109 protein-coding genes, 1 other RNA gene, 1 pseudogene, 2 riboswitches and 1 other annotated feature (1 of these 114 only partly in view) are annotated in these 115,343 nt (G+C 43.3%); of the genes and pseudogenes, 22 read left to right on the forward strand and 89 right to left on the reverse strand.

Annotated elements, in window-relative coordinates:
* The 15 genes from PGR14_RS01990 to PGR14_RS02060 all read right to left on the reverse strand — a co-directional run.
* Positions 1-162, reverse strand: the 5' end (the start) of a protein-coding gene (locus PGR14_RS01990) for a precorrin-2 C(20)-methyltransferase (RefSeq protein ID WP_055246542.1). The gene continues 576 nt to the left of window position 1, outside the view; only the first 162 of its 738 coding nucleotides appear in the window; it begins with the start codon at positions 160-162; its stop codon lies beyond the left edge, outside the window.
* Positions 163-182: 20 nt separating this feature from the next.
* On the reverse strand, positions 183-1,319 hold the full coding sequence (cbiD, locus tag PGR14_RS01995) for a cobalt-precorrin-5B (C(1))-methyltransferase CbiD (protein WP_195479141.1): 1,137 nt from the start codon (positions 1,317-1,319) through the stop codon (positions 183-185).
* Positions 1,320-1,328: 9 nt separating this feature from the next.
* Positions 1,329-1,856, reverse strand: coding sequence for a cob(I)yrinic acid a,c-diamide adenosyltransferase (locus PGR14_RS02000; RefSeq protein WP_270222886.1), 528 nt, complete (start codon positions 1,854-1,856; stop codon positions 1,329-1,331).
* The gene (locus PGR14_RS02005; protein ID WP_270222887.1) at positions 1,846-2,952 is read right to left on the reverse strand and encodes an ABC transporter ATP-binding protein; all 1,107 of its coding nucleotides are present in this window, start codon (positions 2,950-2,952) and stop codon (positions 1,846-1,848) included. Before PGR14_RS02005 ends, PGR14_RS02000 begins: the two co-directional genes overlap by 11 nt.
* 2 nt (positions 2,953-2,954) lie before the next feature.
* A complete protein-coding gene (locus PGR14_RS02010) occupies positions 2,955-3,992 on the reverse strand; it encodes a FecCD family ABC transporter permease (protein WP_270222888.1) in 1,038 nt (345 codons plus the stop codon).
* 15 nt (positions 3,993-4,007) lie between these two features.
* A complete protein-coding gene (locus PGR14_RS02015) occupies positions 4,008-5,213 on the reverse strand; it encodes an ABC transporter substrate-binding protein (protein WP_022220739.1) in 1,206 nt (401 codons plus the stop codon).
* Positions 5,214-5,244: 31 nt separating this feature from the next.
* Entirely contained in the window at positions 5,245-8,091 is a 2,847-nt protein-coding gene (locus PGR14_RS02020; RefSeq protein WP_270222889.1) for a hypothetical protein, read from the reverse strand.
* Between the two features lie 276 nt (positions 8,092-8,367).
* Positions 8,368-8,562, reverse strand: a riboswitch (cobalamin riboswitch).
* A 295-nt stretch (positions 8,563-8,857) separates the two neighbouring features.
* Positions 8,858-10,558, reverse strand: a complete 1,701-nt coding sequence (locus PGR14_RS02025; protein WP_175305430.1) for a [FeFe] hydrogenase, group A — start codon at positions 10,556-10,558, stop codon at positions 8,858-8,860.
* Positions 10,559-10,570: 12 nt separating this feature from the next.
* Positions 10,571-12,439: an NADH-quinone oxidoreductase subunit NuoF gene (locus tag PGR14_RS02030; RefSeq protein WP_175305431.1), complete on the reverse strand. Its 1,869-nt coding sequence runs from the start codon at positions 12,437-12,439 to the stop codon at positions 10,571-10,573.
* Positions 12,429-12,914 carry a complex I 24 kDa subunit family protein gene (locus PGR14_RS02035; RefSeq protein ID WP_022220742.1) on the reverse strand — a complete coding sequence of 162 codons (486 nt, stop codon included), beginning with the start codon at positions 12,912-12,914 and terminating at the stop codon, positions 12,429-12,431. Before PGR14_RS02035 ends, PGR14_RS02030 begins: the two co-directional genes overlap by 11 nt.
* A gap of 253 nt (positions 12,915-13,167) precedes the next feature.
* A complete protein-coding gene (locus PGR14_RS02040; protein WP_195367987.1) occupies positions 13,168-14,091 on the reverse strand; it encodes a LysR family transcriptional regulator in 924 nt (307 codons plus the stop codon).
* A gap of 62 nt (positions 14,092-14,153) precedes the next feature.
* The gene (cobK, locus tag PGR14_RS02045) at positions 14,154-14,915 is read right to left on the reverse strand and encodes a precorrin-6A reductase (protein WP_055246534.1); all 762 of its coding nucleotides are present in this window, start codon (positions 14,913-14,915) and stop codon (positions 14,154-14,156) included.
* A complete protein-coding gene (locus PGR14_RS02050) occupies positions 14,912-15,970 on the reverse strand; it encodes a cobalt-precorrin 5A hydrolase (RefSeq protein ID WP_055261344.1) in 1,059 nt (352 codons plus the stop codon). Before PGR14_RS02050 ends, cobK begins: the two co-directional genes overlap by 4 nt.
* 5 nt (positions 15,971-15,975) lie before the next feature.
* Complete coding sequence (locus PGR14_RS02055; RefSeq protein WP_008371815.1) at positions 15,976-16,314, reverse strand: cyclic-di-AMP receptor; 339 nt, start codon at positions 16,312-16,314, stop codon at positions 15,976-15,978.
* Between the two features lie 151 nt (positions 16,315-16,465).
* Positions 16,466-17,152 (reverse strand): ABC transporter ATP-binding protein, encoded by a 687-nt coding sequence (locus PGR14_RS02060; RefSeq protein WP_270202818.1) that lies wholly within the window; start codon positions 17,150-17,152, stop codon positions 16,466-16,468.
* 218 nt (positions 17,153-17,370) lie between these two features.
* Between PGR14_RS02060 and PGR14_RS02065 the strand changes: the two genes are divergently transcribed.
* Positions 17,371-18,525, forward strand: a complete 1,155-nt coding sequence (locus PGR14_RS02065) for a double-cubane-cluster-containing anaerobic reductase (RefSeq protein WP_022220744.1) — start codon at positions 17,371-17,373, stop codon at positions 18,523-18,525.
* 64 nt (positions 18,526-18,589) lie between these two features.
* Here PGR14_RS02065 and PGR14_RS02070 read toward each other — a convergent pair whose 3' ends face one another.
* The 7 genes from PGR14_RS02070 to PGR14_RS02100 all read right to left on the reverse strand — a co-directional run bounded on the left by PGR14_RS02070 (position 18,590) and on the right by PGR14_RS02100 (position 27,027).
* Positions 18,590-19,981, reverse strand: a complete 1,392-nt coding sequence (locus PGR14_RS02070) for a peptide MFS transporter (RefSeq protein WP_055157953.1) — start codon at positions 19,979-19,981, stop codon at positions 18,590-18,592.
* Positions 19,982-20,211: 230 nt separating this feature from the next.
* The gene (locus tag PGR14_RS02075; protein WP_008371822.1) at positions 20,212-20,901 is read right to left on the reverse strand and encodes a GntR family transcriptional regulator; all 690 of its coding nucleotides are present in this window, start codon (positions 20,899-20,901) and stop codon (positions 20,212-20,214) included.
* Between the two features lie 206 nt (positions 20,902-21,107).
* Positions 21,108-22,424, reverse strand: a complete 1,317-nt coding sequence (locus tag PGR14_RS02080; RefSeq protein WP_008371823.1) for a M18 family aminopeptidase — start codon at positions 22,422-22,424, stop codon at positions 21,108-21,110.
* Between the two features lie 27 nt (positions 22,425-22,451).
* Positions 22,452-22,601, reverse strand: a complete 150-nt coding sequence (locus PGR14_RS02085; protein ID WP_022220746.1) for a hypothetical protein — start codon at positions 22,599-22,601, stop codon at positions 22,452-22,454.
* Between the two features lie 107 nt (positions 22,602-22,708).
* On the reverse strand, positions 22,709-23,926 hold the full coding sequence (gene pepT / locus PGR14_RS02090) for a peptidase T (protein ID WP_270222890.1): 1,218 nt from the start codon (positions 23,924-23,926) through the stop codon (positions 22,709-22,711).
* Positions 23,927-24,129: 203 nt separating this feature from the next.
* Positions 24,130-24,675, reverse strand: coding sequence for a phosphodiesterase (yfcE, locus tag PGR14_RS02095; protein ID WP_022220747.1), 546 nt, complete (start codon positions 24,673-24,675; stop codon positions 24,130-24,132).
* A gap of 114 nt (positions 24,676-24,789) precedes the next feature.
* Positions 24,790-27,027, reverse strand: a complete 2,238-nt coding sequence (locus PGR14_RS02100) for an ATP-binding cassette domain-containing protein (RefSeq protein ID WP_055157949.1) — start codon at positions 27,025-27,027, stop codon at positions 24,790-24,792.
* Between the two features lie 164 nt (positions 27,028-27,191).
* On the opposite strand from PGR14_RS02100, the gene PGR14_RS02105 reads away from it, so the two are divergent.
* The 3 genes from PGR14_RS02105 to PGR14_RS02115 are packed head-to-tail and all read left to right on the forward strand — an operon-like array spanning position 27,192 to position 29,522.
* Positions 27,192-28,013, forward strand: a complete 822-nt coding sequence (locus PGR14_RS02105) for a transporter substrate-binding domain-containing protein (RefSeq protein ID WP_173686699.1) — start codon at positions 27,192-27,194, stop codon at positions 28,011-28,013.
* A 21-nt stretch (positions 28,014-28,034) separates the two neighbouring features.
* A complete protein-coding gene (locus tag PGR14_RS02110; protein ID WP_055246525.1) occupies positions 28,035-28,721 on the forward strand; it encodes an amino acid ABC transporter permease in 687 nt (228 codons plus the stop codon).
* Between the two features lie 15 nt (positions 28,722-28,736).
* Positions 28,737-29,522, forward strand: coding sequence for an amino acid ABC transporter ATP-binding protein (locus PGR14_RS02115; RefSeq protein WP_055296792.1), 786 nt, complete (start codon positions 28,737-28,739; stop codon positions 29,520-29,522).
* A 58-nt stretch (positions 29,523-29,580) separates the two neighbouring features.
* Here PGR14_RS02115 and PGR14_RS02120 read toward each other — a convergent pair whose 3' ends face one another.
* The 3 genes from PGR14_RS02120 to PGR14_RS02130 all read right to left on the reverse strand — a co-directional run bounded on the left by PGR14_RS02120 (position 29,581) and on the right by PGR14_RS02130 (position 30,993).
* Complete coding sequence (locus PGR14_RS02120; RefSeq protein ID WP_055246523.1) at positions 29,581-29,922, reverse strand: hypothetical protein; 342 nt, start codon at positions 29,920-29,922, stop codon at positions 29,581-29,583.
* Between the two features lie 24 nt (positions 29,923-29,946).
* Positions 29,947-30,198: a hypothetical protein gene (locus PGR14_RS02125; protein WP_055246521.1), complete on the reverse strand. Its 252-nt coding sequence runs from the start codon at positions 30,196-30,198 to the stop codon at positions 29,947-29,949.
* A 171-nt stretch (positions 30,199-30,369) separates the two neighbouring features.
* A complete protein-coding gene (locus tag PGR14_RS02130) occupies positions 30,370-30,993 on the reverse strand; it encodes a hypothetical protein (RefSeq protein WP_442872478.1) in 624 nt (207 codons plus the stop codon).
* A 354-nt stretch (positions 30,994-31,347) separates the two neighbouring features.
* Between PGR14_RS02130 and PGR14_RS02135 the strand changes: the two genes are divergently transcribed.
* Positions 31,348-32,694 carry an MATE family efflux transporter gene (locus PGR14_RS02135; RefSeq protein ID WP_055246519.1) on the forward strand — a complete coding sequence of 449 codons (1,347 nt, stop codon included), beginning with the start codon at positions 31,348-31,350 and terminating at the stop codon, positions 32,692-32,694.
* 149 nt (positions 32,695-32,843) lie between these two features.
* On the opposite strand, the gene PGR14_RS02140 is transcribed toward PGR14_RS02135, so the two are convergent.
* From PGR14_RS02140 to PGR14_RS02215, 16 genes are all read right to left on the reverse strand, one after another.
* On the reverse strand, positions 32,844-33,506 hold the full coding sequence (locus PGR14_RS02140) for a Crp/Fnr family transcriptional regulator (protein WP_270222892.1): 663 nt from the start codon (positions 33,504-33,506) through the stop codon (positions 32,844-32,846).
* 553 nt (positions 33,507-34,059) lie between these two features.
* Positions 34,060-34,626 carry a hypothetical protein gene (locus PGR14_RS02145; RefSeq protein WP_270222893.1) on the reverse strand — a complete coding sequence of 189 codons (567 nt, stop codon included), beginning with the start codon at positions 34,624-34,626 and terminating at the stop codon, positions 34,060-34,062.
* A gap of 32 nt (positions 34,627-34,658) precedes the next feature.
* Positions 34,659-35,339 (reverse strand): hypothetical protein, encoded by a 681-nt coding sequence (locus tag PGR14_RS02150; protein ID WP_270222894.1) that lies wholly within the window; start codon positions 35,337-35,339, stop codon positions 34,659-34,661.
* Positions 35,323-35,793: a DUF1653 domain-containing protein gene (locus PGR14_RS02155; RefSeq protein WP_270222895.1), complete on the reverse strand. Its 471-nt coding sequence runs from the start codon at positions 35,791-35,793 to the stop codon at positions 35,323-35,325. Before PGR14_RS02155 ends, PGR14_RS02150 begins: the two co-directional genes overlap by 17 nt.
* Positions 35,769-35,918, reverse strand: a complete 150-nt coding sequence (locus PGR14_RS02160) for a hypothetical protein (protein ID WP_270222896.1) — start codon at positions 35,916-35,918, stop codon at positions 35,769-35,771. The genes PGR14_RS02155 and PGR14_RS02160 overlap by 25 nt, the downstream gene beginning before the upstream one ends.
* The gene (locus PGR14_RS02165; protein ID WP_270222897.1) at positions 35,911-36,333 is read right to left on the reverse strand and encodes a YopX family protein; all 423 of its coding nucleotides are present in this window, start codon (positions 36,331-36,333) and stop codon (positions 35,911-35,913) included. Before PGR14_RS02165 ends, PGR14_RS02160 begins: the two co-directional genes overlap by 8 nt.
* Positions 36,333-37,100 (reverse strand): hypothetical protein, encoded by a 768-nt coding sequence (locus tag PGR14_RS02170; RefSeq protein ID WP_270222898.1) that lies wholly within the window; start codon positions 37,098-37,100, stop codon positions 36,333-36,335. The genes PGR14_RS02165 and PGR14_RS02170 overlap by 1 nt, the downstream gene beginning before the upstream one ends.
* A gap of 1 nt (position 37,101) precedes the next feature.
* The gene (locus tag PGR14_RS02175) at positions 37,102-37,443 is read right to left on the reverse strand and encodes an ASCH domain-containing protein (protein ID WP_270222899.1); all 342 of its coding nucleotides are present in this window, start codon (positions 37,441-37,443) and stop codon (positions 37,102-37,104) included.
* A complete protein-coding gene (locus PGR14_RS02180) occupies positions 37,409-37,627 on the reverse strand; it encodes a hypothetical protein (RefSeq protein WP_270222900.1) in 219 nt (72 codons plus the stop codon). Before PGR14_RS02180 ends, PGR14_RS02175 begins: the two co-directional genes overlap by 35 nt.
* A 16-nt stretch (positions 37,628-37,643) precedes the next feature.
* Positions 37,644-38,132, reverse strand: coding sequence for a type II toxin-antitoxin system PemK/MazF family toxin (locus PGR14_RS02185; RefSeq protein ID WP_330663416.1), 489 nt, complete (start codon positions 38,130-38,132; stop codon positions 37,644-37,646).
* Between the two features lie 93 nt (positions 38,133-38,225).
* The gene (locus tag PGR14_RS02190; protein WP_270222901.1) at positions 38,226-38,819 is read right to left on the reverse strand and encodes a hypothetical protein; all 594 of its coding nucleotides are present in this window, start codon (positions 38,817-38,819) and stop codon (positions 38,226-38,228) included.
* Positions 38,776-39,051 carry a glutathione peroxidase gene (locus PGR14_RS02195; protein WP_270222902.1) on the reverse strand — a complete coding sequence of 92 codons (276 nt, stop codon included), beginning with the start codon at positions 39,049-39,051 and terminating at the stop codon, positions 38,776-38,778. The genes PGR14_RS02190 and PGR14_RS02195 overlap by 44 nt, the downstream gene beginning before the upstream one ends.
* Positions 39,052-39,145: 94 nt before the next feature.
* Positions 39,146-39,520, reverse strand: coding sequence for a hypothetical protein (locus PGR14_RS02200; protein ID WP_270222903.1), 375 nt, complete (start codon positions 39,518-39,520; stop codon positions 39,146-39,148).
* Positions 39,517-39,963 carry a phage tail tip lysozyme gene (locus PGR14_RS02205; RefSeq protein WP_270222904.1) on the reverse strand — a complete coding sequence of 149 codons (447 nt, stop codon included), beginning with the start codon at positions 39,961-39,963 and terminating at the stop codon, positions 39,517-39,519. Before PGR14_RS02205 ends, PGR14_RS02200 begins: the two co-directional genes overlap by 4 nt.
* Positions 39,964-40,006: 43 nt before the next feature.
* A complete protein-coding gene (locus tag PGR14_RS02210; protein WP_270222905.1) occupies positions 40,007-40,327 on the reverse strand; it encodes a hypothetical protein in 321 nt (106 codons plus the stop codon).
* A gap of 24 nt (positions 40,328-40,351) precedes the next feature.
* Positions 40,352-40,597, reverse strand: a complete 246-nt coding sequence (locus PGR14_RS02215) for a hypothetical protein (protein WP_270222906.1) — start codon at positions 40,595-40,597, stop codon at positions 40,352-40,354.
* A 261-nt stretch (positions 40,598-40,858) separates the two neighbouring features.
* On the opposite strand from PGR14_RS02215, the gene PGR14_RS02220 reads away from it, so the two are divergent.
* The 3 genes from PGR14_RS02220 (at position 40,859) to PGR14_RS02230 (ending at position 43,807) form a co-directional block, all read left to right on the forward strand.
* On the forward strand, positions 40,859-41,194 hold the full coding sequence (locus tag PGR14_RS02220) for a helix-turn-helix domain-containing protein (protein WP_118110351.1): 336 nt from the start codon (positions 40,859-40,861) through the stop codon (positions 41,192-41,194).
* Positions 41,195-41,265: 71 nt separating this feature from the next.
* Positions 41,266-42,033, forward strand: coding sequence for a hypothetical protein (locus PGR14_RS02225; protein WP_270222907.1), 768 nt, complete (start codon positions 41,266-41,268; stop codon positions 42,031-42,033).
* Between the two features lie 43 nt (positions 42,034-42,076).
* A complete protein-coding gene (locus PGR14_RS02230; RefSeq protein WP_270222908.1) occupies positions 42,077-43,807 on the forward strand; it encodes a recombinase family protein in 1,731 nt (576 codons plus the stop codon).
* Positions 43,808-43,910: 103 nt separating this feature from the next.
* On the opposite strand, the gene queA is transcribed toward PGR14_RS02230, so the two are convergent.
* The 14 genes from queA to glgX form a co-directional block, all read right to left on the reverse strand.
* The gene (gene queA, locus PGR14_RS02235; protein WP_177999076.1) at positions 43,911-44,936 is read right to left on the reverse strand and encodes a tRNA preQ1(34) S-adenosylmethionine ribosyltransferase-isomerase QueA; all 1,026 of its coding nucleotides are present in this window, start codon (positions 44,934-44,936) and stop codon (positions 43,911-43,913) included.
* A 19-nt stretch (positions 44,937-44,955) separates the two neighbouring features.
* Positions 44,956-47,376 carry a phenylalanine--tRNA ligase subunit beta gene (gene pheT / locus PGR14_RS02240; RefSeq protein WP_055296794.1) on the reverse strand — a complete coding sequence of 807 codons (2,421 nt, stop codon included), beginning with the start codon at positions 47,374-47,376 and terminating at the stop codon, positions 44,956-44,958.
* A 91-nt stretch (positions 47,377-47,467) separates the two neighbouring features.
* Positions 47,468-48,487 carry a phenylalanine--tRNA ligase subunit alpha gene (gene pheS / locus PGR14_RS02245; RefSeq protein WP_008371846.1) on the reverse strand — a complete coding sequence of 340 codons (1,020 nt, stop codon included), beginning with the start codon at positions 48,485-48,487 and terminating at the stop codon, positions 47,468-47,470.
* A gap of 216 nt (positions 48,488-48,703) precedes the next feature.
* Positions 48,704-48,924, reverse strand: a binding site (T-box leader).
* Between the two features lie 124 nt (positions 48,925-49,048).
* Positions 49,049-49,882: a YihY/virulence factor BrkB family protein gene (locus tag PGR14_RS02250; protein ID WP_082421134.1), complete on the reverse strand. Its 834-nt coding sequence runs from the start codon at positions 49,880-49,882 to the stop codon at positions 49,049-49,051.
* A 115-nt stretch (positions 49,883-49,997) separates the two neighbouring features.
* Positions 49,998-50,178, reverse strand: a non-coding RNA gene (gene ssrS / locus PGR14_RS02255) — 6S RNA.
* Positions 50,179-50,265: 87 nt separating this feature from the next.
* A complete protein-coding gene (moaC, locus tag PGR14_RS02260) occupies positions 50,266-50,739 on the reverse strand; it encodes a cyclic pyranopterin monophosphate synthase MoaC (RefSeq protein ID WP_055246514.1) in 474 nt (157 codons plus the stop codon).
* A 14-nt stretch (positions 50,740-50,753) separates the two neighbouring features.
* Entirely contained in the window at positions 50,754-51,689 is a 936-nt protein-coding gene (locus tag PGR14_RS02265) for an MOSC domain-containing protein (protein ID WP_055246512.1), read from the reverse strand.
* Between the two features lie 8 nt (positions 51,690-51,697).
* Positions 51,698-52,672, reverse strand: a complete 975-nt coding sequence (gene moaA / locus PGR14_RS02270) for a GTP 3',8-cyclase MoaA (RefSeq protein WP_044998967.1) — start codon at positions 52,670-52,672, stop codon at positions 51,698-51,700.
* Positions 52,673-52,690: 18 nt separating this feature from the next.
* Positions 52,691-53,722 (reverse strand): XdhC family protein, encoded by a 1,032-nt coding sequence (locus PGR14_RS02275; RefSeq protein WP_055246510.1) that lies wholly within the window; start codon positions 53,720-53,722, stop codon positions 52,691-52,693.
* A 10-nt stretch (positions 53,723-53,732) separates the two neighbouring features.
* On the reverse strand, positions 53,733-54,005 hold the full coding sequence (locus PGR14_RS02280; RefSeq protein ID WP_055246508.1) for a hypothetical protein: 273 nt from the start codon (positions 54,003-54,005) through the stop codon (positions 53,733-53,735).
* Entirely contained in the window at positions 53,969-54,313 is a 345-nt protein-coding gene (locus PGR14_RS02285; RefSeq protein WP_022220753.1) for a hypothetical protein, read from the reverse strand. The genes PGR14_RS02280 and PGR14_RS02285 overlap by 37 nt, the downstream gene beginning before the upstream one ends.
* A gap of 18 nt (positions 54,314-54,331) precedes the next feature.
* Positions 54,332-55,822 carry a threonine synthase gene (thrC, locus tag PGR14_RS02290; RefSeq protein WP_055246506.1) on the reverse strand — a complete coding sequence of 497 codons (1,491 nt, stop codon included), beginning with the start codon at positions 55,820-55,822 and terminating at the stop codon, positions 54,332-54,334.
* Positions 55,823-55,927: 105 nt separating this feature from the next.
* On the reverse strand, positions 55,928-58,246 hold the full coding sequence (locus PGR14_RS02295) for a VaFE repeat-containing surface-anchored protein (protein ID WP_055246504.1): 2,319 nt from the start codon (positions 58,244-58,246) through the stop codon (positions 55,928-55,930).
* A 96-nt stretch (positions 58,247-58,342) separates the two neighbouring features.
* The gene (gene glgX, locus PGR14_RS02300; protein ID WP_242859457.1) at positions 58,343-60,427 is read right to left on the reverse strand and encodes a glycogen debranching protein GlgX; all 2,085 of its coding nucleotides are present in this window, start codon (positions 60,425-60,427) and stop codon (positions 58,343-58,345) included.
* A gap of 122 nt (positions 60,428-60,549) precedes the next feature.
* Here glgX and PGR14_RS02305 point away from each other — a divergent pair, with 122 nt between their 5' ends.
* On the forward strand, positions 60,550-61,446 hold the full coding sequence (locus PGR14_RS02305; RefSeq protein WP_008371868.1) for a putative ABC transporter permease: 897 nt from the start codon (positions 60,550-60,552) through the stop codon (positions 61,444-61,446).
* A 105-nt stretch (positions 61,447-61,551) separates the two neighbouring features.
* Here PGR14_RS02305 and PGR14_RS02310 read toward each other — a convergent pair whose 3' ends face one another.
* The 5 genes from PGR14_RS02310 to pth form a co-directional block, all read right to left on the reverse strand.
* The gene (locus PGR14_RS02310) at positions 61,552-62,385 is read right to left on the reverse strand and encodes a PHP domain-containing protein (protein ID WP_055246501.1); all 834 of its coding nucleotides are present in this window, start codon (positions 62,383-62,385) and stop codon (positions 61,552-61,554) included.
* Between the two features lie 152 nt (positions 62,386-62,537).
* Positions 62,538-63,248 (reverse strand): transmembrane protein, encoded by a 711-nt coding sequence (locus PGR14_RS02315; RefSeq protein WP_055246499.1) that lies wholly within the window; start codon positions 63,246-63,248, stop codon positions 62,538-62,540.
* A 46-nt stretch (positions 63,249-63,294) separates the two neighbouring features.
* Positions 63,295-64,338 (reverse strand): peptidylprolyl isomerase, encoded by a 1,044-nt coding sequence (locus PGR14_RS02320; protein WP_055246496.1) that lies wholly within the window; start codon positions 64,336-64,338, stop codon positions 63,295-63,297.
* Positions 64,339-64,451: 113 nt separating this feature from the next.
* Positions 64,452-67,802, reverse strand: a complete 3,351-nt coding sequence (mfd, locus tag PGR14_RS02325; RefSeq protein WP_055296796.1) for a transcription-repair coupling factor — start codon at positions 67,800-67,802, stop codon at positions 64,452-64,454.
* A 16-nt stretch (positions 67,803-67,818) separates the two neighbouring features.
* Positions 67,819-68,394, reverse strand: coding sequence for an aminoacyl-tRNA hydrolase (pth, locus tag PGR14_RS02330; protein WP_055296798.1), 576 nt, complete (start codon positions 68,392-68,394; stop codon positions 67,819-67,821).
* Between the two features lie 151 nt (positions 68,395-68,545).
* Here pth and PGR14_RS02335 point away from each other — a divergent pair, with 151 nt between their 5' ends.
* Positions 68,546-68,977, forward strand: a complete 432-nt coding sequence (locus tag PGR14_RS02335; RefSeq protein ID WP_055296800.1) for an FMN-binding protein — start codon at positions 68,546-68,548, stop codon at positions 68,975-68,977.
* A gap of 22 nt (positions 68,978-68,999) precedes the next feature.
* On the opposite strand, the gene PGR14_RS02340 is transcribed toward PGR14_RS02335, so the two are convergent.
* The 3 genes from PGR14_RS02340 to sigG all read right to left on the reverse strand — a co-directional run bounded on the left by PGR14_RS02340 (position 69,000) and on the right by sigG (position 70,824).
* On the reverse strand, positions 69,000-69,263 hold the full coding sequence (locus PGR14_RS02340; protein ID WP_008371877.1) for a hypothetical protein: 264 nt from the start codon (positions 69,261-69,263) through the stop codon (positions 69,000-69,002).
* A 49-nt stretch (positions 69,264-69,312) separates the two neighbouring features.
* The gene (locus tag PGR14_RS02345; protein WP_055261309.1) at positions 69,313-69,963 is read right to left on the reverse strand and encodes an HAD family hydrolase; all 651 of its coding nucleotides are present in this window, start codon (positions 69,961-69,963) and stop codon (positions 69,313-69,315) included.
* Between the two features lie 78 nt (positions 69,964-70,041).
* Complete coding sequence (gene sigG, locus PGR14_RS02350) at positions 70,042-70,824, reverse strand: RNA polymerase sporulation sigma factor SigG (protein WP_055246488.1); 783 nt, start codon at positions 70,822-70,824, stop codon at positions 70,042-70,044.
* A 217-nt stretch (positions 70,825-71,041) separates the two neighbouring features.
* Between sigG and PGR14_RS02355 the strand changes: the two genes are divergently transcribed.
* From PGR14_RS02355 to sigE, 3 genes are all read left to right on the forward strand, one after another.
* Positions 71,042-72,661: an MBL fold metallo-hydrolase RNA specificity domain-containing protein gene (locus tag PGR14_RS02355; protein WP_055296804.1), complete on the forward strand. Its 1,620-nt coding sequence runs from the start codon at positions 71,042-71,044 to the stop codon at positions 72,659-72,661.
* 222 nt (positions 72,662-72,883) lie between these two features.
* Positions 72,884-73,675, forward strand: a complete 792-nt coding sequence (locus tag PGR14_RS02360) for a sigma-E processing peptidase SpoIIGA (RefSeq protein WP_055246484.1) — start codon at positions 72,884-72,886, stop codon at positions 73,673-73,675.
* A 10-nt stretch (positions 73,676-73,685) separates the two neighbouring features.
* A complete protein-coding gene (sigE, locus tag PGR14_RS02365; RefSeq protein ID WP_008371883.1) occupies positions 73,686-74,429 on the forward strand; it encodes an RNA polymerase sporulation sigma factor SigE in 744 nt (247 codons plus the stop codon).
* Positions 74,430-74,483: 54 nt separating this feature from the next.
* On the opposite strand, the gene ftsZ is transcribed toward sigE, so the two are convergent.
* The 19 genes from ftsZ to PGR14_RS02460 all read right to left on the reverse strand — a co-directional run bounded on the left by ftsZ (position 74,484) and on the right by PGR14_RS02460 (position 94,709).
* Entirely contained in the window at positions 74,484-75,692 is a 1,209-nt protein-coding gene (gene ftsZ / locus PGR14_RS02370; RefSeq protein ID WP_022220760.1) for a cell division protein FtsZ, read from the reverse strand.
* A 149-nt stretch (positions 75,693-75,841) separates the two neighbouring features.
* On the reverse strand, positions 75,842-76,600 hold the full coding sequence (locus tag PGR14_RS02375; RefSeq protein ID WP_172676569.1) for a cell division protein FtsQ/DivIB: 759 nt from the start codon (positions 76,598-76,600) through the stop codon (positions 75,842-75,844).
* Positions 76,601-76,644: 44 nt separating this feature from the next.
* Positions 76,645-77,703: an FtsW/RodA/SpoVE family cell cycle protein gene (locus PGR14_RS02380; RefSeq protein WP_022220761.1), complete on the reverse strand. Its 1,059-nt coding sequence runs from the start codon at positions 77,701-77,703 to the stop codon at positions 76,645-76,647.
* A 76-nt stretch (positions 77,704-77,779) separates the two neighbouring features.
* On the reverse strand, positions 77,780-79,141 hold the full coding sequence (murD, locus tag PGR14_RS02385) for a UDP-N-acetylmuramoyl-L-alanine--D-glutamate ligase (protein WP_055157375.1): 1,362 nt from the start codon (positions 79,139-79,141) through the stop codon (positions 77,780-77,782).
* Positions 79,142-79,154: 13 nt separating this feature from the next.
* Positions 79,155-80,111, reverse strand: coding sequence for a phospho-N-acetylmuramoyl-pentapeptide-transferase (gene mraY, locus PGR14_RS02390; protein WP_055157373.1), 957 nt, complete (start codon positions 80,109-80,111; stop codon positions 79,155-79,157).
* Positions 80,112-80,213: 102 nt separating this feature from the next.
* Positions 80,214-81,947: a peptidoglycan D,D-transpeptidase FtsI family protein gene (locus PGR14_RS02395; protein WP_055296806.1), complete on the reverse strand. Its 1,734-nt coding sequence runs from the start codon at positions 81,945-81,947 to the stop codon at positions 80,214-80,216.
* Between the two features lie 64 nt (positions 81,948-82,011).
* Entirely contained in the window at positions 82,012-83,865 is a 1,854-nt protein-coding gene (locus PGR14_RS02400; RefSeq protein ID WP_055296808.1) for a peptidoglycan D,D-transpeptidase FtsI family protein, read from the reverse strand.
* A gap of 23 nt (positions 83,866-83,888) precedes the next feature.
* Complete coding sequence (locus PGR14_RS02405; protein ID WP_008371901.1) at positions 83,889-84,419, reverse strand: hypothetical protein; 531 nt, start codon at positions 84,417-84,419, stop codon at positions 83,889-83,891.
* A 21-nt stretch (positions 84,420-84,440) separates the two neighbouring features.
* Positions 84,441-85,376, reverse strand: a complete 936-nt coding sequence (gene rsmH / locus PGR14_RS02410) for a 16S rRNA (cytosine(1402)-N(4))-methyltransferase RsmH (RefSeq protein ID WP_008371903.1) — start codon at positions 85,374-85,376, stop codon at positions 84,441-84,443.
* A 26-nt stretch (positions 85,377-85,402) separates the two neighbouring features.
* Positions 85,403-85,840, reverse strand: coding sequence for a division/cell wall cluster transcriptional repressor MraZ (gene mraZ, locus PGR14_RS02415; RefSeq protein ID WP_022220764.1), 438 nt, complete (start codon positions 85,838-85,840; stop codon positions 85,403-85,405).
* Between the two features lie 287 nt (positions 85,841-86,127).
* On the reverse strand, positions 86,128-86,370 hold the full coding sequence (locus PGR14_RS02420; RefSeq protein ID WP_055296810.1) for a hypothetical protein: 243 nt from the start codon (positions 86,368-86,370) through the stop codon (positions 86,128-86,130).
* Between the two features lie 66 nt (positions 86,371-86,436).
* Positions 86,437-87,276 carry a DegV family protein gene (locus PGR14_RS02425; protein ID WP_008371909.1) on the reverse strand — a complete coding sequence of 280 codons (840 nt, stop codon included), beginning with the start codon at positions 87,274-87,276 and terminating at the stop codon, positions 86,437-86,439.
* Between the two features lie 100 nt (positions 87,277-87,376).
* Positions 87,377-88,546, reverse strand: a complete 1,170-nt coding sequence (locus PGR14_RS02430; RefSeq protein ID WP_055296812.1) for an FtsW/RodA/SpoVE family cell cycle protein — start codon at positions 88,544-88,546, stop codon at positions 87,377-87,379.
* A 181-nt stretch (positions 88,547-88,727) separates the two neighbouring features.
* Entirely contained in the window at positions 88,728-89,774 is a 1,047-nt protein-coding gene (locus PGR14_RS02435) for an electron transfer flavoprotein subunit alpha/FixB family protein (RefSeq protein ID WP_008371912.1), read from the reverse strand.
* Positions 89,775-89,798: 24 nt separating this feature from the next.
* On the reverse strand, positions 89,799-90,581 hold the full coding sequence (locus PGR14_RS02440) for an electron transfer flavoprotein subunit beta/FixA family protein (protein WP_055296814.1): 783 nt from the start codon (positions 90,579-90,581) through the stop codon (positions 89,799-89,801).
* A 12-nt stretch (positions 90,582-90,593) separates the two neighbouring features.
* On the reverse strand, positions 90,594-91,745 hold the full coding sequence (locus tag PGR14_RS02445; protein ID WP_055296816.1) for an acyl-CoA dehydrogenase: 1,152 nt from the start codon (positions 91,743-91,745) through the stop codon (positions 90,594-90,596).
* Positions 91,746-91,780: 35 nt separating this feature from the next.
* Positions 91,781-92,653 (reverse strand): 3-hydroxyacyl-CoA dehydrogenase family protein, encoded by an 873-nt coding sequence (locus PGR14_RS02450; protein ID WP_022220766.1) that lies wholly within the window; start codon positions 92,651-92,653, stop codon positions 91,781-91,783.
* A 69-nt stretch (positions 92,654-92,722) separates the two neighbouring features.
* Positions 92,723-93,499, reverse strand: a complete 777-nt coding sequence (locus PGR14_RS02455; protein WP_022220767.1) for an enoyl-CoA hydratase-related protein — start codon at positions 93,497-93,499, stop codon at positions 92,723-92,725.
* A gap of 28 nt (positions 93,500-93,527) precedes the next feature.
* A complete protein-coding gene (locus tag PGR14_RS02460) occupies positions 93,528-94,709 on the reverse strand; it encodes an acetyl-CoA C-acetyltransferase (protein WP_022220768.1) in 1,182 nt (393 codons plus the stop codon).
* A 342-nt stretch (positions 94,710-95,051) separates the two neighbouring features.
* Here PGR14_RS02460 and ptb point away from each other — a divergent pair, with 342 nt between their 5' ends.
* Positions 95,052-95,963 (forward strand): phosphate butyryltransferase, encoded by a 912-nt coding sequence (ptb, locus tag PGR14_RS02465; protein ID WP_055261295.1) that lies wholly within the window; start codon positions 95,052-95,054, stop codon positions 95,961-95,963.
* A gap of 13 nt (positions 95,964-95,976) precedes the next feature.
* A complete protein-coding gene (buk, locus tag PGR14_RS02470; RefSeq protein ID WP_173686724.1) occupies positions 95,977-97,047 on the forward strand; it encodes a butyrate kinase in 1,071 nt (356 codons plus the stop codon).
* Between the two features lie 349 nt (positions 97,048-97,396).
* On the opposite strand, the gene PGR14_RS02475 is transcribed toward buk, so the two are convergent.
* Complete coding sequence (locus tag PGR14_RS02475) at positions 97,397-98,578, reverse strand: acetyl-CoA C-acetyltransferase (RefSeq protein ID WP_055296819.1); 1,182 nt, start codon at positions 98,576-98,578, stop codon at positions 97,397-97,399.
* 231 nt (positions 98,579-98,809) lie between these two features.
* Between PGR14_RS02475 and PGR14_RS02480 the strand changes: the two genes are divergently transcribed.
* The 4 genes from PGR14_RS02480 (at position 98,810) to PGR14_RS02495 (ending at position 105,173) form a co-directional block, all read left to right on the forward strand.
* A complete protein-coding gene (locus PGR14_RS02480; RefSeq protein ID WP_270222910.1) occupies positions 98,810-100,456 on the forward strand; it encodes a SulP family inorganic anion transporter in 1,647 nt (548 codons plus the stop codon).
* Between the two features lie 72 nt (positions 100,457-100,528).
* Positions 100,529-100,614, forward strand: a riboswitch (ZMP/ZTP riboswitch).
* A gap of 210 nt (positions 100,615-100,824) precedes the next feature.
* Positions 100,825-103,077 (forward strand): formate C-acetyltransferase, encoded by a 2,253-nt coding sequence (gene pflB / locus PGR14_RS02485; protein ID WP_055246458.1) that lies wholly within the window; start codon positions 100,825-100,827, stop codon positions 103,075-103,077.
* Positions 103,078-103,258: 181 nt separating this feature from the next.
* Positions 103,259-104,002 (forward strand): pyruvate formate-lyase-activating protein, encoded by a 744-nt coding sequence (pflA, locus tag PGR14_RS02490; RefSeq protein WP_055246456.1) that lies wholly within the window; start codon positions 103,259-103,261, stop codon positions 104,000-104,002.
* 97 nt (positions 104,003-104,099) lie between these two features.
* The gene (locus tag PGR14_RS02495; RefSeq protein ID WP_055246454.1) at positions 104,100-105,173 is read left to right on the forward strand and encodes a M24 family metallopeptidase; all 1,074 of its coding nucleotides are present in this window, start codon (positions 104,100-104,102) and stop codon (positions 105,171-105,173) included.
* A gap of 43 nt (positions 105,174-105,216) precedes the next feature.
* On the opposite strand, the gene PGR14_RS02500 is transcribed toward PGR14_RS02495, so the two are convergent.
* A complete protein-coding gene (locus tag PGR14_RS02500) occupies positions 105,217-105,630 on the reverse strand; it encodes an FIVAR domain-containing protein (protein WP_055246452.1) in 414 nt (137 codons plus the stop codon).
* A 94-nt stretch (positions 105,631-105,724) separates the two neighbouring features.
* A complete protein-coding gene (locus PGR14_RS02505; protein ID WP_270222911.1) occupies positions 105,725-107,551 on the reverse strand; it encodes an InlB B-repeat-containing protein in 1,827 nt (608 codons plus the stop codon).
* A gap of 942 nt (positions 107,552-108,493) precedes the next feature.
* Here PGR14_RS02505 and PGR14_RS02510 point away from each other — a divergent pair.
* Both PGR14_RS02510 and PGR14_RS02515 read left to right on the forward strand, forming a co-directional pair.
* The gene (locus tag PGR14_RS02510) at positions 108,494-108,736 is read left to right on the forward strand and encodes a helix-turn-helix domain-containing protein (RefSeq protein ID WP_008371954.1); all 243 of its coding nucleotides are present in this window, start codon (positions 108,494-108,496) and stop codon (positions 108,734-108,736) included.
* 173 nt (positions 108,737-108,909) lie between these two features.
* Positions 108,910-109,272: a helix-turn-helix domain-containing protein gene (locus PGR14_RS02515; protein WP_022220639.1), complete on the forward strand. Its 363-nt coding sequence runs from the start codon at positions 108,910-108,912 to the stop codon at positions 109,270-109,272.
* Between the two features lie 18 nt (positions 109,273-109,290).
* Here PGR14_RS02515 and PGR14_RS02520 read toward each other — a convergent pair whose 3' ends face one another.
* Together PGR14_RS02520 and PGR14_RS02525 are read right to left on the reverse strand one after the other, a co-directional pair.
* A complete protein-coding gene (locus PGR14_RS02520) occupies positions 109,291-111,111 on the reverse strand; it encodes a DUF6320 domain-containing protein (protein WP_055246448.1) in 1,821 nt (606 codons plus the stop codon).
* A 3-nt stretch (positions 111,112-111,114) separates the two neighbouring features.
* Positions 111,115-112,041 carry an alpha/beta hydrolase gene (locus PGR14_RS02525; RefSeq protein WP_055246446.1) on the reverse strand — a complete coding sequence of 309 codons (927 nt, stop codon included), beginning with the start codon at positions 112,039-112,041 and terminating at the stop codon, positions 111,115-111,117.
* Between the two features lie 200 nt (positions 112,042-112,241).
* On the opposite strand from PGR14_RS02525, the gene PGR14_RS02530 reads away from it, so the two are divergent.
* Positions 112,242-113,012, forward strand: a complete 771-nt coding sequence (locus PGR14_RS02530) for a hypothetical protein (protein WP_055261291.1) — start codon at positions 112,242-112,244, stop codon at positions 113,010-113,012.
* A gap of 136 nt (positions 113,013-113,148) precedes the next feature.
* Here the strand turns inward: PGR14_RS02530 and PGR14_RS02535 are convergent.
* Positions 113,149-113,586: pseudogene (locus PGR14_RS02535) on the reverse strand (PD-(D/E)XK nuclease family transposase); the annotation flags it as partial.
* A 357-nt stretch (positions 113,587-113,943) separates the two neighbouring features.
* Positions 113,944-115,281: a CitMHS family transporter gene (locus PGR14_RS02540; protein WP_055246586.1), complete on the reverse strand. Its 1,338-nt coding sequence runs from the start codon at positions 115,279-115,281 to the stop codon at positions 113,944-113,946.
* Between the last annotated feature and the right edge of the window lie 62 nt (positions 115,282-115,343).

The following is a 115,343-nucleotide window of genomic DNA, read 5'->3' on the forward strand; positions in this document are numbered from 1 at the left end:
AAATGTCTCTTCTTCCCCCTCTTCCAGTTCCGGTTTCTTTAACTCCGGACTGCCAATTGGAAGTACCAATACCTGACACGCCTTAATCGCACGAATTGTCTTTATCGTCATCAGTTCCGGATCTCCCGGACCTACACCCGCAAGGTCAAATCTTCCTGCCATTTTTTGTCATACCTTTCTACCTATCCGATCTTTTCCCTCAGTTTGTCCACAAGAGATGTCTTCCCAAGAACCCCGAGTTCATCCGAAAACATCAGCGCCCCGACCTTCATCTTCTCGCCGGCACGCTTCGCCAAATGATACTCGATCTTCTCCATCACGGTCCGCATCGTCTCTTCCAAAAGTCCTCTTTCTTCCAGAATGTCCAATGCTTCCTTCGTCGTAAAACACTTCATCAGAGCACAGACTGTCTCACGGTCTGCCCCTGCCATTGCCGCATGGACGGCAAGCACTTCCATTCTTGCATCTGCCTGTCTGGAATGGGTATTCATTACACCTGCAGCGATCTTGACCAGCTTTCCGATATGTCCTACAAGCAGCAGTCCGTCCATCTTCAGCCGCACGCCGTCATCAATCGCATCCCCGATATAATTGCTGCATTTCACCGCAAGCTCCTGGTCGTACCCAAGTGTCTGCCTTAAAAAATCATTTCCATAATTTCCCGGTGTCAGATAACAATACCGGTGACCTTCATCACGAAGCATCTTCATTTCCAGGAAAATAGTCTGCGTCAGTGCCTGTTCACTCATCGGTTCTACGATTCCTGAGGTTCCGAGTACCGAAATCCCACCTTCGATCCCAAGTCTTGGATTAAACGTTTTCTTCGCGATCTCCACGCCCTGCGGAACATAGACCAGAACGTCTGCGCCACCATCCCAGTCATATTTCTCAATCTGGCTTTGCACCGCTTCCCGGATCATCTGCCGCGGAACCTTATTGATCGCCGCTTCCCCGGCTTCCTGCTCCAGCACCTTCCGGGTGAACCGCCCTACTCCGATCCCACCATCTAAGGTCATTCCTTTTTCCCTTTTTTTCGTGACCTTGGCGTAAACGAAGATCCCGTTCGTCACATCCGGGTCATCTCCGCTGTCCTTCTGAATGGCACAGCTGACAGATTCATTTTCTCTTTGGATCTTTTCTACTTCCAGATACAGTTCGATCCCTTTCGGCGTCATAAGAGATACCTGGCGGATTTCCTCCCCGGAAAAGAGCATTGCCGCTGCCGCCTTTGCTGCTGCCGCAGCACAGCTTCCTGTTGTGTATCCACACCGCAGTTCTTTTTGATTTTTCCACACGACCTGCATCTTGTCCATTTCCATTTCGTCTCCTTAGTATTCGATGCCTTTCCTTGCCCGGATTCCTTTTTCAAAAGGATGCCGTACCATCTTTACTTCCGAAATATAATCTGCCAGCTCCAGAAGCTCATCTGACGGATCCCGTCCGGTCAGAACCACTTCCAGATTGTCCGGTCTGTCTTTTAAGAACTGCACCGCCTCTTTATTCGGGATCAGTCCATACCGGTATGCCGCCATAAATTCATCAATCACAAGCATATCATAATCCCCTGTACTGATTTTCCCCCGGATCGTATTCCACAGCCTGCCATACATCTCTCGGACTTCTTCCTGTTCCTTTTCGGAAAGTGTCTTAAAAAATCCATAGCTTTTTTTCAGATGAAGTACCTCGATCTCCGGGATCCGATCCAGGATCTTCAATTCTCCCGAAAATTCATTTTTTAAAAAACGGGCAAACAGAACCCGCATACCACTTCCAGCTGCGCGAACTGCAAGCCCCGTTGCCGCCGTCGTCTTTCCTTTTCCATCTCCACAGTAAATGTGCAAAAGTCTATTTTTCATATGATTCCAGCTTTCCCATTTCTTCTGCAAATACAAGCAGTTCTTTCATCTTCCGGTTGGTTGTCCCAATCACAATTCCTGCATTTATCACCTTTTTACACTGCCTGATCATCTGCTTTGCCCGTTCAAATGCACGGTCGCTTACCGGTTCAAATGGCTCTTCTTCGATTACACTGACTGCCAGATGTTCTGCCAGATGATAGTCAATATCATTAGTATACAGGATTCCTGCCGAAAATGGAATCTTTGCTTTCTGAAGGTTCCGGTAAACAGGGATTCCACTGCCTCCGGAAGAGATCACAAATACTTCTGCCTCTCCCTCCGCCTTTGCAAGCTCCACACTTCCGAACACAGGATCAAAATGCCCGTTGTCGATCTCATAAAGTTTCTGGATAAAATCTTCTTTAAAAATCGCCTCCGGCTCTCCATAACCGAAAATTATATCTCCTTTAACGCACAGGATCTTATCCGAGATCTTCTGCGCCAGATCGATCTCATGAAGTGACATAATGACCGTGATCTGCTTTTCTTTCGCCATATTTTTCAAAATAGTAAGCAACTCCAGCTTATAACGGATATCCAGAAAAGAAGTGGGTTCATCCAGGATCAGTACCTCCGGTTCCTGGCAGATCGCTCTTGCCAGAAGGATCCGCTGTCTCTGCCCGTCACTGATCGCCTCAAAACTTTTTTCTGCGTATTCTGTTGCATGGACAATTTCCAGTGCTTCCTGTGTCTTTTTCTCATCTTCTCGCGTTAATATCCCGAGCCGTCCTGTATAAGGATACCGCCCTGCTGCTACGACCTCATAGCAGGTCATCAGCTCCGGCTTTGCCCGCTGTGTCAGAACCACTGCCATCTTCGTTGCAAGCTCTTTGTAAGATAAGTCTTTCAGATTCTTTTCACCGATCGTCACCTTACCTCCAATGAGCGTAAGCTGTTTGGTAATACTTTTTAAAATCGTAGATTTCCCGGAACCGTTTGGTCCAATCAGTGTCAATATCTCACCTTTTTTAATCTCTGTACAGATATCATGGATCAGTACATTTCCATGATATCCGACAGAAAGATCTTTCATCTGAAAATAGCTCTCACTCATATTTATTTCCCTTTTCTTCCTTTTATCATCATGAAAATTACGATCGGTGCACCAAAGATCGAAGTCACGGTACTGATATTCAGCTCCAGTGGTGCAAATGCCATACGCGCGATCAGATCACATCCCATACTGAACACTGCCCCGCCAAGGAATGTTGCCGGTATCACAACCAGCGGTTTTGCCGTCCCGAGAAGATGCTTGATCAAGTACGGAACTGCGATTCCAACGAATGAAATCGGCCCTGCAAATGCGGTCACACATGCGGAAAATACACTGGAAAGCAGAATCAGAAGCACCCGGAACACACGGATATTGACCCCCATACTCTGCGCATACATTTCTCCCAGCTGATACGCTCCGATCGGCTTTGACAGGAAAAAGGTAAGGATCAGTGTGATTCCTACCATAAGCGCTGCTACCTTTACATTGCTCCAGCTCATACCGGAAAAGCTTCCCTGTGACCAGCCATGCAGATTCACGATATCTGAATCCTCCGCAAAAGTCACTACAAAATCAGTTACTGCCGAGCAGATATAACCGATCATGATTCCGCCAACCAGAAGAGTTGCCATATTCCGGATTTTTCTTGCAAGAAGCAGGATAAATCCAATTGAAAGCATAGATCCGATAAATGCTGCAATGATCAGTATATAAGATGATACCAAAGTGTAATATTTTAAAAAGATGATCATCGCCAGAGCGACCATCATCTTTGCACCCGAAGAAATCCCCAGTACATACGGTCCTGCGATCGGGTTGGAAAAAAATGTCTGCAATAAAAATCCGGAAAGGGCAAGTGCCCCTCCCAGAATCCCTGCCATCAGGACACGCGGAAGACGGATTTTCCAGATAATATTCATCTGCACCTGTGTTCCTTTTTTCAGAAACAGGATCCGTAAAATCTCAGGAACCGAGATCTGTACATTTCCGGTATTGATGTTCATCACTACGATCATGCAAAAAACTGCTGCCAGCACCGCAAAGACTCCCATATATCTTGTATTCCTTTTCCAGTTATTTTTCATTCCTGCCTGTCCCATTTTCTTCTCCGTTTTCTATTTTACATGGTATAAAAATGTCATCTTGCTTTCATCGCCGCCTGTCAGCATCAGATTCATATCCGTGATCAGTTCCCCAACGATATCGGTTGCCTGATACAGATATTTACCGGTACACCATACATTTCCTTCTTTGACTGCTTTGAAATCAGAAAAAAGTGCATCTTTTTCTTCCAGATCTTTTACACTGTTGATTGGATTATCGATACTTGAATTATAAATCAGATAATCTGCATCCGCCGCCTGTGCGTAAAATTCTTCCATTGTAAGTTTTACTGCTGAAGTATTACTGTCATCGCCAGTCAGATCATCGAATACATATCTTCCACCGGAAAGTTCGATCATTTTCGGAATATAATCATCACTTCTTCTTACTACCACCGTTCCGTCACTGCTTACATAGAAAAATGCAACTGTCTTCTCGGTATTCTTAAAATCTTTGAGCGCATCGACATTTTCCACCTGCTTTTCAAAAAATGCATCCGCTGCATCTTCTTTATTCAGCATTGCTGCATAAAGTTTGATCCATTCAGTTCTTCCTAGAGGATGCGATTCATAGCTGGACCGGTCGATCATCACCGGGATATCCAGAGATTCGATCATCTCCTGTACCTTCGGTGTGTGAAGGATCATGGTCGATTCGATGGCAAGATCACAGTCTTCGTCCACCAGCATCTCATAATCCGGTTCACTGTATTTCCCTGCAAATTTTATTTTCCCATCATCCATCGCTTTGACTGCATTTTCAATATACCATCCGGAAGCCTGGGTACCTGTCATTGTGATATTATCCAGAGAATCGATCGCATTAAAAAGTGCCATTGCAGATGTCGCCGCAAGATAAATATGATCCAGCGGCTGCTGAAGGATCACGTAATCCTCCTCGGCTCCATCCGGCACATCCTGATTTTCCGGGACGACCAGAAATTTTGCATCGTCTTTGATATCGATCATCTTATAGCCGTCTTTGTAGTAATATACCTGAAAACCTTCGGCATATTCCAGATCCATCGCGGATTCATAAGTGAGTCCGTCAATCTCCGGACCTTTTTTTTCTTTGGCACTTTCTTTCGTACTGCTGCTTTCTGTTTTTTTTGTATCTGTTGTATTCTTTTTCGTCTGCCCGCATCCGGTCAGTGCCGCCGTCCCAAGCAGCACTGTACTCAAAAGAATGCATCCCAGACGCATCGTTCTCTTTTTCATTTTCTACCTCTGTATCCAAAAAAGAATCTACCTAGTTTTTTGCAGAAGAATCTGTACTGTCTGTCTGCGCGAAAATTGCCTCGTAAACCTTACTCCACTCTGCTTTTGCATCATCCTTTTCCTCATCTGCTGACCGGTCAACGATCATCGGAACATCCAGAAGAACAAATTTTTCTGCCAGCTCTTCGTATCTCTTCTGCTGATCTTCTACCGACATTTTCTTCTCATTCTTTTCATCCGGAAGAATTTTATTGGAAAGGATTGCAAGATCACACTTACTCTTCATCAGTTTTTTATTTTCCGGTTTCTTATAGGTTCCTGCATAAATGATCTTCTTAGCTTTCATTGCTTTTGCAATGCCTTCTACCTTACAGTTCTTCTGTTTTACCCCTACTGATGTAATCTGGTCTGTTGCATTCAGCTTATCCAGGATTTCCAGTACTTCCTCTGAACCTACATATGCAGACTTCTTTGGCTTCTGGATCACGATCATTTCTTTATCCAGACCTGCCGGAATTTCTGCGTCTTCCGGGACGATCAGATACCGGACGATCTTTGCTTTGTAAAGCGCAAGCTGTTCTTCCTGTGCCGGTGTCAGCCCGGAATCTGTATCTTCTTTTGTATCCTTTGTCTTGGTCTCTTTTGTATCCTCATCTTTTCTCTGATCGATTTCTAAAAGAGTGATTCCCTGATCATAATGATAGATCTTGAAGTACTTAGCATGCTCTACCTTTGTCTCAGACTGATAAGAAAGTCCCATGATTTCCGGCGCTTTCTCATCCAGTGTATCTGCACTTAAATTGGTCTCCCCACTTACTGTAGTTCCGTCTGCTTTTGCTGCAGCACTTAGGTAAATGAAAATCGAATAGCTGATTTCATGCGCTGTTGACATCTTGGTTGTCATACCGATGATCGTATTGTTCTTGTTCAGTTCTACCGGAATGACAAATGTAGACGTACTTCCGGTTGTTGTCGGATAATAGGTATTTCCATTCGCCTTTACATAGCCATAAGAACCACTGCTAAATACAATGGTAGCATATGCCTGACCGCCTGTCACGGTAATCTTGGTACAACTGATACTGACCTTTCCGGTTCCACCTGACCAGGAAAATTTATCCGGTGTATAGACACCGTCTGCAAGTGTTGTTGCACTGTTTACACGGGCAGTTCCACCATTTAAATCTGCCTCATATTTGGATTCTTTGTCCGGGGTCTGGTTTGTGCCTGTGTTGCCGGAAGTGGTGCCGGTTCCAAAGTTGGTGTTCTGGCTGGTGTTATTTCCCTGGTTGGTGTTGCCATTATTTCCAGTATTTCCATTTGTGGAATTGCTATTGTTCAGATTCTTCATGCCTGCTGAGGCGAATGTCAAGGTACGGTCATACCATACTTGCTTTTTATGAGAAAATGCTGCCACTGAAATTCCTGTGTCTAATAAAGAAACCGGAATCGTATAGGTATACATACCATTTTTGTCCACAACATAAGGAATCCACTTGGACTTATCTGCAAGTGCTGCTTCTGCACTTGTTCCTACATACAGATAATCATATCCTGTACCACTGAGTGTAATTTTTGCAGTCATCTCCCCATTTTTTGATGTTAAGATGCAATCCGTAACTTTAAACATGGATGAACTTGAAGTTACGTTTGCTTTATAAGAGCCATCACTTACCTGAACATATTTGGTCATTCCTTCTGTCTTGAATATTAATGTACGATCATACCAGTTACCACTATTGAATCCATGTGCTGCAATCTGGACTCCGGTATCCATACTTTCTACTGGCACTGTAAATACATATTTTCCTTCTGCATTTACAGAATACCCAATCAGTTGATCTTCCGAAGCACTTGCCGCAGCTTCCTTACTTCCCATATATAACTTATCGTATCCCGTTCCACTAAGTGTAATATCTGCCTGCATCTTGCCACCAACAGATGTCAGCACGCAATTTACTACACGAAACATTCCACTAGCTGAAGCTGCATCAACATCTACTACATACTTTCCAGTATCCAGTACGTTCTTGTCCTCATTTCCCGGTTTCTGGTTTTCGCCACTTCCGGTTTCCGGTTTGCTCTCTCCTGAATTGCCCCCCTGTTCAGGATTTTCTGTGTCGTCTTTTTTATTTTCTGCTGACGATGAAATATGAAGCGTGTAATCTCCGTCTTCTTTCTTACTCACCCAACCTTTCTTTTGGCTATGCGGTACAAAGGCAACATCCGTTCCATCTGCTGACAGTGGAAGTTCAAATGAAAATAAATACCCGTTGCCTGTTCCTGTTCCAACTATCGCCTTTTCTTCTTTCCGTTCAACCGTATCAGCTTTACTTCCAATATAAATTTTATTGTAAGTTTTACTCTCTGTTTCTATCGAAACTTTCAGGTGATCATTTTCTTTTACAACAGAAGACGATCCAACCTTAAACATTGCAAAATCACTGGTAACATTTTTCGCTTCCTGCGTCTTCACTTCCCCGGCATTTTCCGCCGTTTCTTCCGACTTAACCTTCTGCTCCTCTGCAGCCTTCTCTTCGCTCTTTCCGTCTTCGCCCGCTTCTTTTTTCTCTGCCTCAGTTACATTCCCTGTTGCCGCATTTTCTTCTGCTTTCGGCTCTTCCTGACTCTTCTGATTCTCGTCCGTTCCCTGTCCGGCAGTCGTTTCTTCTTCCTGTCCAGTCACTTCTTCAGCCGGCTGACCTGCTGCGTCTGCCGCACCGATTTTTCCGTCTGTTACTTCTACGGTCTGCTGACCTGATTCTGTATTTTCTACTCCTGCCACTGCACTGTCCTCAGCGTAAGCATAAGAAACCGGTGTAACCGACATTGCAACTGCCATGAAAAGTGCAAGAAACTGTTTTGAATTCCTCTTCATAATCCAACTCTTCCTCCTGATGTCCTGATCTTTTGTCGCTTGACAGCTCGATGATGTACATTCGCCAAATCCAGTTCCTCGTGCAAGCATAAATCTGCACTTGGCTCATCGTATGCAAAAAAAATCTGCTTCCTTTTTCCTGAAAGCAGACTTCACCTACATCCTCTGCCACCGGAACTCTTTTCCGTATATATGGCAGCACAAAAATCTTGCTTTCATACTCAGTATGAAGCAAGATATCATTTCTTTGTGTATGTAAACGCGCTTTCATCGGAAGCAATTTACTCTCTTTCAGCAGGTCTCCTGGCTTATGGATCTTAACAAAGCTGCACCTTCTCACATTTTTATGCAATGGCTTGCCGCCGCTTTGCTCCTCATTTACAGTGACCGGATCGCTCAGGACTTTCACCTGATTCCCTTTTAAGCCGACCAGAAATTCTTCTGCCTAGCACTGAAAAAGTTTCTTTATTTATTCTTACTCACTATAACAGATATGTTTCTTCTTGACAAGAGTCATCTTTCCTTGTTTATTTCCCTATTTTTTCCAAACTCTCCATTAAAAATCCCGGAAGTTTTTGTTTCAAAATCGACACCTTAATGACTATATGTTTATCATAATTTCATGACCTACTTCATTTATATATAGAAAGCGAAGGGGATCGAAATGAGAAAAAAGTGCCAGTGAATGTATGGAAATACTCTGAAATAAGACAATGCAGCCGCCAGATCGACGACTGCATTGTCTTATACTCTTTTTCGTACAATTTTATTTTTTCGCTGCCTCAAAATTACGATGAAGTAATTCGTGGGTCTTTCCTTTCAGAAGTTCATCATATAATGACAGGATCAGCGGATTCTCATTCGACTTCTTAATCTGCGTATTGATATCGGTATCATACAGGCCTTTGCTTCTGGCTATCCTGCTTCTCGGACCTGCCGGGACTGGCTGTCCGCCACCCATAATACATCCGCGCCTGCATGCCATAACCTCAACAAAGTCGTAATGTACCTCGCCCTTCTGGATCTTCTTCATCAGCGCATCTGCATTTCCAAGTCCACTGACAACAGCTGCATGGATAGTACGTCCGTTGTAATCAAACTCTACTTCTTTCAGTCCTTCTTCTCCACGAACTCCACTGAATTTGATCTTATCCATTTCCACACGGTTATGTCCTTCACGAAGGCGCCTGAGTACGGCTTCTGTCACACCACCGGTTACTCCGAAGATCACACCTGCACCAGATCCGATACCAAACGGCATATCGGATGCTTCGATCTCCAGATTTTCAAAGCGGATACCGGATTTCCGGATCATTGTAATCAGCTCTGTTGTAGTCAGTACATAATCAATATCCTGTTTTCCATTCGTGGAAGATTCCGGTCTTAAAATCTCTTCTTTCTTTGCAGTACACGGCATGATCGATACAGAAACGATTCTCTTTCCACCATTCTTTTCCGGATCCTTATAGTATTCACGGATCACAGCACCAAACATCTGCTGCGGTGAACGGCAGGTTGACAGATTTTTTGCCAGATCCGGATAACGGTTCTCACAGAATTTTACCCATGCCGGACAGCAGGATGTAAATAATGGGAGATTTTCTCCGGATGCAAGTCGTTCAAGAAGCTCTTCAGATTCCTCGATCACCGTAAGGTCTGCACCATAAGAAGTATCATAAACTTCATCAAATCCAAGGCGGTGCAACACATTGACGAGTTTTCCCATCACATTTTCCCCTCTTGGAAGGCCGAACTGATCGCCGACTGCGACCCGGACTGCCGGTGCGATCTGTGCGATCACCTTTGTATTCTTATCTGCAAGAAAATCCCAGATCACTTCGATATTGGTATTGATACTGATCGCACCTGTAGGACAGACAACCCTGCACTGTCCACAGTTTACGCAGTCTGTCTCTGCAATCTTTTTGTTAAATGCCGGTGTTACCAGAGCCTTTGTTCCCCGGTATGCAAAATCAATCGCATTAACAAACTGTACATTGTCGCACATACGGACACAGTCACCACAGAGAATACATTTATTCGGGTCACGCACGATTGACGGTGAACTGAAATCCAGTGGATACTGTTCTTTTGTATTTTCAAATCGGACGGTTGTGACGCCCATACGGTGTGCCAGCGCCTGAAGCTGACATTCTCCACTCTTGATACAGGTTGTACAGTCTCTGCAATGTGCAGCAAGTAAAAGCTCCAGAATCATCTTACGATATTTCATAAGACGCGGAGTATTCGTGTAAATGACCATCCCATCTCTTGGCGGTTCTGAACAGGATGCAAACGTCTTTCCTCTCTCATCTTCTACGGTACACAAACGACAGGCTCCATACACAGACAGTTCTGAATGGTAGCAGAGTGTCGGTATATCTATATCTGCATTACGGATGACAGAAAGTACATTCGGCTCATCTGTAAACTCTACCTTCCTTCCATCTATTGTCATATATCCCATGACTCATTCCTCCTATTTCTCGATATGAATTGCTTTAAACGGACACTGTTCCATGCAGGCTCCGCACTTGATACATTTCTCCTGATTGATATGATAAGGAGATTTCAGCACGCCTTCAATTGCACCTGCCGGACAGTTTCTTGCACACTTCGAGCAGCCCTTGCATATCTCCGGATCGATCTGGAATTTACGCAGATTTGAACAGACACCTGTCCGGCAGCGTTTCTCGTTGATATGTTCCAGATATTCCTCTTCAAATGCATTCATGGTACTGATAACCGGTTTCGGTGCGCTCTTTCCAAGTCCGCAAAGCGCCGTACTCTCAATCATATCTGCCAGTTCACGAAGCTCGTCCATATCGGACGGTTTTCCGTTTCCTGCTACAATACGCTCCAGGATTTCAAGCATTCTCTTTGTACCTTCACGGCAAGGAACACATTTTCCACAGCTTTCTCTCTGTGTAAAACTCATGAAGAATCTGGCAACCTCTACCATACAGGTATCCTCGTCCATGATAACCAGACCGCCCGAACCGATCATTGCCCCGATCTTCGCCAGTGAATCAAAGTCCATCTTACTGTCCAGCTGATCCTCGGTCAGACATCCACCGGACGGACCACCGATCTGTACTGCTTTGAATTTCTTGTCATTCTGGATTCCACCGCCGATGTCATAAATAACTTCGCGCAATGTAATTCCCATTGGTACTTCGATCAGTCCTGTATTTCTTACATTACCGGTCAGTGCAAATGCTTTCGTTCCGGGACTTTCTGGTGTACCGATTCCTTTGAACCAGTCTGCACCATTTGTTACGATCATCGGAACATTGGCATAGGTTTCTACGTTATTAAGAACAGTTGGTCTTGCCCATAATCCCTGCTCTACTGTACGTGGCGGTTTTACTCTCGGCATTCCACGTTTTCCTTCAATGGATGCCGTCAGTGCGCTGCCTTCTCCACAGACGAATGCACCTGCACCACGGTTGATATGTAAATGGAAACTGAAATTGGTTCCAAGAATGTTGTCTCCTAAAAGTCCGATTGTCTCTGCCTGGCTGATCGCTGTCTTCAGTCTTTCAATCGCAAGCGGATATTCTGCACGTACATAGATATAGCCTTCCTGTGCCTGTACTGCATATGCTGCGATCATCATGCCCTCGATCATACGGTGCGGATCACCTTCCATGATACTTCGATCCATAAATGCACCCGGATCACCTTCATCACCATTGCAGACCACATAGCGGATCTTTTCTTTCTGGGAAGCAACCTGCTGCCACTTTCTGCCGGTGCGGAATCCAGCACCTCCACGTCCACGCAGATTCGAATCATAGATTGTCTGAATCACTGCTTCCGGTGTCATCTCAAAGAGTGCCTTTTCGATTCCGGCATAAGCACCGACTGCAAGTGCACCCCCAATATGCTCTGCGTCGATATGTCCGCAATTCTTCAGTACCAGTCTGGTCTGCTTTGCGTAGAACGGAATCTCTTCCTGTGACGGATAGGTCACTCCATCCATCTTGTAGAGAAGTCGCTCTACCGGTCTGCCGCCCAGGATTGTTTCGTTATAAATCTCTTCGCAGTCTTCCAGTTTTACTTTAATATATAAATAATTATATGGCTCAATTCTTACCAGAGGTCCCATCTCGCAGAAGCCATGACATCCACTCTTCATAACCTTTGTATGTGCGATTTCTTCCCCGATCTTTACTTCTACCCCTGTATGATCTTTTGTCAGTTCTTTTAACTTTTCATAAATCTTGCCTGATCCACTTGCCAGACATCCGGTTCCCCCGCAAACCAGTACTCTGCAGTCAGCCGATTGTTTTTTCTGACATTCAATACGATATTCCTTCAGTTCCGTTCTGTTTTCAATTTTCATTTTCTTCACCTCTCAGTTCTTCAAGAAGTTTGATTACCTTCTCCGGTGACATCTTCGGATGTACTTCATCATTAACTGTGATCGCAGGTGCAAGTCCACAGGCTCCAAGACAGGATACAGTCTCTACTGTAAAAAGCATATCGTCTGATGTATGCTTGTGCTCATTTAACCCCAGCTCTTTATACAGCGCTTCCAGGATAGGAATGGATTTACGCACATGACAGGCTGTTCCGTCACAGACCTTGATCACATACTTTCCTTTCGGTTCAAATGAAAAATTCTCATAAAAGCTTGCCACACTGTACGCTTTTGCCTCTGTAATCCCGATCTGTTTTGCTACATAGGTAAGCAGTTCCGGTGGAAGATAACGGTATTCCTCCTGAATATCCTGAATGATCGGTATCAATGAGCGTTCCTCCCTTGTATGCATGGCAATGATCTCATCCGTTTTCTGATAATAAGATGCATCTAACATTCCATTTCCTCCTTCGTCATATTGTACATTTCCTTCTTATTATTCTATTATTTTTATGACATTATAACATATATCTATAGTTTTCGTTTATACATTTCATATATGATAGCTATATATTTTCCAATATATAATAATACAAGAATCAAAAGTATTAGTATTTATGAATAGACGGATAAATGTGTACCCAGCTCATCAAATACACAAAAAGAGCAGAATGGATATATCTTGGTCCGATATATCATTCTGCTCTCATTTACATCATTTCACGGATTGTTTCTTTTAAATGCCCAATAAATTCTCTTTCGTACAATTTTTTCTGATAACCCTTTTTGTAGATCAGCACATCCCGGATCATCTGTCTGGAAAATCCGGCATGCTTCTGCACTAGATTGTAGTTTTTCCTTAATTTTTCCGGTACTGGCGATACCCACATATAACTGTTTTTTACTTCCCGCAAAATATCAAACTGGCTTCCCCTTTCAAAAATATAAATTTTATTATGTGGATGAAGCGACTCTCCATTCTCACTCAGCTCGGTGTATTCTCCGGTCGGAAGTTTCCAGTCCCCATGCAGGATTTCCACACCATCTTCCAGTTCTTCTCTTGTCTTTAACTCCCTCTTTGCAAGATCTCCATCCGCAGAAGTTAAGATCACATACGGAAGCTCTGCCAGAAGTTCTGCATCCAGCCCTTTCAGATCAAGAAGCGACTGAAAATAAGGTTCATTCTCGCACAGATACCGGATGATTCCCATGGAATACCCGTTCTGCAACACATTTTCAATGGCATGCATAGAACTGTTTTCCTGAAATTCTGCTTTGATCGCCGTTTCCTTGCTCTGCATTCCGATAAACTCTGCAAATGCACTGGTAATGTAACTTGCCCTCGGAACAGTAATCTTAAATGAGAGATTTTCTTTCCCCAGATCACTGCAGTCCCTTTTCATTTCCTCTATTTCGTAAATGATCCTTTTGGCATACTCCAGAAATTTCTGTCCTTCTCTTGTCGCCTTAACTCCCTTTGACGACCGCTCAAAGATAGAAATTCCAAATTCCCGCTCCAGATGCTTGATCGCTTTACTAAGATTTGGCTGCGCCACATAAAGTTCCTTCGCCGCCTTTGAGATTGATCCACTCTTATCGATTTCAACTACATAATGCAAATCTGTCAGATTCATCTTCCCCATCTGCCTTTCTGATCTCTGACTTTATCTCCCCATAACTATTTTCTGAACTTTTATTACAGATTCTTTTCCAGCCATTTACAGACTTCTGAAAATGTTCTCCCTGTTTCTTTTGGTCTTCCTACCGCAACAAGAACTGCCCCTGTTTCCTTTGCTGCCTGTACCTTTTCTCCAAAGCCTCCGGCTTTTCCCGATTCTTTGGTCACAAAATATTTTGCGCCTGTCTGATGGATCGTAGCCACGTTCATCTCCTTTGAAAATGGTCCCTGCATTGCAATGAGATGCTTTCCTTCAAAGCCAAGCGCGACCGACTCCATAACCGCCTGCTCCGTAGAGAGGACTCGCGCAAAGCAGCGCTCTTTATACTCCGTAAGCTTTGTATATTTTATCAGTTCCTTGCTTCCGGTGGTAATCAGGATCTTTCCTTCTGTATTTTGCAGATATTCCACCGCATCTTCAACCGACTGCGCCCAGATCACCCGATCCGCTTCATCCGGCACTGCTTCCATCTTCTCCCGCAGGCAACGCAGATACTGCACACCGGAGATTTCGCAGGCTCTCCTTATCTCCCCAGTCACAAGCTGTGCGAATGGATGGGTTGCATCGATCACCAGATCGATCTGCTTTTCCTTTATCATCTCTGTCATCTGCTTCTGATCCATACGCCCAAAAAAGACTTCCGCATTCTCATGCTCTCCGGTACATTCTTTTCCATATTCGGTTGCGGCACTGACATAAACTTTTACATTTCTTCCATCCAGAAATTCCGTAATCCGCCTTCCCTCTGTTGTCCCTGAAAATATTAAAATCCGCTTCATATTCTGATCCTTACCTTCTTTTCTGCCACTGCTATTGTCACCCGATTCATGCACTGCTTCGGCATCAGAAGCCTGCCATCCTCTCCGGCTGCAAGGATCGCCGCCCGCTCACATACATTGTCCACACCCGTGACCTTCCTGACAAACTCCGAATGGGAGCTGACACATTTAACCTTTCCCAACTCTTCTGCTGAAAACGTGTAAAATGGAAGCTTCCACTTTGCCGCATAAGAAAGTAATCCCTCCTCTTCTTTTTTCAGATCAATACTGTCGATCTCAATGACTTCCTTTTCTGTAAATCCAAGGATCTTTTTTGCCTCATTGACCGCGCTTTGGATTTCTTCTTCGGAAATCCCTTTGCGACATCCGATTCCCAGCACCAAGTTCTTCGGCGGAAGATCCAGAATCGTCTCTTCTTCCCGCCTTTCACCACTTCTTCCTGCAATCCGGATTCCATATGGATAGTTTCTGAGAAACTCTTCTGTTTCACATAGCTTTAATTCCTCCGGAAACTTTCCTTCTATTGGAAATACACTGTAAAGTCCAATCTTATTCCCATCCAGAACCACAGCTGAGATCTCCTTTGCTTTTTTCCGGTCTGTCAGTACCAGACCATTGCTTTTTGCAAATACATCTACTGCAAACTTTTGTTCTACATCCGTTGCTGTAGTAAGTACTGCCTGCGCATTTATTTTCTCCGCAATTTCCTTTGCAAGCTCTACAGCTCCGCCCACATGTCCCGACAGGAGCGGAATCACATAGCTTCCTTTTTCATCCATCACCAGAACCGGCGAATCGGTAAATTTGTCCTTCACGTGAGGGGCGATCATCCGCACTGCGATTCCTGCCGCCCCGATAAAAAACAAAGCCTTCTCTCCCCAGAGGCTGCCTATCCAGCTTTTCTTATCTTCCGGAAAAGCATGAAATCCGTATAATCTGCAAAACCGTGTCAAAGTATACACTTTGACACGGTATCCGCTTTGTATGAAATTCTCTCTGACTTTACAGGCCATCTGACAACCTGCATCTGTAAAACTCAAGATTACAATTTCCATAAACTTTAGTATTTCTCCATCTGCTCCACGTTCAGTACAAAAATCGTACTTCCGCCTACCTGCACATTGATCGGAACGGACGGTGCTGCGCTCATGCTGCTCTGTCCTGAGATCAATGCCGGGTTTGCATAAGTGATCGTCTTTCTTTCGCCAGAATTCTTCTTGATGATCTTCAGTGCCTCTGCTACCTTCTCATCATCCACTACAACCATGATCGTGGTACTCTTTTTCTTCAGAAATCCACCAGTTGTAGCCAGCTTTGTTACCATGTATCCGGCAATATTCAGTTCCTCTATCGTCTCCAGTTCATCATCCTTATGCAGGATCGCCATAATCATCTTCATACAAAAACCCTCCTGTCTTATCTGGCTTTTGATGCCAGATTCCTTTTTCTTTTATTTTACCGCATTTACCTGGAAAGGTAAACGAAAATGTTGCATTTTAAAAGATTTTAAAAGATTAGTTGAAATCCAAAACGAACTTTAACTTTGTGCATTACCTGTTACAATAATCTTCTTCAATCCTGCCATCCAGTATCCGGATCACCCGGTGTGCCTGACTGGCAATCTCTTCATCATGTGTGATGATAATAACCGTTCTGCCTGACCTGTGCAGTTCTTTCAGGATTTCCATGATCTCCTGTGTTGATTTTGTATCCAGATTGCCGGTCGGTTCATCGGCAAGAATGATCGGCGGTTTTGCGGCAACCGCTCTTGCCACCGCAACTCTCTGCTGCTGTCCTCCGGACATTTCATTCGGCTTATGCTTCATCCGGTCTTCCAGACCGACACTTTTCAGGGCTTCCATCGCAAGTTGCTTTCTCTCATTTTTTGACACCCCGCGGTATACCAGCGGAAGCTCTACGTTTCCAACTGCATCCAGATTACTGATCAGGTTGAATCCCTGGAAAATGAAACCGATCTCTTTATTCCGCACATCTGCAAGCTGATTATCTGTCATACTCGCCACATCCTGCCCGTCCAGAACATACTTGCCTGAAGTCGGTGTATCCAGACAGCCGAGCATATTCATCAGCGTTGATTTTCCCGAGCCCGAATGTCCCACAATCGCAACCAAGTCTCCTTTTTCGATATCCAGATCGATCCCGTCAAGTGCACGGACTTCATTCTCACCCGGATTGTAGATTTTCTTCATATTTTCTATATGAATCAATGCCCCCATAAATGTTCTCCTTTTCTTTTCGCTCTACTTTACGTTCCTGTTTTCAATATACCTTATTTTGAATCCAATCACAATGCTATCCTCCTGGCATCATGAATTCTTAAGAATTTCTATTGAAAACATCTTTAAATTTCCTTCTTTATAAAAAATATCAATTATACATCTCGTTTAAAAACACTTATGATAAAACTATCATTTATAAAAAAGGAGATCTGAAAATGACCAATTTAAAATTACCGGAAGATTTTGAAACCTATCCGGAAGCAAGAAAGAATGCTTTTCTGAAAATGAAAGAGCTGAAGGAGTCCGGGCGCAGAATTGTCGGAGTTTTCTGTACCTACACCCCATGGGAACTGATTGAAGCTGCAGACGCAGCTGCAGTTGTACTTTGCGGGATCGGAGATGACAATATCCCGATCGCAGAGACCAGACTGCCACAGAACCTTTGTCCTCTGATCAAGGCAAGCTACGGTGCCGCCCTCGCTGACCGCTGTCCATTCTTCTATTTTTCGGACATGGTACTCGCAGAGACAACCTGCGATGGAAAAAAGAAAATGTATGAACTGATGTCCGAGCTTAAGCACTGCCATATTATGCAGCTTCCGCCAGGAAAAATAGGCCGCGGTGCGCTGGAATTCTGGAAACAGGAGGTAATCAGCGTCAAAGAAGATCTGGAGGATTTCTATCACATAAGGATCACAGATGAGCAGATCCGCAAAGCAATCCATCTTCGCAACCGGGAACGCAAGGCCGTCCTTGACTTCTTTGAGATTGGACGCTTAAAACCGACTCCGATTACCGGTTATGAGATCAACACGGTTATTTCCTCGAACGAATTCACGGTTGATCTGGAAGAAAAAATCAAATACCTGGAACACCGTACCGCTGAGCTTAAAGAGCTTTATGAAAAGGAATATAAAGGCAAACCATCCCGTCCGAGAGTTCTCATTACCGGATGTCCGACCACCGGCGTGATCGACAAAATTGTACGCCAGATTGAAGAACTCGGAGCAGATGTTGTCGGCTTTGAGAACTGTTGCGGTCCACGTGAGAAAAAAGATCCGATTGATGAGACAAAGGATCCAATCACTGCAATCGCCGAAAAATATCTTCGTGTAAACTGTTCGGTCATGAGTCCGAACCCGGGACGTCTCGAGGCGCTTGATGCCCAGATTGATGAATATCAGGTAGATGGTGTCGTTGAGGTCCTTCTGCAGGCATGTCATACCTTTGCCATTGAGTCCGATGCGATCCGCACCTTTGTCACCAAAGAAAAAGGACTTCCGTATATTGCGATCAATACAGACTATTCTTCTGGTGACCAGGCACAGATCAATACAAGACTCGGGGCATTTATCGAAATGCTCGGTTAAAAGAAAATCCGGTGATCTTTCCTTCGATCACCGGACTTCTTTTTTCTCTTTTTGGCAGAATCATTTAAGCTTCTTCTTTCCCTTCAACAAGGCTGTTCAGCTTCTTGTTAGCCAGGAAGATAAGTGCTGTAAATACTAACATAATGACTGTGATTCCAACAAATACAGGGAACACATCAAATTTTTCAATAAATGCCTGTACAAACGGGCTTAACTTGTTTGCGCCAAATGTAGAAATTGCGATAACCCCCATCAAAAGTGAGAGATATTTCTTCGGCGCATACTTACTTACAAATGCATTACGCAGCGGTGAGAAACACATCTCTCCGATTGTAATAACCGTTACAAACAGGAATGGCCAGAAAACACTTGCTTTTACAGAAGCATCTACGCCAACTCCGCGAACCAGTTCACAAACAACCATTACTCCAAACGCAAGTCCTACAAAAAGGAAGCCAAGTGCTACTTTCTTAAACATATTCATATCGCCCTGCGGACGCTCGGCAAGTTTCTTCCAGATGGCTGCCATCACACCACCAAGAACGACACACAAAAGTCCGTTCCATGTAGTAGTAACCCATGACGGCGGAATGTCAAAAGAGCCAATACTCATCTTCACATAATCGGTCATATAAATGACAAGCGCAAGATCCTGCTGATAGTAGAACAGCCAGAAGATAACAGAGAGTGCCGATACAAGAATGATCGCTATCATACGGTTTCTTTCCAATTTTGTAAGCGGCTGCTTGTCGTTCTTCCCATCTTCTTTCTTTTCGTTAGACCCGATCACATTTCCATTCTCATCCGTAAGATACTTGAATGGTTTCACACCCTGTCCCTGAAGGTTTTTCCAGTTCAGCACAAACCATGCCAGACCAACGATGCACCAGATCGATGCCACAAAGAAGCACTGACGGAATCCAAGCACATCGCCTTTTTTAAATAAGTGGAGATACAAAAATCCGGTAAGCAGTGAACCTACGAAAGCCCCAACATTTACATAAGAATACTGAATGGAAAATGCAGCATCCAGAAGCTCTTTGTTCTGATATTGTCTTCCGATCAGAGCGTTTAAGTTTCCTTTGAAAAGACCGGTTCCAATCGATACAAGAATGATCATCAGATTGACCATTCCCGGACCTGTTGCCTTCCAGCCTACCAGATATCCGATTGCCATGATAATATATCCCAGAGAGATCGCATATCTCGCTCCCAGCCATCTGTCAGAGATAATTCCTCCGATCAGCGGTGCCATATAGGTGTACGCTGTCAGATTCGCTGCCATGACTGCCGCATCTGTTCGCTCAATACCAAGACCACCCTGTAAAGTTGCAGTGATCAGGAATAGAAGCAAGATTGGCTTTGCTCCGTAAAATGCCAGGCGTTCAAACATAAATGTGATACAACAGGCATAAAAGCCTTTTGGATGTTTTTCATTAGTCTGTGCTTTTCCCATTACTTTTTATTTCCTTTCTGTTTTGGCGACTGTCGACAATCGTCATCCTTTATAAGTAATATAGCATAACTTCACCACTTTTTCAATACAGCTCATGTCTTACACTCTTTTTTTGTTATAATTCAACAAAACACAGCAAAAAAAGATGTGGAATATTACTATCCACATCTCTTCATTATTAATATTTATCCATTTACTACTATCTAAAGACTGTAACCTCTCTCTGTATCCTAGACAAGAAAATCAAATGAAAATCCGGAATCCTCTTCCGACAATCCCTGCTCTTTCAAAAGCCTTCGGATCGTTCTCATGTAATGTTCGGAAAGAACGTGACAGATTTTCTCCTTGTTCTTTTCCCTGCAGGCATCCACCAGTTCTTTATGAATCGGATACTGTCTTTCTAACACACGCTTTTTATCCGTGCTCAGGCTGAAGCCCGTAACAATATTTCCATAATTCAGCTCTTTCCATGCTTTATAGAGCCTTGTCATACCAGTCATCTCTACAAGCAGTCCATGCATCTGGTTATCATAGACAAAAACCTGGTCAAACTGCTCTTCATCCAGTTTTTTCATTTTTTCCAGCACTTCTTCCATCCGGCAAATGGTATCCTCTGGAACGTTTCCTCCCATCAGCTTCACTGCCATGGTTTCGTAATTCGCCCGCATAAGGTAAATTTCAAATGATTCTTCCAGTGTAATTTCTTTTACAGAGCATCCTGCATTTCTTACATATTCTATAAGTCCTTCATTTTCCAGCTGTCTAAGTGCCTCACGAATCGGAGCCCTGCTTGTCTTAAATTCCTTTGCCAGATCCTGTTCCACAATCTTCTGTCCCGGCTCCAGCTCCTGGTAAATGATCCTCTTCCGGATAATATCTGCAATATTTTCTCTTAGTGTTCGATATATTAATTCTGCCATTCCTTTTACCCAACCTTGTTACTCATTCTCTGCCATTTCGGTGATCTGACACCATAATTATTATAACAGGACAGTTTCTTTCCTGTCTATAAAAAAATTAGAATGCACTCTGAATTTTATTTTTCTATCGTTCCTCGAAATATGCCTTCTTCCAGATTCGGAAAAACTTGCAGAGAGTTCTTCCGGAACTCCCTGCAAATACTTCTTTATGCAATTTCAAACAAACCATCGCCTGCTGCCTTGATATGACAGCTGTAAAATTCTTTGGATGCCTCGATCAGATAACCGGTATCCTTTACACCGGAAGTCTCATAAGCCGAATGCATTGCGAGCTGCGGAAGTCCGATATCCACGGTATTCATGGATACCTGCGCCATTGCAATATTTCCCAGTGTACTTCCACCTGCCGCATCCGAACGGTTGGCAAAAAACTGCACCGGTACACCTGCCTTTTCACAGATTGCCTTGAAAATCGCAATACTTACTGCATCACTGGTATATTTCTGACCGGCATGAGATTTGATCACGATTCCTTCGTTCATATAGTTACAGTTATTTACATCCGTCTTCTGCTGATAATTCGGGTGTACTGCATGTGCATTATCACAGCTCAGCATAAAACTTCCGGCAACTGCACGATAGAAATCTTCCTCATCCTTTCCCAGTGCCTTGTTGATCCGCCAAAGCACATCCGACAACAGTGTCGATGCTGCTCCCTGCTTGGTTCCTGATCCAACCTCTTCATTGTCAAAGCAGGCAAAAACATTGATATTCTTTGCATTTTCTCCTGCAAGGAAACCATTCAGCGACGCAAACGCACACTGCAGATCATCCAGCTGTGGACAGGATAAGAATTCATTCTCTCTTCCCCATACAGATGGCTCCATCCGGTTATACAGGAACAGATCCATACCATAAATCTTCTCTTCTTCTACGCCAATCTCTTCTGCGATCAGTTTTTTCATCTCACCCGGTTCTTTTGCCGATCCAGCAAAAACCGGAAGCATGTCTACCTGTTTGTTGATCGCACGGCCTTCATTGACTGCGCGGTCCATATGGATTGCAAGACTTGGAATCATCAGAAGATCTCTTTCTACCTTGACCAGTCTGGTCTCCATTCCACTGTCCGTCTTTACAATTACGCGCCCTGCTACCGATAACGGACGGTCAAACCAGGTAGAGCAGATCATTCCGCCATAGCCTTCTGTATTCAGAACCGTGTATTTTTTCTTCACCTCAATCTCTGCATTCTCTTTGATCTTAAAGGTCGGTGAGTCACTGTGGGACGCAGTTACATGAAAGCTGTACTCATCCAGTTGGTTTCCGACTTTAAATGCAAGAATGCTGGAATGGTTGCGGGTCACATAATATTTTCCGCCTTTTTCTATTTTCCATTTTTCCGATTCTTTCAGCTCCTGAAATCCTTCTTTTGTAAGAATATCCCGGATTGATTTTACTGCATGAAAAGCAGTCGGCGAGTTCTTTATAAATGATGTGAGTTCTTTAATTGTCTGGTTCTCCATAATGTTCCTCCTGGCATTTCAGCCCCTTTATTTTCCAGATTCTTTTGCACGTTCACACTCGGCAAGCTTCAGCATGATAATTCCAAGTGCAGTCAGCACTACCGGTGTGATCACATTCATTGCAAAGGTAAATGGATTTTTGTTATACATTCCCATTATACAACAGATCAGTGTCACAAAAAACACCATCCTCCAAAAAAGTATGCGATCTTCTGATTTTTCACAAAACGGTATTCTGCCGGAATCCAGTCAATACATTTCCTTTAATTCTACTAAATTCCCCTTTATTCTGCAAACTGTCTAATGATGTCTTTTACAATAAGGACTGCTTTATCCATTCCTTCTACCGTGATATGCTCAAATACGCCATGGAATGCATGTCCGCCCGTTCCAAGATTCGGACACGGAAGTCCTTTGAAGCTGAGTCTTGCACCGTCTGTTCCCCCACGGACCGGTGACACGATTGGTGTAATACCTGCATGCTCAATCGCTGCTTTTGCGTAATCGATCAGCTGCATGCACGGTTCAATCTTTTCGCGCATGTTGTAATAAGATTCTACAATCTCAACTTCCACTTTTCCTTCGCCGTACTTTTTATTCATCTCTTCTGCGATATCACGAATTTTCTGTGCTCTTGCGTCAAAAGATCTGCGATCAAAATCACGGATAAAGTATTTCATCTTAGTCGTTGTCACATTTCCCTGCACGCTGACCAGATGATAGAATCCTTCATATCCTTCGGTTGTCTCCGGTCTTTCATTTACCGGAAGCATCTGGTGGATCTCGGTTGCAATGGTCTGTGAATTAACCATCACGTCTTTTGCTGATCCCGTATGTACGCTGACACCGTGAATGGTGATAAATGCAGTCGATGCATTGAAATTCTCGAACTGAATCTCGCCTTCCTCATCACCGTCCAAAGTGTAAGCATAGTCAGCACCAAAACCTTCCACATCAAAATGCTTTGCTCCTCTTGCAATCTCTTCATCCGGTGTAAATCCGATGCAGATCTTTCCATGCGGAAGTCCTTCTTTGATGATCTCTTCTGCCACGGTAAGAATCTCTGCGATTCCCGCCTTGTCATCTGCCCCAAGAAGTGTGGTTCCGTCAGTTGTGATCAGAGTTCTGCCCTTTAATTCTGCAAGGTACGGGAACTCATCTACTTTCAGAATATCTCCGGAACCTTTCAGGACAACGTCCTTCCCGTCATAATTCTCAATGATCTGTGGCTTTATATTTTCCCCTGATGCATCTGCCACAGTGTCCATATGCGCAACCAGACCAAGCGACGGCTTGTCTTCGCATCCAGGAGTTGCAGGGATGTGTCCATATACATATCCCTTGTCGTCCACTCTTGCATCTGCAATTCCAAGACCTTTCATCTCTTCTACAAGCATTCTTGCCAGTACCAGCTCTCTGTCTGCTGACGGGACAGTATCGCTTGTCTCATCACTGGTTGTCCATACCGGAACGTAGTTTAAAAATCTTTCGTAAGCTCTCATATTGTTAGGTTCTCCTTTGCTTTTCTTAGTTTCATTTTATTACATAAATTGTCGGATGTACATTGGCGAATGTCGACAATTTATGGGGTTTTATTTTGTTCAATATTTTCGCCAAGATAAAAGTTTTTCACTTTTTCAGGTATTGTATGTTTCCATTTGTGATAGTTTTTCGGTTCTACTTTTTCTTAATATTGTAGATTTTTCTACAGCATAAGTTCGTGGTAAACTTCGCCGTATAGGTTTTTCCATTTGGCGAGACCGTCTTCCAGGATCATGTAGCTGTGGGCGCTGTTTTCTTTTGGGATGGAAACGGAACCTGGATTTAAGTAGAGGTTCTCGTTTCCGAATGGTTCCCAGGCCGGTACGTGGGTGTGACCGTGTAGGAGAATATCGCCTGGCTGCATTGGGATTGGGGTCATGACGTTATGATGGTGTCCGTGGGTGGCGTAAATGATCCTGTTGCCACACGGGATCACTGCATAATCTGCCATGATTGGAAAATCCAGTACCATCTGGTCTACCTCTGTGTCACAGTTTCCGCGTACACAGAATAATTTCTCTTTGACTTCATTTAACATTTTGATTACCTTTTTGGGTTCGTATTCCAGCGGAAGATCATTTCTTGGTCCATGATACAGGATGTCGCCCAGAAGTAACAGTCTGTCCGGACATTCTTTTTTCATCGCATCCAGCATTTCCAGACAATAATATGCGGATCCGTGAATATCTGATGCAATCATTAGTTTCATAACGTTCGTCTCCTTTTCTTCTATCTTTTTGGTAAATATTTCTGTTTCTGTAAATCTTTCATAATTATAAATAGGGGGATTGCGTAGCAATGGAAATGGAGCAATCTGGTATCATCATAAATATTCTGCCGTAACAGATTTTTCACTCATTTTCATCTCAGACGGTGTACCGGCAAACAGCAGTCTTCCTCCGGCATCTCCTCCTTCTGGTCCTAATTCTACCACATAATCAGCGGATTTGATAAATTCTATGTTATGTTCGATAACAAAAATGGAATTTCCTTCATCCACCATCTGGTTCAGAAGCTTTAACAGACTCCGGACATTCTTGATATGCAATCCGTTTGTCGGCTCATCAAGAATGAAAATACGGTCTTTACTTCCGAGATAGGAAGCAAACTTCATTCGCTGCAACTCTCCGCCGGATAAAGTAGAAAGTGCCTGATTCAGGTGCAGATAAGAAAGTCCTACTTTTTCCAGAGGCTCCAGCGCTTCGCTGATCTTTGTTCCCCTGAAGAATTCCCCTGCCTGTGCAACAGTCAGATCCATCACTTCCGCAATATTCTTTCCATCTACTTCGTATTGCAAAACTTCTTTTGAATACCGAAGTCCTTTACACACATCACAGGTCGTCTCGATGTCATCCATAAATGCCATATCCGATACGATCACTCCTTTTCCCTTACATGCCGGACACTTTCCTGCGCCGTTAAAAGAAAACAAAGATGCCTTCTGACCGCACCGCTTTGCAAATATTTTCCGGATTTCATCTGCGACTCCCAGATAGGTCGCTGGAGTGGATCTGAGACTTGCACCTGCAGCGCGCTGGCTTACAAACACCACATCCTCTCCCATACTGCGGTAAAAGCTTTCCATCAGAGAACTTTTTCCAGATCCGGCAACACCAGCGATCACAACCAGATTTCCTATTGGAAATTCGATGGTAATGTCCTTCAGATTGTGAAGATGGATATGCTCCATCCGCCATATTCCTTTCGCTTCCCTTGCCTTTGCTTTTAGAGAAGTAGTAAGCCGCATCTCTTCTCCAGTCGGCGTATCACTCTCTAAAAGTTCCTTATAACTGCCTTCAAATAAAACTCTTCCACCGGCCATTCCCGGTTCCGGACCCATTTCCACAATGTGATCGGCCATCTCGATCATTTTCCGGTGATGCTCCACCAGAACAACCGTATTTCCACCATCTCTCAATTTTTCCAGTGCACGGCGCATCCGCTCAATATCATGATTATGAAGCCCTGCACTCGGTTCATCCAGAATATACAACAAATCAGAAAGCGAGGAATTCAGGCATTTTGCAATCTTGCATCTCTGAATCTCTCCACCAGATAAAGTAGATAACCCTCTGTCCAGAGACAGATATCCCAGTCCGATATCTATAAGTGCAGACAGTTTGGTATGCAGTGTATCCTGAATATCTTTTGCAAGCGGATCTTCTATTTGAGCAATCCACGCACGCAGCTCGGATAATGGAAGTTTTATTACATCAGCAATATTTTTCCCGTCAATTTTGCAGGACAACACCTTCTGATTCAATCTTGCCCCATTACACTCCGGACAAACTCCATGACTGGTGATCGGATCCAATAACTCCCTGTGAAGTTTTCCTTCTTCCGAATTTAGGACACTGCGGTACATCCGATGCACAAGGCCTTCGTATTTCGCAGTTTTCGGCCATCCTTCCGGTGGATTCTTAAGACGTATCTGCGGTGAATACAAAAACAGTTCCAATTCTTCTTCGGAATAGTCTTTAATCTTCTTATTCAGATCAAACAATCCACTGTTTGCATAGCGGATCCATCTCCACTGCCCCGGCTCAAATGCCACATAATGGATCACCCCGTCATCATTCAGACATTTATCAAAATCCACCAGCTTATGCACATCCAGATCTGTCACTTCTCCAAGTCCGTTACACCGCAGGCAGCATCCCTGTGGATGATTGAATGAAAAGCTGTCCGAATAACCGACAAAAGGCTGTCCCACTCTGGAAAATAAAAGCCTCAGAAGGGTATAGGTATCCGTATAAGTTCCAACCGTCGACCGCTGATTCGGCGACGGCTTTTTCTGATTGATTACAATTGCTGCCGGTAGATTCTCAATCCGTTCTACATGCGGTCTTCCGTATTTGGGAAGATATTGCTGCACAAAACTCGGGAAAGTATCATTTAATTCCCTGCGTGACTGCGCCGCAAGAGTATCCAGAACCAGCGAAGATTTCCCGGAACCTGATACTCCGGTAAATACTGTGATCTGATGCTTTGGTATCCGGATGGATACATTTTTCAGGTTATTCTCCGTCGCATGGTGAACAATAATCTCATTTGTTTCCATATATTTATATTCCTCTGTTTTACTCTTTTTACAGTAATTTCTGTATTTCTTATTGTATCTTTATCAAAAAAGAAAGTAAATAGCAAGTTTTGGTTGACTTTAGTATGGTAGATTGATAATATAGTGACGTGACATTTTTTGAAATTATATGAGGAGAGATTATTATGAAAAAAATAACAGCACTTGCACTTACTTCAGCAATGGTATTATCCCTTGCAGCATGCGGAGGTTCTTCCTCTGACACCAAGAAATCCGACAGCTCAAAAAGTTCATCCAAAAGTGATATAGAATATGTTCAGGATAAAGGAACTCTTGTAGTCGGAATCACCGATTTTGAGCCAATGGATTACAAAAATGATAAGGATGAATGGATTGGTTTTGATGCCGACATGGCAAAAGCATTTGCAAAAAGCCTTGGCGTAGATGCCGAATTTGTCGAGATCGACTGGGACAATAAAGTCATGGAGCTGGATGGAAAAACCATCGACTGCGTATGGAATGGTATGACACTTACTGATGAAGTAACCAGCGCAATGGCATGCACCTCCGCTTACTGTAACAATGCACAGGTAGTGGTTGTTCCTTCTGATAAAGCAGACAAATATCAGGACAAAGACAGTCTGAAGGATCTTTCTTTTGCAGTTGAATCCGGAAGTGCCGGAGAAGAAGCTGTAAACGGAGAAGGATATGACTACACTGCGGTTTCTTCACAGTCTGATGCCCTGATGGAAGTTGCAGCCGGAACCTCTGATGCAGCAGTCATCGACCTTCTGATGGCCGGTGCCATGGTCGGAAAAGGTACCGGATACGAAAATCTGACTCATACAGTTGAGCTTACTACCGAAAAATATGGTGTTGGATTCCGCAAAGGTTCCGACCTTGCAGATAAACTGAACGAATTCTTCAAGACAAGCTACAATGATGGTTCTATGAAGAAATGCGCTGAAACCTATGGGGTTCAGGATGCCCTCATTGAGCAGAAATAATATTTAAGGCAGGAACTTTTTATGGATCTAATTATGAAACAAATGCCGGTCGTAGTGTCCGCACTGAATGTCGGCTTTTTACAAACTTTAAAATTATTTATTGTGACGCTGGTCGGTGCCCTTCCTCTCGGACTGGTCATTGCCTTTGGCTCCATGTCTCATTTCAAGCCTCTTAGCTGGCTTGCGAGACTGATCGTCTGGGTGATCCGTGGTACCCCGCTGATGATCCAGCTTCTGATCATCTACTATTTCCCCGGGCTGGTCTTACATAACCCGATCTGGGGTGGTGGTGAAACAGGGCGCTTCCTTGCAGCAGCCGTATCTTTTATCATCAATTACGCCTGCTATTTTTCAGAAATCTACCGCGGTGGAATCCAGGGTGTTCCGGAAGGTCAGAAAGAAGCCGGTCTTGTACTTGGCATGACAAAGCATCAGATCTTTTTCAAGATCACACTCCTTCAGATGATCAAACGCATCGTACCACCGATGTCAAATGAGATCATCACCCTGGTAAAGGATACTTCTCTTGCACGTATTATCGCGCTGCAGGAGATCATCTGGGCAGGACAGGCATTTATGAAAGGCTCACATGGCATCTCCGGTGCCATCTGGCCGCTGTTCTTTACCGCTGTTTATTATCTTATTTTCAATGGTATCCTGACCGTTCTTCTCGGACGCCTTGAAAAGAAACTGGAATATTTCAGATAAGGAGAATTCATATTTATGCCAATCTTAGAAGTAGAACATATCAGTAAATCTTTTAATAAGACTCCTGTCTTAAAAGACGTTGGATTTAACCTGGAAAAAGGACAGGCTGTTTCCATCATCGGATCTTCCGGAAGTGGAAAGACAACGCTTCTCCGCTGCCTGAACTTTCTGGAACATCCGGATAACGGAATTATCCGGGTAAATGGCGAAACACTTTTTGATGCCTCTGTCCCGGCAACCACTCAGGAATCCGTGATCCGTAAAAAACGACTGCATTTTGGTCTGGTGTTCCAGAACTTTAATCTGTTTCCGCAGTATACCGCTCTGGAAAATGTAATGCTTGCCAAAAAGCTTCTCGCCGCAGAGCAGCCGGATTTTAAAGAAAGAAAACGTGAAATCCTGACCGCCATCGAGGTACAGGCAAAGGTTCTTCTGACACAGATGGGGTTGGATAACCGGATGGACAATTATCCGCATCAGCTTTCCGGCGGACAATGCCAGCGAGTTGCTATTGCAAGGGCACTTGCCCTGCAACCGGACATCCTCTGTTTTGATGAGCCGACTTCTGCACTGGATCCGGAACTGACCGGAGAAGTATTAAAAGTTATCCACGAGCTTGCCGACCAGAATACGACGATGATCATTGTAACCCATGAGATGGCATTTGCACGCGACGTTGCCGATCATGTGATCTTTATGGACGACGGACGCATCGTTGAACAGGGTGATCCGCGTCAGGTGTTTGAAAATCCAAGTGAAGAGAGAACAAAACAGTTTCTTTCGCGGTTTCATGAAGGATAAGCTGTTAGATGAAGAAGAGGACTTGTAAGGTTTTAGTCTTACAAGTCCTCTTGAAATTTTATCTATTACATTTTTCCATATATTCTTTCACTGCATGAAGGTCTCCTAGCTCTTCATAGTCTGGGAATTTTCCAGTACTGTACTCTGAATATGTTAAATGAAAAACATAATAGGTGTCTTCTCCTTTTTCATTTCCTGTCAGATATAAAACCTTATTGCCCGATTCACATTTTGCAACCGCCCAGACTCTTTTATTGTATAAAAAATGGTTTTTACCAATTTCTTTTTTTAATTCATCAATAAAAATACCTCTTCCGGATTGGGTTAATGGAATCAAACGCCAATTAAATTTTTCTCCATATTCATCAAATAAGTTATAAAATACTTCTTCCAGTGTCAATTTTAGTCTCTCCTGAACCATAAATTATTTTTCCGCATAAGGACATTTTTCCATTTGTGGATAGCATTCTTTCGCAAACTTTTTGTTATCCCAATAGCATGGTTTTTGAGCTGTTGTCGCAAGACTATAACTGCATTGTCTGCAACTCCAGGATAAATCTTCACCTTTAATCGCCAGATCCATTATACCTCCACATTCTGGACAAATGTCTGTTTGAGGTGTCTTATAAAGACCGCATTCACTACATCTGTTTATTGTCTTTTTGTCCTTTTCCATCCTTTTAAATGCCTCTCTGATTTTGAAATTATTATACCATCAAATTGTAGTAAATTTAATCCTGCAACATAATTTTTCTCAATCTAAAGGACGCATGAAAAAACTTTTGTTTTTTCACACGCCCTTACTTTGTTATTTGCAGACTATTTTTTTAACTTCTCAATCACACATTCATTCTTCATCCAATGCCCATAATGATTCCAATAATTTTCTCGAATCTTCCACTGATTCTGCCACTCCATACCAGTTCATCGTACTGATTGCATTTACATATTCTTGCGAAACTTCTTTATTCGGAATTCTGACAGTTTCATTTACACTGTCATATGCCAGATATCCCAAATGCCCCAACAATGTTAATACATCATCCTTCGTAGCAAATGTTGTCATATCATTGCTGAACGTTCCAACATTAACCGGTACCCCTTCTCCGGCAAGCATTCTAATTACCGAATCTTTCAATCCATCCATATCCATTTGAATATAGATTTTTAACGCTTCATATGTTTCCGTCTGGTTCCAGTAAGTTCCAAACTTATGGCGCATCATAGCCTCCACTACAGATTTCGGATTATATATAGAGCAAATTTCATTTCCCATCTGACGATGTACCATCAAATGATATCCATCATACCATTTTTTTGCCTCATCAAAGTTCATTTCATATTTTTCACATAATTCCGATGTTTCCTGCTCTGTGAATCCGAAATATTCAGCCAGATCACCCGGATCTGTCATAGAGTATTCTGTAAACATATTTAGTGCTGAATGTGAACCATATTTTTTAATAGGCACAATACCTGTCATATATGCCAGCGCAACATAATCTTTATCTTTCAGCCATACCCGGAGAAAATCCAGATATTTTTCTGTGCATTACAGTCTTGCTGAAATTCACGGAACAGGCAATCCCATTCATCAATCAAAATGACAAACGAACATTTTGTCTTGCTGTAAGTTTCCCGGGTTCAGATAACTGCTCATGCAATTTCCTCCTGTCACAACTTTTATAATATCCATTATACTTGATTTCATTGTTAATCACAAGGAAAGTACATGCATTTTTACCGAACCCCCATTTTCATTGACTTTCCCTCTGCCGCACCTTATACTTAAAAGTAATGACTTAAGAAACGAGGGAAATATTCTATGTCAAAATCTTCAGCCAAACTGATGACCGAAGGCTCCATCTGGAAGCGTATCGTTGCTTTTGCGATCCCGCTTTTCTGGGGAAACCTTTTTCAGCAGCTATATAACACCGCCGACTCTCTGATCGTTGGAAATTTTCTTGGAAGCTCTGCGCTTGCCGCTGTCAGCTCTTCCGGTAATCTGATCTTTCTTATGGTCGGTCTTTTTAATGGAATCGCCATCGGATCCGGTGTCATCGTTGCCAAATATTACGGTGCCAGAGACATTGCGAATCTACAGAAATCCATCCATACAACCGTTGGTTTCGGACTGATCTGCGGCGTGATCCTTACCATCGTCGGTATCATTGCCGCACCACAGATCCTGGTACTTATGGGAACACCGGAGGCGGTACTTCCAAACTCGATTACTTATTTCCGGATCTACTTTACCGGCTCACTTGCCTTTGTCATGTACAACTTCTTTGTCGGCATTCTGCAGTCCGTCGGTGACAGTACCCATCCTCTGATCTACTTAATCGTTTCTTCGGTAACGAATATCATTCTTGACCTTGTACTGATCGCAGGTCTTGGATTTGGTGTAGGTGCTGCCGCTTTTGCAACTGTCATTTCACAGTTTTTAAGTGCTATCCTCTGTATGGTGCAGCTGCTTCGCAGTCCGGAGGAGTTTCGGCTTCATCTGAACCGGATCAATCTGGATTCCTATATGCTCCGCCAGATCATTTCTTATGGTCTGCCCGCAGGACTCCAGAACTCGATCATTTCCCTGGCAAATGTATTCGTCCAGGCAAATATCAACCAGTTTGGGGAAATGGCGGTTGCCGGATGTGGTTCTTATATGAAGATCCAGGGATTTGGATTCCTTCCGATCACCTGTTTTGCACTGGCACTTACTACTTTTATCAGTCAGAATCTGGGAGCAAAAGAATATGAGCGTGCTAAAAAGGGCGCTGTATTCGGTGTGATCTGTTCCCTTACGATTTCTGAGCTGCTCGGTATCTGCGTGCATTTTACCGCTCCACAGCTTCTATCTGCTTTCAGTTCCACCGCAGAGGTTATCCGCTACGGAACCATGCAGGCTCATACGGATACCTTTTTCTACTTCCTGCTTGCTTTTTCACACTGTATGGCAGGAATCATGCGCGGAGCCGGTAAATCCACAGTCCCGATGTATGTTATGCTGGTATGCTGGTGTCTGATCCGCGTTTCTTATATCGTGATCATTTTAAAATTCATCCCGTCCATTCAGATGATCTTCTGGGCTTACCCGATGACCTGGGCGCTCAGTTCCATTGCTTTTCTGATTTATTTCCTAAAGTCAGACTGGATACACGGACTGGAAAGATAACTTCCACAAATTTATACTTGACTCATCGTATACAAAAAACCATTACAGGATCTGATGAAATCACATCTCTCCTGCAATGGTTTTCTTTTATCCTAACCCACATACAGTTTCTCACTGCTGTATCCGTTTTATTTCCATTATTCATCCATTCATATTTCCGTTTCGTCAAGAATACGGAAATGTTTCCTGTCTACTTCGATCAGCCTATCTTTCTGCATCTTCCCAAGCTCATTTGACATCGCGGACCTGTCTACATTCAGATAATCTGCAAGCTGCTGCCGGTTGAACTGGATATCAAATTCTTTCTTCCCGTTTTCCATAGCCTGATAAGACAAATACGACAGCAGTCTTCCCCGGATCGATTTTGATGAAATATGAAAAATCCGTTTCGACAGACGGAGATTCTTCTCTGCGGAAAGCTTCAGCAGATTTTCAATTAACGTATGATGAAACACACACGAATTGGAACAGACTTTCAGTATCCTTCCCACATCAAGAAACAAAATTCTTGCCTCTTCTGCCACAACTACATTAACCATCAGCTTCTGCCCCGGAATCGCTGCATATGTTTCTGCAAAAATCTCACCTCTTCCAGCCCGGTCCAGAATGCTGTGATTCCCCCAGATATCATCATTCTCAATGAACACGCTGCCGGAAAGAACCACGCCCATTGAAGTAACCTCATCCCCGGCATGGTAAATGATTTCATCTTTTTTATAAGTCTTTTCTACCGGATTCAGACAGTTCAGCATCTGTCTGGCGTCCTCCTTTGTGATGCCCCGGAAAATTGCTGCCTCCTCAAATATGCCCATTTTCTGCTACTCCTCAATTCTCAATGCATTTCTGTCCGCTTTTTAACCAAATCAAACAGCAAAACAAATTACGAATATCCACCTGACTTTATTTCCCAAAGTTATTTTTTTCGTTTCTTTCTCTGATATATTCTGCGTAGTCCATCTTCTGTCTCCTTTTGCAATCTTGTTTTTATAGCCTTTTCGTCTTAGTATGTGCCCGGATTGCTCCATTACTATACCATTCATGCTTTTGGCACTTACACCATCTTACTATACTTTTGCAGAATCGGCAAATCTGTTCTGTTTATCTCTGCCGGATAAAACAGCATTCTCTATAGACATTTATTCAATAAGATTTTTAAACTCAATCGTTTCCAGTCTATACAAAAACCGGAGAACAAGATTTTTCAAAGTTGTACATGACTTGAACAATCCCGTTCTCCGGTTCATATCTTATGATTCCCTGTTCCCTGACATAAACCTCACATTTGTCAGATTCTGCGTCTATTCTATAAACATCGCATCCCGTATGATTACGGGTGTACCACCATTTCTAACATTTGTTAGATTTTTACTGGTTCTCGGAATGCTCATATGTATTCTCTCCAGTCATCATTACGGTTCCTTTTGATTCTTCGATGCACTCCTCATTATCAAGTGTACCGTAGGTTGCTACTGCTGGTGTACTTCCCTGGAACTGCAATCCGGATCCGTTACCGAAGTCGATCGTTACCCAGTTGTAACCGCTATCCTGGACTTTCTGATCGCAAAATTCATCGTACTGTTCCATCGTAACTTTTTTCATTGTCTCCAATGGAACTATGATATAGGCGTATTCGCCCAACTTCTCTGTCTTAGTTCCGTTCATTACATCGCCTACGATTACCTCTGCATCCAGAAGTGGGTTTCCGGTCTTGCTTTCTTCTAATTCTAAAACGTTTTCCCGGCTTTCGGTATCATTTTTATCCGTTTCGGTCACGTTTTTATCCTTTTTGCTATCATTTTTATCAGAATCGTTTATGCTTTCCTGCTTCTGAGCATCTTTCATACCGTCTTTCACTCCATCTGAAAAACCGCATCCGGTCATTCCTACAACCAGCATACATGATAACATTGCTGCTAAGATTCTTTTACTCATTTTCTTTCCTTTCCGGTGCATCCTGACTGAAATTATACCACCTTGATCTCTGGGTTGTCTACCACATTTCCCAACAAAAGTGCGTATTCCTTTGTCGGACCGAGTGGCATTGCATCGTCTGTGGTGTTCGACACCATATAAAAACCGACAGTTTCCATGTATTCCTGATCGTTCGGGCAATATGCGGCGTATTTGCCGTAGCAGATCTCCATTCGGACTGTTCTATGCTCCGGATTGTAGATCACATCACCCTCAAACAGCTTTTCCCCGGTCATATCTTCCACACAAGCGAATCTCTGGATCGTTTCTGGAATCACTTCCATCGCCCTGAGAATCAGATACCCGTTTTCCTCCGAATAGCCATCCTGCATCAGCATGAATGATTTGCCATTTTCCACGCACACTACATCTCCAATGTGCCACGTTCCAGACATATCTCCCATAAGTTTTGCCCGGCAGATTCCGGAAGATCCATTGTAATTGTATTCATGCAGAACTTTATTCTCCCATAATGCCTCTTTGAGCTTCCTTCTTGCCTCTGTGAGCCTTTTTCGCTCACTGTCCATTCTTCCGTTCACATGTCCGATGAAATCTGCCATCATCCGCATTGTGTCCTTGCAGAACTCCTCATTGATGATATATTCTTCATGCGTATACTCATGGAGGAAGGCGTCGATACGCCTCCTCAGCTCATTTTTATTCCTGATGTCCATTCTGCACCTCCTCGAATCTGTACTCCTGGTCTGCATCCGGGTATTTCTTCCGGTCTACCTTACCGACAAACATTCCATAAGGTCTGCTCCAGATAGCTCCGTCCTCGCATTTATAGACCACGTAGTATTGTCCTGGAGATTCCGTGTCCTGGCTGATCGCTATCACTTCAACGATTTTTCCTTTGAAATGTCTGTAGGTCTTTCCAACCTCCACACTTCGATTTTCTCTTACTGGGTAGTTGTCGTGGAAATACTTCTCGCACTCCGCCAGATCACAATTTTCATAGTTCAACGGATTTTCATCTGTCCAGTCCAGTATATCAGCCTCTTTGACGTGTACATGCTGTCCGAACGTGTCATTCAAATGCCTCAATTCCTCCCATATCCAGGCTGCTTCATTTTCTCCATTCGGATCCACCAGGTAACCACTTATCTTAAAAATTTTTCCGTCCATAATTTTCTACCTTTCTTGTAAATTCTCTTGATTGCACTTTCTTCTTTTGCTCTTCCTGAGCGTTTTGCCTTCCATTCCCTCAGGTATTCCAACTGTTCCTGATCCTCTTTTTCTCTTTCATTCATCACTTATGTTCCCTATAACCTTCATTTCCAAGTTTTCTATATCATGTGCTGTAAGTGGCACGGCTCCGGTTGCATTGTCCGGATATCTTTCGTAGAACCATCCAGATACCTTGTCAACTTCTTCCTCACAAATATTGTCGTATATTGGCCTCTCTGCGAAAATTATCCTATTGAGCATGTTATCTTTTCCAAGGATCCGCACAACGTCATTTTCAAAGATCTTCTTTCCGGTTGCGTCCGTGAATCCCGTATACTGGCATAAAGTTTTCGGTTCAATCGAAAACACCTTAAATGATCCAGGAGAGTAGCTTACCATCTTTGTAACGGATCCGTCCGTACTGCAATAGTTCGGCAGCCCCTCCTCCCACTTTCCGGCGTCTGTCGATTTGGCTTTAAACAGAATTTTTCTCTGCATTATCGTACCTTCTTCCTTCTCTTTTTTCTTTCTTTGATATATTCTTTTATGTTTTCACCTCCAAATGTATACAAATAATTCCCAAGCCCATCGTTAAGCCTGTCGCATACCTCCTGGCACTTTTCTTCCTGGTCAAACAGTATCTCTCTCACCTTGTCACTAAGTGTTCTTATTGCTTCTTTCTTCTCCTCTTCTGTGGAGCTATCGCAAATTGTGCATGTATATCTTTCGTAATATACATCATCCCCATGTGAGCTTCTTTCTTCTGTGTAGTGGGCTATTATCTCTCCGCATCTGTATCTGTCGGTAAACTCGCTTAGAATATACATCTTTGGGTAATAATAATACTTGCTCTTTGTTTTACACTCGCACTCGTCCTCTGCAATTCTTCCAGATGGCAGTCTCACTTCTATTGATCTGTTTGAATTACACTTGCAGCATTTCGGACCGTATACGAGTTCTCTATCAACTTTCCACTTTACAACCTTGTGGTCTTTCATCAATTCGGAAAGTCTCATTTTTTTGGCGTTGTACTCGGCATTACGAATAATCCGGTCGCACTTGTCTTTCTTTTTCTCGTAATCCCTTTTTACTTCCTCAAAATGTTCCTTGATGCCCTGGAGCTTTTCGTTTTCTGCTCTTAATCTGTTCATTTCTTCCAGAATCTCTGATTTTACTGAACTTTTGATGGCTTCTTTCAGAGCGTCTATCTGCTCCTGATACTCACTTTCTGGGTAAAACTCCTCTTCCGGGTAATCGTAATACATGCTATTTCCTCCTCACGTTTTTCATTTTCAGAATATAATACTCTGTCTCAGGAAGAGCTCCCCACTCCGGTTTTCCTTCCCCGACTGTCAGTTTGCAGTCTGCTAGGAAGTACGGAGCATCCGTGGTATAGCCGTTCCGAAACTTCACAGTTCCGATATCCTGATCCACTGTTGCAGCCAAGTTCCGGAACTCGGAAACGCTTGCTTGATATTCCTGATTCTTTAGCATAGCGGCATTTCTAAATCTGGAATCATAGTACCGTTTCAATTCCCGGTACTCCTCTGTCTTTTCTCCGCTCAGGATCATATCAAACCACTTTTTTTCGATCGTCAATGTCAGCAACTTTCCCACCTCCCTTCGTTTGTGCTCTATTTGGTGCGTACATCCAGATCATTACCAGGGTGCAGATCCAGCACATCGCATACTGCCAACGGCTGATTTCCCCGTCTACCAGGATCTGTATTCCCACAATGAACCAGGGAATACAGTTAAAATGCTTAAATATCATGCGCTTGATTCTTCTCATATCCTTTACCTCACATTTAACTGATTGCTAACTGCTCTTTATACAGTTTCTGGAATACATCACGTTCCGCTTCCGCTCGGATCAAATCTTTTTCCAGCTCTTTGATCCTCTCTTTGTCAAAAAGGCGTTCCGGTATCTGGATCGGAACTGGTTTCGCTGTTTCCAGGATCTGCATCGCTTTTTCTTCGATCGGATCTGGATCCGGCTCTTTGAACGCCTCCGCCCACTCTCTCACGTAGTCGGACATCTTCATATTTCCACCAAGTCCGATACTGACAGCAAGTGCCTTGTCAATCTGTTTCATTTCATCCATCGTGGCTTTTGCAAGATATTTTCCGATCCGCTTTTTATATACCGTCTCGATCTGCTCACATAACGCTATGGAAGGGATCGGACTGCTCTTGATCCTAACGTGTGTCGGCATCAGTTTTTTCTCCCTGGATGTCAGGTACACTACTTCCACGATCGGAGCGTGTTTGTTTCCAACGTCATTACTTACTATGATTCCAGGTCTCGCCCCCCCTGTTCGCTTCCGGAGCTTTCGCCCTCATTGATAAAAAAGATCTCTCCTCTGTGATACTCATTTTCTGTGTGCATACTATTGTCCTCCTATAAAATCCCATATTGTCAGCTGTCCCTCACGGATCTTCGGCTCCAAATATTCAGATCCAAGAATTACTTCCAGCTTTTTGCGACTATTTCTCAAATAATTGACGTAAAATTCCGGATCTTGGCATCTCCGCATTACTACCAGGTCATCCCTCCGGATCGCATCTTCCAATCCCAACACATACCTGACTGAGTTCATGCACTGATCTGATTCTTTGTCAAGATCTCCGCTGAGCTTATTTCTCAGATACTGGAAGTCCTGATTCTCTTTCAGAACCTCCAGCGCAGCTTTTGTTCTGCTCCGGATCCCGTCCGGATCTGCCATGTAATTATTGTCTACCTCTTCCGGAATCTCCAGGCCGTACTCATCCGGGTAATATTCCGGATCCAGATCCGTTTCCACTCTGCTCCGGAGGTAGATAACGTGCTTCCTGCATAAATTCATGTTTACTCCATCACTCCAGAATGGATCTGATCCGCCGTGTGCCCTCAAATACTCGTATCTTTCTAGGTTGTCCCGGATCTCTTTTCCTAACTGTTTACTCCGTTTCTTCTGATCCGGCGTTTTCATCGAATTTTTCATTGATTGCCTCCATGATCTTACCGATCCGAACCTCTCCGATCCCTTTTACGGATTTGATTACCGCTTCAATGTCCTTCACGTCCAGGGCATTTACAGAAGCCTTTCCGTCCTCCCATCCACTTTTATAAATATCGGTGCAAAAGTTCTCAAACTGCTGATGATCGTACTTTTTTACAGCCTTGTAAACTGCTCTGTTTACCAGGTATCTCTTATTCTGAATTTTCTTTGCCATAATCACACTGCCTCCACATATGTAACTGTATTTGTCTTGAATCCGTTCTCTTTGCAAAAGTCCCGGAAGAGATCCGACAACTCTTTGAGCGTTTTCACGCTCTCGAACTGTGTTTCATCCTCCATTCCATCGCTACTTCCTTGCATGAACCATAGAAATTCTTGTTTGTCGGAGTGAGCTTTGTTCCATACTTGCGGTTCATAAGATCTTTCCAGATCGCAAGGGCTCCCCATCTGGAAGCTGGACCGTAGAATCCATCCACCTCCAGTTTAGCTCCGCAGAACTGGATCAGCTTATTGCCGTAATTGCTATTCAACCATTGCTGGCCGTTCTTGATGTTCGCTGTCTTACTGTTTCCTCCGGAAATTGTTCCGGCTCCGCTGTTTGTTGATCCTGAGCCAGATGTTCCGGCTCCTCCAGACTTAGAACCATCCTGGACATTTGTTGCCGTGTGATGGCTGTCGTTCAAAAGAATGTCTCCTGGACTGAGGTTGCCGTTTTTAATACCTGCAGAACACTCTTGTAGCTCTGCTGTAATTCTTTCAGCATGAACTCAACCTGAGTGTCCGGATCTCCGATCGACACGCCTTTTGATTTAACCAGATCGTACAGTCCTGCTTTTCTTCCGGCGGACGTCCACTGGCAAAAACCATAACCGTATTGTCTGGAATCTCCCAACGGATGCAAGAAAAGATCTCTTGTGATCTCTCCGCTGTCTACTGCCGTTGTGTACGTGTCATCGGTGTATTTGTAATTCAGCCTCTTCTCGCAGAGGTTCTCCAGATTACGGGGATTTGCCCCGGATTCTGCGTAAATATTCCCCATTGCTCCGCATGCTCCGTATATTGTGCATCCAGCAGCCATCAAACCATTAAATAATGCGTCTGTATAGGTGTTTCGTATAATTGCCATAACTTCCTCCAACGTAAAAGAGTGGGGATTTCTCCCCACCCAGTTATAAGTACGTGTCCTCTTCCGGATCCAACTTTTCGTCCTCCTCCGGATGCAACTGCCCCATTTTATCCATCAGGATAAATGTGAGTGGCAAAAATATTGCAAATAAAATTACAAGTGGCCAGAAGATCCCTGCCAAAACCATGAGCACCATTACCAATGGGTAGTTCGGTTTCCTCGGTTCGTAATACAAACCGTTATCCTGGCAATAAAGCTCTTCGTCCTCGTCCTCCATTCTGCATAGCGTCCCGATCGCCCAAATGTATACTGGCTGACTTAATAAGATCCCTAAAAGGTACACGAATAGGATTATATCCCACATAGCACTCCCTCCCTTCTCTGAGAGTTATTTCTGGGAGCCATTTACTCTTCCGTCATCCAGAAGATCTTTTACCCCCTCAAACCATTTATCAATAACCTTCATCATTGCTTCCTCGGTAACGAATATCTGGAGCCACTTAGGTAGCAATCCTCTTGCCTGACTTACAACATACTTTAATTTCTGTTTGCCCTGACCAGATTCATTGTAGATGTGCTCCGCTTTCAAGATCAGCTGATATACATCCTGACGGATTCCGTCAAGTCCCTGCATCTTTGCATACTGGTTGTGGTTTTAAGATCACGGTTAATCATTTCGATCTTGGCGTTTTTGCACCACGCAGACAGCTTTTTTTCCATGAGTTCCCTCCTTTTCCTTCTTTACTTACCTAACATTTGTTGGTATGATAGAAGTGCTTTTTCAATTATTAAATTGATTATGTTTTGTTGTTTATGTTTGTTAGTATAGCTCACTGTAGTGAGTTTGTCAATGCCATAAACACTCTTTTAGTGAGTTTATTTTTAGGAGGATTTTATGTTCTACGATAATCTGAGAGCTGTTTGTGCAGAAAAAGGCACTACAGTGACTACTGTTTTAAAAGAATTACATATGAGTACCGGAAGCACCGGAAAATGGAAAGAGGGATCCATTCCGAAGATTGATACTGTCATGCAGCTTGCGGAGCATTTGGACGTATCTCTGGATTATCTGGTATACGGAAGAAAGCTTTATACTGAGGTTTCCTGTCTGGATCCTGAATGGATCGACATTATCACTCATATTCCAGATGATAAGCAGAAAATGTGCAAAGACTTTCTTCGTACCCATATGGTTATTCCAGAAAAGTACGCAGACCGTAAAAGGGGATAATATCATTACCATATTTTACATGGCGAAGAAATCATTACCATGACACTTAATACATAGCGAGGAAGATGAAAATGGATTCAAAGAAAAACTGCATCGGTAATATATCCAATTTATTATCCGATAAGCTGCATACTGAAAATATGGACCGCTGGTTGGACTTTCGCACCCTTGGTTCCCCTTCTGGGTTTTCTACTGTTGACTTCTGGGAATGGTACGCATCGTACTCTATTGATTCTTCTGTACGTGGCGCCTTAGCGGAGTTCCTTGTGATGAAAGCTCTTGGTATAGAGCAGCGGCGTAGCCACTGGGGAAAATGTGATCTTGTATCAGGCTCTTTTTCTTTTGAGATAAAATCATCAGCTAAGATCACATGCAAGCATCCAGAAAGTGGTGCCATTTCTGAAAACAAACGGATTGTTTTTGATATTGCAGATAGACATCATCATATTACCGGAGATTCTTGGAGTGAAAAGGAACGATGTTCGGACATGTACATTTTCTGCTTTCTCTGTGATCTTCCAGTAACAAATACTGATAATTGGGAATTTTATCCAGTTCTTACCAGCGATATTAACGTCTCTTTCGGACACGCAAAAACTGTTTCTCTTTCCAGGATAAGAGAGCTTTCAGATCCGGTATCTTTCCAGGATCTCGGAACAACTGTAAATAAAATATCTGGAGGTGTACTTATGAGCAGCACTGAAACTCAGGAAGAAAAAGAACGCCAGGAGCAAGTTCAGGAATTGCAACGGCTACTGGCTTGTTACCAGGTCGCAAGCCGTGATGACAAAAATGTAGTATGGGCGGCACTGAATAAATACATGCCGTATGTGAACTAAGTATAGCCCCGTGGAGGGGCTATTTCTTTTTGATGGAGGAATTATGAAGAAAAACTTTAAGATGCCCGGATCGGGCTCAGAAACGCCTATCCGGGTGGCGATTTACGTCCGTGTTTCCACGGTCTACCAGATAGATAAAGATTCATTGCCAATGATGAAACAGGATCTTACTTCTTACTGCAAGTATATCCTGAATACAGATGACTTTGTGATTTTTGAGGATGCTGGATATTCCGGAAAGAATACCGACCGTCCGGCATATCAGAAAATGATGTCCCAGATCCGGCAAGGGCTTTTTACTCACTTACTTGTTTGGAAGATCGACCGAATCTCTAGGAACCTTCTGGACTTTGCGAATATGTATGCAGAATTGAAGGATCTCGGTGTCACGTTCGTGTCTAAGAACGAGCAATTTGACACCAGTACAGCTATCGGAGAAGCCATGCTGAAGATCATCCTAGTATTTGCAGAGCTTGAGCGTAACATGACCTCAGAACGTGTAACAGCAACCATGATTAACCGTGCCTCTAATGGTGTATGGAATGGCGGGCGTATTCCGTTCGGTTACTCTTATGATAAGCCTACTCAGGTATTCTCCATAGATCCGGAGGAAAACAAAATCTACAACTTCATGGTAGAAACCTACGAAGATACACAATCCATTGTACATACTTCTAGGAGGCTGAATGAGGCTGGATATCGTTCCAGAAACGGAAATATGTGGAGCCCGGTGGCAGTGTGGACTATTTTACGGAATCCGTGGTATAAAGGCGTGTATCGGTACAACTATTACAAGATTCCAGGAAGAAAAGCGATTAAGGACGAATCGGAGTGGGTTATCGTAGAAAACCACCACCCGGCTTCCATTGATCCGGATCGGTTCGATCGGATCCAAGCTACCCTTGATAAGAATGCCCGGTATCGGAATACCCCAGGAAGAAAGACGGCTCAGAAGAATGTTCACGTATTCTCCGGACTTGTCTGGTGTGCAGAGTGTGGATCCGCTTTTACTGCTTCTCCAGGTAAGCTCCATGTCTCCGGATATCGTCCGTCAAAATACGGATGCCCGAATGTCCGGAAAACGAAAACTTGCCATGCAAAATATACTTCGGATGTTGTCCTGGGCGAGTTCCTTCTGAACTACATCCTGAATATCCTGAATGCTCAGAAGCAGTTTGCTTACATCCATTCCACGGATGATCTCCAGAAGCGCTTGCTACATGGCAGCACTTTTTCTAATGTCGATCATGTAGATCCTGACGGGTTGGCGTCTCTTCTCAATATGCTGGAGAAATGTTCCGGAAGTGATCCGGTACTCTTGAAGCGTCCACGATCAAAACCTAAGATGGATCCGGAGTTAAAACGCATGATGGCAGATCAGAAGAAACAGCAACGTGCTCTGGATCGTCTGAATGATCTGTACCTCTACAGCGATGATTCTATATCTGAACGTGAGTACCTTGTCCGGAAGCAACAGATCACAGATCGGCTCCAGGAGATCAACGAAGCTATTGGCATGATGTCTCAGGAACCATGGATGCGTACCATGAACGATGAAGAATTTATCCGCCAGGCATCTTCCTTCATCCTGACGCAGAAGTTGGCAGATAAACAGTACATCTACTATGAAAGTCTGGCTGAATCGCTGGATCCGGAGATCCTGAAAAACTTCTTTGTCTCAATTCTGGATTCTATCATCCTGAGAGACGGGCGTCCGGAAACGGTTGTGTTCCGCAATGGGCTGTCCCATACATTCACTTATAAGGATTCTTGATGCTAAAAATACCCAGGAGCATTTACACTCCTGGGTTTCTCTTTGTCCCATTATTTACTTTTCCTGATTTCTGGGATAACCTCACATTTGTTAGATTTGGAGGCTACACAATCATCATAGCATCCCCAAAGCTGAAAAATCGATATCTCTCTTTAACTGCTTCTTCATATGCCGCAAGCACATGCTCTCTTCCGGCAAGCGCACTTACCAGCATGATCAGCGTTGACTCCGGTAAATGGAAGTTCGTGATCAGGCAGTCCAGTACCTTGAATTTATAGCCCGGATAGATGAAAATCTCTGTCCATCCACTGCACTCTTTTAACTTTCCGTTTTCATCAGCCGCAGATTCTACGGTCCGGCAGCTTGTCGTTCCGACGCAGATCACCCGATGTCCGCTCTCTTTTGCACGGTTGATCTTTTCTGCCTCAGATGCCTCGATCCGGTAGAATTCCGAATGCATATGGTGATCCAGAATATCATCCGCTTTTACCGGACGAAAAGTTCCAAGTCCGACATGAAGCGTTACATGCGCAATCTCCACACCTTCTGCTTTGATTTCTTCCAGAAGCTCCGGTGTAAAATGCAGTCCTGCCGTCGGAGCAGCCGCAGATCCGGAATGCTTTGCATACACGGTCTGGTAACGATTCTTGTCCTCCAGCTGGTGGGTGATGTAAGGCGGAAGCGGCATCTGTCCAAGCTGATCCAGAATCTCTTCAAAAATTCCTTCGTATTCAAAATGGATCAGACGGTTTCCTTCCTCTACAACCTCCAGAACTTCCCCTTTCAGAAGACCGTCCCCGAAGCTGACTCTTGCTCCGGGTTTCATCTTCTTTCCTGGTTTTACAAGTGTTTCCCAGACATCATTTCCTTTTCGTTTCAAAAGAAGCACTTCGACTTTTCCGCCGGTTCCTTCTTTTTCACCGATCAGTCTTGCCGGGATGACCTTGGTATCATTGATCACAAGGCAGTCTCCCGGTTTGAGATAATCTTTGATCTCACGGAAAATGTGATGACTGGTTGCACCGGTTTTTTTATCAAGAACAAGCAGTCTGGAACTGGATCTGTCTTCAAGCGGATCCTGCGCGATCAGCTCTTCCGGTAAATCAAAATAAAAATCCTGTCGTTTCATTCTTTTGACCTCTTTTCGCCTACTTACGAAGCTCGATACCCATTTCCTCCAGTGCCTTTAAGATACGGTTCATAGCAGCTGAAATGTCAGCTTCTTCCAGAGTCTTATCTTTTGCACGGAATGTGATAGAGTAAGCAACAGACTTGAAGCCTGCCTTGATCTGAGCGCCTTCATAGATATCGAACAGCTTATAGCTTTCCAGATAAGCGCCACCCTTGTTCTCAATCACTTCTTCAACCTGTCCTACCAGGATGGATTTTGGCATTACCATACTGATATCACGGCTGACTGCCGGGTATTTTGCAATTCCTTCGTATTTTCTTTCAAATGTTGCAAGCTCTGTGATCTGTGGCATATCAATGACAGCAACGTATGCTCTTTCACCGATTCCATAGATATCAGCAACTTCCGGATGAACCTCACCCATGTATCCGACAACCTTTCCATCGTAAACGATGTTTGCCTGACGTCCCGGATGAAGGAAGTTCTTTCCTGCATTTGGATCATAGGTTTCTTTCTTATGAAGTCCGACTTTTTCAAAGAACTCTTCTACAACACCTTTCATACTGAAGAAGTCTCCATCTCCGTACATTCCAAGTGTAAACTGCATTCTTTCGTCCGGCAGTTCTGTCAGTGGAAGTGCCTTTGGAAGATAAATATTTCCAAGCTCGTACAGACGGACATTTTTATTTCTTCTGTTGTAGTTTGTTGCAAGAGATGTCAGCATACCATTCAGAGATGTTGTACGCATGACACTGTAATCTTCTCCAAGCGGGTTCATGATCTGGATTGCCTGACGCATCGGATCATCCTTGTCGAGGAGGAGCTTGTCAAATACCTTCGGGCTTTCAAATGAATAAGTCATTCCCTGGCTGAATCCACAGAATTCTGCAATATTTCTTGCTACTTCTTCCACACGAAGCTTGAAAGAAAGCTTACCAGTTGTAGCTTCACCTGTAGGCAGTGTAGTCGGGATATTATCATATCCGTAGAATCTTGCTACTTCTTCCGCAAGATCGGCGATACGGAATAAGTCATGACGGAAGGTTGGTGCGATCACTTCTTTTGCTTCTGCATCATATTCCAGGTCGATCTTTTCAAAATATTTGATCATATCTTCTTCCGGGATGTCTGTTCCGAGAAGTGCATTGATCTTGTCGGCATCAAATGGTACACGTACAGGTTCTTTTTTCTTGCTATATACATCAACCATTCCTCCGACAACTTCACCGGCTCCCATTTCTTCGATCAGCTGGCAGGCACGGTTGATTGCATCCTCTGCATTATTCGGATCCAGTCCCTTTTCAAATTTACCGGATGCATCGGTACGAAGTCCGACTTTCTTGCTGGATTTACGGATGTTGGTTCCATCAAAACATGCAGCTTCAAATAACATGGTCTGTACATTGTCAGTGATCATGGAATTTTCGCCACCCATGATTCCGGCAATACCTACCGCTTTTTCGCCATCACAGATCATCAGAACAGAATCATCCATTTCTCTTTCCTGACCATCCAGTGTTACGAATTTTTCTCCTTTTTGGGCATTGCGGACGATGATCTGATGACCTGCGATGGTATCCAGATCATAAGCATGCATTGGCTGTCCGTATTCTTCCATTACATAGTTTGTGATATCAACAAGGTTGTTGATCGGACGGATTCCTACGGAAGAAAGTCTTCTCTGCATCCATTTCGGTGAAGGTCCGATCTTGATATTTTTTACGACTCTTGCACAGTAACGTGGGCAAAGGTCTGTATTTTCTACTTTTACTTTGATGTAATCATTGACATCTTCATCATTTCCGGTTGGTGTTACAACCGGTGGCTTGAATTCTTTGTGGAATGTAGCTGCAACTTCTCTTGCGATGCCAACCACGCTGAAGCAGTCTACACGGTTGGAGGTGATCTCGTATTCAAATACGACATCATCCAGTCCGAGTGCCTTTACTGCACTTTCTCCGACAACTGCGTCATCATCAAAAATGTAGATTCCATATTCCGGTGCTTCCGGGTACATATTTCTGTCTGAACCAAGTTCTTCGATGGAACACATCATTCCGTAGCTGTCGACTCCACGAAGTTTTCCTTTTTTGATCTTGATTCCGCCTTCTACTCTCTGTCCAGGCTCATGTCCGCCCGCAACGCGTCCGCCATCCAGAACAACCGGTACCTTGTCTCCTTCTTTTACGTTCGGAGCACCTGTAACAATCTGTACGGTCTCTGTTCCTACATTTACCTGACAGATGATCAGTTTATCTGCGTCCGGATGTTTCTCAATTTTCTCAATCTGTCCTACTACGATCTTATCCAGATCAGCATCCAGCTTTGTAAAACCTTCTACCTTTGTTCCGGAAAGAGTCATTGCATCTGTATATTCCTGCGCTGTTACGTCAAGTTCCGGAACATACGCTTTAATCCATGATAATGAAGTATCCATTTTATATCTCCTTCTGATTTGTTTATAAATTTCCCTTATTCAGACTCCAAAATCCAGCAGCTCTCCGCGCTGCTCTTTGATTTTGTGCTCACTAGAATTGCTTTAAGAATCTGATATCGTTCTCGTAGAGGAGGCGCATGTCGTCGATCTCGTATTTGAGAAGGGCGATCCTTTCAAGTCCTACTCCGAACGCAAATCCAGTGTATTCTTCCGGATCGATTCCGCACATTTCGAGTACGTGTGGGTGAACCATACCACAGCCAAGGATTTCAATCCATCCTGATCCTTTACAGAAACGGCAGCCTTTTCCGCCACACTTGAAGCATGATACGTCTACTTCTGCACTTGGCTCTGTGAATGGGAAATGATGCGGACGGAATTTTGTCTTGGTATCCGGTCCGAAAAGTTCTTTTGCAAATACTTCCAGAGTTCCCTTCAAGTCAGCAAAGGAAATATTTTTATCGATTACCAGTCCTTCGATCTGATGGAAGGATGGTGAATGAGTTGCATCCACTTCGTCAGAACGGAATACTCGTCCCGGTGCGATCATACGGATCGGGAGCTTGCCCTGTTCCATCACACGTGCCTGAACCGGTGATGTCTGGGTACGAAGCACGATGTCTTTGTTGATATAGAATGTATCCTGTTCATCTTTTGCCGGATGATCTGCAGGAATATTCAGTTTTTCAAAGTTGTAAAGGTCATATTCTACTTCCGGTCCTTCCACAACTTCATATCCCATACCGATGAAGATACGTTCTACTTCTTCCAGAGCGATCGTATTCGGATGACGATGACCTACTGTATTTTTCTTGGAAGGAAGTGTTACGTCAATAACTTCCTGTTTTAATTTTTCTTCACGGATTGCAGCATCCATTTTCTTCTTTGTCTCATCAAGAAGTTCTTCGATAGCAGCTCTTGTCTCATTCACAAGCTGTCCTACCTTCGGACGTTCTTCCGGAGCTACATCTTTCATTCCTTTTAATACGGCTGTCAGTTCTCCTTTTTTACCAAGGAATTTGACACGTACATCATTTAATTTCTCCGGTACATCAGAAGCCTGGATCTGCTTAATGGCTTCCTGTTTGATGCTCTCAAGTCTTTCTTTCATGATATCCTCCTTAAAACTTGTTTTGGCTATTCATTTGCGACTATAACAGGAAATAAAATTTCCTGTGGAAGAAAAAAGAATGTGCTTTGGCACATTCTGGCACCTGCGGCGATCGCTTGTGACATCTTCCTTATACGCCGCAGTGCACATCCTCGCGGAGCGTTTTTATATATTAGGAAAGAACACTTTCCTAATATATAAAAAAAATCGCCCCTAAAAAGGGACGAGATAAATCGCGGTACCACCCTGTTTCCTGCTATTTGAATAACAGGCACTCGGACTGCGTAACGTGCAGGGACGTCGTTTTCTACTTTATTTTCAAAAACGCAGCTCACGTGGGAAATTCGTTTCCTGCCTGAACCGGGGAGAACTTACAGCCGGGGATTCTCCTTCTCTGTCGGAAAACAGTTCACTACTTACACGGTCATTGCTTTTATGATATGTCATATACTTAATTATTGTAACATATGATTTTTTTATGTCAAGCGGTTTTATCTGATAGATTCACCGTTTATCTACGCAAAATCATATTCCGGAACCTGGATGCTGCTTTTTGCAGAACTAATCCTTTTCCAGGATATCCCGCTTTGCATCTACCCAGATACAGTTAATAAGCCCTCCCAGCAGCATCACATACATACAGAAATACAGCCACAGCATCACAAGAATGATCGCCGTCATACTTCCGTACAGACCGGAAAATCCTTTGAAGATTGTCAGGTACATTGAAAAAACAAACGAGATCACCAGCCATCCCAGAGAACAGAAAATAGATCCCAGAATCAAATCCCGGAACGGAAGCTTCCGGTTCGGCAAAAAGTGATATACCAGAAGCGAAATTCCAGTCATAACAACAAATGAAATCACCGTTCTCAAACGCATGATCATATCCGTCGTCTCCGCAAGAAACGGAATTTTGTGATATATAAAAATACTGATATTATTACCAAACACAGAAAGTACCAGAGCCATCACAATTGCTGCAATGAACAGGATCGTATAGATGGATGCCCGGATTCTTAAAAATACATAATTTCGTGTCTCACGAAGCTCATATGCACAGTTCAGTCCTGTACTAACCGCAAGTACTCCTTTACCTGCTGACCACAATGCTACAATCGCAGTAATCGGAATGACCGTCTTCGACTGGTTATATACTTCATTTACAATGCCAACCATAAAATCCTGCATATTTGTCTCCGGAAACAAATTTACCACTGCAGTCATAACATCTGCTTTTGTCACCGGAGTATATTGTATGATAGCAAGAAGCAGCAAAATAATCGGGATCATACTCAGCACAAAAAAATAAGCAGACTGGGCCGCGTATGCTCCCACATGCTTTTGTGACACCTGCCCTGTAATTTCCCGAATCTTGTTTATCGTTTTCATCATATAATAACTCCATTTATCTTATCGGCAGTTTCATTTTTCAAAATAGTTTATCACATTTTCACTTCTTTGAAAACCCAAAAAAACAGTTGCTCTCGCAACTGTCCTTTATCTTTTGTAGTCCCCCGAAATGCCGTTTTCCGTTTTTTGACTCCTAGCACTCCGCTAGGTGGGCGACCGCATCTGCTTTTCTGCCTTCCCCTGCGCAATGAGGGCCTGACATATTACAGAGATATAAGAATCCCGTTTAAAGTATTGTAGGTTCAAAAATACGGAAGTCTCGAACATTCCAGGTTTTCTAAAGCCTATTATAGACCATCAGCCGTGTTTTTTCAACTGTTAATCGTTGAAGATATTTACTTTTTTTACCAGAAATTAAAATACGTTTAACGTACCCATTTCCCGCTTTTTCCACCGGACTTTTCAAGCAGATGGATTTCTCTGATCTCCATTCCCCGGTCAACCGCCTTGCACATATCATAGATTGTAAGAAGAGCGGTATTTACCCCGGTCAGTGCTTCCATTTCCACACCGGTCCTGCCAGTACATGCCGTATGGCAGATTGCCCGGATCCCATGCTCTTCTTCCAGATATTCAAAATCAATCTCGACTTTGGTAAGGTTTAACAGATGGCACAGCGGAATCAGTTCTGCTGTCTTTTTTGCACCCATAATCCCGGCAATTCTTGCTACGCCAAGAACATCTCCTTTTTTCATGCTGCCTTCCTTTACTTTCTGAAAGCATTCTTCCGACATGCGGATCACCCCTGATGCAAGTGCTTCTCTTTTTGTCTCAGCCTTTTCCCCCACATCTACCATCACTGCATTACCATCTTCGTTAAAATGTGTAAATCCACTCATGATTTTTAACCTCTTTATTTTCTGGCACATTCGCCTTCTGTTCCCCGGAGGATTCCAAGCCCATGTCCAAGTTCAAGAAGCAGAAACTCCAGTGCTTCCTGTACTGCTTTGGGACTTCCCGGAAGATTGATGATCAGCGTTTTTTTTCGGATACCTGATACAGCTCTGCTGAACATAGCACGCTTTGTGATCGTCATCGAATAATTCCGGATTGCCTCTGCTATTCCGTTTGCCATCCGGTCACAGACATTTACCGTCGCCTCCGGTGTCCGGTCCCGCTCGGAGAATCCGGTTCCTCCGGTGGTGAAGATCACATTAATCTGTCTCTGATCAGCCAGTCTGATCAGCTCTTTTTCCAGTTTTTTCTGCTCATCCGGTAATAAAATCGTTTCTTTAATATCATATCCGACATCTTTCAACATTTCGACAATCATGGGTCCGCTTTTGTCTTCTCGTTCTCCGGCAGAGCCTTTATCACTTAAAGTAATAACTGCCGCTGAAAATGGACGGTCACTTTTCACCTGTTCCATGACAACTTCATCTCCTACCTTGATATGACCTCCGGTGACGACTTCTGCAAAAACGCCCTCTCTTGGCATAATGCAGTCACCCATTCTCTTATAAATCTGACAATGACTGTGGCATTCTTTTCCAATCTGTGTCATCTCAAGTACCACATCTCCGATATGAAATCTTGTTCCAACCGGAAGCGCGCGAAAATCAAATCCCTCCACGATCAGATTTTCACCAAATGCACCATACGCAACTTCTGCCCCTTTTGCACGAAATTCCTGAATCTTTTCATCGGAAAGCAGACTGATCTGACGATGCCATTTACCACCGTGCGCATCTCCTTCAATCCCCCAGTCCATTTTGACCATGGCTTCACGAACCTCATGTTTTTCGGTTCCTCTCTTTTCACTGATGCAGATTCCCTTCAGTCTTCCCATTTTTATGTTTATCCTCCGATCTGTGACATATTTTTCTGTTCTGTAATAAAATTCTGCTCCTCAAAATGATGCATCTTCGGTTTTCCACGGATCGCCTGTTCGAGACATTTCCGGATTTCTTCTTCCGATCCGTGTCTTGCTGCCTCAAAAACTGAGATAGTATCTGCATAGCACAGACACGCTTTTAACTTTCCGGTTGATGTCATCCGGATCCGGTTACATCTGTCACAGAATTTTCCATGCAATGCACTGATCAGACCGATTTTCCCCTGAAAACCAGGCAGTTGATAATACACAGCAGGTCCGTTCCCAAACCGTCCCTCTAACGGATAAAACTCTCCTTCTATCCCATAAGCTTCTTTCAGTTTTCCAAGCACCCAGGCACCGGAAATGCCATTCTCTGCTCTTCCCTGTCCAATCGGCATCAATTCAATAAAACGGACATCCAGCTTGTTCTTTTTCGCCAACTCTGCCAGACTTTTCCATTCCTCATCATTGACTCCTTTTTGCAGGACCGTGTTGATCTTTACCCGGATCTCGCTTTTTTCTGCCATGAAAATGGATTTTCTGACTCTTTCCAGTTCATCTGCCCCGGTAATCTCCTGATATTTTTCCGGAATCAGTGTATCCAGACTGATATTCACCGCATCCAGCCCCGCTGCAAGAAGATCTTCCAGATTCTCACCCAGAAGAACCCCATTTGTCGTCATTGTTACTTCTTCTGTGCCCGGAATCTGCCGGATCATCCGGATCAGATCTGCACATCCTTTTCTGACCAGAGGCTCCCCTCCGGTAATCTTAAACCTGGTAATCCCGATCCGGACAGCCTCCCTGCAGATTCGTTCAATCTCCTCATAAGTCAGGATTTCTGACATAGGAATCCACTTTGCGCCATCCGGCATGCAGTACCTGCATCGCAGATTACAGCGGTCTGTGATTGAAATTCTCATATATTCAATTGTTCGCCCATAAGAATCTCTCACAGCCTTTTCCATCCTTTCTTAATTCCAGAGTGGTTCCAGTAACACCTCGATCGTACCGCCGCAGACCATGCCTTCTTCCTCCGCATCATCTCCGGTCATATCCACATATTCTGTCTTTAGTCCTGTATTATTTTCATGCATCATGACTCTCGCTTTTCTTAAAACCTCTGCCTCCATACAGCCGCCTCCGATGGTTCCAACACAGTTGCCGTCTTCCAGGATCAGCATCTTGGATCCCACATTTCTTGGTGCAGAACCCTTTCTTGTAATGATCGTTGCAAGCATCTTCTTTCCCGGATGAGCGATATCCAGGATTGCTTCCAGCAAGTCTTCCGGATAACCGCAGACTCTCTTGTTCTGATTCTTTACTTCGATGATTTCCGCCATGATCGCCACACCGATCTCCTCCGGTGTCTCAGCACCGATGTTCAGACCAATCGGACTTTTTATCTCGCCGATTACTTCCTGGCTGCATCCTTTTTCAATCAGATTCTGCTTTACCATCGCACTTCTTCGCCGGCTTCCGATCATTCCGATATAAGCATGTTCCTTCCCAGCGATCTTCTCCAGACAAACCTGATCATATCTGTGACCTCTGGTCAGTACAACAAAATACGTATCCTTGTCTCCTTCGATCTGATCCAAGGCATCTTCAAACGGCTGGCAGATTACTTCCGTTGCCCCCGCATTTCTGGCATGATCGGCAAACTGCGGACGATCTTCAAGAACCGTGACCTTCCATCCAAGCATAATCCCGATTTTGATCACCGGCACCGATACGTGACCACCGCCACAAATGACCAGATGCTCCTGCCCTCCAATTATATCACAAAACACCTGCTGCTCTCTGATTTCATAAAGTCCGCACTTTTTCAAGTCTCCTGCTTCTGAAAAATGTGCTGAAAAGAAACCGTTTTCTTTACTTTCCCAGATTATTTTTTTCTCTGCCAAAATTGCTTTTTCTCCGGCTGCGGATCCTTTTGCCACTGTCAAAAGAACGTAATCCCCCGGCTTTGGTAAATCTTTTAATATCTCAAATACATTTTCCATCAAATCTCATCTACCCTACTACATATTTATTCAGTCTGTCAAATGCTTCTTTTAATACGGTTCCATCCTGAAACGGATCGGAATCTTCCGGCATTTCATCTCTCGCATGACATTTTCTTTTATCCCCATCACATTTTCTCTGCCATGCAATACTTTTATTGTAACAAATTTTTCCGCCAAATGAAATAAGAAGGTGCAGCTCTTTTTGTCTGCACCTTCCCTTTTCCTTTATTTTGTGATCTGATTTTAAAAATACTTTGCATTCAGCTTTTTGACTGTCCATGCAAACCATACCAGTACTGCAAGTACCAGCACTAACATCACCCAGAATAATTTTCCTGTACTCTGCACATAAGTATTATACAGATCTTCTGCGCCGTACAAGATCAGCACTACCGCAAGCACAAGAAGCTTCGGTCCTGCTGCTGCCCTGTATGCTTCCTTATCCTTACACTTCTTTATATTCGTATCTTTTGGTACAAGAATTGATGTATTGATGATTCCTTTGAATTTAAGTTGAAACCATGCATACAGGCTATACAATCCCGCCCCAATACCAATGATCCCGAAAATTCCTTCCATTCCGTTCATTCTTTTGCCTTCTCCTGTCTATTTTACGCCAAGAATATTCTTAACAGTCTGCTCCATCTGATCCACATCACATTCCGTATTGTGACGGATCTCGGCATTCATGATCTCTTTGATGGCATTCGGAAGCTCTGTACCGGATACTTTCTGAAGCTCCTCGATCAGTTTGAAATCATCCTGTCCTTTATACTTCGAATCGATCGCTGACATAACGCTTCCTGCAAATTTGTATGGACTTGCTGTGGATGCGATTACTGTCTTTCTGTCATCTTTACTGTCTTCTCTGTAAGCTTTATACACCGTTGCAGCTACCGCCGTATGGGTATCCATTACATAACCGGTATCTTCGTATATATCATGGATTGTCTTTGCGACCTGCTCTTCTGTCGCATATCCTGCCGCAAAATCAGCCAGGTTTGCTTTCATCTCACCTGTAATCGCGTAACTTCCCTTTGTCTTCAGCTCAGTCATAAGATCCGTATCTTTTCTTGCATCTTCTCCTGAGATCTTGTAGATCAGACGCTCTAAGTTGCTGGAGATCAGAATATCCATAGACGGAGATGTTGTAAGAACAAATTCACGGTTACGGTCATAAGTTCCTGTCTGGAAGAAGTCATAGAGAACTTTGTTCTCATTGGATGCACAGATCAGCTTTGCAATCGGGATTCCCATATTCTTTGCGTAGTATGCAGCCAGAATATTTCCAAAGTTACCGGTCGGTACAACTACATTGATCTCTTCATCTTCCGCAATCTCTTCATTCTGAAGAAGCTTCGCATAAGCATATACATAATATACAACCTGCGGAACCAGACGTCCGATATTGATGGAGTTGGCAGATGAGAACTGGTAGCCTGCTTCATTTAACTCTTTTTCCAGCTCTTTGTTCTCGAACATTGCCTTCACACCGCTCTGTGCGTTGTCAAAGTTACCGTGGATCGCAACAACAGAAGTATTGTCTCCTTTCTGTGTTACCATCTGCAGCTCCTGTACGCGGCTGACTCCGTTCTTCGGATAGAATACGATGATCTTGGTTCCTTCTACATCTGCAAATCCTGCAAGTGCAGCTTTTCCTGTATCCCCGGATGTTGCAGTCAGAATGACGATCTCATTCTTCACCTGATTTTTCTTTGCAGAAGTAGTCAGAAGGTGCGGAAGAATGGAAAGTGCCATATCTTTGAATGCGATCGTTGCTCCGTGGAACAATTCCAGATAATAAGCATCCTCCACCTTCGCAAGCGGTGCAATCTCTTCGGTATCAAACTTACTGTCGTAAGCCTTTGCGATACAGCTCTTCAGCTCTTCTTCTGTAAAGTCTGTCAGGAATTCCTTCATAACTGTATATGCGATTTCCTGATAGGTCATCTCTTTGAGCTCACCAAGCGACACCGGAAGCTTCGGAATCGAAACCGGTACAAATAATCCGCCGTCATCTGCCAGCCCTTTTAAGATTGCCTGGGAAGCTGTTACTGTCTTTTCTGCATCTCTTGTACTCTTATAAAGTAAATTCATGGTTCTCCACCCTTCTTATTCTTTCTGATTCACTTCAGCAATCTGCTAAAGTATTTTCCTATTTAGCGATTATAGCATAAGAACCTTTCAAGTGCAATGCCATCCTTATCTGCGTTTCCACATTCGTCCCCACATCCGGCTCAGAAGAAAACACAGGAGCAGTGCCCCGGTCAGAATAACACCGATCAGAAATACCAGAATCTTTACATAAGATCCATCTCCTGTTGCAACCGTCTTTGCTTTCTCAGTTTCCTTTGGCTTTTCCGGACTTTCCGGTTTTTCCTCTTCTACCTGCTTTTCCTTTTTATAGGTTACACTCTGTCCTTCGTCCTCCAGATCTGCGTGCACTGCAACCAGCTTCTCTTCCAGATACACTTCCTCAAATACAACAACCTGTTCTCCGTTAAGCTTCGTTGCATCAAACGTAAATTCCATCTGAAGTTCTCCGGAATCTGTATCCGGGATCAGCTTTTTCTCTACTGTTACTTCTTTTCCATCCTGTAGAACCGGCTCTTTGGTCTCCTTATTCATTAGTGTGCCTTTAACTACATATTCTTTTCCAATCTCCAGATTTTTCCATTTTACCTGATCTATGACCGTTACCTGTTCTGTCCGTTTCCCGTTATGCGTTCCCGTTTCCCGGTCAGATGCTCTTGTCCCGATCTCCGGTACGGGATGTTCATCATTTGTCAGTGTCCCCAGATCAATTACTCGCATTTCCTTTGTTACTTCCACCTCAAACGCAGGAATCAGCATCCGGTCTTCATTATTTTTACAAGACAGTTCTTCCACCAGATACGTTCCATAAGGAAGCGCTCCTCTTGTATTATCCGGAGTTCCTTCCCCGAACCAGATCCCATCTTCACTTGTTTCCCCCTTATTCGTGTTGACCGTATGCAGATTCCAGTACGCACCGGTCGAAGCCTCCCCGTTTTTGTCTGTCCGGATCACATGGCTCTCCCCAGTTGCCTGCGATGTGATCCGAAATGGGATATCCGCCAGTCTTTTCAAGGTTTTATCTGCCGCTTTCACCAGCTTTAAATCCCCACGGATGAGCTTTTCCTTTATTTCCACTGGATTCCATATTTTCAGGGCTTTATAGCTTCCATTTTGCTCCGTTCCAGTCCTGATACAATGTGTAACGGTGTCCACCAGATACCCTTCCGGCGCATGCATCTCCCATACCGTAATCGTTCCAAGCGGAAGCTCGTTATTTTCAAAAAACGGATCTCCGCTGATCAGGTGCGCCTCATCCATACGGACCACACCATCCGCATCCGACTTCAGCTTCCAACTCCTGAGCGGCACCTTCACACCGATCTCATTTTGATTGTCAAAAATGCTATCAAAAAATGCCACATGAAATTCAGCTCCCGCAAGAGAAAGTCCTGCCTGCGCCTGCCCTTTCCCTGTTTCCGCATCCTGCTTCCGGATCAAAATTTCCACCTTTGTCTTTTCCGGTTCATCCTGACACTCATAGGTCACGGTCTGTCCGGCATTCACCGTGATCTGCCGTATCTTTGTGTCCAGTACATAGCCTTTCGGTGCTTTAGTCTCTTTGATGTCATAGGAACCCTCCGGCAGATTTTCTGCCTTCCCATATCCTTTCTTGTCTGTCCGGATTACGCAGACTGCCTCGGATGTCCCACTTTTACAGACGGTATACTCTGCCCCTTCCAGTGAGTAGAGCTGATTATCAGCCGTAATCTCTGACCTTGCAGAGCTCTTCATGATCTCCAGGCTTCCATTATGGGTTGTCTTAAAAAGATATATCGTTGATCTGGATTTTGCCACAAGCTGTGAAATCTGATTACCACTCGACGGGATAGATGCCGAATGCCAGAACCGGTTATCGTTGCTATTATCTCCCCAGAAAAATCCGATATGGCAGTCTGCATCTTCTTCCTCCCAGGAAACCGGCTCAAAATAGATCACATCTCCTTTTTGCGCTTTTCCGCCCGCAAGCAGTTCCTCAATGGTGTTGTAATGATAGGATTCCACGGCATTGTCTGTCATCCAATGAAACCAGTTGCTCGCATTGACCTTGCCGCCACGAAGACTTCCTTTGTCAATTCCTGACAGATCCGCTCCACATTTTTCCAGAACATAAGCGACAAACCCGGTACAGTTCATTGCCCCATTTCCACCGTAGGCTCCGTTCGGACGCATGCAGTTCTCTGCTGTCAGAGGATATCCGCTGTAAGGCGTTCCCAGATAATAACCGTCCTTTTCGTGTTTTTTTAACTCCTCAAGCACTTTTCCCGGCTCTGCTCCTAATTTTTCATCAAGTTTTACAATCGTTTCTTTCTTTGCGATTCTCTCTGCTGAGTTTGCAGATACGACAGGCATACTGCTGCCCGACAATGATACTACCGCCAGAATCACACTTAGTATTCCGGCAAAATGATTCTTCATATATTTCATAAAAGTTTCTCCTTCTGCCTTTTCAGGTCAGAAAAGAGAATATAAAAGACGAGTACCCTTACTATAAAGGAAGAGTACCCGCTTGTCAATAGTATTTTATTGTTGATCTGCCTCCAGAACGATCACACTTCTCGGTCCCACAAGAATTCTTTCCTCCGAAATCCGTACCGGATTCTGATAAATTTCCTGCTTTTTATCTCCAGTATTTGCCGCCACATGCCAACTATATCCGCCAGGAAGTTGTGGAAGTTCTACCCAGACATCTTCCCAGTATGGATTCATCAGAAGATACACACAGTCTTCTTTTACCATTTTGTTATCATATCCGGCAAACATGACTGCCGCCGTCCGGATCTCCGGTCTGGAAAAATCCAGTTTCCACGGCACTTCACCGTGAAAGCTGATCTCCGGAAATCCAAGACTGCTCGCCCCTGCATCTCCTGTGATCGACGGATGCCGTTTCCGAAATGCCGTCATATAAGCACAAAAATCAAATACATCCTGAAACTTTTCTTTTCTTGTCCAGTCCAGCCAGGAAATCTCGTTATCCTGACAGTAGGCATTATTATTCCCGAACTGAGTATTGCCAAACTCATCACCTGCAAGGAACATCGGTGTCCCTCTGCTGCAAAGCAGGACCGCAAAAGCATTTTTCATCATCCGGTGGCGCAGTTCAACAACCATCACCTGATCAGTGTCCCCCTCTGCCCCACAGTTCCAGCTCCGGTTATCGTCACTTCCATCAAGATTTCCCCATCCATTAGCCTCATTATGCTTCTGGTTATACGAATAAAGATCATACAGGGTAAATCCATCATGGCAGGTCAGGAAATTCACAGAAGCATGTTTTCCGCGGATTCTGGTATCATAAATGTCCGGAGAACCGGCAATTCTCTGAAGCGCTGCTCCTGCTGCCCAAAGTCCCCCTTTTAAATATTCCCGCACGTCATCCCGGTATCTTCCGTTCCATTCTGACCATCTGCGGAATGCCGGAAAACTTCCGACCTGATAAAGTCCGCCGGCATCCCACGCCTCCGCGATCAGCTTTGTGTCTGCAAGCAGCGAATCATAGGCAAGATTCTTTACGAGTGGTGGATTTTCCATCGGTGACCCATCCTCATTTCTTCCCAGGATCGAGGCAAGATCAAACCGGAAGCCGTCCACCCGGTACTCTGCCACCCAGTATCGCAGACAATCCTGGATCATTTTGATCACCACCGGATGATTACAATTCACAGTATTTCCACAGCCACTGAAATTATAATATTTTCCATCGGGTGTCAACATATAATAAATCTGATTGTCAAATCCTTTAAACGAAATAAACGGTCCGCATTCATTTCCTTCTGCCGTATGATTAAACACCACATCCAGGATTACTTCAATCTGGTTATCATGCAATTCCCGGATCAGTTCTTTTAATTCTACTCCTTCCCGGTTGTATTCCGTTGATGCTGCATAGCTCGTATTCGGCGCAAAAAAGCTGACCGTATTATACCCCCAGTAATCAATCAGTTTCTTTCCATCAACCTCACGGCTCCCCTGCAGTTCATCAAATTCAAAGATCGGCATTAGCTCCACCGCATTAATCCCCAGTGTTTTCAGATAAGGAATTTTTTCTTTGATTCCGGCAAAGGTTCCAGGATGACGGACACTTTTGTCCATCTTCGTGAATCCCCTGACATGCATCTCATAGATGATCAGTTTTTCCATCGGGATCTTATCTGGCTTTTCACTGCCCCAGAAGAAATTATTCCGGACTACTCTGGCACGATATCCCCCTGTATTTAGTGCTTTTCCCCATACACTCTGCCCGGTAACTGCCTTTGCATACGGATCCAGTAAAATATGCTTTTTATCAAACAGCAGACCTTCCTTTGGTTTCCACGGTCCGTCCAGCCTGTACGCATATTCAAATTCTTCAATATCCAGTCCGAATACCATCATGGAAAATACATCCCCGATCCGGCAGTTTTCCGGGAATGGGATCACCGCATAAGGTTCCGGTTCCTTTCTGTGAAACAGAAGAAGTTCACATGTCACAGCCCCTTTTGAATGCACTGTAAAATTAACTGCCGACTGAAATGCAGTCGCACCCTCATCACGATACAGTCCGGGACAGATTTCAAATCCATTTACATTTTCTGTCGGAACCCATCTTGGCATCATTTCTTCCAGCATTTTACCAGCTCCTTCCATGTCATGTTTTCAGTATAGCACATTTTTCCGTTTACACATCTTTCCTTTCTGTATATAATATAAAGGATTACATATTTTTTGCAGCAGACTCAAGGAGGTTTTTTATGACTGCACAGCATCTATATTATTTATTTCAGTGCTTCTTTATATATGCCTTTTTAGGCTGGTGTACAGAAGTTGCGTTTGCCGCTTTTAAAGAACGTCGTTTTGTCAACCGTGGATTCTTAAATGGCCCGATCTGTCCGGTATACGGTTTCGGCGTGGTTGCAGTCATTCATTTTCTGACACCGCTTCGTTCCAACCTGCTCCTGCTATATCTCGGAAGTGCTATTCTTGTTACTGCAATCGAATGGCTGACCGGGTTCATTCTCGAAAAGGTTTTCCATAACAAATGGTGGGATTATTCTAATATGCCGCTCAATCTGAATGGATATGTGTGCCTTTTGTTTTCTCTGATCTGGGGAGTGTTCTGTGTTTTCATCGTAGATGTATTCCATCCACTGATTGACACACTGCTCTCACACATTCCTTTCCTTGTCGGTATCATTCTTGTATGTATTCTGGTGATTGCCGGACTTGCCGATCTCTATGTAACAGCATCCGGTATCCTGAAGCTCAATAAACGTCTTGAAAAAATGCAGGCCATTGCAGACGAACTTCATCAGATTTCCGACAAGCTTGGTGAATCAATCTACAAGCGTACCATTACAGCTATGGAAAAACAGGAAGAGTTCAAAGATACTGTATCTGAGAAGCAGGAAGAATTTAAATCTGCTATTTCCGAAAAACAGGAAGCAATTTCAGACACTCTTGCCGATGTTTCTGACGAAGTAAAAGAACGGATTGCTCTTCTTCGCAGAAGCTACCTGGAAAATGTCAAAGCAACTTCTCATATGCAGAAGCGTATCATGAAAGCTTTCCCGAAAATGCAGAGCCGCAACTACAAAGAATCCTTTGAAGATCTTAGAAACAAACTGAAGGAAATGTCTCTCAAAAAATAACAGGTTATAAAAAATCCATCTGGTTTTCTTTTAAAAAAAGAAATCAGATGGATTTTTTATCTTTAAAATTATGATGTGAGTATCAAAAGTAAATTTTGCCACTCACTAATGTTTCCTCTTGATCTTGTCCAGATACGGAATCTCGATTGGATCGATTGCATCAAGTGGCTGTTCTTTATTGATCTTCTTTTTGCGTGTGTGCTTTTTCAGAAGTGCACCACCCCGGTTATAAAACCAGAAAGAAAAGATCAGAAGTTTATTGAATTTTCCAATTTTGTCTTTTGTCGTCTTCGTGTAATACTCCCCACCGGACTGGATCTCTCCTTTTTTCCTGATCTGCCGGATCAGATCCAGCTCTGTCTCAATCCGTACCGGAAATTCCGTATACCCCATGCCGACGCAGTCCAGCTTATGCGCATCACTTCCTCCGGTTCCCGGTTTTCCATATTTTTCAGCAAGATACTTTGCCCCTTCATTGGACTGTGGTGGCTCACATGCATTGAAAGTCTCTATAAAATCAAATTTTTCAATCAACTCCGGAGATTTCTGCCATCTTTTCGTATTCGTAAAACTCAGATACTTTTCCCCACACGGATGTGCCGGTCCACAGATTCCTCCATTGTGATGCACAAAATCAATCAGCAGCGAAAGCGGAAGCCCTCTCAGCTCCAGAAGGCGCATCTTTACTCCCTGTGGCATAATGATCAGAATGTGTCCCGCATCCAGTGTATCATACTCTATTCCTTTCAATACGACAAAATCTTTGTATTTTCTCCCTTTGATCGTATTCTTCCAGTGCCGATATCCATTATAGGTGTCATGATCTGTAACCAGCATTCCGCCAATGCCTTTAGACTGCAGCTTTTTAATAAATTCTTCAATCGGCACTTTGCTGTCAATTGATCCTTCTCTTACATGACAATGCATATCTATCTTCATATTTTCATCTCCAGATCTTATATCGTTGATACTATTTTTATTATACCTCTTTTTTTATAACGCTGCAAGAAATACCGGTTTCTTCCAGCCATTCCTGATCAGATACAAAAGAGGATGTATCACATTCTGATACATCCTCTCATCCATCTTATCTATTCTTCATCCTCGTCATCATCATCATCCAGATCGATCAGCATGGTTCTTGCCATCTCTATTTCTTCTTCTTTTGATGTTTCTTTCTTGATCGCATTTGCTCTTCGAACCTGCTTCTTGTTGATCTCACTTGACTTCATGATAAACTGGATCACGATTCCGATAAATGTAATCCCAATCGAAATGATCCACATGAAAATCACATTTTTCAGACCTGCCAGATCATAGATCATCATTCCTGCTCCAAAACCGCCTGCTAATGCCGTCGCAATAATCACAAACGGTTCAAACCAGATCATCGCAAGGATTGCGAAAATCAGTCCGACTGCTCCGCAGACTGCCAGCATGATCCAGTTTCCCGCATTTGTAATCGCAAGTACTGTGCCAGCCATTCCCAGAAAGCATACCCAGAAAGCTCCGAATTTCTTAAATACACTGTTCAGTATTGCAAAAACCAAACCCGCAACTCCGGCTGCGATCAGTACCGGAACAGCTTCCAGTCCCATAAGATATGTCACGGCAAATCCAAGCAATGCCCCTGCAACAAATCCAATCACTGCATTCCAGACACGGATCAGCTTCAAACCTAAAATTCCAATGAAAACTGATATAACAATTGATACCGCCGAAACAATCACGGCTTCTTTTCCTGCTATAAATACCGCACTGTTTCCCATGATATCCTTCAATACTATACCTATTGATTCCATCCTAATCTCTCCTCCTGTCGTACTTTCCTGTTGTTAAGTCAGACGCTTATTTTGATGAAGAGTCTGAAGATGTATCTGTATCTTCGGTCGTGCTCTTAACCGTTACGCCCTGATCAGCAAAACTGATCGTATTCCATACTTTTTTATGTACTTTAATATCCGTTTTCTTTTTCCATTTCTTACAAATTGACTGATACTGGTCACTCTTTCTCTGTGATACAATGGACTCTTTCTTGGTATCCGTTGCATCACGGTCAAGAAGGCTGACTACTTTTGCAACATAATAGCCATTGTCTGCTTCGATCACGTCTGTTACTTCGCCTTCTTTTAACTTATCAGCAGCTTTGATCAGATCTTCGTTTGGCGATGTCGTATCCGAGTCAAATGTCAGATCGGTGGCTGATGCACCTACTGCTGTTGCAAATACAGAAAAATCTTCTGCCGAAGCCGCATCTTTCTGGAAATCTTCTGCTTTCTTTTTCACTTCTGCTTTTTCGTCATCTGACATATCTGTCGATTTTCCATCACTGCCCGTTGTCTTTGTAGAGAACAGCACATACTGCATTTTCTTCTGTGCTGCTTCCTCATCGGATACATTCGTATCTACATCCGCAGTCATGGCAGTTTCCATCTTCTTCTGAAGTGTCAGAAGTTCCAGTACTTTCTTTACCGTCTTTTCATCGCCCGATACTGTATCTTTTGCAGCACTGTCATTGCTGTCAGTAAATTTCTTCGCAGCATCCTCGATGCTTTTTTCCTCATCATCACTTAGCGAAACTTTATAATCATCCTTGTGCTCATCCAGAACATACATTTCTTCCAGAGAATCCATGATTGAATCCTTATAATTCTCTTCATAAGTCTTTCCGTCTGTAACTTCTTTTCCCCAAAAATTATCTCCCAGATAACTGCTATATGTTGTTTCAAACTGCGCCTGCTGATATCTTGCAAAAAAGTTCGCCACATCTGCAGTCACTTTCTCATCTCCGACTTCTACCACTGTATCCTGTCCGTTAAACTTGCTTCCACATCCGTTTAAAGATGCAATGCAGGCAACTGCCAGTATACAGGCAACCACTCTTTTTTTCATTTATAAAATTTCCTCCTTGATCTTCTCTCCATTGTACACACTTCTTCACTATGCACTCGTATAGTATATCTTTTTTTTACCTTACTGGCAATCTTTTTCATAAAAAATACACATTATTCTTCGACAAGTCCCTGTATATCTTCGACAATTTTTCCTGCATTTTCAAGAATCTGCTCTGCTTTTTCTTTTTTATTTTTCCGAAGTTTACAATAAATAAAATATGGATTTTCTGCATCTGTCTTAAATGTCAGTTCTCCCTTATATTTTGCCAGCAGTTCCGGAATCTTTGCTACATTTACCCTTGCCTTCTCATACATGGTAAATTTGTATTCATCGCCTTTTTGCTCTACCGAAATCACATAAGCCGCATGTGCTTTCGCCTTCAGCTGCGCGATCATCAGAAGTTGCTGCACCTTGCGTGGCGGATCGCCGAAACGGTCAATCAGTTCTTCTAGCATATCTTCCTGTTCTTCTTCTGTCTCAATTGCTGCGATCCGTTTATAGATATCCAGTTTCTGATACTCATTCGGAATATAAGATGCCGGAATATAAGCATCAATATTCAGATCCACGGTTGTCGCATAGGTTTCTTCCGGGATCTCTCCCTTCAGGTGACGGACTGCCTCACTTAACATCTTACAGTAAAGATCGTATCCCACTGCATCCATATGTCCATGCTGTTCCTCCCCAAGCAGGTTTCCTGCCCCACGGATTTCCAGATCCCGCATGGCGATTTTTACACCAGAGCCAAGATCTGTAAACTCACGAATTGCCGAAAGACGTTTTTCTGCAACCTCCCGGAGCATTTTGTCTCTTCTGTACAAAAGAAATGCATATGCCATACGGTTCGATCTTCCAACTCTTCCACGTAGCTGATAAAGCTGGGAGAGCCCCATCCGATCTGCATCATGGATGATCATGGTATTGGCATTGGAAATGTCAAGACCGGTCTCGATGATCGTCGTCGATACCAGAACATCAATTTCTCCATTGATGAAATCGTACATAATATCTTCTAACTTGTGTTCCCGCATCTGCCCGTGTGCATATGCCACATTTGCATCCGGCACAAGTTTCTGGATCTTCGCTGCCATTTCAGCTATATCCTGGACACGGTTATAGACATAGTACACCTGTCCCTGGCGGGAAATTTCTCTTTCGATTGCCTCCCGGACCATCTCATCATTCTCCTCCATCACATAGGTCTGGATCGGCATCCGGTCAACTGGTGCTTCTTCCAGCACACTCATGTCACGGATTCCGATCAGACTCATATGAAGCGTTCGGGGAATCGGTGTTGCCGTAAGTGTCAGAACATCAATATTTTCCTTCAGCTTTTTGATCTTTTCTTTATGCTGTACTCCAAAACGCTGTTCCTCATCAATGATCAGAAGTCCCAGATCTTTAAATGCCACATCCTTACTCAATACCCGGTGGGTTCCGATGATGATATCAACCTGTCCCTTTTTCAAATCTTCGATCGTTTTTTTCTGTTGTGCAGGTGTGCGGAAACGGCATAACAGATCCACCCTTACCGGAAATTCTTTCATCCGTTGCACAAAAGTGTTGTAATGCTGCTGTGCAAGAATCGTAGTAGGGACCAGATAGACAACCTGCTTGTTCTCCTGCACTGCCTTGAATGCTGCCCGGATTGCAATCTCTGTCTTTCCAAATCCCACATCCCCACAGATCAGACGGTCCATGATCTTTGGACTTTCCATATCCCGTTTTGTTGCCTCGATTGCAAGTTGTTGATCCTCCGTTTCCTCAAACGGAAACATTTCTTCAAATTCTTTCTGCCAGACCGTGTCCTTTTCATAGACAAATCCTTCTTTGGACTGCCGTACTGCATAGAGTTCCACCAGATCTTTGGCAATCTGCCAGACTGCTGTCTTTACCTTGCTCTTCGTGCGATGCCATTCCTGTCCTCCAAGTTTGTTAAGTTTCGGCTTTTTAGCATCTGCACTGGCATACTTCTGGATCTGGTCAAGCTGTGTGGCAAGAATATAAAGATTTCCACCATCAGCATACGAAATCTTCATATAATCCTTTGTCACCTTATCAACTTCTATCTTTTCAATTCCCCGGTAGATTCCAAGTCCATGATTCTCATGCACTACATAGTCTCCCGGTTTCAGATCCGAAAAGCTGCTTATTTTCTGTCCATCATAACTTTTTCGTTTCTTTTTCTTCTTTGTCTTTCCAAAAATATCTGACTCAGATATGACAATAAATTTAATCATCGGGTACTCGTATCCGACTTCTATATGCCCGTAGCATACCATGATCTCCCCTGGATTCACTTCACGTTCCTGATCCTCACTGTAAAAACTGCTCAGATCATAATCACGTAGATCCTCTGCCAGACGTTTTGCCCTTGTTCTGGACCCAGAAATCAGAACCGCCCGGTATCCGTTCCTTTTCAGTCTTTTGAGATCCTGTGTCAGCATCTCAAAGCTGCTGTTATACGGGTTAACGCTTTTTGCCTGGATCCCAAACCGCTTTTTCACAAAAAATGGCTTACATTTCATTTCCAGAGCACACATCCCGATCATACAGAATTTGTTCAGAAATTTTATAATTTCATCAGTCGTAAAAAATTCCGGAGCTTCTTCCATTTCCCCGGTCCTTTCCATTTCTTCTGCACGGTTCTCTCTCGCTTTTTCCACTTCATTTTCTGCCAGACGCCCTTTTTCCAGAAGCCTTGCTGGTTCATCCAGGAACACCAGGGTGTCCTTCGGATCAAAGTAGTTGATAAAAGAAACTTTCCGGTCACTTCCCAGTCTGTCATCTGCCGGATAAATAACGATCTGTTCCAGATTCTCTACAGATCTCTGGCTGTCCACGTCAAAAGTCCGTATTGAATCCACTTCATCTCCCCAGAATTCAATACGGATCGGCAATTCCTCGGTAAGTGGGTAAATATCAATGATCCCACCACGAACTGCAAACTGCCCCGGACCATCCACCTGGGCTTCCCTGTCATATCCAAGTTTTATGATCTTCTCCTTCAGCGATTCAAATTCCAGCGCCTCCCCATTGGAAATGGTCAGAATGTCCCCTTTTATTTCTGCTTCCGATGGCAGTTCATCCATGAATCCGTCAATCGTTGTAATGACCGTAACCTGGCTTTTTGCCTCCATCATCATCTGCAAGGTTTCCATCCGCTGTTTGACCAGCTGTTTTCCGTGGATATCTGCCTGATAAAAAAGGAGATCCTTTGCCGGATAATAGCTGGTATTTTCATTTAAAAAACGATATTCTTCGTATAATTTTTTTGCTTTATCTTCACTGGAAAGAACGATCAATGTATGCCCATAATCTTTTCCAAGCGCATACATCAAATGCGTTTTCTGTGATGTCACACACCCGGAAAGAAGCAGCATGCCCGGTTCCCGTCCACGCTCTTCATAGATTTCTTCAATCTCTGCCAGTTCAGATAAAGGAGCCGTAAGTGCATGCATCGCTTTTTGCCTCCTCTTATTCTTTCTTTTTCTGGTTATATTCGTTCATTGCCTGATCGATTGCTCCCTGCAAGATCAGAGCAGAAGCTTCACAGGCAAGATCATATCCTTCTTCCATAAGTACACGGTCCTCTTTGGAAAATTTTCCAAGAACATAATCAGCAAGATCATATCCTTTCGGTTTTTCTCCCACACCTACCTTGATCCGTGGAAACACACTGGTTCCAAGATTGGCAATGATATTTTTGATTCCGTTATGTCCACCGGCACTTCCTTTTCTGCGGATCCTGAGTTGTCCGACTTCCAGACTGATATCATCATAAATTACAAGAAGTTCTTCTTCCGGATCGATCTTGTAATATTCCACCAGACTACGGATACTCTCTCCACTCAGGTTCATATAAGTCTGCGGCTTCACAAGAAGCACTTTCTGTCCCTCGATCACTCCTTTTCCGATGAGGGCACGGTGTTTTTTAGTATCGACTGCTATCTGGTATTTCTCCGCCAGGCGGTCCACCACATCAAATCCAACATTATGTCTTGTCCCCTGATACTTTTCATCCGGGTTTCCAAGTCCTGCAATTATAAACATTCTATTCACCTCTGCTTTTTCTCTTTCCTGATTCTACTAAATCCTTTCTCTTTTGTCACGCATTTCTCATGCATAAACTATTTTTTCTTTTCATATAGTTTATTAAGCGGCATAACCTGCCGAAATTCCATACTGCCTAAGGAGGTTCTTTATGAATTCCAAAACAAAAATCATCGTACTTCACATGAAAGAAATTATCTATACTGTTATTTTTGCCACTTTAGGTATTCTCATCCTCTGCCTTTTATTCTTTATGTTCTCCGGAGACCGGCATTCCTCTGTATCCGACAAAAAATATACTCCCGGCGTTTATACCTCTTCTTTTACACTCGGAAATGAAGATCTGGAAGTGGAAGTTTCTGTCTCTGACACCTCTATCAATTCCATCCGCATTTCCAATCTAAGTGAGACGGTAACTGCCATGTATCCTCTTCTTCAGCCATCTCTTGAGAATCTGGCTGACCAGATCTGTAAATCCCAGTCCCTTGATCATCTTACGCTTTCAAGTGACAGTCCCTATACTTCTCAGCTTCTTCTCAACGCCATCCGTGATGCGCTCAAAAAAGCTGCGGCAACCAACTGATGCCGCAGCTCTTTTCCTTTTATTAACCTTCCACGATCAGATACTGTCCGTTCGGAAGTGCGAATACTTCTGAAGCCTCTTCCAGCTCTTCATCACTCATACCACTGATGTCCGCTCCGCTTTCATCCAGATAATCTCTCACATCCTTGATAGAATCTACAACAACCGCCATACAGTCTTCCAAAAACGCTTCTGCCTCTTCCAGTGTCTCTGCAACCGGCTCATCAAAAAGCTGTGACTGCATATTCAGGAATGTCTGCAGACATTCTTCATCATACTCATACATACAGGCAACCCTCCCTTATCTTTCTCACAGAAAAATTTTCTCATCTGAACTATAAATAGTTAAGCAATTCTTCAGCATGTGCAATTGTTGCATCTGCTCCTGTCTCCACAAGAAGTTCTTTGGTCCGGAATCCCCATTCTGCTCCGACTGTAAACATACCGGCAGCCTTCCCTGTCTTCATATCTACATCCGAGTCTCCTATGTATATTCCTTCTTCCGGCGATACCCCTAATTTATCAAGTATCCACAGAAGTCCTTCCGGATCCGGTTTCTTCGGAAATTCACCCGACTGCCCCTGAATATGGTCAAAATATCCTTTTCCAAATGTACTTTCCACTACATCGATCGCCTGCAAATGTGGTTTGTTGGAAAATACTGCAATCTTTATTCCCTTCTTCTTCAGTGAATCTAACATCTGAACAACGCCATCATAAGGACGTACATGGTACATACAATTTTCTCCAAAGATTCTGCTGTACACTTCCATACCTTCTTCAATCCTCTTAAGCTCTGTGTCTCCGGACGCACGAAGTGCACGTTCCATAAGGCATCTGGCTCCATCTCCAACGAAGCTTCGGCACTGTTCTTTGGTAATCGGCTCAAGTCCCATTTCTTCTAACGTCTTATTCGTTGAATAAGTCAGCGAATCCAGCGTATTTGTCAAAGTTCCATCCAAGTCAAAAATACACGCTTTATACATTGCTGTTCTCCTGTTCTTCTGTTCTATGATTATAATAGTATGAACCTTGACAAATTTCAACTGGAAATCTCTATTTTTCTATTCACTTCGCAGATATTGTCGCATATCCCTGAGTGCATTCTTTTCCAGGCGGCTTACCTGTGCCTGTGAGATTCCGATTTCTTCTGCTACCTCCATCTGCGTTTTTCCTTCAAAAAAACGAAGTCTGATAATATACTTCTCCCTTTTTCCGAGTCGGTCCATTGCCGCCTGAAGAGACAGTTTCTCCACCCATCTGTCTTCTTTGTTCCTTTTGTCACTGATCTGGTCCATCACATACATAGCATCTCCATTGTCATTATATACCGGCTCATTTAAGCTGACCGGCATCTGGATCGCATCCAGCGCATAGACGATCTCTTCCTTTGCGATCCCGATTTCCTCTGCAATTTCCTGAACAGTAGGTTCTTTCTGGTTTACTTTGACATAATTTTCTTTCGCGTAAATGGCTTTATATGCCGTATCACGAAGTGACCTGCTAACACGGATCGAATTATTGTCCCGGATGAACCGCCGGATTTCTCCAATAATCATCGGTACCGCATAAGTTGAAAATTTTACTTCCAGCTCCGGATTGAAATTATTGATTGCCTTGATCAGTCCGATGCACCCGATCTGAAACAGATCATCCGGATTTTCACTGCTTCCCGAAAAGCGTTTGATCACACTGAGTACCAGACGCAGATTTCCTTTGATATACTGTTCTTTTGCCTCCTCATCCCCCGCTTTGATCTTCTCAAAAAGCACCTCTTTTTCCCCGTCGCTAAGCAGGGGAAGCTTTGCTGTATTTACACCACAGATTTCTACTTTATTAAGTACCATCTCAATAAACCTCCAAATCTTTACTGGTATAAATTTTTCTCAAAACTGTTTTTATTTATTCGATTCCCACTAAAATATTAAAAATATCGCTCCTTGACTTTTCCCATACTCTTCTGAAAGAATATACATCTTAGTAATATTGTCTGATTTTCTATCATTTTTCTTTAAATTATAGTATAATATACTAAAATAATTTTTACGCAAAGGGGTTGAGTATATGAAACTTACTTTTATCGGTGCCGCCCATGAAGTAACTGGAAGCTGCCATTATCTTGAAGCATGTGGAAAACATATTCTAATAGACTGTGGACTGGAACAGGGACCTGATCTGTATGAGAATCAGGAAATCCCGATCAATCCTTCCATGATCGACTATATCCTCTTAACGCATGCACACATTGACCATTCCGGCAAGATTCCTCTGCTTGTAAAAAATGGTTTTAAAGGAGAAATCATCTGTACATTCGCCACCTCTGATCTGTGCAGCATTATGCTCCGTGACAGTGCACATATCCAGGAATCCGAAGCAGAATGGCGAAACCGGAAGGCACTTCGTTCCGGTGCTCCGCTTTATGAACCACTTTATACTGTACAGGACGCCATGAATGCAGTTGCACTTCTTGCGCCGATCGATTATAACCAGACGATCCAGCTCTGTGAAGGAATCGAACTCCGCTTCACAGATGTCGGTCATCTGCTTGGTTCTTCCTGCATTGAAGTCTGGATCACAGAAGACGGTGTAAGCAAAAAAATCGTATTTTCCGGAGATGTCGGAAATATTGACCAGCCGATCATCAAAGATCCGCAGCATGTGGATGCAGCCGATTATCTTGTCATCGAATCCACCTACGGAAACCGGGTCCATTCTACTGTAAAACCGGATTATATTAAGGATCTTACCAGAGTCCTGCGCGAAACCTTTGCCAAAGGTGGAAATGTAGTCATTCCATCTTTCGCAGTAGGAAGAACCCAGGAGCTTTTATACTTTATCCGTGAGATCAAAGAAAATAATCTTTTGCCGGAATATCAGAATTTTGAAGTTTATGTAGACAGTCCTCTGGCGATCGAAGCAACCAACGTTTTCCAGAAAAATGTACAGTCCTGCTTTGATGAGGATGCAATGGCTCTGATAAGTAAAGGAATCAACCCTCTTCTTTTCCAGGGACTGAAAACCACGATCACCAGTGAAGAATCTAAAATGATCAACTTCAATGACAAACCAAAAGTAATCATCTCTGCTTCCGGAATGTGTGAAGCCGGCCGTATCCGCCATCATCTGAAACACAATCTCTGGAGAAAAGAATGTACGATCCTCTTCGTAGGCTATCAGGCAGTTGGCACTCTTGGCCGCAAGCTTGTCGAAAGCAAACCGGAATCAGTCCGGCTCTTTGGCGAAAATGTAGAGGTTAATGCCCGTATTGAAGTCCTTGCAGGGATCAGCGGACATGCCGATATGAATGGTCTTCTGAACTGGATTGATGGATTCAAAGAAAAACCATCCCACATCTTTGTTGTACATGGAGAGGATACGGTTACAGATTCTTTCGCTGCTACCATCACAGACCGTTTCGGCATTCCGGCATTTGCACCATACTCCGGAGGCTGTGTTGATCTCGCAACCGATACCATCCTTTCTGAAGGTATCAGGCTTCCGAAAAAAGCAGTTGAAAAGCCGGCCAAAGCACGTGCTCTTACTGCATTCAACCGCGTGGTTGCGGCAGCCAAACACCTCATGGATGTTGTGCTTAAAAATGAAGGTCTTGCAAACAAAGATCTTGCAAAATTCGAGTCACAGATCCAGAATCTTGCTGACAAATGGGATCGTGACGACAGATAAATACCGATCTTATCTTTCCAGAGACCGGCTTCCGACATGGAACGCCGGTCTTTTCCTGTCTTTTTCGACAATTCTTTAAAAAAATCCAGCATTTCAGCATGTCGAATAAAATTATTCTGTTTTTTCCATCTTCTGACAAAATTTGAAACACATCTTTTCTATAATAAAGCATGCTTAAGTACCAAATCTATTTAGCAGCTAAAGAGAAAGAAGGATAAGACTATGCAGTATGAAGTATATCTGGATGTATTGTTTCTGGAAAATATGATGATGGATTTTCTGATTCTTCTGGCAGTAAAAAAAGTATTTCCATGTTCTGCCACTTATGGAAGTCTTCTTGCCGGTTCCTTTACCGGTTCACTACTGACCTGTGCCATTTTATTTTTTCCATGCCCGGTATGGACCCGCTATATCCTGCTGTTTTTCCTGGTAAATTCCTGTATGACAGTGATCGGATTGAAAATCCGGACATTTCCCGTTTTTTTCAAAGCATGGATTCTACTCTATCTTGCAAGCTTTCTTCTTGGAGGTATCATGAGTTGGCTCCGTCTTTATTTTGGAAAATTTTTCCGGATCATATCTTTTCTTTTCACCCTTGGCATCTGTGGTTTTTTTCTTTTATATCATGGACTTTTGTTTCTAAAGAAACTATGGAAATCACAAGATCATAGTTTTGATGTGATTTTAACTGTAAATGGAAAAGATTTTCATCTGAAAGCCTTTCTGGACAGTGGTAATCATCTTTCTGATCCACTGACCGGAAAGCCGGTTCATATTATCAGCAAAGACGCCTGTCAGAAGATTTCTTCCCAAATCTCACCTGGAAGACTCCGGTACATCCCGTACCGGACTATACAGAAGACGACCAGTATTCTTCCTGTTTTTTCTGTCAAGAAGATGAGAATAACAGGAGAATCTGAATTTTTGATCCATTCTCCACTGATCGGTATTTCCGAACAGAAGAATTTTGGAAACGGAAAATATGAAATGCTATTGCATCCTGAAGATTGTTAGGAGGATTATAATGATGATAAAAGTTGCTGTTTCAGATTGTTTTAAATTGAAAATGATTCCCTCTTTCCGCAGTGTTTTCTTCCCGGAAAAGCAGGAAATCCATTACATAGGAGGGACAGATATCCTGCCGCTCCCACTTAGCAGTGAAGAAGAAGGTCATGCCATTTCCCTTCTCGGAGGCGGGCAGGATGAAGAAGGAAAAAAGCTTCTTATTGAACATAACCTGCGTCTGGTTGTATATATAGCGAAAAAATTTGACAATACCGGTGTAGGCGTAGAAGACCTGATCTCCATCGGCACAATTGGACTGATCAAAGCAATCAATACCTTCAATCCAGAGAAAAATATCAAACTTGCCACCTATGCCTCCCGTTGTATTGAAAACGAGATCCTCATGTATCTGCGCCGGAATAACAAGACCAAACTGGAGGTCTCCATCGATGAACCGCTCAATGTTGACTGGGATGGAAATGAGCTTCTTCTCTCCGATATTCTTGGAACTGAAGAAGATACTATTTATCGTGATATGGAAACCGAAGCAGAACACAAACTTCTTGGGAAAGCCATCGGACGGCTTTCAAACAGGGAACGGGTAATCGTGCAGATGCGATTCGGACTCGGAACCCCCGACGGGGAAGAAAAAACGCAGAAAGAAGTGGCCGATCTTCTTGGAATCTCCCAGTCTTACATATCAAGACTTGAAAAGAAAATTATGCAGAGACTGCGACGCGAAATGGTACGCTATGAACAGTAAACTATGAAAAACAGGGAAACAGTAATTTCTTACTGCTTCCCTGTTATTTCATTCTTATTTCTTAAAGAAATCCGGAATCTTGATAGACTGCTCTTTCACCTTGCTCTGTGGAGTTCTTGCACTCTGAAGCGGTGGTACCTGTGTAGTCTGTTGCTGTACCGGTCTGCCTCCGTATACCGGTCTTTCTACATTGCTGTATTCTCCCGGATTAAACTGTGGACGTGAAATATTGCTTGCTCCCATTCCAGATCCACCGTTCATCATAGCTGCTTTATGTTCCAGTCTTGACTGAAGCTTGCTCTGTGTTCCACCTACATTGTGAAGACCTGTTGCGATAACTGTGATAGTTGCTTCATCTGACTTGGAATCATCATACATTGCACCGAAGATGATGTTTGCATCTTCACCTGCAAGATCCTGTACATATTCTGCTGCATCACTCGCATCCATAAGTGTGATGTCACCTGAAATGTTGATGATAACGTGAGATGCACCTGCGATGGTTGTCTCAAGCAGAGGGCTGGCAACTGCCTGCTTAACTGCTTCAAGAGCCTTGTCATCACCTTTGCCCTGTCCGATACCGATATGAGCAATTCCTTTATCAGTCATAACTGTCTGTACATCGGCAAAGTCAAGGTTGATCAGTGAAGGTACATTGATCAGGTCTGTGATACCCTGGATACCCTGCTGAAGAACTTCATCAGCTTTCTTAAGTGCTTCCGGCATAGTTGTTCTTCTGTCTACAATTTCAAGAAGCTTATCATTCGGGATAACGATAAGTGTATCTACATTTTCTTTTAATTTTTCGATTCCGGCAAGAGCGTTGTTCATTCTTGTCTTGGATTCGAATTTGAAAGGCTTGGTTACAACGCCAACAGTAAGTGCTCCCTGCTCTTTGGCAATACGCGCAACAACAGGAGTTGCTCCTGTTCCTGTTCCGCCACCCATACCACAGGTAACAAATACCATATCAGCTCCCTTGAGTGCTGACTGGATCTCTTCGGCACTTTCCTCAGCTGCTTTTTCACCGATCTCCGGTTTAGCCCCTGCACCAAGACCCTTTGTAAGCTTGTCTCCGATCTGCATAAGAGTCGGAGCTTTACATAACTGAAGAGCCTGTTTATCTGTATTGATTGCGATAAATTCAACACCTGCAATCTGTTCATCGATCATGCGGTTGACTGCATTGTTTCCGCCGCCACCTACACCGACTACAATTATTTTAGCTGCTGCTTCTGATTCATTTGTTTTAATTTCTAACAAGAGTTTCTCCTCCTTCGTCACCTTATTATATTATACACCCTAAATGTCAATATGCGCTTAGTTATACATAAGACTATAATATATTTTTTTCCGAAAAATATCAATAGAATTTTGTATATTTTCCTATTTTTTTATTCACTTGACACAGATTATGTTCCAAGGTCCGGAATCACATCTTTTTCGAAGGTAATTGTAATATTATCTGTGTTAAAATTTTCCAGATACAGGGTTCCTCCCTGATCTCCCAGCTTCTCAAGGATCGGCGATATCTGCATGATCCGTTCTTCCAGATTCGTGTGCCCGACATTGACACATTTGTTTCCAAAAAAAAGATACAGATCTGAACCGGAACAAACAATCTTATCCGGCGCGAGATCACATTTTTTCAGTGTCATCGTCATATCCAGAAGGTTCCCAAATGCTTTTTTGTTCGCCTTGCTGACCGGAAGTTCTTTGTAAAGCTGTACTTTCTTTACTTCCAGCCCTTCAATGCACGGGATTCCATCCCACAGCTCCTTTGTCTTTGCAAGTACGATACCATCCTTGTCAAAATAAATACATTCATCACCTGACACGATATAACCGGCCACACGCTTCTCTTTGATCGTCACCTTCACAGTCCACGGATTCTTCATCGTCACATTTGCCTCTTCCATTGCCGGAAGCAGCTCGTGATTCATCAGGTGGTTCCTGATCATCACATACAGAGAATTGGAAGACCAATTATCATCCTGCACCCAGTCTGCAATCTCCTGTCTGCTAAGATACTGATTTCCTGATACTTCAATTTTCCGCACTTGAAAGAGTAAAAGAAACGTAATCATAGCTATGCAAACCAAAATAATGACCAGAATGGCTTTCATGGCAGCCTGCTTTATGATTCTCTTTTTCCTTTCTTTCTGTATCATCCCATCAGGCATCTTCCTCCTTCCGTCTTTTGTATATCTCCTGTTTAGTCTACCACTTGTGACACACTTAGCACAAGTCCCATTTCAATTAAAAGAAACATCACCGATGTTCCTCCATAACTGATAAAAGGAAGTGTAATCCCCGTATTCGGAATTGTGTTCGTCACAACTGCAATATTTAAAATAACCTGAATCATCATATGTGCCATCGCTCCGGTCGCGATCAGCGCACCAAAAAGATCCCTGCTTCCAGATGCGATCAGGAAAAAGCGCCAGATCAGAAGCAGAAACAGAAAAACGATAATCCCAGCACCTGCGAGTCCAAGCTCTTCACAAATAATTGAAAAGATCATATCATTCTGTGCCTCAGGTACAAATCCCAGCTTCTGTACACTGTTTCCGATCCCGACTCCGAATACTCCTCCGGATCCAATCGCGTAAAGCCCCTGCAGGGTCTGATAACCCTTTTCATATTTTTCCGGATTTCTCCAGATAGCAAGCCGTTCCAGCCGATAGCTTTCAAGGGCAAGAAAAATCCCCATAAAGCAGGCGCCTGCAATTCCCATCAAGGCAAATTGCGCATACTTCGGGCTTGCCACAAAGATCAGGATCACACCGATTCCCAGAATAATGATCGCCGTGCTTAAATTACTCGCTCCCACAAGTCCCACGATTGGAAGGATCCAGAACATGATCCTGCAAAGTGTCCACATTTTTCCGATTGTTTTTACGTTCTTCGTCACAAGATCCGCCAGAAAAAGAATCAGTGCAACTTTCGCAAATTCTGATGGCTGAAAAGAAAACGGGCCCAAAGCTAACCATCTTTTGGACCCGTTAATTTCTCTGCCAAACAACATGACCGCAACCGAAAGTGCAACTGCTGCCAGATAACCAAATACTGCCAGTCTCTGCCAGATGTGGTAATCCATCCCTGCCACGAACAGCATCAGTACAATTCCAAGCACCGTCGCAAACGCCTGCTTTTTCAGATAGTAAAAGGAATCATGAAATTTCACCTGCCCGTTATATGCACTGGTACTGTATAAGATCACCAGTCCAATCACAACCAGGAGAACAACAATCAACAGAAGCGTGTAATCCATACGCCCCTTTTTCCCTTTTTCCTCCACTTTGTTTCACGCCCTTTGATACAGATTATATGAAATTATTTTATTTCTTTTATAATGCATTCACGTATTTTTTGAATTCTTCCCCACGCACTTCATAGTTCGGGAACATTCCCCAGCTTGCACATGCCGGTGACAGCAGAACTGCATCTCCGGGTCTTGCAAGCTCCACACAGGTATCGAGTGCTTCTTCGAAAGTATCTTTTAAAATACAGTCATGAAATCCGCACTCTGCTGCTTCTTTCTGAATCTGCTCTTTTGTAGCACCGATCAGTACCAGATAGCGGACTTTTCCATCAAAGCTCTGGATCCATTCATGGAAATCGGACTGTTTATCATATCCACCACCAATCAGGATCGTCGGGCGGTTCATTGCCTGGATTCCCTTGATCGCCGCATCCGGATTCGTTCCTTTAGAGTCATTGTAATAGACAACCCCGTTCTTCTCTGCCACATATTCAATACGATGCTCAACCCCCTTAAATGCAAGTACAGACTTACGGATCACATCCAGATCTACACCGTAAGCCGCTGCCATTGCAACCGCTGCCATAACATTCTCATAATTGTGGACGCCAAGGATCTGTAATTCGCCGGTCTTGCAGATGACCGTTCCTTCTTTCTCCTTTTCCGGTTTGTATACAATATCTTCTCCGTCAAGATAAATGCCCTGTTCCAGTTTATGCTTACTGCTGAAAAATAGAACACTTGCCTGAAATTCATCTGCCATCTTTCTTGTCTCTTCATCTTCATAATTGAGAACGCAGATATCTTCTGGTGTCTGATTCTTCGCAATATTCATCTTTGCACGAATATATGCTTCCATCGTATGATGGCGGTTCAGATGATCCGGTGTGATATTAAGAACTGCGCTTACCTTTGGATGGAAGGTATGAATACTCTCCAGCTGGAAGCTTGAAAGCTCTGCCACGATCACAGAATCTTCTCTGGTATCTGCTGCGGCATTCGTATATGGTGTACCGATATTTCCCACAACAAAAACGCTGTCACGGGCATTTTTCATAATCTCGCCTAAAAGAGAGGTTGTTGTCGTTTTCCCATTGGTTCCGGTAATTCCAAGCACATCTCCTTTTCCACATACATAGGCAAGCTCAATCTCGCCCCAGACAGGAATTCCTTTTTCTTTCATAGCCAGAACAACCGGCAGATCAGTCGGCACCCCCGGACTCATTACAACCAGATCAAGACTTTCCATCTCCTCTTCCGGAAAAGCTCCGAGAACAACGCGGACTTTGCTTCCCTCACCCAGCTGTGCTTTCATTGCCTCGGCATCTTTTTTATCATTTCCATCATACAGAATTACCTCTGCCCCTTCTTTTTCCAATAATCCGCAGGATCCGATCCCACTGATCCCCGCACCGAATACCAACACTTTCTTTCCTTGTAAATCCATTTTTGTAAGCCTCCTATAATGCCAGCAGTGCAACCAGGCACAGAATTGCAGTTACAATTGAAAAAACTGCAACCACCCGTGTCTCGCTCCATCCACACAGCTCAAAATGATGGTGGATCGGCGCCATTTTAAAGAAACGCTTTCCGCCTGTTTTCTTAAAATATGTTACCTGGATCATAACTGATAAAACTTCTACCAGATAGATCAGTCCTACGATGATAATGAATAATGGCATCTGGAGCATGTATGCTGTCGAAGCAACAAAGCCCCCAAGAGCCAGTGATCCGGTGTCGCCCATAAATACGCTTGCCGGATAAACGTTGAATAATAAGAATCCCAGCAGCGCACCTACCACTGCACAGGTAATCGGTTCGATCCCACTCTTTGTTCCGATCGCAACAACTGTAAAGAAAGTTGCCACAAGAACTGTTACACTGGATGCAAGCCCGTCCAGTCCATCTGTAAAATTCACACCATTGACGGTACCGATCACTGCAATAAAAAGTACCGGAATGGCAAACCAGCCGATGTTCAGATATTTCCCACCTGAAAACGGTATCAGCATGGTAAGCGGTATCTTTGCCACTTTCACGATGTAAAACGCAAAAATCGCTGTAATCACGATCTGGAGTGCCATCTTCTGCATCGGCATCAGTCCATCTGATCTGTGAAGAACAACTTTCAGATAATCATCCAGGAACCCGACCAGTCCGAATCCAATCGTTACAAAAAGTACCGGAATCACCTTCGGATACTCTCTTACATAGATCAGCGAAGTGACCGCAATCGCAAACAAGATCATCACGCCTCCCATCGTCGGCGTTCCGGCTTTTTTAAGATGCGACTTCACCCCGTCTTCTCTCTCTGTCTGATCCATCTTGAGTCTTCTTAAAACAGGAATTACCACCGGTCCTGCTGCCACACTGAGAACAAACGCGATCAGCACCGGTATGACCATTGTAAAATCCATAATACACCTCTGTCTTTCTTTTGTTTTCAAAATCAGCCCTTACCTTAAAGGCACAGATTCTACGCTTTAGTATAATGTATCTGCCCTGTTTTTTCAACTGCTTCACGGGTTTTCTTCCCGTTCGATTCCAAGATAGGGAAGAATATTGTCGAAAATATCGCGCACAACCGGAGCTGCTATCGTCCCGCCATAATAGATACCCTGTGGGTTGTAAATAATTGCCATTGCTGCTACCTGCGGATCATCTGCAGGTGCAAATCCGATAAAAGATCCTATATAACGGTTCGCACTTCTTGGCAGCGTCTGGCTGGTCGCTGTCTTTCCTCCGATCCGGTATCCTTCGATCTGTGCTTTTTTTCCTCCTCCCTCGGACACAACCGTTTCCAGTATCTTTCTCATCTTTTCTGACGTTTCTTTAGAAAGAATCCGTTTTCTTTTTCCATAAGAAATCGTTTCTTCTTTCTCTCCACTTTCCGCATCATAAACGGCGACGCCAAAATGAGGAGTGATCCTTTTTCCCCCATTCACCAGAGAACATACTGTTGTTGCCATCTGCATCGGTGTCACCTGAAAAGACTGTCCAAACGACATCGTTGCCAGCTCTACCTGCCCTACATTTTCCTTCTTGTGCATGATCGTTACAGCCTCTCCCGGAAGATCTACACCTGTCTTCCCCATCAATCCGAATTTTTCAAAATATTTATAAAAATTCTCTGTTCCAAGCCGCATCCCTACTTCAATAAAAACCGGATTACAGGAATTCTGCACCCCCTGTACAAACGTCTCGGATCCATGTCCAGTCGTCCTCGCACACCGGATCCGGCGGTCTTCCACAAGCTTGTATCCAGGACAGTAAAAAGTATCTTCTTCTTTGACCACTCCCTCTTCCAACGCCGCCGAAGCAGTAAATACCTTAAAGATCGATCCTGGTTCATAAGTATCATTGATACTCCTGTTCCGCCACATCTGATTCAGCATTGCCTGTTTTTCTTCATCATTCAAAGCGGCATCTGTTCCCTCTGGTAATGTAAACGGGGCATTCAGATCAAACTCTGGAGCATTGACGCAGGCATAGATTTCCCCTGTTTTTGGATTCAGGATCAAAATCACAACTGCATCTGCCTGTTTTTCTTCCATTACTTTTTCCGCAGCCTGCTGTGCATATTCCTGGATATTATAGTCCAGGCTTACCTGCAGAGTGTCTCCGGAAACCGGTTCTACTCTGTCTTCCAACGTATCCGCAAGCTCAATCCCTCTGGCATCAGTTGTTGTCAGAATCATTCCGTTCACACCTTTCAGATAATTTTCATACTTTACTTCCAGTCCAATGATTCCCTGATTGTCTCCACCGGTAAATCCAAGAACCTTTGAAGCCAGATTGCCATACGGATAGTACCGTTTAAAATCCTCATCTACCTTCACCCCGTCCAGTTCATATGCACGAATCCGGTCCCCGGTCTCTTTCTCCACATTTGTCTTTATTTTTTCTCTAGAAGAAACTTTTTCGACTCTTTTCCGAATCATTTCTTTCTCTATTCCCAGCTCATCGGCAAGAACCTGGATCACTCTCTCCGGATCTGTTATCTGACTATGGATAACAGATATGGTACACACCGCTTTATTGGTCGCAAGGACTTTGCCATTTCTGTCAATGATCTCTCCCCTTGCCGCCTTGATCTCCCTCTCTCTTTCGTGCAGCGTTTTTGCTTTCTGTTGATAATACGCAGCATCAAATATCATCAAATACACCAGTCTTGCGATCAGAAAAAAAATCATCAGAAGCGCGCTTAAAAATACTACCAGCATTTTCTTTTTATTATAAGTCTTATTCCGCATAAAAACCCCGAAAAACAGATTCTTACTATTACTGTATGATCTGTCTTCCGGGGTTATACCCAAATTACTCAGCCGGAGCCTTTGTAATATTCAAATACGGAAATGCTTCTGCCATAATATCAGAAGCGAGCTGCGAGATCAGGCTGCTGGTCGCTGACTGATCCGGAGCATTCGGTTCATCGATGACTACATAAATCATAATTTCCGGATTCTCCTGCGGTGCATATCCGATAAAGGATACCACGTTCTTATTCTCTCCACGGGGCAATTTTTCCGCTGTACCGGTCTTACCACCGATATCATATCCTTCTACCTGTGCATATCTACCACTACCGTTCTGAACAACACTGTACATATAACTTTTCAGTTTATCAGAAGTTTCTTTAGAAATTGTCTTCTTCTCCAACACCGGATCAATAGTCTGGATCACATTTCCGTTCTCATCCTGAATGGCTTTTACAAGATGCGGTTCATAATAATCGCCACCATTGATCAGAGAACAGAATCCTGTCGCAAGTTGAAGCATAGTTACGTTAAAATTCTGTCCGAAAGAGTTGGTTGCAAGATCCGTTTTGATCATTCCATCCGGTGACTGCAAAATACCAACCGCCTCACCCGGAAGATCAATTCCCGTATACTGACCGAATCCAAAAATACTCTGGTACTTACAGAATTCTTCCGGTCCGATTGCCAGACCAATCTGCATCAGGGCAACGTTACATGAATTTTCCATAACCTGTGTCAGATTCTGCTGCCCGTGTCCACCATTATCATAAGAGATACATTTAATCTCCCATTCATCGATCTGAAGGGAACCACCGCAGTAATAGATCTCATCGCCTTTCAGTGCACCAATCTCCAGACCTGTTGCAACCGTAAATGGTTTGATCGTAGATCCCGGCTCAAAAGTATCGCTCACGCAGAAGTTTCTCCAGAGTTCATTCAGAACATCGATCTTATCGTCACTGCTCATTCCGGTTATTTCTTCCTCTGTATAATACTTGGATAGATCTCTCGGATTATTCAGATCATAGGTAGGTGAGGAAGCCATTGCCAGAACTTCTCCGGTATTCGGGTTCATCATGATCACAGCTCCGTTTTTAAATCCCATCCCCTCCTGCGCTTCATCTGTGTGCGCCTGGTTAAACTCTTCCAGATGCTTTTCCACGATAGACTGCAGGTTCGCATCAATCGTTGTTACGATCGTATTTCCATTTATCGGCTCTTTCACCGTGTTTTCAATTGCCGAGTCTTCATTCTGATAACCATATCTGCGTCCATCCGTTCCATTCAACGTTGAATTATAGGATGCTTCCAGTCCGCTTGCTCCCACATTCCCCGATACGCTGAATCCCAGGACATCGCAGGCAAGTGTATTATATGGATATTTTCTGACATAATCCTCTTCCAGCCAGATTCCTTTGATCTTGGAATTTTTCTTCTCTGCCGCTTCAAATGCCTTCGCATCATCGTAGGAAATTCCTTTTTTCAGAATATTGTATCGACTGTCCGGACTGTCCGCGATAATTGCATCCACTGCCGATGCCTTGATCTGAAAATAACTTTTCAGCGCTTTTTTCGTAGCTGCTATGTTTTCAGCTTTTTTTGTCTCGTCTGAAAGTAAGACCTTTGCATCCAGAATCACATTGTATACACGCTCACTTGTCGCAAGCTTTGTGCCGTTTGTATCTACAATATCTCCACGCTTGAACGGAATCGACTGACTCATATACTGCTGCTGATCCAGTACTGTCTTGGTATAATCTTCTCCTGACGAGGCATTGATATAGGTAATTCTTCCGACAAGAATAACAAAAGCCAGTAATATCGCTATAAAGAGCATTACCAGCTTTTTCTGCATTCCAACCGTGAATTTATGCCTCAGAACGGAAGGCTTTCTTTTTCTTCTTTTTGACATGTTATTCACCTTTGTTCATAAACCTATTTATCTGTTGTCTGTCCAAGCACTCCGCTTTTCGGAATACTTTCGTACTGTTTTACATAATCATTAACCGGGTTCTGATATTCAATGATCTGATCCGAAGTCGCATATCCCATACCCAGATCATTGATTGCACGGTCTCTTACTTCTTCCAGATTCACAGAATCCATTACTACGTTATATCTAGTTGTATTCTCTTCTTTTGCATCTGCCAGTTCCTGCTGCAGCTCGGTAATATGCTCTGTCCGGCTTGTAAGCTCTGCACGTACCTGCAGATACCATACACAGACTACAAGCGCTGCCACTGCCGCAATTGAAAGAAACATCACATATGCAGGATTCATCCGCATTGCTTTTCTTCGATTTTTCAAAATCTGTCTGTCCAGTTTTTTCTTTTTATGTTCTTTTCTTGGTTCCTCTTGTCGCTGTGGCATGACTTCTGCCTGGCGAACTGTATTTCCGTATATGTACATTCCTCGGCTTGTTACTGTACGTCTGTCTGCCTGTATTCTATGACTGTATTTTGCCATACAGCACCACCCTTTCAAATTCTATACGCGCTCAAAGATACGCAGCTTCGCACTCTTAGAACGACTGTTCACTTCCATCTCTTCTTCACTTGGAAGAATCGGTTTTTTCGTAATGACTTTTCCTTTGGAAACTTTTCCACACACACATACCGGGAAAGTACTCGGACACGTGCATGGATTCTCATTCTTTTTAAAAATTCCTTTGACAATTCTGTCCTCCAGGGAATGGAACGTGATGATGCATATCCTTCCTCCCGGATTTAAAATATCGATCATATCGTCAAGTGAATCCCTGAGCACCTCCAGTTCCCGGTTACATTCAATCCGGATTGCCTGAAAGGTTCTTTTTGCCGGATGCCCCGACATCTTCTGAAACTTCATCGGTATAGACTGTCTGATAATCTCTGCCAGCTGCCCGGTTGTTTCAATAGGACCTTTCTCTCTTGCCATAACAATATGTTTTGCTATATTCTTCGCAAATTTGTCCTCACCATAGTCGCGAATGATCCGAAAAAGGTCCATCTCACTGTAGCCATTGACAATCTCCTTTGCAGATAAAGTCTGACGTGTGTCCATCCTCATATCCAAAGGCGCATCTACGCGATAGGAAAAACCACGATCTGCCGTATCTAACTGATAAGATGATACGCCCAGATCGAGTACAATTCCATCGACCTTGTCAATTCCTTTCTCATGGAGCCTCGACTTCATATCACAATAATTGCTCCTGATTATTGTAACTCTCTCCCCGAAGTCGCTTAATCGGGTGCCTGCCGCTTCAATCGCCGCCGCATCCTGGTCTATTCCTATAAAACTCCCCTTGTTGTTTAAACGCCGACATACTTCATATGCATGTCCGCCTCCTCCAAGTGTGCCATCAACATAAATACCGTCCGGCTTGATGTTCAGTCCTTCGATTGTCTCATCCAGTAATACTGATTTATGCTTAAATGCCATGGTGTCCTCCTAATTAAAAGATCTATTTAGATGCTAAGTCCCAAATCTTCCATGTCACTTGCAATGTCCTCGATATTTTCCTCAACATCAGCTGTACGCGCTTCCCACGCCTCTTTACTCCAGATCTCGACCTTGTCCAGCACACCTGCTAGAACAACCTCTTTTTCAAGATCTGCATAAGCGCGAAGAGAAGAAGATATCAAAACTCTCCCTTGTTTGTCAAGTTCTCCTTCCGTAGCACTTCCAAGAAAGAAACGCTTAAAGTCTCTGGCTTTTTTGTTTGTAAGCGGTAAGGTTCTAAGCTTCTCTTCAAAGGCTTTCCATTCATTGTCCGGATACAGAAATAAGCAGCCGTCCATCCCTTTCGTAATTACGAAATGTTCTCCCAGACTCTCTCGTAATTTGGAAGGAATAATCAGCCTGCCTTTTGAATCAATACTATGATTAAATTCTCCAGTCAACATAGGATCACCTTCTTTCAAAGTGGTCTGCCACTTTCCATGCCACTTTGCTCCACTTCGCTCCACTTTCTACCACTTGTATCCATTGTACCCCACTTTTCCGCCCTTTTCAAGCACTTTTTCGAATTTATCCATTCTGAAAAAAGTCCGATAAATCATATTTTTTCCCATTTTTCATTCATTTTGTGGTGAAAAGTGGAGCGTTTTATACTCCATTCCCCACACAGTGCATAAAAAAAGTGGAGAAACCGTTCCACAATGGAACCATCTCTCCACTTTCTTCTTTTCATCTACTCAGCAGTGTTAAGTGACTGGACATAATCATTTACAGCAGAATAATCAACTTCTGCTACTGCTCTTGGCTGCTTTGATTCATACATATCATAAGCGGACCATCCAATCCAGACAACGATTGCAAGTGCAATCAGCCCAAGGATCGTATAATCAAAAGCTTTTCGCAAGTTTTTCTTTTTTTCTTCACGCTTTCTGTTCGCTTTTGCCTGTTTATAATAATCTACTTTTTTCTGACTCATATCTGCAAGTCTCCTTCGCAATCATCTAACCAGTATATTTTATCACACTTTTACGATTGATACAAGCTATACTGCAATAATTACTCCGCCATCATTCGCATACATGCTACTGACACCTCTGGTATCCAGAATGATAATGTCTTTTAATTTCACACGTTCTTCCAGCATCTTCTTCACATCCTGTGCTCTCTGCGGGCAGTTACAATGCGAAATTGCAAGTACCTTGCTCTCCGGATCTTTCAGATCTGCGATCACACAATCCACCATATTCTTAAGTGCTTTTTTAATTCCGCGCGCCTGACCCAACTGACAAATCTCGCCCTTCGGAGTAGCCCCCATCACCGGCTTAATATTCAGTACTGTTGCCGCAATTGCTTTTAATCCTGTAAGTCTTCCATTCTTACGAAGAGTCTCAAGCGTCTCAAGAACAAAATATGTGTGCTGCTCTTCAATATATGCTTCTACAGCAGCTACCACTTCCTTGAATGTCATGCCCCGCTCTTCACACTGCGCAATCTTCATCCCGATGAGCGTCTGTCCTACTGATGCAGATTTTGAGTTGAACACATAAATATCTTTCTCACCATATTCTTCTTCATATAAATTCTTGCCCAGTACGGCACTGTTATAAGAACCGCTCAGTTCAGAAGACAACGTAACAGCATATACATGCTCCGCATCACAGTGATATCCTTCCATAAATGTCTCCGGAGACGGACAACTTGACTTTGGACATGTCGGGCATTCAGCTACGTTCTTCAAAAATTCAGCCTGATTGAAAGATTCATCATCAATTATATGACAATCTCCAACCTCCAGTCCCAGTGATGCTGTCTCAAACCGACCTGAAGCTTTCATCTCTGCTGTCAATTCTCCACAGCTGTCCACAATCACTTTATAACTCATAATCCAAACCTCCGAAACGTGTCATTTGCATCCATTATACGTGGTTTTCATTACCACTTATAACATCATATCACACTTTTCTTTGAAAAAAAAGCTTTTTTTACCCTTCCAGTTTAATTCTTCTAGAAATTCCAAGTGCCATTCCCATCTCTATCATCAGGAACAGGATGGATGTACCACCATAACTGATAAAAGGCAATGTAATTCCGGTATTCGGCATCATGTTCGTAACTACCATAACATTGAGAATTACCTGGATCGCGATATGTGACATAATCCCTGTCATGATCAGTGCTCCATACAGATCAGGTGCGTTCTGTGCAATAAAAAGCAGTCTGTAGATCAGAAGACCGAACAAAACCAGGATAATGATCGCTCCAAATACCCCAAGCTCTTCACAGATTGCTGACAGGATCATGTCGTTCTGCACTTCCGGTATTACCGTCTTTTGCACACCATTTCCCAGTCCTTTCCCAAAAAAGCCACCTGATCCAATCGCATATAGTCCCTGTACCGTCTGGAAAGAAATCGTTGACGCATATTTTTCCGGGTTCAGCCAGGCAATGATACGTCTGAGTCGGAAGCTGGTGCTGTTCTCAAGAAGTCTTCCGAGGATATATGATCCCGCCACAAAAACAGCCAGCCCGCCGCCTGCAATCCACAGAAAAATCTTCTGCTTCTTATGTACGACAAAAAGGATACAGCAGGAAATTCCCATTACAATGATCGCAGAGCTTAGATTATCAGTCAGCACATAAACTCCCAGTGCTGCCAAACCTCCCCACTCCACAACTCCCAGCGATCCTTTCAGGGTGTGTACTTTATTCCCCATTCTGCAGATCAGGTATGGGATAAATATGATCACAGCGATCTTCATAATCTCTGCCGGCTGGAATGACTGGTTAGCCGGAAGCCGGAACCATCTTCGTGCACCATTTACCTCAATACCAAGTGGTGTAAATTTAACAAGTGCAAGAAGAAGCATGGATCCCCAGTAGCTCATTGCTGCATATTTGGAAAACATATGATAATCCAGGCGAGAAACCCACATCATCGCAACAATACTTCCAAGTCCGATGAGACCCTGCCTTTTCAGGAAGTACATCCCATCTCCGTATTCCGTTCGTGCTTCATAGGAACTGATACTGTATAGCATTACCAGTCCAAAACACATCAGAAATATAATAATCGCCAGAAGACTGTAATCAAAATAATGAACCGCCTGCTTTTTTACAGCCTTCCTTCGTCTGCTTTTAATTCTTTGTGCCATTTATTCACACTCCTACTTAAGCTATAACTACAAAGTCTATATCTTATAAAGTATACCATAATATCCCCCAGACGCACAAGCTTTCCGCACGAAAATAGAGCAGGCTAACTTCTATTCGATTTGTATACAAAAAAATGGTGCCGCTTCTTTGCGACACCATCTTTGTTTTACCAGCTATTCTTTATTTTTTAGCAGCAACTGCTTCTTTGATCTGTTTGGTAAGTTCTGGTACGATCTTATTCAGATCTCCAACGATACCATAGTCAGCTACATCAAAGATCGGAGCTGTCTCATCTTTGTTGATTGCAATGATCAGATCAGATTCTTCCATACCTGCTACATGCTGGATCGCTCCAGAAATACCGATTGCAAAATATACCTGAGGACGAACTGTCTTTCCTGTCTGTCCTACCTGAAGATCTTTTGGTTTCCAGCCATTATCTACAACTGCACGTGAGCAGCTTACTTCTCCGCCGAGTGCTTCTGCAAGATCTTCCAGGATCTTGAAGTTTTCTGCACTTCCGACTCCACGTCCACCGGATACAAGAATCTTGGCATCCATGATATCAACAGTCTCAGATACAGATTTAACAACTTCCATGATCTCAACATATTTGTTATCCGGTGTGAATCCAGGATTAAACTCTTCAACATTGGCTTTTGCGCCTTCAATCTTAGCAATCTTCTGCATAACACCAGGACGAACGGTTGCCATCTGCGGGCGGTTATCCGGGCATGCGATGGTAGCGATTGTATTTCCGCCAAATGCCGGACGAGTCATAAGAAGCTGATTGTGCTTCTGCTCTTTTCCTGCTACCGGATTGATCGGGAAATCACCGATCTCAAGCTGTGTACAGTCTGCTGTAAGACCTGTCTGTACTCTTGCGGATACTCTAGGACCAAGATCACGTCCGATTGCAGTTGCGCCGACTAACATGATCTCCGGTTTATATTTTTCGATAACAGATGCCAGTGCATGTGCGTATGGCTCTGTTCTATATTCTTTCAGTTCCGGATCATCTACTACGATTACTTTATCTGCTCCGTATGCTGCAAGCTCATCTGCAAGTCCTTTTACGTCAGAACCGATCAGAACGGCTGCTACTTCTGCATTTAAGTCTGCTGCAAGGTCTTTTGCTTTTCCAAGAAGTTCAAATGCGATTCCGCTCAGTTTGTTGTCTACCTGTTCAGCAAAGACATATACTCCCTTATATTCTTCTAAGTTCATGATATTCACCACTTTTCCTTCTTATTAAATGATATGTTTCTCTGTTAATTTTCCCATCAGGTAAGATACTGCTTCTTCCGGATCAAGAGTAACTTTTTCTCCTGCCCCTTTTCTTACTTTGTCAGATGCTTTTGCGATCTTTGTAGGTGATCCCTTCAGACCGATATTTGCATCATCCAGGGTAGTAAGATCTGCTCTTCCCCATGTTGTGATCTCAGCATCACAAGCATCGAAGATTCCGCCTGGTGTCATATAACGTGGTTCATTTAATTCTGAAAGTGCAGTGATAAGGCAAGGCATTTTTGCTTTCAGTACATGATATCTGTCTTCGAACTGACGCTGTACGATCACGCTGTCGCCTTCTACTTTGATATCCTGTGCATAAGAGATTACCGGGATGTCCAGATGTTCGGAAATCTGCGGTCCAACCTGTGCTGTATCACCATCGATTGCCTGACGTCCTGTGATGATCAGGTCATAATCGAGTTTACGGAGTGCTGCTGCGATGGTGCTTGATGTAGCCCATGTATCAGCTCCTCCAAGTACTCTGTCTGTTACAAGAATTGCCTTATCAGCTCCCATTGCAAGTGCTTCACGAAGCACATCGGCTGCTTTTGGAAGTCCCATTGTAAGTACAGTTACTTCTGCTCCATACTGGTCTTTTAATCTAAGTGCGGCCTCAAGACCTGCTTTGTCATCCGGGTTCATAATTGCAAGCATTGCAGCTCTGTTAAGTGTACCGTCCGGATTAAACTGAACTCCGCCTTTTGTATCCGGTACCTGTTTTATACAAACAACTATCTTCACGATTCGTACCTCCTATTTCAATAAGTTTCCAGAAATAACCATACGCTGAACTTCTGAAGTTCCTTCGTAGATTTCTGTAATCTTTGCGTCACGCATCATACGTTCTACATCGTATTCTCTGATGTATCCGTATCCACCATGTAACTGAACAGCCTTTGTGGTAACTTCCATCGCTACTTCTGCTGCATAAAGCTTAGCCTGTGCAGCTTCGACAGAGTAAACTTTCTTTGTAGCTTTTGCCATGGCAGCTTTGTATACCATCATCTTTGCAGCCTCTACCTTTGTAGCCATATCTGCAAGCTGGAACTGTGTATTCTGGAACTGGCCAATCGTGCGTCCGAACTGTTTTCTTTCTTTTACATATGCGATTGTTCTGTCAAGTGCACCTTCAGCGATTCCAAGTGCCTGAGCGGCAATACCGATACGTCCGCCATCCAGAGTATGCATGGCGATGCCGAAGCCCTTGCCCTGTGCTCCAAGGAGATTTTCTTTTGGAATACGGCAGTCTTCAAAAATAAGCTCGTATGTTGAAGATCCACGGATACCCATCTTCTTCTCTTTGGTTCCGAATGTGAATCCCGGAGTGTCTTTCTCTACGATGAATGCAGAAATCTCTTTCATCTTTCTGCCACGTTTTTCAACAATACCTGTTACGGCGATAATGATGTAAACATCTGCTTCTTTACCGTTTGTGATAAAGCATTTTGATCCGTTTAATACCCATTCATCTCCGTCAAGAACAGCCTTAGTCTGCTGTCCCTGTGCATCTGTACCTGCCCCAGGTTCTGTAAGGCCGAAAGCTCCAAGCTTTCTTCCTGATGCAAGATCCGGAACGTATTTTGCTTTCTGCTCCGGTGTTCCGTATGTCAGGATCGGGTCTATACAAAGAGAGGTATGCGCAGATACGATTACAGATGTTGTGGCACAAACCTTTGCAAGTTCTTCTACACACATTACGTATGTCAGTGGATCGCATCCCTGTCCCTCGTATTCCTTCGGTACCGGAATACCAAGAAATCCATATTTCGCCATTTTTTCAACTGTTGCTCTTGGGAAAACTTCTGTCTCGTCCACTTCCTGTGCAAGTGGTTTTACTTCGTTTTCTGCGAATTCTTTAAACAGAGTTCTCGCCATTTCGTGTTTCTTATCTAATCCGAAATCCATTTATTCTTCCTCCATGTCTTTATTTAGAACATCCATTACTGTGCATCAACCGGAGTTTTTGTGCGGTCTGCATTGTATACATAGAATCCTTTTCCGCTCTTAACTCCAAGGTTTCCACCACGAACCATCTTACGAAGCAGCGGACATGCACGATATTTGCTGTCGCCTGTTTCTGCATAAAGTACATCCATGATAGCAAGGCAGATATCAAGTCCGATGAAATCACCAAGCTCCAGAGGTCCCATTGGATGGTTTGCACCAAGCTTCATTGCCGCATCGATTCCTGCGATATCAGATACACCTTCCATCTTGATGAAAGCTGCTTCATTGATCATCGGAACAAGGATACGGTTTACTACGAAACCTGCTGCTTCATTAACCTGTACAGGTGTCTTTCCGATTTCTTCTGCGATCTTCTTGATTGCATCTACAGTTTCAGCCGGTGTATTTACGCCTGCGATCACTTCTACTAATTTCATACGGTCTGCCGGGTTGAAGAAATGCATACCGATCATTGGACGGGTAAGTCCGTTGCCGATTTCTGTGATAGAAAGGCTGGAGGTATTTGATGCAAAAATGCATTCAGGTTTTGCGATCTTATCAAGTTCACTGAATGTAGTTTTCTTAACTTCCATGTTCTCAAATGCTGCTTCTACGATCAGATCACAATCTGCGCAGAGATCTTCTTTGAGTCCCGGAGTAATTTTTGCAAGAATTGCATCAACTGCTTCCTGAGTTAATTTTCCTTTCTGAACAAGTCTGTCATAGCCTTTAGCGATTTTAGCTTTTCCGCCTTCTGCCCATTCCTGTTTGATGTCACAGAGTGCTACTTCATATCCATCTACCTGAGCAAATGCCTTTGCAATGCCCTGTCCCATTGTTCCTGCGCCAATAATTCCTACTTTCATTGAAATTACCTCCATTTTATAAATTTAATTTTCCAGGGGAGAGTTAATTCTCCCCTTTATTAAACGAACTTATTTATTAAGGAAAGCTTCTACTTTTCTCTTTTCAAGGAATGCTGCCATTCCTTCTTTCTGGTCGTAGGATTCAAAGCATCCGCCGAAGAGTTTTTCTTCTACTACGATTGCCTCATCCATTCCCTTTTCAAGACCTTCATTGATTGCCTGTTTGCAGTGTCTTACTGCGATCGGTGCATTCTTTGCAATGCCTGCTGCCATCTTCTTTGCTGCCGGCATCAGTTCTTCCTGCGGATATACGGCATTTACAAGACCGATTCTGTAAGCTTCGTCAGCTTTGATATTTCTTGCAGTGTAGATCATCTGCTTTGCCATACCAGGTCCGACAAGTCTTGCAAGTCTCTGTGTTCCACCAAATCCAGGTGTAATTCCAAGGCCAACCTCCGGCTGTCCGAATACTGCATTGTCTGAACAGATACGGATATCACAGCTCATGGAGATTTCACATCCGCCACCAAGAGCGAATCCATTAACTGCTGCGATTACCGGAATCGGAAGTGTTTCGATCTTACGGAAAATATCATTTCCTTTCTTTCCAAAAGCTTCTCCCTCTTCTTTTGTAAGAGTACTCATCTCAGCGATATCTGCACCGGCTACAAAAGATTTTTCTCCTGCTCCTGTAAGGATCAGGCATCTGACTGCATCAAGATCAACACCGTCGATCGTTGCATCAAGTTCATCAAGAACTGCACTATTCAGTGCGTTCAGTGCCTTTGGACGGTTAATGGTAATAATTCCAACCTGTCCTTCTACTTCATATGTAATAAATTCCATCATCAACATCTCCTTTTGATCTGGTTTATTAATCACGTTCTACGATTGTAGCGCATCCCATTCCGCCACCGATACAAAGTGTTGCAAGACCTTTCTTTGCATCACGTTTCTGCATCTCATGAAGAAGTGTAACAAGGATACGGCATCCTGAAGCTCCTACTGGATGTCCGAGAGCAATTGCTCCACCGTTTACATTTACTTTATCCATGTCGAATTTCAGATCATGTGCTACTGCAAGTGACTGTGCTGCGAAAGCTTCGTTTGCTTCGATCAGATCCATATCATCTACAGAAAGCCCTGTCTTAGCCATTACTTTATTCGTAGCTGCAACCGGTCCGACACCCATGATAGATGGATCTACTCCGCCGAGTGCTCCTGCTACCCATGTTGCCATCGGTGTAACGCCGAGCTCTTTTGCTTTTTCTTCACTCATAACAACGATTGCTGCTGCTCCGTCATTGATGCTGGAAGCATTTGCTGCTGTTACAATACCATCTTTTTTGAATGCCGGACGAAGTCTTGCGATTCCTTCTGCTGTTGTTCCCGGACGCGGTCCTTCATCTGTATCAACTACGATGGTTTCTTTTTTCTTCTTCACTTCTACAGGAACAATCTCATCTTTGAATTTTCCTGCTTCGATTGCTGCGCAGGCTTTCTGCTGGCTTGCTGCTGCAAATTCATCAAGCTGTTCTCTTGTGAGTCCCCACTGTTCTGCTACATTCTCAGCAGTGATTCCCATGTGATAGTCATTGAATGCATCCCAAAGTGCGTCATTTACCATTGTATCGATCATCGGTGCATTACCCATTCTGTATCCATAACGTGCGTTTTTCAGTGCATATGGAGCCATAGACATATTTTCCATACCGCCTGCTACAACGATATCAGCATCTCCTGCCTGGATCATCTGTGCAGCCATGTTCACACAGTTAAGTCCGGATCCGCAAACAACGTTAACCGTAACTGCCGGTGTCTCGACCGGAAGACCTGCTTTTAAAGAAGCCTGACGTGCAACGTTCTGTCCAAGACCTGCCTGGATTACACAACCCATATATACATGATCAACCTGTTCCGGAGCAACACCTGCTCTATTTAAAGCTTCTTTGATAACGATAGATCCTAATTCCGGTGCCGGAGTTGTAGAAAGAGCTCCACCCATACTTCCGATTGCTGTACGACACGCACCTGCTAACACGATTTTCTTTGCCATCACTTTTTCCTCCTTTTACATCTTAATGGTAAGTATCACTTCTTATTAGATATATACTGTTTTACTTTCCGTTTTTAAGATTTTCGCAAGGGACTTTTTTGTCCTCTTTTTTTAATATACTACCCATTTCCCGTTCTGTCAAATATTTATCAATCATTTTTTATCATTTAATTTTCTTTTAACATTTTCACCAACATTTTTTCACAATACATCTGCATTATTCGTCATTTCCAACACACCACTTTTATATTGACCTTTCCCAGATATGGTGCTACACTTAAGATTGTTAAAAATTATTCAACCAGAATACTATAATTAAATTATGAATGAGAAGGTGTGAAAATGAGCAAAAGTTTTGAAGAATTAATCTCAAAAGCAAATCAAAAAACCTTAAAGAAAGTCTCTGTTTCCAACGCACAGGATGAGCCGGTACTGCAGGCTGTCAAAGCTGCAAAAGAGCAAAATATCGCAACAGCCATCCTTGTCGGTGATGAAGCCAAGATCCGCGAGATTGCCGCTTCTATTGATATGGATCTGACAGATTTCGAAATCATCAATGAGCCTGATACCGAAGCAGCTGCATTAAAGGCTGTTGAGCTTGTACACAACGGCAAAGCTGATATCCTTTTAAAAGGATTGCTTGAAACAAAGACATTCTTAAAGAGCGTATTGAATAAAGAAGTCGGACTTCGTACCGGAAAGATGCTGTCTCATGTATGCGTATTTGAGATTGAAGGCATTAACCGTCTTCTGTTCTTCACAGACGTAGCTTTCAATACATATCCAACCCTTGCAGATAAAGTCAATATCATCAACAATGCAGTAGAAGTCGCACATGCATGTGGCATCGAATGCCCGAAGGTTGCTCCTCTGTGTGCAGTTGAAACAGTGAATCCAAAGATGCAACCAACAGTCGATGCCGATAATCTCACCAAGATGTACGAGAGTGGCGATTTCAAAGGATGCCAGATCTACGGACCACTTTCCATGGATCTTGCGATCGATCCGGAAGCAGCTGTTCACAAAGGTGTGACTAATCCAGTAGCCGGACATGCTGATATTCTCCTCTTCCCGAATATCGATGCAGGAAATATCACATATAAGATTCTTGTCCGCACTGCAAAGGTCAAGATCGGTAACGTACTTGTCGGAACAAGCGCTCCGGTTGTACTTACATCACGTTCTGATGATTTCCAGACAAAACTGAATTCTATCGCTCTTGCGACCGTAATCGCAGGATCGATCACAGACTAAGGAGGATCTTTTTATGAGCTATAAAATTTTAGTAATCAACCCGGGATCTACTTCTACCAAGATCGGTGTGTACGAAGACGAAACTTTGTTATTCGAAGAAACACTCCGTCATTCCACCGAAGAGATTGCAAAATATGCAACCATCGTTGACCAGAAAGATTTCCGTAAAGAACTGATCGTAGATATTCTCGCAAAGAACAGCTTCGACATCAAATCTCTGAATGTTGTAGTAGGACGAGGCGGACTTTTAAAACCGATCCCAGGTGGAACCTATCCAGTATCTGACGCACTTCTTGCTGACTTAAAAGCAGGTGTGCAAGGACAGCATGCATCGAACCTTGGAGGCATCCTTGCCCGCGAAATCGGTGATGAGATCGGAGTTCCTTCTTACATTGTTGACCCGGTTGTTGTCGATGAGATGGAACCTGTTGCAAGATATTCCGGAATCCCGGAACTTCCGCGTATCAGTATCTTCCACGCACTGAACCAGAAAGCAGTTGCCAAACGCTACGCCAAAGAACAGAGTGTATCTTATGACTCCCTGAACCTGGTCGTTGTACATATGGGCGGCGGTGTATCTGTCGGTGCTCATAAAAATGGCAAAGTTGTCGATGTCAACAACACGCTTGACGGAGACGGACCTTTCTCACCGGAACGTTCCGGCGGTGTACCGGCAGGCGCACTCGTAAAAATGTGTTTCTCCGGTCAGTACACACAGGATGAAGTATATAAAAAGATCAACGGGAAAGGCGGTCTCAACGGATACCTTGGAACCAACAACATGCGCGACGTTGCAGAACGTGCCTTTGAAAAGGGTGACGAAGAAGCAGCCGGTGTATTCCACGCATTCACTTACCAGGTTGCCAAAGAAGTCGGCGCCATGGCAGCCGTACTTAACGGCAAAGTAGACCAGATCCTTCTCACCGGCGGTATCGCATACAGCGATTATGTAACATCCGAGATCAAGGAAAAAGTCGGATTCATCGCCCCAATCACCGTCTATCCGGGAGAAGACGAACTCCTCGCTCTCGCCCAAGGCGCTCTTCGTGTATTAAACGGCGAAGAAAAACCTCTGGTATATTAATTTTTTTCAAAGCCCTAAAACATGCAAAACGCATATATCTCATCGTAGAAAAAAGTCTGGCACACCTCGCCAGACTTTTTTAGTTACTACGCTTTTATTTAATAATGTCAATAGCTTCGAGGGACAAATTGGGCAAAAGATATTGCGTCTATTCGTCTTTTGTGCAATGGAGATGAAACCCAAAAATCGTGGAAGCCTCTGCTGAACACGATTCTCGCTTTAGGGGGTTCATCGGAATGGTTTGCACAACTAGAATAGACGCATTATCTTTTGCCCAATTTGTCAACACAACCTAAATCATTCAAAAAAGGCAGACACTTAAAAAGTATCCACCCTTTTTTTTCTATCCCTAATCTCTCTTAACTACAGCAGAGCAGCCCATTCCACCGCCAACACAAAGTGTTGCAAGACCTGTATGTACATCTTCTTTCTGCATCTCATACAGCAGACTTACAAGGATTCTCGCACCTGAGCATCCAACCGGATGTCCGAGAGCAATTGCTCCACCATTGACATTCAGTTTGCTAAGATCAAATCCAAGATCCTTTCCAACTGCTACTGACTGTGCTGCAAATGCTTCATTTGCTTCGATCAGATCGAAATCTCCGATCTCCATTCCCAGCTTCTTCATAACCTTACGTGTTGAATAAACCGGTCCGATTCCCATGATTGCCGGATCACATCCTGCGAGTTCTCCGCCGATCCATGTTGCCATAGGTGTTACGCCAAGCTCTTTTGCTTTTTCTTCGCTCATAACGATAAGTGCAGCTGCACCATCATTGATTCCGGATGCGTTACCTGCTGTAACCATACCGTCTTTCTTGAATGCCGGGCGAAGTCTTGCAAGACCTTCTTTTGTGATTCCTTTACGAGGACCTTCATCTGTATCTACAAGAATCGTTTCTTTTTTCTTCTTCACTTCGACCGGAACAATCTCGTCTTTAAATTTACCTTCTGCCATTGCTTTTTCACATTTGTTCTGAGACCATGCTGCAAATTCATCCAGTTCTTCTCTTGTAAGTCCCCACTGTTCGCAGATATTTTCTGCTGTGATTCCCATGTGATAATTATGGAATGCATCGGTCAGACCATCCTTGATCATAGCATCTTCGATTGTCGCATTTCCCATACGATATCCATAACGTCCGTTTCTCAACATGTACGGAGCCATTGTCATATTTTCCATACCACCTGCAACGATGATATCTGCATCTCCAGCTGCGATCAGCTTCGCTGCAAGGTTTACACAGTGAAGACCGGATCCACAAAGTACGTTGATAGTTGTTGCCGGTACTTCATTCGGGATTCCTGCATATACAGCTGCCTGACGTGCCGGGTTCTGTCCGTTGCCAGCCTGGATAACATTTCCCATATACACTTCGTCAACCTGATCCGGAGAAACGCCCGCTCTTTTGAGAGCTTCTTTGATTACGATCGTTCCAAGTTCTACAGCCGATGTATTTGCAAACTGTCCGCCCATTACACCGATTGCTGTACGACATGCTCCTGCTAAAACAACTTTTCTTGCCATGATAAAAATCCTCCTTTTATATTCACAAAAATCTGATAGTTCTATTATAATCCCCTTGTTTTCACTTTTCAATAGTTGATTGATATTTTTTTAACATTTTTCTTGTGTACTATAATAGAAACATCTGTTAACTTTATTGAAACACATCTTAATAAATGTTAAGATTTTGTCTTGTGTTTATATATTTTTAATACTTTTTATACTTATTTTATCGAAAGGATTTTATCTCACATGAACGAATTAAGACCAAAACTTTTTGACGTCATGAAGAGCTACACCAAAAAACAGCTGATCAAGGATATCATTTCTGGTATCATCGTTGCCATTATTGCTCTTCCCCTCTCAATCGCACTCGCAATTGCTTCCGGTGTCGGACCAGAGCAGGGACTTTACACCGCGATCATTGCCGGTTTCTTTATCTCTTTCTTCGGAGGGAGCCGTGTACAGATTGGCGGACCGACCGCTGCATTCGTTGTTATTATTTACGGAATTGTTGCCAGTTATGGAACCGACGGTCTGATCGTCGCAACCATCCTCGCCGGCATTATCCTTGTCATCATGGGAATCTGCCGTTTCGGTTCTCTGATCAAATACATTCCTTACACGATCACAACCGGATTTACCTGTGGTATTGCTGTCACCCTGTTTGTCGGACAGCTGAAAGATTTCTTCGGTATGGATATTGCTTCCGTTCCATCTGAATTTCTGGACAAGGTCATTGTCTATGCAAAAAATATCAGTACGATCAACCTAACCGCCACCCTGATCGGTCTTTTAGCTGTTGCGATCATGCTACTTTGGACAAAAGTAACTGATAAAATTCCGGGGTCTCTGGTTGCCATCGTTGTTACCACTGCAATCGCTTATTTTGCAAAACTTCCGGTCAACACCATTGGAAGTGTGTATGGAAAACTGAATTCTGCTTTTCCTTCTTTCCATGTTCCATCTATTACCATGAACCTGATACAGCAGATGATCTCACCGGCATTTACCATTGCTGTTTTTGCAGCGATTGAATCCCTGCTGTCCGCAGTTGTATCGGATGGAATGATCGGCGATACCCACAAATCCAATGCCGAACTGATCGGACAGGGTCTGGGAAATATTTTCTCCGGTTTCTTTGGTGGAATTCCTGCGACCGGTGCAATCGCCAGAACTGCTGCCAATGTCCGCAATGGCGGACGGACTCCGATTGCCGGAATCGCACATTGTATTACACTTACAATCATTCTTCTGGTACTGATGCCACTTGCCGCCCTGATCCCAATGACAACACTTGCTGCTGTTCTTCTGGTGGTTGCCGCAAATATGGCCGACTGGAGTTCCTTCTTCCGTTTGTGTAAGAATGCTCCTAAAAGTGATATCATCGTTCTGGTTGCAACCTTCTTTCTGACCGTATTCTTCGATCTGGTTGTTGCCATCGAAATCGGTGTTGTCCTCGCCGCCTTGCTTTTCATGAAACGTATGGCAGAAACAGCTGATATCAAAGCCTGGAAATATACCGATTCACCGGACATTACCCCGGGGGAAGCAGAAAAACTACGTGAGATCCCGCATTCCATCAGTGTATTCGAAATCTGCGGACCGATGTTTTTTGCCGCAGCCGATCAGCTTCTTGGCATCAACAGCGACCATCGTACCAAAGCAGTCGTCATCCGTATGCGAAGTGTACCGGCTATCGATGCTAGTGCAATGAAATGTCTCCATGAACTTGCTGAGCGTGCAAAGAAAAAGAATATCCATCTGATTTTCTCCCACGTCAATGAACAGCCGATGAAGGTTATGAAAAAAGATGGATTCTATGAACTGATCGGAAAAAAGAATTTCCATGAAAACATTGTAAGTGCACTGGATTATGCGGAAACACTTGTAAAATAGTTTTGCGATTATTATGTTTTTTCAAAAAAACAATTTTGTCATTGACATTTATATAGCAATTTGTTAAATTAAAGTTGCTCATATGACTGACGGAAGTGGAATGAACCACAGGGAAATATGAGGATTTGATTATTTAGCCGACCGTCTGGGCGATTCAGCTCAGATGCCGGCTTTTTTTACGCATTTTTATAAGATTATCATAAATCAGGGCTATATAAAAGGCGTAAACATCCATCGGTTCTTCTGGCTGAACCTTTTCATATGTCTGGAATTTGCCAGAACTTTCCGGGCATAAACCGCAGCAACACAGTGTATAATAACCAGGTCATAGGTACTATGGCTCACCCACAAGAAGGAGGAATAACCAAATGATGCAGAAAGAACAATGGCAGGGATTTGAAGGAAGACTCTGGAAAGAAGAAATCAACGTTCGTGATTTTATCCAGAACAACTACACACCTTACGAGGGAGATTCTTCATTCCTTGCAGATCCGACCGAAGCAACAAACCAGCTCTGGGGCAAGCTTCAGGAACTCCAGAAAGAAGAACGTGCAAAAGGCGGCGTTCTGGATATGGAAACAGAAGTGGTATCTTCTCTTACCGCTTACGGTCCAGGTTATATCTGCGAAGAACTGAAAGATAAAGAACAGGTTGTGGGTCTTCAGACTGACAAACCTCTGAAACGTGCATTTATGCCGTTCGGTGGAATCAAAATGGCTGAGGAAGCATGCAAAACTTACGGATATGAACCAAACCCGAAATTCCATAAAATCTTTACAGATTATCATAAAACACATAACCAGGCAGTATTTGATGCCTACACACCGGAAATGAAAAAAGCACGTCACGCAAAAATCCTTACCGGTCTTCCGGATACTTACGGAAGAGGACGTATCGTCGGCGATTACCGCCGTGTTGCCCTCTACGGAATCGATCTCCTGATCGCTATGAAGCAGGACGATCTCGCAAACTGCGGATACGGATCCATGCGTGACAATGTCATCCGTCAGCGGGAAGAACTTGCAGAACAGATCCGTGCCCTCAAGGGTATGAAAGAAATGGCTGCTGTCTACGGATTCGACATTTCCGAGCCAGCAAAAAATGCAAAAGAAGCATTCCAGTGGCTGTACTTCGGATACCTTGCAGCAATCAAGACTCAGAACGGAGCTGCCATGAGTGTCGGACGTGTATCTACCTTCCTTGATATCTACATCAAGAGAGATATGGAAGCAGGAATCCTTACCGAAGAAGAAGCTCAGGAATTAGTTGACCATATGACAATGAAATTCCGTATGGTTAAGTTCGCACGTATCCCATCTTACAACCAGCTCTTCTCCGGTGACCCGGTCTGGGCTACACTGGAAGTCGGCGGAATGGGACAGGACGGACGTTCTATGGTAACAAAGACAGACTACCGTTTCCTGCACACCCTGGAAAACATGGGACCTTCTCCGGAACCGAACCTGACTGTACTTTACACAGAACGTCTTCCGAAGAACTTCAAGGACTACGCTTCACATATTTCTATTGAAACAAGTTCTATCCAGTATGAAAATGATGATGCAATGCGTCCGGTATGGGGCGATGACTATTCTATCTGCTGCTGCGTATCTGCAACACAGACAGGTAAAGAAATGCAGTTTTTCGGAGCAAGAGCAAACCTTGCAAAATGCCTTCTTTACGCGATCAACGGTGGTGTCGACTGCAAGTCAAAAGATCAGGTAGGACCGGCTTACACACCGATCACTTCTGAATACCTTGATTATGATGAAGTAATGGCTAAATACGACAAGATGATGGACTGGCTCGCTGGACTGTATGTAAACGTACTGAACCTGATCCAGTACATGCATGACAAATACTACTATGAAGCATCTCAGATGGCACTGATCGATACCGATGTACGTCGTACATTTGCAACAGGTATCGCAGGATTCTCTCATGTAGTTGACTCCTTAAGTGCGATCAAATACGCAAAAGTGAAAACAATCCGTGACGAAAACGGACTCGTTGTAGATTTCGAGACAACCGGTGATTTCCCGAAATACGGAAATGATGATGACCGCGCAGATGATATCGCAGTATGGCTTCTTCAGACATTTATGAAGAAACTGAAAAAGCATCACACCTACCGTGAATCCGAACCGACAACTTCTATCCTTACCATTACCTCAAACGTTGTATATGGAAAAGCTACCGGTGCTCTTCCGGACGGAAGAAAAGCAGGCGCACCGCTTTCACCTGGAGCAAACCCGAGCTACGGTGCAGAACAGAACGGACTTCTTGCTTCCCTGAACTCCGTTGCCAAGCTGCCTTATGAATGGGCACTTGACGGAATCTCTAACACCCAGACCATCAACCCGGATGCAATCGGACATAATCCGGAGGAGCGCATTAACAACCTGGTAAATGTTATGGACGGATACTTCTCTCAGGGTGCTCACCATCTGAACGTCAACGTATTCGGAACAGAAAAACTTCTTGACGCTATGGAACATCCGGAAAAAGAAGAATACGCAAACTTTACGATCCGTGTATCAGGATATGCGGTTAAGTTTATCGACCTTACACGCGAACAGCAGCTCGATGTAATCGCAAGAACCTGCCACGATCGTATGTAATTACCGAACTTACACTCTTTTGCCAAACATATCGTTATGCTGGAAGTCATGCATTTTAAAGTGCATGACTTTCGGCACATACAGAGATGCTGCTGGCAGCTTTTCCTGCATACTAAAGCATTTAAAAGACTCTGCCTGATCCGCAGTTTTCCAATCACACAATGAAAAAGGAGATTTTCATATGACTCAAATCAAAGGACTTATTCACTCTACAGAAAGCTTTGGTTCTGTTGACGGGCCTGGGGTACGTTTTATTATATTTGTTCAGGGATGTCCACTGAGATGTCAGTTCTGCCATAACCCTGACACCTGGAATATGACAGATAAAAACGGCGCCACCTGGCGCAGTGCCGATGAGCTTCTTGCGCAGGCTCTGCGTTACCGCACTTACTGGAAAAATGGCGGTGGAATCACCGTAAGCGGCGGAGAACCTCTCCTTCAGATTGATTTTCTGCTGGATCTTTTCAAAAAAGCAAAGGCAAAAGGTATTCACACAACGATTGATACTGCAGGCGGTCCTTTTACCAGAGAAGAACCATTTTTCTCCAAATTCCAGGAGCTGATGCAGTATACCGATCTTCTTCTTGTTGATATCAAGCATATCGATGAAAAATCTCACAAAGAGCTGACCGGAAAAACAAATAAAAACATTCTGGATATGATCTGCTTTCTCTCCGATATCAAAAAACCTGTCTGGATCCGCCATGTGCTCGTACCGGAGCGCAGCGACTATGATGAATACTTAAACCGGTTAAATGATTTTATCCAGACACTTGATAATGTAGAAAGAGTAGAAATCCTGCCTTATCACACACTTGGTGCCTACAAATGGAAAGAGCTGGGACTTGATTATCCTCTCGAAGGGATCAATCCACCTTCGAGAGAACGTGTGGAAAATGCAAAAAAAATCCTGCACTGTTCGTAAGACATATTTTAAAAAATAGATGGCAGCTTTCTCTTCATATTTTACCTGTAATGTGCTATGATTGGTGTAGTGTATTTAAGAGAGGAGCATTATAGCAATGAACGAAAGAATGGAACGCGTATTGGAAAAAATGAGAAAAAAAGGAATCGATCAGTTACTTGTATCTGATCCACTCAGCATCCGCTTTTTAACGGGCATCATGGTACATCCAGGGGAAAGATTGTACGCTCTGCTGCTTCGTACAAACGGAAAGCACACCATGTTCTTGAACTATCTGTATTATGTATCTGATACAGGATTTGAAGAAGTATGGTTCAGTGATATGGATGATCAGATCGGGGTTCTGACAGAACATATCGATACCAAGGGCGTAATCGGTATCGACAAAGCATTTCCTGCTCGTTTCCTGATCCCGCTTCAGGAACGCTGCCCGGAACTGAAAACGATATGGGGATCTGACTGTGTAGACGGTGTTCGTGCTGTTAAGAATGAAGAAGAAATCAAGATCATGAGACAGGCATCTGTAATCAATGACATGGTTATGGAAAGAGCTGCTGCCTACATTAAAGAAGGCATGACAGAAAAACAGATTGCTGATTTCATTGAAGCAGAATACTACAAAGAAGGCGCAACAGGACTCAGCTTTGATACGATCGTATGCTTCGGTGCTAACGCTGCTGACCAACATCACTCACCAAGCGAGACAAGAACTTTGAAAGCCGGAGAATGCGTTCTGATCGATATGGGATGCATCTGGAACGGTTATTGCTCAGATATGACAAGAACCTTCTACTGCAAGAGCGTAGACGAAGAACAGGCCGCAATCCATGACCTTGTTCGTACAGCGGTTGAGAAAGCAGAAGCCATCATCAAACCAGGCGTACGTTTCTGTGATATCGATGCGCAGGCAAGAGATCTCATCGGCGAAGCAGGATACGGAGAATACTGGAAGATTCGTCTTGGACATTTCATCGGCCAGGAAGACCATGAATACGGTGATGTAAGCCCGATCAACAAGAACGTAGCTGAACCGGGTATGATCTTCTCGATCGAACCGGGAATCTACATCGAAGGCAAATACGGTGTACGTATCGAAGACCTCGTTCTCGTAACAGAAGACGGATATGAACTTCTTAACGTAGTAGATAAAAAATATAGAACAGTTGGTTAATTGTTCTTCCATTACTTCAATATAGAACCAAAAAAGACACGCATTACTGCGTGTCTTTTTTGGTCAACCCCTGGATCGCGTTAACAATTTCCATATACGTTTCTTCGATTGCATCCTGTCCGGGAACCCCACGTAAAAGTGTATTTCCCTTCTCTACAGCTGCTTTCAGCTCATTTACGGATTCATCGGTATAGGTCTCTGTATTAATAGATTCTGTGTTGTCAATTAATGCTTTTAACTGCGTCTTGTCTAACTTCTGTGGTGTGATGGTAATTGTATCGCCAACTTTTTGTGTGGTATTCTTTCCCCCACTCAAATTTTGTCGTACAAAATAAATACCTCCACCAATCACCACACATGCAAGAAGTATGACAAGAACAGAACCTATCTCTGTCCCGCGGTCACGATGAGTTTTCTTTGGTCTTTTTACGATAGTTGGATTCGTATGCTTATTCATATAGAAATATCCTTTATAAACTTCAGGTAGCTGTGAGAGAACTCACAGCCACCTGATTAAATTCACATCATCTGTGCTTATTGCTAAGACCAGATTATGCGTTTCTTCTTCTGAAGAATGCTACAACTGCTGCAGCACCTGCAATAAGAAGTGTTGCTACGTATACGAATACGTTGCTATGATCACCAGTCTGAACTGTATCAGATTTCTGCTCATTTGCTTTCTTAGCAGATTCCTTCTTGTTTGTCTTTTTGTCATCTTTTGCTACTGTTGTAGATGTTTTGTCATCTTTCTTGTTCTCTTCAATTGAAGTACCCGGTTTTTCTTCTGGAGTACTTGGTTTTGAAGGATCAACTGATGGCTGATCCGGATCAACTGGAGTTTCATTCTTTTCAAGAACAGCTGTTACTGTGTAGTCATCAGCTACTCCGTATGGGAATGAAATTGATGTTGCATTTGCATCAAGGTTGTAGATTTCTTCGCCAGCTTTGTTTGTTACTTTCCAGCCTTTGAATGTGTATCCATCTTTTGCTACTACTGTCGGAAGGAATCCAAGGTTGTATTTGCTATCCTGAAGGTTTTCGTTATGAAGTTCTGTTGCTCCTTCATATCCTTCGAATGATCCTTCGTTTGAATCGATTACAACTGTTGCATTTGCTACTGCTACAGCCGGTGTTTCTTCAACTTTTTCAAATTCAGGTGTAATTGTTACATAACCAACATTAGATCCTTCTGGGAAATGTGCAAGTCCTGTCACACCAAATGTTTTAGCATCTGCATCCCAATTCTGTGTTTCAGCGCCTTCAACTTTCCATCCAGTAAACTTGTATCCATCATTTGCTTTTACTGCCGGAATTTCAAACTGCTGGTCTGTGTCTGCAGCAATACCTTTGAAAGAAACAACTGTTGATGGTGCATAATCCGGGAATGATCCTTTTTCTGAATCAATAATATTGAAATATACTTCTACTGTTTTTTCTTCAGCTGGTTCTTCTTTAGCTTTTACATTAACATTAACATCTGCATCCTTACCATATTCTACAGAAGTACTCCACTTATCATCTGCAAGTTCGTATCCTTTTGGAATTGTAAGATCTTTTGCAGTAAACTCAGCGCTTTCTCCAACTTTACCATTCTTTTTAATGGTCTGGATATTATCTTTAATATAATTGTCTGAATTTACATCAACGTAATGTACACGTAATTCAGCATCTTTTTTCTCTACTGCAGCTTCTTTTTCTTTGAATGTCGCCTCGAATGTCACATATCCATCATTCTTGTCTTTTTCATAGAATGCTAATCCTGAAACATAAAATGTTTCTGACTCTGGTAACCAATCTGCTTCATTAGCTCCACTAACATGCCATCCAGTAAATTCATATCCTTCTTTTGCTTCCACTTTCGGAATAGGATGCGCGTCTCCGTCAGTTTCATCTAAATCATAAGTTACTACTTTAGCTCCAGCCGGGTCTGTAAATTTTCCTTTTTCAGGATCAACATTGAAAGCAACATGAGCAGTTTTCTTTATCTCTACTGGTTTAATAACTGCTTGAATAGCTACAAACTCTGAAGTACCAGCAGCTCTTACAATATCCTCATAACTCATTTGGGCAGTAGCATCAAAAAACTTATCATTAATTGTCCATCCCTTGAGCTCATATCCCTCTTCAACAGTAAGTGTTGGTGGCGTGATAGTATCACCGCTCGTCATCTCTTTAGTTAAAAAGTGTTGTCCGTCTGCACCCACTGCATAATCCCAGTAATTGAAAGTTACTGTAATGTTAAATGCTTTTTCATCTGTAGCAACAGTTGTAGCAGAACTATTGTTATCAGCCGCAACAACCGGTACAGCATTTACTCCAACGAGCATTACTGCGACAGAGAACGCACATGCCTGATGAAGTACTCTTCTCTTTTTCATCTCTAATTTCCTCTCTTTCTCATCTTAAAAAATTATATGCTTTTGTGCATACGTATCCTATCTTGGTTATTATAAGTCTTAATTTTTAAGAAGTCAACAGTATTATCTCTTTTTCTAGGACTTCCTGGTCTTTTTAACATACTTTTTTCAAAACATTTTATTTTTTCTTTTCTTTTTCAAAACAATTAAATGTTTTATTAACACTTTCACTATAATAGTGGGTTTTTAATGTTATTTCCCCTATTTTTCAGTATTTTAATAGGTAAATTCTTTATAAATAATTCGATAAAAAACCATAGTTTTCAAAATTGCATCTTCTTATCTTTGTGCTTTATAATAAGAAAGTAGTAAATTTGAAAGGAAACCGTTTTCATGAAAGACATTGGCAAGATTCTGAAATATGCCCGTGAGAATAAAAATATACACAAAACAAGTAATGGAATTAACCGGCATCCACAGGAAATCGCTTTCTGGTTAAGAGAACAACGTTGCCGAGCCAAATCTATCAACCTTTGCGACTCTTGCCAATCTCTATGGTATTTCTGCCGATGAAGTATTAGATATTGGTGGAAAAGCTTCTTCCGACTCTCTGCCTCAATGTGAATTCCAGGTTCTTTCTTTATTTAAAGAACTTGACCCCAAACATCAGGAAGAACTCCTGATTCAAATCACCGCACTTGTCAGATTTTTGCATACAAAAAATATGGCGCCGCAAGTCTCACAATTCCTATTTCGTTAGAGATCATAGGCGGAAAAATTAAAGTTTAGAGATTAAAGTTTGAATATGATAGCACATGTGTATCTTTAATTTTAAGACTTTTTGATTTATTAGTACTTTTTCTAAGAATTCTACTCTTTTTAACGTCTATTTCTTATATAATAGCAATAGTACATACCACTTCACTTATATTATATATGAAATCTTCGAAAGGACGATCGCCCATGGAACATATAGGAGAAATTCTCCGGACAGCACGTGAAGATAATTTTTATACTCAGAAGAAAGTAATGGAACTGACCGGTATCAACCGCAAGACTCTGTCCGGCTATGAGAACAGTGTAGCTGAACCAGATCTTGACACATTTGCCAGATTACTCCGCTTATATCAACTTTCTGCGGATGAAGTATTAGGAATTAAGACTTCTACCCCCCCCTCGCATTTTTCCCTTTCGCGCTGCGAATGAAAAATGCTTACTCTTTTCCAAAAATTTGACACCAGCCACCAGGAAGAGCTTTTGATTCAGTTTCAATCTCTCGCAGACTATCTCGATAAAAAATCAAAATAAATTGTCATTGCTTTTTCCTGCTCTGACCATTTATAATGAACTTATACTATGTTTGAAGGGGGAACATTTTCATGAAAGATATTGGTAAAATTCTGAAAAACGCCCGTGAGAATAAAGAATATACCCAGAAACAAGTGATGGAATTGACCGGTATCCACAGAAAATCTCTGTCCGGTTATGAGAATAACGTTGCCGAGCCGGATCTCTCCACTTTCGCAACCCTTGCCAATCTGTATGGCATCTCTGCAGATGAAGCTTTGGAAATTGGTGAACCGGATCCTTCTGTTTCTTTGCTTCGTTTTGAATTCCAAGTTCTTTCTTTATTTAAAGAACTCGATGCAAAGCATCAGGAAGAACTTCTGATCCAGATCACCGCACTCGTCAGATATTTAAATGCAAAAAATATGGTGCCGCAAAATCATCAATCCAGATAATTTTGCGGCACCACCGATTTATACATGTAAATTCTTTTCCATTTCCTGACGCATTTCTTTTCCCTTGAAAAGCACCAGTCCGATCAGCATCAGCACGCCCATCCCAATTGAAATCACAGACGGAAATACAATTCGTACCTTACCAGTCAGCAAAAAGATAAATGGTAAGATCATTCCGTAAAGCGCCGCCATCACAAAGTACACCAGATAGTCCTTCGCCTGACGGTAATACACCCTCGATATGATCAGCATCGAAATCATAATCAAGCCACTGACTCCCGGAAGCACAAAGTCAATCGACCAACCATGCCAGCCGGTCAGCCAGTCCCAGATAATACAGCCGACTGTCACAATGATCAGCTGCCACATGGCATTCTTCAGCAGATTGTACCGCTTGAAGAAACCGACTGCGAGCGCCAACCACATACTGAACGCACCGCCGCACACAAACAGTGACAGATGGAAATTCGTATCAATGCTATAATCCACTCCCAGTGCCGCCACAATCGCGATCATGCAAAGAAATGTAAATATTTTGAAAATCTGCATTCCTTTCGCTTCTGTCATCACACTTTCCGGATACTCCACTTCAAGGATCTCAGGCTTTACTTCCTGCTCTTTCAGAATCTGGAAAAAATTCTCTTTGATTGCATCACAGTCATATCTGGACGTAAATCCCAGATAAATCTTATCCCGGAAAGAACACATACAAAGCTCTACTTTCGGCGTACTTGTGTAAACGCCAAAATGCGCGATATACGGCTCGTAGCTCTCCGGCATCCGGATGATTCCCATGTTGGAAAAAATAGCGGTCACATCACTTTCGGCCGTCCTCGCCCCGATATTGATACAGACATTTTTCAGTTCCAGCGGCGCAAATTTCAGGATTGGGTGTACCTGCAGGGCGAAGTAATCATTCATCCGCTTCTCCATCCTTTCCGCTGTCAGTTCTTCTTTAAAGCATGCATTTACTTTTTGCACAACATCTGCGAACTCTTCTTTTCCACCTTGAAAATGATATCCCGGTTCGATCCAGTTGAAAAAATTGAGCATTGTATTGGTCGGAAAGAAATTGCGCAGATTAACCGGAACCATCAGTACAACCGGCTTGCTTTCCTGCCGTCTTGTCATTGTCCGATGAATCGCACACAGATATACCGCAGTCAGAAATACCGTCATCGACACACCATAAGTCTTTGCCTGACGTTTCAGTTCTTCGACCGGAATTTCTGCCTCTGTCGTCTGCAGACTTCCAAGCTCACGCCGGTTTCCGCGAAGCTGATGCGCTGCCGGTTTTTTCTCCTTTTTGCGGTCTGCCTGGCGGGAATAATATCTTTCAAATCCATCCGCTTCCTGATCGGAAAGGCTCTCCGAATACTCTGACAGAACCACATCCTCCAGTCCATCCTCATGATGTGCCAGATACAGATAATTTTTCACCAGCTCCCGTACAAATTCACTGGCACCGGTTCCGTCCGTCAGCACATGAAAGACCTCAAAATTGATTCTCTTTTTGTAATAAGTCACTTCAAAAAGCAGATCTCTCTTATCACGGATATAAAGGCTGCTGCACGGCTCCTTATACTCTTCTCTTACAACCGGTCTTTTATTACTCTGTTCCAGATAATGCCAGAACAGTCCCTTTCGCAGCACGGACAGAAAGATCGGATATTTTTCCAGTGTCCTGTCTACCGCCTTCTGCAGGATCTCCTGCTGTATATCCTCTTTCAATTCACAGTAGAACCGGAATACACGGGTATCCCTTTTACTGCTCGCCGCCGGAAAAAGCTTCGCTGCATTGTCCAGCCTTCTCCAGTGCTTTACATTTGCTTGCGGCATTTTCTATTCCCCCTCCAGAAAATGATTGATATATTCAAAACTTTCCTGTACATGCAGACTCCGGATTCCCAGTGCAAAATATCCGTGAAGTGCATCCTTGATCCGGTGTACTTCCACCCGGTTACCTGCCTCTGCAAGACGTCTTCCATACGCTTCTCCCTCATCCCGGAGCGGATCAAATTCTGATGTCAGGATCAGTGTATCCGGCTGTCCTGACAGATCTTTCTCCAGAATCGGTGCAAAATATGGATTTAACTTGTCCTCTTCCGAACCTGCATAAAGATTGATATAATCTTTTAATTTGCCTGCCGTCAGAAGATAATCCTGCCCGTTCTCCCTTACAGAAGAGAACAGACTCTTCTCTGAATAATCATTGTTGACTGCCGGATAGATCAGAATCTGTCTCTTTGGCATAAATTCGCCACGGTCCCGTGCCATAATGGACAATGCAGCTGCCAGATTGCCACCTGCACTGTCTCCAATCAGAGTAATATCCTCCGGCTTTGTATCCGGATGCATATACAATGCTCTTGCCACGGCATAGCAGTCCATAAGCCCGGTCGGGAACTTGTGCTCAGGCGCCAGGCGGTATTCTACTGCTGCTACAGTCTGCCCCGTCGCCTGTGCCATCCGGGAACATACTCTCTCATAATTTTCCACATGCTCAGTCGCCCATCCTCCTCCGTGAAGGAAAAGCATGATCTTTCGTCCCTTGATCTGATCTTTTTTCATACACGATGCTTCATCCGGGAAAAATACCCGGATCGGAACTTCATAATCGCCGTTATATACCTGCAGATCCATTTTTTTATAAAAAATTTTCATCGGATCCAGTCTTTTCAGATCCGCAAGCTGCCTTGATACTTCTACATCAATCCCTCCAAAAGACAGGATTTTCAGGATTGCTTTTGTTGCTATATTGATCGCCATATTTTTCTGTCCTCATTTATTTTTTCATACAGATTTATTCTACCATAGAATGATGTCCCCTACCACTCTTTCTCTTTCCATCTTTGCTACATTAACCCATTTTCAATTTCTCAGATTTCACAATTATCTCACTATTTATTTGACACAGACTGTCAAAACAGTTACCATACACTTATGCACAAGGAGGGTGTATTTGTTTTATGAATAATAAAAAAAATATAGACGACTATTTTGATGACAACTTTGAAGTAACTTATACAGGCGATCTCCCGTCGATCCCTGTGGGGCAGGATGATTATGACGACCGGTATGACGACACAGACTACCTTAACGATTATGAAACTGACGACTACTACGATGAAACAGACAGGCTTGCTCCTGATTATGACGATGATTATGAAGAAGAGGATTCTTATTATGACCGCCAAAGACCAGCCAGACGGACAGAACGGAGAAATTCCCGCAGACGTCCCGATTCCTCTTCCGAAGAACTGGCAGCTCCAATTCGGAATATTGCCCGCACCGGAAGTACTGTCGCTGAGAAACTGACCACTTTCATCCTTCGCCCGGCACCGGTTCTGATGTCCGCCATCATCCTGGCGATTACCTTTTTTTCATTCTGGAATCAGCTGTCTGATTATGGAGATATCAATACACTGACATCCAATCCAGATCTTACTCTGATTGCTTATCTGGCTGTCGGAGCGGTTATGCTGATCTGGATGCTGTCTACGTTCTTTTTCACATTAAGTGGCATCCGACACGGAACCGGACGCGGACTTACTTATTTTGTCCTGGTATATGTTCTGTCCTACCTCTTCAGTCTAGCCGCAGCTGCAATTCCTGCTGATGTTCAGTTACTGACCGGTATCAGAGGCGGTATCCTGGTATTTGGTTCCCTTTATCCGACATACTTTCCATTCTGTGTCGTTGGAATCATTACCTGTATCCTGCGAAAGATTTTGAAGTAAAACATTCCTCATACTAAGGCATATGCCTTAGGGCATCCTCATATGGTGTTTTGCTTTATAAGTGAACAACAACTAATTACATGCGAAAAAAGAGTAAGTCAAATCACTCATCTATCTGATTTGACTTACTCTTTTCTTACTTTTGTTTCATTCCTGATGTGTTTTCCAACTTTTGTACTATTTTTTCTATATCATATTCCGGTGCATAGGTATTGGCAATATCATAGATTCTCTGTATCGTCAAGACATCCTCTTCCAGAAAATCTGCAATTTCCTCTGCTGACATCCCTTTTTGCAATTTTTTTATAACAATTGAAACTAATGCTTCCCTGTACCCTTCTTTACGTCCTTCTTCACGACCTTCTCGTATCCCAATTATTTTTGCACTTTTCATAAACGAATTATGATCCCACAAAATTTTTTGTCTTTCTTCGTATTCTCTTCTTTTTCTTTCATCTGCACTCATCTTCTCCAGACATTCATAAGCTTCTTTAATATATTCATTTTGCTCTGCCATCTTTGCAAAATCCTTTCTGTTCTTTCCGCTCATAAATCGCATCCACTGGATGATCCCAGTTTCATTCTGACTTTTCTACTATAAATATTTTAACATACTGTCATCCTTTGTAAAGGCAAACTCCCATACTTCTATATTTTCTTTTGCTTTGTTCATTGTCGGGAGTTTACTCGAAAATTGAGCACCGAAAATGAGATACCTTCTGATTATGGTTAATTAGATACTTTTTCGATTTTAGAAATAAATCGAAGTAAAATAACTCTATCACATTTTCCTGAAATCTTATACCCTGCATAACATTTTCGAGCACTTTCGTTGCATTTCAATCATCAGACCATTTTATATGCATATCCAAAAAAATCCCGTACTCCATGTACAAATCACATGAAATACAGGATCTTTTTATTTATCTAACTAGAATTTGATAACTCCAAGAATTATACCTGAGATCAGACAGATAATACTTACACCCCAGATCCAGAAGAAACTGTTCTTGATGTGATCTTTGATCTCCACACCGGCAAGTCCGGTTCCAAGGAAAGTAGCAGGAACAACCGGGCTGATGAAAGTTGCACAGTTACGGCAAACAACCATTGCAATGGCAATATGTGCCGGATTTACACCGAATTCGTTTCCGATTCCGATCAGTACCGGAAGCATTCCGAAGAAGAAGGAATCGGTATCAAACATCAGTGTAAGCGGTACAGCTACCAGACCTACGATAAGCGGTAAAAATCTTCCCATAGACTGTGGAACTACGTTTGCAAGTACGTTAGCCATATGAGTCATGATCTCTGTTTGCTGCATCACTCCAAAGAATACACCTGCACAAAGAATCGTAGATGCCATGGTAAGTGCCGGACCTGCATGGGATTTAATAATCTTACCCTGCATTTTTGCACCCGGGTAGTTTACAAAAAGTGCTACTGCACATCCTACCATAAAGATATAGTAAGACGGTACCTTTGCAAGAACCAGGTTTACGATCACTACCAGTGTTACGATTACATTGAATACAAAGAGTTTCGGTCTTGCAAGCTCATTCTTTTCATCATCTGTTACGGCTTCATCTTCAATTCCGCCATACTCGATCTTTTCTGCTGAAGAAGTGCCCGCACCTCTCTTCTTTTCGATATTTCCCCAGATAAATGCTGTTCCAAGTGCAATAAAAATACCTACAACCTGCATTGGAATGATCTGTTTCCACAGTGCATTTGGTTCAATTCCAAGGACAGTAGCCGCACGCATTGTCGGTCCGCCCCATGGCAGAAGGTTCATTACACCCATTGCAGATACACAGACGAGCATCAGAGTTGTCGGTCTCATATTCAGACGTTTGTAAACCGGGAGCATTGCCGGAATTGTGATCAGGAATGTAGAGGCACCGCCTCCATCCAGATGTCCGATCATAGCAATGATACAGGTCATCATGGCAACACCGACTACATTACTTCCGACTTTCTTCATCAATGCATTGATGATCTTGTCGAACATTCCTACATCTGTCATAATTCCAAAGAAAAGTACAGAGAAGATAAACAGCGATGCAGTACCATGTACTCCGGCTACACCGGCTGTTACAAATTCCCCCATTTCTTCAATCGTAAATGTTCCGGTTGCTACAAGGATCGCACCTGTTACAGTTGATACACTGACAAATGCAAGAGCCGGTACCGTTACATTTCTTAAGAGCAACGCAATCACAATAATGATGGTTGCAAATCCCAATAAGGCAAGCATTGCTTCACTCATGGCATTTTCTCCTTCCTTTTGTACGGGTACTTTTTCGTACCATTTATTTGATGATTCCATTA

This window comes from Coprococcus sp. AF99-45, assembly GCF_027663865.1.
GTDB classification, from domain to species: Bacteria; Bacillota; Clostridia; order Lachnospirales; family Lachnospiraceae; genus Allocoprococcus; species Allocoprococcus comes.

What these genes read in the sequence shown, in the direction of transcription:
- PGR14_RS02040 (WP_195367987.1), bottom strand. Translation starts at nt 14,091, where the DNA reads ATGAATCTGACAGATTTGCATTATGTAGTTGAAATCGATAAGAGTGGA.
- PGR14_RS02435 (WP_008371912.1), bottom strand. Translation starts at nt 89,774, where the DNA reads ATGAACTTAGAAGAATATAAGGGAGTATATGTCTTTGCTGAACAGGTA.
- PGR14_RS02050 (WP_055261344.1), bottom strand. Translation starts at nt 15,970, where the DNA reads ATGGAAATTGTAATCTTGAGTTTTACAGATGCAGGTTGTCAGATGGCC.
- PGR14_RS02125 (WP_055246521.1), bottom strand. Translation starts at nt 30,198, where the DNA reads ATGGAAAAGGACAAAAAGACAATAAACAGATGTAGTGAATGCGGTCTT.
- PGR14_RS02135 (WP_055246519.1), top strand. Translation starts at nt 31,348, where the DNA reads ATGTCAAAATCTTCAGCCAAACTGATGACCGAAGGCTCCATCTGGAAG.
- PGR14_RS02395 (WP_055296806.1), bottom strand. Translation starts at nt 81,947, where the DNA reads ATGCGGAATAAGACTTATAATAAAAAGAAAATGCTGGTAGTATTTTTA.
- PGR14_RS02515 (WP_022220639.1), top strand. Translation starts at nt 108,910, where the DNA reads ATGAAAGATATTGGTAAAATTCTGAAAAACGCCCGTGAGAATAAAGAA.
- PGR14_RS02225 (WP_270222907.1), top strand. Translation starts at nt 41,266, where the DNA reads ATGGATTCAAAGAAAAACTGCATCGGTAATATATCCAATTTATTATCC.
- pheT (WP_055296794.1), bottom strand. Translation starts at nt 47,376, where the DNA reads ATGGATACTTCATTATCATGGATTAAAGCGTATGTTCCGGAACTTGAC.
- PGR14_RS02055 (WP_008371815.1), bottom strand. Translation starts at nt 16,314, where the DNA reads ATGAAGATGATTATGGCGATCCTGCATAAGGATGATGAACTGGAGACG.
- pth (WP_055296798.1), bottom strand. Translation starts at nt 68,394, where the DNA reads ATGTTTATAATTGCAGGACTTGGAAACCCGGATGAAAAGTATCAGGGG.
- PGR14_RS02210 (WP_270222905.1), bottom strand. Translation starts at nt 40,327, where the DNA reads ATGTGGGATATAATCCTATTCGTGTACCTTTTAGGGATCTTATTAAGT.
- pheS (WP_008371846.1), bottom strand. Translation starts at nt 48,487, where the DNA reads ATGAAAGAAAGACTTGAGAGCATCAAACAGGAAGCCATTAAGCAGATC.
- PGR14_RS02320 (WP_055246496.1), bottom strand. Translation starts at nt 64,338, where the DNA reads ATGAAAAAAAGAGTGGTTGCCTGTATACTGGCAGTTGCCTGCATTGCA.
- PGR14_RS02425 (WP_008371909.1), bottom strand. Translation starts at nt 87,276, where the DNA reads ATGAGTTATAAAGTGATTGTGGACAGCTGTGGAGAATTGACAGCAGAG.
- PGR14_RS02005 (WP_270222887.1), bottom strand. Translation starts at nt 2,952, where the DNA reads ATGAGTGAGAGCTATTTTCAGATGAAAGATCTTTCTGTCGGATATCAT.
- sigG (WP_055246488.1), bottom strand. Translation starts at nt 70,824, where the DNA reads ATGGTACTTAATAAAGTAGAAATCTGTGGTGTAAATACAGCAAAGCTT.
- PGR14_RS02315 (WP_055246499.1), bottom strand. Translation starts at nt 63,248, where the DNA reads ATGGAATCAATAGGTATAGTATTGAAGGATATCATGGGAAACAGTGCG.
- pflB (WP_055246458.1), top strand. Translation starts at nt 100,825, where the DNA reads ATGATGCAGAAAGAACAATGGCAGGGATTTGAAGGAAGACTCTGGAAA.
- PGR14_RS02105 (WP_173686699.1), top strand. Translation starts at nt 27,192, where the DNA reads ATGAAAAAAATAACAGCACTTGCACTTACTTCAGCAATGGTATTATCC.
- PGR14_RS02000 (WP_270222886.1), bottom strand. Translation starts at nt 1,856, where the DNA reads ATGAAAAATAGACTTTTGCACATTTACTGTGGAGATGGAAAAGGAAAG.
- mfd (WP_055296796.1), bottom strand. Translation starts at nt 67,802, where the DNA reads ATGCATGCACTTACGGCTCCTTTATCTGAACTGGCAGAGATTGAAGAA.
- PGR14_RS02500 (WP_055246452.1), bottom strand. Translation starts at nt 105,630, where the DNA reads ATGAATAAGCATACGAATCCAACTATCGTAAAAAGACCAAAGAAAACT.
- PGR14_RS02375 (WP_172676569.1), bottom strand. Translation starts at nt 76,600, where the DNA reads ATGATACAGAAAGAAAGGAAAAAGAGAATCATAAAGCAGGCTGCCATG.
- queA (WP_177999076.1), bottom strand. Translation starts at nt 44,936, where the DNA reads ATGAAACGACAGGATTTTTATTTTGATTTACCGGAAGAGCTGATCGCG.
- thrC (WP_055246506.1), bottom strand. Translation starts at nt 55,822, where the DNA reads ATGAATTTACTTTATAAGAGTACAAGAGATGCAGAAAAGACAGTAACA.
- PGR14_RS02155 (WP_270222895.1), bottom strand. Translation starts at nt 35,793, where the DNA reads ATGGACGGAAAAATTTTTAAGATAAGTGGTTACCTGGTGGATCCGAAT.
- PGR14_RS02430 (WP_055296812.1), bottom strand. Translation starts at nt 88,546, where the DNA reads ATGGCACAAAGAATTAAAAGCAGACGAAGGAAGGCTGTAAAAAAGCAG.
- PGR14_RS02190 (WP_270222901.1), bottom strand. Translation starts at nt 38,819, where the DNA reads ATGAAAAATTCGATGAAAACGCCGGATCAGAAGAAACGGAGTAAACAG.
- PGR14_RS02360 (WP_055246484.1), top strand. Translation starts at nt 72,884, where the DNA reads ATGCAGTATGAAGTATATCTGGATGTATTGTTTCTGGAAAATATGATG.
- PGR14_RS02400 (WP_055296808.1), bottom strand. Translation starts at nt 83,865, where the DNA reads ATGTCAAAAAGAAGAAAAAGAAAGCCTTCCGTTCTGAGGCATAAATTC.
- PGR14_RS02510 (WP_008371954.1), top strand. Translation starts at nt 108,494, where the DNA reads ATGGAACATATAGGAGAAATTCTCCGGACAGCACGTGAAGATAATTTT.
- PGR14_RS02520 (WP_055246448.1), bottom strand. Translation starts at nt 111,111, where the DNA reads ATGCCGCAAGCAAATGTAAAGCACTGGAGAAGGCTGGACAATGCAGCG.
- PGR14_RS02345 (WP_055261309.1), bottom strand. Translation starts at nt 69,963, where the DNA reads ATGTATAAAGCGTGTATTTTTGACTTGGATGGAACTTTGACAAATACG.
- glgX (WP_242859457.1), bottom strand. Translation starts at nt 60,427, where the DNA reads ATGCTGGAAGAAATGATGCCAAGATGGGTTCCGACAGAAAATGTAAAT.
- PGR14_RS02035 (WP_022220742.1), bottom strand. Translation starts at nt 12,914, where the DNA reads ATGTTAGATGCATCTTATTATCAGAAAACGGATGAGATCATTGCCATG.
- PGR14_RS02450 (WP_022220766.1), bottom strand. Translation starts at nt 92,653, where the DNA reads ATGAAAGTAGGAATTATTGGCGCAGGAACAATGGGACAGGGCATTGCA.
- PGR14_RS02205 (WP_270222904.1), bottom strand. Translation starts at nt 39,963, where the DNA reads ATGGCAATTATACGAAACACCTATACAGACGCATTATTTAATGGTTTG.
- PGR14_RS02015 (WP_022220739.1), bottom strand. Translation starts at nt 5,213, where the DNA reads ATGAAAAAGAGAACGATGCGTCTGGGATGCATTCTTTTGAGTACAGTG.
- PGR14_RS02310 (WP_055246501.1), bottom strand. Translation starts at nt 62,385, where the DNA reads ATGAAGATAGATATGCATTGTCATGTAAGAGAAGGATCAATTGACAGC.
- PGR14_RS02480 (WP_270222910.1), top strand. Translation starts at nt 98,810, where the DNA reads ATGAACGAATTAAGACCAAAACTTTTTGACGTCATGAAGAGCTACACC.
- PGR14_RS02250 (WP_082421134.1), bottom strand. Translation starts at nt 49,882, where the DNA reads ATGATGAAAACGATAAACAAGATTCGGGAAATTACAGGGCAGGTGTCA.
- PGR14_RS02165 (WP_270222897.1), bottom strand. Translation starts at nt 36,333, where the DNA reads ATGCAGAGAAAAATTCTGTTTAAAGCCAAATCGACAGACGCCGGAAAG.
- PGR14_RS02280 (WP_055246508.1), bottom strand. Translation starts at nt 54,005, where the DNA reads ATGGACAGTCAAAAAGCTGAATGCAAAGTATTTTTAAAATCAGATCAC.
- PGR14_RS02495 (WP_055246454.1), top strand. Translation starts at nt 104,100, where the DNA reads ATGAACGAAAGAATGGAACGCGTATTGGAAAAAATGAGAAAAAAAGGA.
- cbiD (WP_195479141.1), bottom strand. Translation starts at nt 1,319, where the DNA reads ATGGAAATGGACAAGATGCAGGTCGTGTGGAAAAATCAAAAAGAACTG.
- PGR14_RS02180 (WP_270222900.1), bottom strand. Translation starts at nt 37,627, where the DNA reads ATGAGAAGAATCAAGCGCATGATATTTAAGCATTTTAACTGTATTCCC.
- PGR14_RS02455 (WP_022220767.1), bottom strand. Translation starts at nt 93,499, where the DNA reads ATGGAATTTATTACATATGAAGTAGAAGGACAGGTTGGAATTATTACC.
- PGR14_RS02295 (WP_055246504.1), bottom strand. Translation starts at nt 58,246, where the DNA reads ATGAAATATATGAAGAATCATTTTGCCGGAATACTAAGTGTGATTCTG.
- cobK (WP_055246534.1), bottom strand. Translation starts at nt 14,915, where the DNA reads ATGAAGCGGATTTTAATATTTTCAGGGACAACAGAGGGAAGGCGGATT.
- mraZ (WP_022220764.1), bottom strand. Translation starts at nt 85,840, where the DNA reads ATGTTGACTGGAGAATTTAATCATAGTATTGATTCAAAAGGCAGGCTG.
- PGR14_RS02065 (WP_022220744.1), top strand. Translation starts at nt 17,371, where the DNA reads ATGACCAATTTAAAATTACCGGAAGATTTTGAAACCTATCCGGAAGCA.
- moaC (WP_055246514.1), bottom strand. Translation starts at nt 50,739, where the DNA reads ATGAGTGGATTTACACATTTTAACGAAGATGGTAATGCAGTGATGGTA.
- PGR14_RS02150 (WP_270222894.1), bottom strand. Translation starts at nt 35,339, where the DNA reads ATGGACATCAGGAATAAAAATGAGCTGAGGAGGCGTATCGACGCCTTC.
- rsmH (WP_008371903.1), bottom strand. Translation starts at nt 85,376, where the DNA reads ATGGCATTTAAGCATAAATCAGTATTACTGGATGAGACAATCGAAGGA.
- PGR14_RS02355 (WP_055296804.1), top strand. Translation starts at nt 71,042, where the DNA reads ATGAAACTTACTTTTATCGGTGCCGCCCATGAAGTAACTGGAAGCTGC.
- PGR14_RS02070 (WP_055157953.1), bottom strand. Translation starts at nt 19,981, where the DNA reads ATGGGAAAAGCACAGACTAATGAAAAACATCCAAAAGGCTTTTATGCC.
- PGR14_RS02025 (WP_175305430.1), bottom strand. Translation starts at nt 10,558, where the DNA reads ATGGGATATATGACAATAGATGGAAGGAAGGTAGAGTTTACAGATGAG.
- PGR14_RS02285 (WP_022220753.1), bottom strand. Translation starts at nt 54,313, where the DNA reads ATGAACGGAATGGAAGGAATTTTCGGGATCATTGGTATTGGGGCGGGA.
- PGR14_RS02275 (WP_055246510.1), bottom strand. Translation starts at nt 53,722, where the DNA reads ATGGAAAATGTATTTGAGATATTAAAAGATTTACCAAAGCCGGGGGAT.
- PGR14_RS02475 (WP_055296819.1), bottom strand. Translation starts at nt 98,578, where the DNA reads ATGGCAAGAAAAGTTGTTTTAGCAGGAGCATGTCGTACAGCAATCGGT.
- PGR14_RS02030 (WP_175305431.1), bottom strand. Translation starts at nt 12,439, where the DNA reads ATGAAAATTGAAAACAGAACGGAACTGAAGGAATATCGTATTGAATGT.
- PGR14_RS02010 (WP_270222888.1), bottom strand. Translation starts at nt 3,992, where the DNA reads ATGGGACAGGCAGGAATGAAAAATAACTGGAAAAGGAATACAAGATAT.
- yfcE (WP_022220747.1), bottom strand. Translation starts at nt 24,675, where the DNA reads ATGAAACTAATGATTGCATCAGATATTCACGGATCCGCATATTATTGT.
- PGR14_RS02525 (WP_055246446.1), bottom strand. Translation starts at nt 112,041, where the DNA reads ATGGCGATCAATATAGCAACAAAAGCAATCCTGAAAATCCTGTCTTTT.
- pepT (WP_270222890.1), bottom strand. Translation starts at nt 23,926, where the DNA reads ATGAGAGCTTACGAAAGATTTTTAAACTACGTTCCGGTATGGACAACC.
- PGR14_RS02075 (WP_008371822.1), bottom strand. Translation starts at nt 20,901, where the DNA reads ATGGCAGAATTAATATATCGAACACTAAGAGAAAATATTGCAGATATT.
- PGR14_RS02380 (WP_022220761.1), bottom strand. Translation starts at nt 77,703, where the DNA reads ATGGATTACACGCTTCTGTTGATTGTTGTTCTCCTGGTTGTGATTGGA.
- PGR14_RS02540 (WP_055246586.1), bottom strand. Translation starts at nt 115,281, where the DNA reads ATGAGTGAAGCAATGCTTGCCTTATTGGGATTTGCAACCATCATTATT.
- PGR14_RS02115 (WP_055296792.1), top strand. Translation starts at nt 28,737, where the DNA reads ATGCCAATCTTAGAAGTAGAACATATCAGTAAATCTTTTAATAAGACT.
- PGR14_RS02305 (WP_008371868.1), top strand. Translation starts at nt 60,550, where the DNA reads ATGACTGCACAGCATCTATATTATTTATTTCAGTGCTTCTTTATATAT.
- mraY (WP_055157373.1), bottom strand. Translation starts at nt 80,111, where the DNA reads ATGGATTTTACAATGGTCATACCGGTGCTGATCGCGTTTGTTCTCAGT.
- PGR14_RS02170 (WP_270222898.1), bottom strand. Translation starts at nt 37,100, where the DNA reads ATGTATTACGATTACCCGGAAGAGGAGTTTTACCCAGAAAGTGAGTAT.
- PGR14_RS02530 (WP_055261291.1), top strand. Translation starts at nt 112,242, where the DNA reads ATGAATAATAAAAAAAATATAGACGACTATTTTGATGACAACTTTGAA.
- PGR14_RS02215 (WP_270222906.1), bottom strand. Translation starts at nt 40,597, where the DNA reads ATGCAGGGACTTGACGGAATCCGTCAGGATGTATATCAGCTGATCTTG.
- PGR14_RS02335 (WP_055296800.1), top strand. Translation starts at nt 68,546, where the DNA reads ATGAATTCCAAAACAAAAATCATCGTACTTCACATGAAAGAAATTATC.
- PGR14_RS02220 (WP_118110351.1), top strand. Translation starts at nt 40,859, where the DNA reads ATGTTCTACGATAATCTGAGAGCTGTTTGTGCAGAAAAAGGCACTACA.
- sigE (WP_008371883.1), top strand. Translation starts at nt 73,686, where the DNA reads ATGATGATAAAAGTTGCTGTTTCAGATTGTTTTAAATTGAAAATGATT.
- PGR14_RS02140 (WP_270222892.1), bottom strand. Translation starts at nt 33,506, where the DNA reads ATGGGCATATTTGAGGAGGCAGCAATTTTCCGGGGCATCACAAAGGAG.
- PGR14_RS02265 (WP_055246512.1), bottom strand. Translation starts at nt 51,689, where the DNA reads ATGGGAAGACTGAAGGGAATCTGCATCAGTGAAAAGAGAGGAACCGAA.
- PGR14_RS02460 (WP_022220768.1), bottom strand. Translation starts at nt 94,709, where the DNA reads ATGGCAAAGAAAATCGTGTTAGCAGGTGCGTGTCGTACAGCAATCGGA.
- PGR14_RS02110 (WP_055246525.1), top strand. Translation starts at nt 28,035, where the DNA reads ATGGATCTAATTATGAAACAAATGCCGGTCGTAGTGTCCGCACTGAAT.
- PGR14_RS02100 (WP_055157949.1), bottom strand. Translation starts at nt 27,027, where the DNA reads ATGGAAACAAATGAGATTATTGTTCACCATGCGACGGAGAATAACCTG.
- PGR14_RS02420 (WP_055296810.1), bottom strand. Translation starts at nt 86,370, where the DNA reads ATGAGTCAGAAAAAAGTAGATTATTATAAACAGGCAAAAGCGAACAGA.
- PGR14_RS02505 (WP_270222911.1), bottom strand. Translation starts at nt 107,551, where the DNA reads ATGAAAAAGAGAAGAGTACTTCATCAGGCATGTGCGTTCTCTGTCGCA.
- PGR14_RS02080 (WP_008371823.1), bottom strand. Translation starts at nt 22,424, where the DNA reads ATGGAGAACCAGACAATTAAAGAACTCACATCATTTATAAAGAACTCG.
- buk (WP_173686724.1), top strand. Translation starts at nt 95,977, where the DNA reads ATGAGCTATAAAATTTTAGTAATCAACCCGGGATCTACTTCTACCAAG.
- pflA (WP_055246456.1), top strand. Translation starts at nt 103,259, where the DNA reads ATGACTCAAATCAAAGGACTTATTCACTCTACAGAAAGCTTTGGTTCT.
- PGR14_RS02145 (WP_270222893.1), bottom strand. Translation starts at nt 34,626, where the DNA reads ATGAGTAAAAGAATCTTAGCAGCAATGTTATCATGTATGCTGGTTGTA.
- PGR14_RS02020 (WP_270222889.1), bottom strand. Translation starts at nt 8,091, where the DNA reads ATGAAGAGGAATTCAAAACAGTTTCTTGCACTTTTCATGGCAGTTGCA.
- ptb (WP_055261295.1), top strand. Translation starts at nt 95,052, where the DNA reads ATGAGCAAAAGTTTTGAAGAATTAATCTCAAAAGCAAATCAAAAAACC.
- PGR14_RS02230 (WP_270222908.1), top strand. Translation starts at nt 42,077, where the DNA reads ATGAAGAAAAACTTTAAGATGCCCGGATCGGGCTCAGAAACGCCTATC.
- PGR14_RS02060 (WP_270202818.1), bottom strand. Translation starts at nt 17,152, where the DNA reads ATGGGGGCATTGATTCATATAGAAAATATGAAGAAAATCTACAATCCG.
- PGR14_RS02160 (WP_270222896.1), bottom strand. Translation starts at nt 35,918, where the DNA reads ATGAATGAAAGAGAAAAAGAGGATCAGGAACAGTTGGAATACCTGAGG.
- PGR14_RS02195 (WP_270222902.1), bottom strand. Translation starts at nt 39,051, where the DNA reads ATGGCAAAGAAAATTCAGAATAAGAGATACCTGGTAAACAGAGCAGTT.
- PGR14_RS02405 (WP_008371901.1), bottom strand. Translation starts at nt 84,419, where the DNA reads ATGGCAAAATACAGTCATAGAATACAGGCAGACAGACGTACAGTAACA.
- PGR14_RS02445 (WP_055296816.1), bottom strand. Translation starts at nt 91,745, where the DNA reads ATGGATTTCGGATTAGATAAGAAACACGAAATGGCGAGAACTCTGTTT.
- PGR14_RS02340 (WP_008371877.1), bottom strand. Translation starts at nt 69,263, where the DNA reads ATGTATGAGTATGATGAAGAATGTCTGCAGACATTCCTGAATATGCAG.
- murD (WP_055157375.1), bottom strand. Translation starts at nt 79,141, where the DNA reads ATGGATTTACAAGGAAAGAAAGTGTTGGTATTCGGTGCGGGGATCAGT.